The organism is Cellulomonas sp. SG140 (assembly GCF_025770785.1).
In the GTDB taxonomy this organism is placed as follows: domain Bacteria; phylum Actinomycetota; class Actinomycetes; order Actinomycetales; family Cellulomonadaceae; genus Cellulomonas.
Genome location: NZ_JANZLA010000003.1, coordinates 113632 through 228180, shown reverse-complemented (window position 1 = coordinate 228180; position 114549 = coordinate 113632). Strand labels below are relative to the sequence as shown.

The 114549-nt window shown below is 73.5% G+C and carries 107 protein-coding genes (2 of these 107 cut by a window edge); 61 read left to right on the top strand and 46 right to left on the bottom strand.

The window, feature by feature from the left end; all coding sequences use genetic code 11:
* From N0B34_RS07490 to N0B34_RS07450, 9 genes are all read left to right on the top strand, one after another.
* On the top strand, positions 1-1681 hold the 3' portion of the coding sequence (locus N0B34_RS07490; protein WP_263730729.1) for a right-handed parallel beta-helix repeat-containing protein. The gene continues 320 nt to the left of window position 1, outside the view; the window shows 1681 of its 2001 coding nt (coding positions 321-2001); the start codon falls outside the window, past its left edge; the stop codon is at positions 1679-1681.
* Positions 1668-3647: a heparinase II/III-family protein gene (locus N0B34_RS07485; RefSeq protein ID WP_263730728.1), complete on the top strand. Its 1980-nt coding sequence runs from the start codon at positions 1668-1670 to the stop codon at positions 3645-3647. The genes N0B34_RS07490 and N0B34_RS07485 overlap by 14 nt, the downstream gene beginning before the upstream one ends.
* Positions 3648-3712: 65 nt before the next feature.
* The gene (locus N0B34_RS07480) at positions 3713-4978 is read left to right on the top strand and encodes an ABC transporter substrate-binding protein (protein WP_263730727.1); all 1266 of its coding nucleotides are present in this window, start codon (positions 3713-3715) and stop codon (positions 4976-4978) included.
* Between the two features lie 83 nt (positions 4979-5061).
* Positions 5062-6009, top strand: coding sequence for a carbohydrate ABC transporter permease (locus N0B34_RS07475; RefSeq protein ID WP_263730726.1), 948 nt, complete (start codon positions 5062-5064; stop codon positions 6007-6009).
* Complete coding sequence (locus N0B34_RS07470; protein WP_263730725.1) at positions 6009-6938, top strand: carbohydrate ABC transporter permease; 930 nt, start codon at positions 6009-6011, stop codon at positions 6936-6938. The genes N0B34_RS07475 and N0B34_RS07470 overlap by 1 nt, the downstream gene beginning before the upstream one ends.
* Before the next feature lie 3 nt (positions 6939-6941).
* Positions 6942-8876 carry a hypothetical protein gene (locus N0B34_RS07465; protein WP_263730724.1) on the top strand — a complete coding sequence of 645 codons (1935 nt, stop codon included), beginning with the start codon at positions 6942-6944 and terminating at the stop codon, positions 8874-8876.
* Between the two features lie 3 nt (positions 8877-8879).
* Positions 8880-9671, top strand: coding sequence for a ribonuclease activity regulator RraA (locus tag N0B34_RS07460; RefSeq protein ID WP_263730723.1), 792 nt, complete (start codon positions 8880-8882; stop codon positions 9669-9671).
* On the top strand, positions 9641-10582 hold the full coding sequence (locus N0B34_RS07455) for an aldo/keto reductase (protein WP_263730722.1): 942 nt from the start codon (positions 9641-9643) through the stop codon (positions 10580-10582). Before N0B34_RS07460 ends, N0B34_RS07455 begins: the two co-directional genes overlap by 31 nt.
* Positions 10579-11406, top strand: coding sequence for an amidohydrolase family protein (locus N0B34_RS07450; protein ID WP_263730721.1), 828 nt, complete (start codon positions 10579-10581; stop codon positions 11404-11406). The genes N0B34_RS07455 and N0B34_RS07450 overlap by 4 nt, the downstream gene beginning before the upstream one ends.
* Here the strand turns inward: N0B34_RS07450 and N0B34_RS07445 are convergent.
* Both N0B34_RS07445 and N0B34_RS07440 read right to left on the bottom strand, forming a co-directional pair.
* The gene (locus N0B34_RS07445) at positions 11394-12068 is read right to left on the bottom strand and encodes a GntR family transcriptional regulator (protein WP_263730720.1); all 675 of its coding nucleotides are present in this window, start codon (positions 12066-12068) and stop codon (positions 11394-11396) included. The genes N0B34_RS07450 and N0B34_RS07445 overlap by 13 nt on opposite strands.
* A gap of 18 nt (positions 12069-12086) precedes the next feature.
* The gene (locus N0B34_RS07440) at positions 12087-12716 is read right to left on the bottom strand and encodes an SGNH/GDSL hydrolase family protein (protein WP_263730718.1); all 630 of its coding nucleotides are present in this window, start codon (positions 12714-12716) and stop codon (positions 12087-12089) included.
* A gap of 57 nt (positions 12717-12773) precedes the next feature.
* Here N0B34_RS07440 and N0B34_RS07435 point away from each other — a divergent pair, with 57 nt between their 5' ends.
* Genes N0B34_RS07435 through N0B34_RS07405 form a run of 7 tightly spaced genes read left to right on the top strand, consistent with a single transcriptional unit; the run spans position 12774 to position 19378 of the window.
* On the top strand, positions 12774-13619 hold the full coding sequence (locus N0B34_RS07435; protein ID WP_263730717.1) for a fumarylacetoacetate hydrolase family protein: 846 nt from the start codon (positions 12774-12776) through the stop codon (positions 13617-13619).
* A complete protein-coding gene (locus N0B34_RS07430; RefSeq protein ID WP_263730715.1) occupies positions 13619-15025 on the top strand; it encodes an enolase C-terminal domain-like protein in 1407 nt (468 codons plus the stop codon). Before N0B34_RS07435 ends, N0B34_RS07430 begins: the two co-directional genes overlap by 1 nt.
* Entirely contained in the window at positions 15022-15771 is a 750-nt protein-coding gene (locus tag N0B34_RS07425) for an SDR family NAD(P)-dependent oxidoreductase (protein ID WP_263730714.1), read from the top strand. The genes N0B34_RS07430 and N0B34_RS07425 overlap by 4 nt, the downstream gene beginning before the upstream one ends.
* A 6-nt stretch (positions 15772-15777) precedes the next feature.
* Positions 15778-16764 (top strand): aldo/keto reductase, encoded by a 987-nt coding sequence (locus tag N0B34_RS07420; protein ID WP_263730713.1) that lies wholly within the window; start codon positions 15778-15780, stop codon positions 16762-16764.
* A complete protein-coding gene (locus N0B34_RS07415; RefSeq protein ID WP_263730712.1) occupies positions 16761-17621 on the top strand; it encodes an amidohydrolase family protein in 861 nt (286 codons plus the stop codon). The genes N0B34_RS07420 and N0B34_RS07415 overlap by 4 nt, the downstream gene beginning before the upstream one ends.
* Before the next feature lies 1 nt (position 17622).
* The gene (locus N0B34_RS07410; protein WP_263730710.1) at positions 17623-18969 is read left to right on the top strand and encodes an alpha-L-fucosidase; all 1347 of its coding nucleotides are present in this window, start codon (positions 17623-17625) and stop codon (positions 18967-18969) included.
* A 58-nt stretch (positions 18970-19027) separates the two neighbouring features.
* Complete coding sequence (locus tag N0B34_RS07405) at positions 19028-19378, top strand: L-rhamnose mutarotase (protein ID WP_263730709.1); 351 nt, start codon at positions 19028-19030, stop codon at positions 19376-19378.
* 301 nt (positions 19379-19679) lie between these two features.
* On the opposite strand, the gene N0B34_RS07400 is transcribed toward N0B34_RS07405, so the two are convergent.
* From N0B34_RS07400 to N0B34_RS07390, 3 genes are read right to left on the bottom strand one after another with little or no spacing between them, the layout of a single operon-like run.
* On the bottom strand, positions 19680-20306 hold the full coding sequence (locus N0B34_RS07400) for a peroxiredoxin family protein (protein ID WP_263730708.1): 627 nt from the start codon (positions 20304-20306) through the stop codon (positions 19680-19682).
* Positions 20303-21295 carry a cytochrome c biogenesis CcdA family protein gene (locus N0B34_RS07395; protein ID WP_263730706.1) on the bottom strand — a complete coding sequence of 331 codons (993 nt, stop codon included), beginning with the start codon at positions 21293-21295 and terminating at the stop codon, positions 20303-20305. Before N0B34_RS07395 ends, N0B34_RS07400 begins: the two co-directional genes overlap by 4 nt.
* Entirely contained in the window at positions 21288-21617 is a 330-nt protein-coding gene (locus N0B34_RS07390) for a glutaredoxin family protein (RefSeq protein WP_263730704.1), read from the bottom strand. Before N0B34_RS07390 ends, N0B34_RS07395 begins: the two co-directional genes overlap by 8 nt.
* 194 nt (positions 21618-21811) lie before the next feature.
* Here N0B34_RS07390 and N0B34_RS07385 point away from each other — a divergent pair, with 194 nt between their 5' ends.
* The gene (locus N0B34_RS07385; RefSeq protein ID WP_263730703.1) at positions 21812-22537 is read left to right on the top strand and encodes a response regulator transcription factor; all 726 of its coding nucleotides are present in this window, start codon (positions 21812-21814) and stop codon (positions 22535-22537) included.
* Complete coding sequence (locus tag N0B34_RS07380; protein ID WP_263730702.1) at positions 22534-23658, top strand: sensor histidine kinase; 1125 nt, start codon at positions 22534-22536, stop codon at positions 23656-23658. The genes N0B34_RS07385 and N0B34_RS07380 overlap by 4 nt, the downstream gene beginning before the upstream one ends.
* A gap of 15 nt (positions 23659-23673) precedes the next feature.
* On the opposite strand, the gene N0B34_RS07375 is transcribed toward N0B34_RS07380, so the two are convergent.
* Complete coding sequence (locus tag N0B34_RS07375; protein WP_263730701.1) at positions 23674-23964, bottom strand: hypothetical protein; 291 nt, start codon at positions 23962-23964, stop codon at positions 23674-23676.
* A gap of 126 nt (positions 23965-24090) precedes the next feature.
* Positions 24091-24741 (bottom strand): DUF3105 domain-containing protein, encoded by a 651-nt coding sequence (locus N0B34_RS07370; RefSeq protein WP_263730700.1) that lies wholly within the window; start codon positions 24739-24741, stop codon positions 24091-24093.
* 215 nt (positions 24742-24956) lie between these two features.
* On the opposite strand from N0B34_RS07370, the gene N0B34_RS07365 reads away from it, so the two are divergent.
* Both N0B34_RS07365 and N0B34_RS07360 read left to right on the top strand, forming a co-directional pair.
* Entirely contained in the window at positions 24957-25235 is a 279-nt protein-coding gene (locus tag N0B34_RS07365) for an SHOCT domain-containing protein (RefSeq protein WP_263730699.1), read from the top strand.
* Positions 25232-25852, top strand: coding sequence for a sulfocyanin-like copper-binding protein (locus N0B34_RS07360; RefSeq protein WP_263730698.1), 621 nt, complete (start codon positions 25232-25234; stop codon positions 25850-25852). Before N0B34_RS07365 ends, N0B34_RS07360 begins: the two co-directional genes overlap by 4 nt.
* 30 nt (positions 25853-25882) lie before the next feature.
* On the opposite strand, the gene N0B34_RS07355 is transcribed toward N0B34_RS07360, so the two are convergent.
* Positions 25883-26284, bottom strand: coding sequence for a DUF1003 domain-containing protein (locus N0B34_RS07355; RefSeq protein WP_263730696.1), 402 nt, complete (start codon positions 26282-26284; stop codon positions 25883-25885).
* 344 nt (positions 26285-26628) lie between these two features.
* Between N0B34_RS07355 and N0B34_RS07350 the strand changes: the two genes are divergently transcribed.
* Entirely contained in the window at positions 26629-27279 is a 651-nt protein-coding gene (locus N0B34_RS07350) for a TetR/AcrR family transcriptional regulator (RefSeq protein ID WP_263730695.1), read from the top strand.
* 40 nt (positions 27280-27319) lie between these two features.
* Positions 27320-29101, top strand: a complete 1782-nt coding sequence (locus tag N0B34_RS07345) for an oleate hydratase (RefSeq protein WP_263730694.1) — start codon at positions 27320-27322, stop codon at positions 29099-29101.
* Between the two features lie 79 nt (positions 29102-29180).
* Here the strand turns inward: N0B34_RS07345 and N0B34_RS07340 are convergent, their stop codons facing one another.
* From N0B34_RS07340 to N0B34_RS07325, 4 genes are all read right to left on the bottom strand, one after another.
* The gene (locus N0B34_RS07340; protein WP_263730693.1) at positions 29181-30386 is read right to left on the bottom strand and encodes an EAL domain-containing protein; all 1206 of its coding nucleotides are present in this window, start codon (positions 30384-30386) and stop codon (positions 29181-29183) included.
* 249 nt (positions 30387-30635) lie between these two features.
* Positions 30636-32315 carry an ABC1 kinase family protein gene (locus N0B34_RS07335; RefSeq protein WP_263730692.1) on the bottom strand — a complete coding sequence of 560 codons (1680 nt, stop codon included), beginning with the start codon at positions 32313-32315 and terminating at the stop codon, positions 30636-30638.
* Between the two features lie 3 nt (positions 32316-32318).
* Complete coding sequence (locus N0B34_RS07330) at positions 32319-32873, bottom strand: PadR family transcriptional regulator (RefSeq protein ID WP_263730691.1); 555 nt, start codon at positions 32871-32873, stop codon at positions 32319-32321.
* A gap of 103 nt (positions 32874-32976) precedes the next feature.
* The gene (locus tag N0B34_RS07325; RefSeq protein ID WP_263730689.1) at positions 32977-33633 is read right to left on the bottom strand and encodes a DNA-3-methyladenine glycosylase; all 657 of its coding nucleotides are present in this window, start codon (positions 33631-33633) and stop codon (positions 32977-32979) included.
* Between the two features lie 166 nt (positions 33634-33799).
* Here N0B34_RS07325 and N0B34_RS07320 point away from each other — a divergent pair, with 166 nt between their 5' ends.
* Together N0B34_RS07320 and N0B34_RS07315 are read left to right on the top strand one after the other, a co-directional pair.
* Positions 33800-34189, top strand: a complete 390-nt coding sequence (locus tag N0B34_RS07320) for an HNH endonuclease (protein ID WP_263730688.1) — start codon at positions 33800-33802, stop codon at positions 34187-34189.
* A gap of 407 nt (positions 34190-34596) precedes the next feature.
* Positions 34597-35553, top strand: a complete 957-nt coding sequence (locus tag N0B34_RS07315) for a helix-turn-helix domain-containing protein (RefSeq protein WP_263730687.1) — start codon at positions 34597-34599, stop codon at positions 35551-35553.
* An 84-nt stretch (positions 35554-35637) separates the two neighbouring features.
* On the opposite strand, the gene N0B34_RS07310 is transcribed toward N0B34_RS07315, so the two are convergent.
* From N0B34_RS07310 to N0B34_RS07245, 14 genes are all read right to left on the bottom strand, one after another.
* The gene (locus N0B34_RS07310; RefSeq protein WP_263730686.1) at positions 35638-36471 is read right to left on the bottom strand and encodes an HpcH/HpaI aldolase/citrate lyase family protein; all 834 of its coding nucleotides are present in this window, start codon (positions 36469-36471) and stop codon (positions 35638-35640) included.
* A complete protein-coding gene (locus tag N0B34_RS07305) occupies positions 36468-37676 on the bottom strand; it encodes a CaiB/BaiF CoA transferase family protein (protein WP_263730684.1) in 1209 nt (402 codons plus the stop codon). Before N0B34_RS07305 ends, N0B34_RS07310 begins: the two co-directional genes overlap by 4 nt.
* Positions 37673-39700: an SUMF1/EgtB/PvdO family nonheme iron enzyme gene (locus N0B34_RS07300; protein WP_263730683.1), complete on the bottom strand. Its 2028-nt coding sequence runs from the start codon at positions 39698-39700 to the stop codon at positions 37673-37675. Before N0B34_RS07300 ends, N0B34_RS07305 begins: the two co-directional genes overlap by 4 nt.
* A complete protein-coding gene (locus N0B34_RS07295; protein WP_263730682.1) occupies positions 39697-40599 on the bottom strand; it encodes a ribokinase in 903 nt (300 codons plus the stop codon). Before N0B34_RS07295 ends, N0B34_RS07300 begins: the two co-directional genes overlap by 4 nt.
* On the bottom strand, positions 40596-41951 hold the full coding sequence (locus N0B34_RS07290) for an ADP-ribosylglycohydrolase family protein (RefSeq protein WP_263730680.1): 1356 nt from the start codon (positions 41949-41951) through the stop codon (positions 40596-40598). Before N0B34_RS07290 ends, N0B34_RS07295 begins: the two co-directional genes overlap by 4 nt.
* Positions 41948-43123, bottom strand: a complete 1176-nt coding sequence (locus N0B34_RS07285; RefSeq protein WP_263730679.1) for an ADP-ribosylglycohydrolase family protein — start codon at positions 43121-43123, stop codon at positions 41948-41950. Before N0B34_RS07285 ends, N0B34_RS07290 begins: the two co-directional genes overlap by 4 nt.
* An 82-nt stretch (positions 43124-43205) precedes the next feature.
* On the bottom strand, positions 43206-44492 hold the full coding sequence (locus N0B34_RS07280) for an ABC transporter substrate-binding protein (protein WP_263730678.1): 1287 nt from the start codon (positions 44490-44492) through the stop codon (positions 43206-43208).
* 81 nt (positions 44493-44573) lie between these two features.
* Positions 44574-45410 carry a carbohydrate ABC transporter permease gene (locus N0B34_RS07275; RefSeq protein ID WP_263730676.1) on the bottom strand — a complete coding sequence of 279 codons (837 nt, stop codon included), beginning with the start codon at positions 45408-45410 and terminating at the stop codon, positions 44574-44576.
* On the bottom strand, positions 45407-46255 hold the full coding sequence (locus tag N0B34_RS07270; protein ID WP_263730675.1) for a carbohydrate ABC transporter permease: 849 nt from the start codon (positions 46253-46255) through the stop codon (positions 45407-45409). The genes N0B34_RS07275 and N0B34_RS07270 overlap by 4 nt, the downstream gene beginning before the upstream one ends.
* An 86-nt stretch (positions 46256-46341) precedes the next feature.
* Positions 46342-47352, bottom strand: coding sequence for a LacI family DNA-binding transcriptional regulator (locus N0B34_RS07265; protein WP_263730674.1), 1011 nt, complete (start codon positions 47350-47352; stop codon positions 46342-46344).
* 128 nt (positions 47353-47480) lie between these two features.
* Entirely contained in the window at positions 47481-48245 is a 765-nt protein-coding gene (locus tag N0B34_RS07260) for an anti-sigma factor (protein ID WP_263730672.1), read from the bottom strand.
* A complete protein-coding gene (gene sigK, locus N0B34_RS07255; protein WP_263730671.1) occupies positions 48242-48835 on the bottom strand; it encodes an ECF RNA polymerase sigma factor SigK in 594 nt (197 codons plus the stop codon). The genes N0B34_RS07260 and sigK overlap by 4 nt, the downstream gene beginning before the upstream one ends.
* A 62-nt stretch (positions 48836-48897) precedes the next feature.
* Complete coding sequence (locus N0B34_RS07250) at positions 48898-49602, bottom strand: class F sortase (RefSeq protein WP_263730670.1); 705 nt, start codon at positions 49600-49602, stop codon at positions 48898-48900.
* Entirely contained in the window at positions 49602-50363 is a 762-nt protein-coding gene (locus N0B34_RS07245; protein ID WP_263730668.1) for a CHRD domain-containing protein, read from the bottom strand. Before N0B34_RS07245 ends, N0B34_RS07250 begins: the two co-directional genes overlap by 1 nt.
* 279 nt (positions 50364-50642) lie before the next feature.
* On the opposite strand from N0B34_RS07245, the gene N0B34_RS07240 reads away from it, so the two are divergent.
* The 13 genes from N0B34_RS07240 to N0B34_RS07180 all read left to right on the top strand — a co-directional run bounded on the left by N0B34_RS07240 (position 50643) and on the right by N0B34_RS07180 (position 71473).
* Positions 50643-51029 (top strand): hypothetical protein, encoded by a 387-nt coding sequence (locus N0B34_RS07240; protein WP_263730665.1) that lies wholly within the window; start codon positions 50643-50645, stop codon positions 51027-51029.
* 92 nt (positions 51030-51121) lie between these two features.
* Positions 51122-52057: a hypothetical protein gene (locus N0B34_RS07235; RefSeq protein ID WP_263730664.1), complete on the top strand. Its 936-nt coding sequence runs from the start codon at positions 51122-51124 to the stop codon at positions 52055-52057.
* Positions 52058-52149: 92 nt separating this feature from the next.
* Positions 52150-52845: a nucleotidyltransferase domain-containing protein gene (locus N0B34_RS07230; protein WP_263730662.1), complete on the top strand. Its 696-nt coding sequence runs from the start codon at positions 52150-52152 to the stop codon at positions 52843-52845.
* A gap of 318 nt (positions 52846-53163) precedes the next feature.
* The gene (locus tag N0B34_RS07225; RefSeq protein ID WP_263730661.1) at positions 53164-56247 is read left to right on the top strand and encodes an MGH1-like glycoside hydrolase domain-containing protein; all 3084 of its coding nucleotides are present in this window, start codon (positions 53164-53166) and stop codon (positions 56245-56247) included.
* Positions 56248-56299: 52 nt separating this feature from the next.
* On the top strand, positions 56300-59566 hold the full coding sequence (locus N0B34_RS07220; RefSeq protein WP_263730660.1) for a TIM-barrel domain-containing protein: 3267 nt from the start codon (positions 56300-56302) through the stop codon (positions 59564-59566).
* Positions 59567-59722: 156 nt separating this feature from the next.
* Entirely contained in the window at positions 59723-60694 is a 972-nt protein-coding gene (locus N0B34_RS07215; RefSeq protein WP_263730659.1) for an ABC transporter ATP-binding protein, read from the top strand.
* Positions 60691-61374 carry an ABC transporter ATP-binding protein gene (locus N0B34_RS07210; protein ID WP_263730658.1) on the top strand — a complete coding sequence of 228 codons (684 nt, stop codon included), beginning with the start codon at positions 60691-60693 and terminating at the stop codon, positions 61372-61374. The genes N0B34_RS07215 and N0B34_RS07210 overlap by 4 nt, the downstream gene beginning before the upstream one ends.
* Positions 61367-64657 carry an FtsX-like permease family protein gene (locus tag N0B34_RS07205; RefSeq protein ID WP_263730657.1) on the top strand — a complete coding sequence of 1097 codons (3291 nt, stop codon included), beginning with the start codon at positions 61367-61369 and terminating at the stop codon, positions 64655-64657. The genes N0B34_RS07210 and N0B34_RS07205 overlap by 8 nt, the downstream gene beginning before the upstream one ends.
* Positions 64654-67389 carry an FtsX-like permease family protein gene (locus N0B34_RS07200; RefSeq protein WP_263730656.1) on the top strand — a complete coding sequence of 912 codons (2736 nt, stop codon included), beginning with the start codon at positions 64654-64656 and terminating at the stop codon, positions 67387-67389. The genes N0B34_RS07205 and N0B34_RS07200 overlap by 4 nt, the downstream gene beginning before the upstream one ends.
* Before the next feature lie 85 nt (positions 67390-67474).
* Entirely contained in the window at positions 67475-67963 is a 489-nt protein-coding gene (locus N0B34_RS07195) for a hypothetical protein (protein WP_263730655.1), read from the top strand.
* A complete protein-coding gene (locus tag N0B34_RS07190) occupies positions 67960-68721 on the top strand; it encodes a gluconate 2-dehydrogenase subunit 3 family protein (protein WP_263730654.1) in 762 nt (253 codons plus the stop codon). Before N0B34_RS07195 ends, N0B34_RS07190 begins: the two co-directional genes overlap by 4 nt.
* Complete coding sequence (locus N0B34_RS07185; RefSeq protein WP_263730653.1) at positions 68718-70391, top strand: GMC family oxidoreductase; 1674 nt, start codon at positions 68718-68720, stop codon at positions 70389-70391. The genes N0B34_RS07190 and N0B34_RS07185 overlap by 4 nt, the downstream gene beginning before the upstream one ends.
* Positions 70388-71473: an enolase C-terminal domain-like protein gene (locus N0B34_RS07180; protein WP_263730652.1), complete on the top strand. Its 1086-nt coding sequence runs from the start codon at positions 70388-70390 to the stop codon at positions 71471-71473. The genes N0B34_RS07185 and N0B34_RS07180 overlap by 4 nt, the downstream gene beginning before the upstream one ends.
* Positions 71474-71543: 70 nt before the next feature.
* On the opposite strand, the gene N0B34_RS07175 is transcribed toward N0B34_RS07180, so the two are convergent.
* Both N0B34_RS07175 and N0B34_RS07170 read right to left on the bottom strand, forming a co-directional pair.
* Positions 71544-71978 (bottom strand): MarR family winged helix-turn-helix transcriptional regulator, encoded by a 435-nt coding sequence (locus N0B34_RS07175; protein ID WP_263730651.1) that lies wholly within the window; start codon positions 71976-71978, stop codon positions 71544-71546.
* Between the two features lie 74 nt (positions 71979-72052).
* Entirely contained in the window at positions 72053-72943 is an 891-nt protein-coding gene (locus tag N0B34_RS07170; RefSeq protein ID WP_263730650.1) for an NAD(P)H-binding protein, read from the bottom strand.
* An 84-nt stretch (positions 72944-73027) separates the two neighbouring features.
* Between N0B34_RS07170 and N0B34_RS07165 the strand changes: the two genes are divergently transcribed.
* On the top strand, positions 73028-73609 hold the full coding sequence (locus N0B34_RS07165) for a TetR/AcrR family transcriptional regulator (protein WP_263730649.1): 582 nt from the start codon (positions 73028-73030) through the stop codon (positions 73607-73609).
* A 17-nt stretch (positions 73610-73626) separates the two neighbouring features.
* On the opposite strand, the gene N0B34_RS07160 is transcribed toward N0B34_RS07165, so the two are convergent.
* Positions 73627-74004 carry a hypothetical protein gene (locus N0B34_RS07160; protein ID WP_263730648.1) on the bottom strand — a complete coding sequence of 126 codons (378 nt, stop codon included), beginning with the start codon at positions 74002-74004 and terminating at the stop codon, positions 73627-73629.
* Between N0B34_RS07160 and N0B34_RS07155 the strand changes: the two genes are divergently transcribed.
* From N0B34_RS07155 to N0B34_RS07130, 6 genes are all read left to right on the top strand, one after another.
* A complete protein-coding gene (locus N0B34_RS07155) occupies positions 73991-74695 on the top strand; it encodes a zinc-binding dehydrogenase (protein WP_263730647.1) in 705 nt (234 codons plus the stop codon). The two genes, N0B34_RS07160 and N0B34_RS07155, sit on opposite strands and share 14 nt — an antisense overlap.
* Before the next feature lie 57 nt (positions 74696-74752).
* Entirely contained in the window at positions 74753-75454 is a 702-nt protein-coding gene (locus N0B34_RS07150; RefSeq protein WP_263730646.1) for an SDR family NAD(P)-dependent oxidoreductase, read from the top strand.
* A 64-nt stretch (positions 75455-75518) separates the two neighbouring features.
* A complete protein-coding gene (locus N0B34_RS07145) occupies positions 75519-76589 on the top strand; it encodes a type III polyketide synthase (RefSeq protein WP_263730645.1) in 1071 nt (356 codons plus the stop codon).
* A gap of 3 nt (positions 76590-76592) precedes the next feature.
* The gene (locus tag N0B34_RS07140) at positions 76593-77141 is read left to right on the top strand and encodes an isoprenylcysteine carboxyl methyltransferase family protein (RefSeq protein WP_263730644.1); all 549 of its coding nucleotides are present in this window, start codon (positions 76593-76595) and stop codon (positions 77139-77141) included.
* Entirely contained in the window at positions 77138-78175 is a 1038-nt protein-coding gene (locus N0B34_RS07135) for an NAD(P)/FAD-dependent oxidoreductase (protein WP_263730643.1), read from the top strand. Before N0B34_RS07140 ends, N0B34_RS07135 begins: the two co-directional genes overlap by 4 nt.
* Before the next feature lie 155 nt (positions 78176-78330).
* On the top strand, positions 78331-79527 hold the full coding sequence (locus tag N0B34_RS07130; RefSeq protein ID WP_263730642.1) for a cation:proton antiporter: 1197 nt from the start codon (positions 78331-78333) through the stop codon (positions 79525-79527).
* A gap of 15 nt (positions 79528-79542) precedes the next feature.
* Here N0B34_RS07130 and N0B34_RS07125 read toward each other — a convergent pair whose 3' ends face one another.
* Positions 79543-80613 (bottom strand): YeiH family protein, encoded by a 1071-nt coding sequence (locus tag N0B34_RS07125; protein WP_263730641.1) that lies wholly within the window; start codon positions 80611-80613, stop codon positions 79543-79545.
* A gap of 70 nt (positions 80614-80683) precedes the next feature.
* Between N0B34_RS07125 and N0B34_RS07120 the strand changes: the two genes are divergently transcribed.
* Entirely contained in the window at positions 80684-81616 is a 933-nt protein-coding gene (locus N0B34_RS07120) for a LysR family transcriptional regulator (RefSeq protein ID WP_263730640.1), read from the top strand.
* A gap of 5 nt (positions 81617-81621) precedes the next feature.
* Here the strand turns inward: N0B34_RS07120 and N0B34_RS07115 are convergent, their stop codons facing one another.
* Positions 81622-83595: a potassium transporter Kup gene (locus N0B34_RS07115; RefSeq protein WP_263730639.1), complete on the bottom strand. Its 1974-nt coding sequence runs from the start codon at positions 83593-83595 to the stop codon at positions 81622-81624.
* Positions 83596-83647: 52 nt separating this feature from the next.
* Positions 83648-84655, bottom strand: a complete 1008-nt coding sequence (locus tag N0B34_RS07110; protein WP_263730638.1) for a ZIP family metal transporter — start codon at positions 84653-84655, stop codon at positions 83648-83650.
* A 193-nt stretch (positions 84656-84848) separates the two neighbouring features.
* Here N0B34_RS07110 and N0B34_RS07105 point away from each other — a divergent pair, with 193 nt between their 5' ends.
* From N0B34_RS07105 to N0B34_RS07095, 3 genes are read left to right on the top strand one after another with little or no spacing between them, the layout of a single operon-like run.
* Complete coding sequence (locus N0B34_RS07105; RefSeq protein ID WP_263730637.1) at positions 84849-86615, top strand: thiamine pyrophosphate-dependent enzyme; 1767 nt, start codon at positions 84849-84851, stop codon at positions 86613-86615.
* A 43-nt stretch (positions 86616-86658) separates the two neighbouring features.
* A complete protein-coding gene (locus N0B34_RS07100; RefSeq protein ID WP_263730636.1) occupies positions 86659-87378 on the top strand; it encodes a DUF4396 domain-containing protein in 720 nt (239 codons plus the stop codon).
* 11 nt (positions 87379-87389) lie between these two features.
* On the top strand, positions 87390-88454 hold the full coding sequence (locus N0B34_RS07095) for an SDR family oxidoreductase (protein ID WP_263730635.1): 1065 nt from the start codon (positions 87390-87392) through the stop codon (positions 88452-88454).
* Positions 88455-88475: 21 nt separating this feature from the next.
* Here N0B34_RS07095 and N0B34_RS07090 read toward each other — a convergent pair whose 3' ends face one another.
* From N0B34_RS07090 to N0B34_RS07075, 4 genes are all read right to left on the bottom strand, one after another.
* Positions 88476-89369 carry a glycosyltransferase family 2 protein gene (locus N0B34_RS07090; RefSeq protein ID WP_263730634.1) on the bottom strand — a complete coding sequence of 298 codons (894 nt, stop codon included), beginning with the start codon at positions 89367-89369 and terminating at the stop codon, positions 88476-88478.
* Between the two features lie 57 nt (positions 89370-89426).
* On the bottom strand, positions 89427-89615 hold the full coding sequence (locus tag N0B34_RS07085) for a hypothetical protein (RefSeq protein WP_263730633.1): 189 nt from the start codon (positions 89613-89615) through the stop codon (positions 89427-89429).
* A 13-nt stretch (positions 89616-89628) separates the two neighbouring features.
* Positions 89629-89853: a DUF1918 domain-containing protein gene (locus tag N0B34_RS07080; protein WP_263730632.1), complete on the bottom strand. Its 225-nt coding sequence runs from the start codon at positions 89851-89853 to the stop codon at positions 89629-89631.
* A 107-nt stretch (positions 89854-89960) separates the two neighbouring features.
* Complete coding sequence (locus tag N0B34_RS07075; protein WP_263730631.1) at positions 89961-90245, bottom strand: metal-sensitive transcriptional regulator; 285 nt, start codon at positions 90243-90245, stop codon at positions 89961-89963.
* A 456-nt stretch (positions 90246-90701) separates the two neighbouring features.
* Here N0B34_RS07075 and N0B34_RS07070 point away from each other — a divergent pair, with 456 nt between their 5' ends.
* From N0B34_RS07070 to nhaA, 4 genes are all read left to right on the top strand, one after another.
* Positions 90702-91430, top strand: a complete 729-nt coding sequence (locus N0B34_RS07070; RefSeq protein ID WP_263730630.1) for a hypothetical protein — start codon at positions 90702-90704, stop codon at positions 91428-91430.
* Positions 91431-91439: 9 nt separating this feature from the next.
* Positions 91440-92246, top strand: a complete 807-nt coding sequence (locus tag N0B34_RS07065; protein WP_263730629.1) for a hypothetical protein — start codon at positions 91440-91442, stop codon at positions 92244-92246.
* Positions 92247-92256: 10 nt separating this feature from the next.
* Positions 92257-92979: a hypothetical protein gene (locus N0B34_RS07060; RefSeq protein ID WP_263730628.1), complete on the top strand. Its 723-nt coding sequence runs from the start codon at positions 92257-92259 to the stop codon at positions 92977-92979.
* Between the two features lie 148 nt (positions 92980-93127).
* Positions 93128-94984, top strand: coding sequence for a Na+/H+ antiporter NhaA (nhaA, locus tag N0B34_RS07055; RefSeq protein ID WP_263730627.1), 1857 nt, complete (start codon positions 93128-93130; stop codon positions 94982-94984).
* A gap of 3 nt (positions 94985-94987) precedes the next feature.
* Here the strand turns inward: nhaA and N0B34_RS07050 are convergent, their stop codons facing one another.
* The 3 genes from N0B34_RS07050 to purT form a co-directional block, all read right to left on the bottom strand.
* Positions 94988-95935: a DMT family transporter gene (locus N0B34_RS07050; RefSeq protein WP_263730626.1), complete on the bottom strand. Its 948-nt coding sequence runs from the start codon at positions 95933-95935 to the stop codon at positions 94988-94990.
* Positions 95936-96080: 145 nt separating this feature from the next.
* A complete protein-coding gene (locus tag N0B34_RS07045) occupies positions 96081-96350 on the bottom strand; it encodes a Rho termination factor N-terminal domain-containing protein (protein WP_263730625.1) in 270 nt (89 codons plus the stop codon).
* Between the two features lie 126 nt (positions 96351-96476).
* Entirely contained in the window at positions 96477-97757 is a 1281-nt protein-coding gene (gene purT, locus N0B34_RS07040) for a formate-dependent phosphoribosylglycinamide formyltransferase (protein WP_263730624.1), read from the bottom strand.
* Positions 97758-97917: 160 nt separating this feature from the next.
* On the opposite strand from purT, the gene N0B34_RS07035 reads away from it, so the two are divergent.
* From N0B34_RS07035 to N0B34_RS07025, 3 genes are read left to right on the top strand one after another with little or no spacing between them, the layout of a single operon-like run.
* Positions 97918-98847: an ABC transporter substrate-binding protein gene (locus tag N0B34_RS07035; RefSeq protein WP_263730623.1), complete on the top strand. Its 930-nt coding sequence runs from the start codon at positions 97918-97920 to the stop codon at positions 98845-98847.
* A gap of 10 nt (positions 98848-98857) precedes the next feature.
* Positions 98858-99874 carry an amino acid ABC transporter permease gene (locus N0B34_RS07030; RefSeq protein ID WP_263730622.1) on the top strand — a complete coding sequence of 339 codons (1017 nt, stop codon included), beginning with the start codon at positions 98858-98860 and terminating at the stop codon, positions 99872-99874.
* Between the two features lie 26 nt (positions 99875-99900).
* Complete coding sequence (locus tag N0B34_RS07025; protein WP_263730959.1) at positions 99901-100665, top strand: amino acid ABC transporter ATP-binding protein; 765 nt, start codon at positions 99901-99903, stop codon at positions 100663-100665.
* Between the two features lie 86 nt (positions 100666-100751).
* Here N0B34_RS07025 and N0B34_RS07020 read toward each other — a convergent pair whose 3' ends face one another.
* The 4 genes from N0B34_RS07020 to N0B34_RS07005 form a co-directional block, all read right to left on the bottom strand.
* The gene (locus tag N0B34_RS07020; protein WP_263730621.1) at positions 100752-102338 is read right to left on the bottom strand and encodes a CHAD domain-containing protein; all 1587 of its coding nucleotides are present in this window, start codon (positions 102336-102338) and stop codon (positions 100752-100754) included.
* The gene (locus tag N0B34_RS07015; protein ID WP_263730619.1) at positions 102335-103333 is read right to left on the bottom strand and encodes a zinc-dependent alcohol dehydrogenase family protein; all 999 of its coding nucleotides are present in this window, start codon (positions 103331-103333) and stop codon (positions 102335-102337) included. The genes N0B34_RS07020 and N0B34_RS07015 overlap by 4 nt, the downstream gene beginning before the upstream one ends.
* Positions 103334-103548: 215 nt before the next feature.
* Positions 103549-105096: a S53 family peptidase gene (locus tag N0B34_RS07010; protein WP_263730618.1), complete on the bottom strand. Its 1548-nt coding sequence runs from the start codon at positions 105094-105096 to the stop codon at positions 103549-103551.
* A gap of 144 nt (positions 105097-105240) precedes the next feature.
* Positions 105241-105594 carry a hypothetical protein gene (locus N0B34_RS07005; protein WP_263730617.1) on the bottom strand — a complete coding sequence of 118 codons (354 nt, stop codon included), beginning with the start codon at positions 105592-105594 and terminating at the stop codon, positions 105241-105243.
* 115 nt (positions 105595-105709) lie between these two features.
* On the opposite strand from N0B34_RS07005, the gene folP reads away from it, so the two are divergent.
* Together folP and N0B34_RS06995 are read left to right on the top strand one after the other, a co-directional pair.
* Entirely contained in the window at positions 105710-106615 is a 906-nt protein-coding gene (folP, locus tag N0B34_RS07000) for a dihydropteroate synthase (RefSeq protein ID WP_412175709.1), read from the top strand.
* 9 nt (positions 106616-106624) lie between these two features.
* Positions 106625-107371 (top strand): pyrimidine reductase family protein, encoded by a 747-nt coding sequence (locus N0B34_RS06995; RefSeq protein ID WP_263730616.1) that lies wholly within the window; start codon positions 106625-106627, stop codon positions 107369-107371.
* A 27-nt stretch (positions 107372-107398) separates the two neighbouring features.
* Here the strand turns inward: N0B34_RS06995 and N0B34_RS06990 are convergent, their stop codons facing one another.
* A complete protein-coding gene (locus N0B34_RS06990) occupies positions 107399-108568 on the bottom strand; it encodes an MFS transporter (RefSeq protein ID WP_263730615.1) in 1170 nt (389 codons plus the stop codon).
* A gap of 268 nt (positions 108569-108836) precedes the next feature.
* Between N0B34_RS06990 and N0B34_RS06985 the strand changes: the two genes are divergently transcribed.
* Positions 108837-110486 carry an FAD-binding dehydrogenase gene (locus tag N0B34_RS06985; RefSeq protein ID WP_263730614.1) on the top strand — a complete coding sequence of 550 codons (1650 nt, stop codon included), beginning with the start codon at positions 108837-108839 and terminating at the stop codon, positions 110484-110486.
* 61 nt (positions 110487-110547) lie between these two features.
* Here the strand turns inward: N0B34_RS06985 and N0B34_RS06980 are convergent, their stop codons facing one another.
* Together N0B34_RS06980 and N0B34_RS06975 are read right to left on the bottom strand one after the other, a co-directional pair.
* Complete coding sequence (locus tag N0B34_RS06980) at positions 110548-111072, bottom strand: DUF5317 domain-containing protein (protein WP_263730613.1); 525 nt, start codon at positions 111070-111072, stop codon at positions 110548-110550.
* Between the two features lie 3 nt (positions 111073-111075).
* On the bottom strand, positions 111076-113055 hold the full coding sequence (locus N0B34_RS06975; protein WP_263730612.1) for a putative bifunctional diguanylate cyclase/phosphodiesterase: 1980 nt from the start codon (positions 113053-113055) through the stop codon (positions 111076-111078).
* A gap of 434 nt (positions 113056-113489) precedes the next feature.
* Here N0B34_RS06975 and N0B34_RS06970 point away from each other — a divergent pair, with 434 nt between their 5' ends.
* The 3 genes in view from N0B34_RS06970 to N0B34_RS06960 are tightly spaced (at most 17 nt apart) and all read left to right on the top strand, a layout consistent with a single transcriptional unit that may run on beyond the window.
* Positions 113490-114071, top strand: coding sequence for a dihydrofolate reductase family protein (locus tag N0B34_RS06970; protein WP_263730611.1), 582 nt, complete (start codon positions 113490-113492; stop codon positions 114069-114071).
* Positions 114072-114088: 17 nt separating this feature from the next.
* A complete protein-coding gene (locus tag N0B34_RS06965) occupies positions 114089-114466 on the top strand; it encodes a YciI family protein (RefSeq protein ID WP_263730610.1) in 378 nt (125 codons plus the stop codon).
* On the top strand, positions 114463-114549 hold the 5' portion of the coding sequence (locus tag N0B34_RS06960; RefSeq protein WP_263730609.1) for an RNA polymerase sigma factor. The gene runs 1134 nt beyond the window's last position; the window shows 87 of its 1221 coding nt (coding positions 1-87); the start codon lies at positions 114463-114465; its stop codon lies off the right edge, out of view. The genes N0B34_RS06965 and N0B34_RS06960 overlap by 4 nt, the downstream gene beginning before the upstream one ends.

Here is a 114549-nt window from a genome sequence, read left to right as displayed (position 1 = left end):
CTTCAGCGCGGCTCCCGGCGCCCACGTCGTCGTCAGCGGTGCGCAGCGGCTGACAGGGTTCACCCCGGTCGGTGACAAGCAGCTCGCCACGATCGTCGCGGCCGACCCGTACGCGGCGAACACCCTGTTCAGCGCCGCCGTCGCCGCCCACAAGATCTACAGCGTGCCGGCCGACCTCGGCAGCGCACCGGCCGAGGTCCAGGTGTTCACCGACAGCAGGATGGACATCGAGGCCTCGTACCCGTTCCCCGGCACCGACCTGCTGGACCCCGCCATCGAACGCGCCGGGGCGGGTTCGGCGGGCTCGACCATCGTCGACCCTGCGCTCACGCGGCCGGCCGGCTACTGGGACGGCGCCCGCGTGCTGACGTCGTACTGGTACATCACCACCACCGGCACGGTCGCCAGCTCGGCGCCGGGCTCGGTCACGCTGACCACGGCGCCCGTCTGCGTGCACAAGGTGGTGCCGACGGACACGTGGTACCGCCTCTCGGGCAAGATCGGCGAGCTCGGGTACCCCGGCTCGTACTTCTACGACGCCGCGGCGCACCGGCTGTACCTGTACAGCGACGACAACCCGAACCGCCACCGCATCGAGACGAAGGTCCGGGACCTCGCCTTCGACCTGACGGCCGTGAGCGACGTGCGCGTCCAGGACGTCGGGCTGTTCGCCTCGACCATCCGCACGGGGAGCACCAGCACGGGCGTCACCCTCGACGGGATCGACGGCCGCTACCTGAGCCACTACTGGGACGTGACCCAGGGCACCACCAACTGCGGTCAGAACGTGACGCGTGGGGTGGCCACCTCCGGGATCGTCCTGGAGGGCACCGGCAACACCATCGAGAACAGCGACCTGCAGTTCAGTGCCGGCAACGGGGTCTCCCTCGGGGGGTACGCCAACACCGCCCGAAACAACGTGATCACGGACGTGGACTACGCCGGCACGTACGCCGCCGGGGTCGCCGTGCGCGGTCACAGCCAGACGGTGGAGCACAACACGATCGCCCGCGTGGGCCGCAGCGGCATCAACCTGCAGTGGAACGGCGTCACGGGCACCACCCCGGCGGCGGACCACCTCTCGTACAACGACATCTCCGGGTACGCCACCCTGAGCGTCGACACCGCGGCGATTTACACGTGCTGTTCCTCGCGGATGGCGGGTACGCAGATCGACCACAACGCGCTGCACGACCCGACGCCGCGTCCCGGTGGGGTGTACCCGTTCGGCATCTCCGGCATCTACGCGGACAACGGTCAGAGCGACCTACGCATCACCGACAACGTCGGCTGGGGCAACCACGAGGGCACCGTCGAGCTGAACGGGCTGGGCAGCGGCAGCCACGACAACCTCGTCGCCAACAACACGGGTGGGATGACGCTGTTCTACGTCCGTGGTCCGAACCAGTCGACCGGGACGCAGATCCTCAACAACATCGGACCGATCGCCGGCCTGGACCGGGCCACCGAGGGTGGCCTCGTCCTGTCGAACAACCTGATCAGCGGTGATCCGCTGTTCGTCGACGCCGCCGCGCACGACTACCGGCTGCAGGCGGGCTCGCCGGCCCGGCAGGCCGCCATCCCGATCCCGGGCGTGAACGACGGATCCACCGACCCGTTGCCCAGCCTCGGCGCCTTCCAGTACGGCGCCCCCGCCTGGACCGCCGGTGCCCGCAGCTAGCCACGCCGTGGCGCGGGCCGCCGGCGACGCTCGGGGCTCGTCCGGCGGCCCGCTCGCCGCGGTCGTCGAGGCGGCCGTCTCGTTCGGTGGTCACCCCACCGAGCGGACGGCCGCCCTGGCGGCGCTCCTCCGGCCTGCAGACGACGTCCTCGACGTGGCGCCCGCCGCCGATCGTGCGATCTGGGACCCGCGCAGCGGCCGCCTCGAGCAGCGCTCGATCGACGACCTCGTCCGACGCGCCGACGCGGACCGGGGTGCCCCGTGGCCCCAACCGCTCGCCAGCGCCGCGGCACGTGTGCACCGCGACGGCGACCGCTCCTCCTGGGAGGGACCGGCGCTGGCCAGGCAGCGGCGACTCAGCCGCGCCGCGGTGGCCGCCGCCGTCACGCTGGACGCCCGGTGGCTGGACGAGGTGGCAGACGGGGTTCAGCTGCTGTGCGAGCAGAGCTCCTGGTGCTGGCCCGCGCACGAGCTGTCCACCGCAGGGAACGGCCCCGTCCTGGCGGACGTCGGGACCCCGACCCTCGACCTCGGCGCCGGCGAGGTGGTCGGTCAGCTCGCCTGGCTCGACCACCTGCTCGGTGCGCCGCTCGACGAGCGGTACCCCGGTCTGCGCCGCCGGATCCGTCAGGAGGCCCGCCGCCGCGTCGTGGACCCGTTCCTCGGGCCGCACGTCGAACCCTGGCGCCGAGCCGTTCGCCCGGTGAACAACTGGAACCCGTGGATCCACGGCCACGTCCTCGCGGCGGCGCTGCGCCTGCTCGATCGGCCGGACGAGGTCCGGCTGCGTGCCCGCGTCGTCGACCAGGTCGTCGACGGCCTGGACCGATGGGTGGCGGCGCTTCCCGAGGACGGCGCCGTCGACGAAGGTCACGACTACTGGTGGGCAGGCGCCTCGCGCGCCCTCGAGGCGCTGGACCTGCTCACCCACGCCACCGGCGGCGCCATCGACGCCATCTCTGCGGTTCCCGCCCTGCGCGCCACCGTCCGGTACCCGCATCAGATGCACCTCGGCGGTCCCTGGCGGCTGGCGGTGGCCGACGGCCGCGCCCGTGGCGGGCCCACCCAGCCCTGGCACGAGCTGCACCGGGCCGCACGACACGTCGGCGACGACGCGGCGACCGCGTACGCGGCGGCCCACCGGGACGTCCCGCTGCACGAGGACATGGGGCTGGGACGACTGCTGCGCGGCCTGACCGATCCGGTGTGGCGAGCCACTGCGCCCGCGTCCCCTCCCCTGCCGCGCGACGTCTGGCTGCCGTCCCGGCAGATCATGGTCGCCCGCGAGCACACCGGCTCGGCCCGCGGCCTGACGGTCACGGCCAAGGGCGGTCACAACGGCGAGAGCCACAACCACGACGACCTCGGCTCGTTCACGGTCGCCTCCGACGGCGTCCCCGTCGTCGTCGACGCGGGCCGGCCGACGTACACGGCGCAGACCTTCGGTCCGCGGCGCCGGGAGCTCTGGCCGGTCCAGAGCTCGTGGCACACCGTCCCGGAGATCGACGGCACTCCACAGGCGCCCGGACCCGAGCACCGTGCGGAGGGCGTCGTCTTCGGGACCGACGAGGGCGGCAGCCGACTCACGCTCGACCTGGCCGCCGCCTACCCGGTGGCGGGGTTGGCGCGGTGGCGCCGCACGGTCGGGCTCGACCGCTCTCGCCACTGCGTCCACGTCGACGACGAGTGGGAGCTCACCGACGAAGGCCGTGAGACGACCGTGCGGCTGCTCCTGGCCGGCCGGGTGCGCGTCGGACAGGGCTGGGCGCGCGTCGTCCCGATGACCGAGGCGGCACCGCTGCTCGTCGACTGGCCCGCGGAGCTGCCCTTCCGCACCCTCCCCCGCGAGCTGGACGACCCGACCCTGTCCGACGTCTGGGGAGCACGTCTCCTGCGACTCGACCTCGTCGTGACCGGCCGCCGGTCCGTCTCTGTCCGCATCCGGCAGGACCCTGCTCAGGACTAGTCACCGATTATCGATTAGTGTACGTTGACGACGTCGACGACGACACAGAGACGAGAGGATCAACGATGATCACCAGACGCCCCATGGCCGTCATCGGCGCCATGACGGTCTCCCTGCTCGCCCTCGCGGGCTGCGCGACGTCTTCCAGCTCGGCACAGGCCACGCACGGCAAGGTGCAGGTGAGCCTGCTGGTCAACGTCACGCCCAACCTCACCAAGGACTGGTGGACCAACCTGGTCAAGCCGTTCGAGGCCGCCAACCCCGACATCGAGGTCGTCATCCAGGACCCGGGCAAGGAGGGCGTCGCGGCGGCCGTCCCCCGCCTCCTGGCCGCCGGCGACCCCCCGGACGTGGTGGAGTCGCTGCCGCCGACGACCACGCTGTCGGCCCAGCTGGTCGACCTGTCGAAGTACAAGTGGGCCTCGGAAGGCCCGCTGGCCGACCAGTACAAGATCGACGGCAAGAACCTGATGGCCGGCATCGGGATGCAGCTGCAGAGCCTGTGGTTCTACAACAAGACGGCGTTCAAGCAGGCCGGCATCGACAAGACCCCGACCACCGTCGAGGAGCTCACCGCCGACCTCGGCAAGCTGAAGGCGGCCGGCTGGACGCCGATCCAGAGCGGCGGTGACTGGATGTCGAGCTACGCGCTGCAGACGCTGGCCCTGCCGACCGTCGTCGCGCAGAACGACAGCTGGTACCAGCGCATGAGCAAGGGCGAGCTGACCTTCAGCGGCACCTACGGGCAGGCGGTCAAGCAGTACGCCGACTGGATCGCCGCCGGCTACGTCAACAAGGACGCCCTGGGCATCAAGTACGCGGACGCCGAGCAGGCGTTCCTCGCCGGAAAGTCCGCCCTGTACCCGATGGGCAGCTGGTTCGTCGCCAGCCAGGCCAAGTCCACCGGCGGCGCGGACATCGGCGTCTTCGCCGCACCGGCGTTCGCAGGCACGACCAAGCCCGCGATGGGCGCGAACATCGCCAGCCCGTACGTGATCATGAAGGCCTCGCCGCACCAGGACGCCGCCGCCAAGCTCGTGGAGTTCCTGGTCACCGACCACGACAGCGTGCTGAACGAGCTCAAGGCGGACGGCAACTACCGCAGCGGGTACTCGTACGACATGAACGACCTGGGCAAGCAGCTGCTGCAGATCGTGACCAGCACGTCGGCCGAGCAGTACACGCCGACCGGTGCCGGTTACGGCCAGCGCACGCTGCCGAACGGGTACTCCACCGAGCTGAACACGCAGACGCAGGCCCTCCTGGGCGGGACCTCGGCGTCGGACGTGCTCAAGGCCATGGACGACTGGTTCAAGGCGAACGCCAAGTGAGCTGAGGGCGGGGGTCGCACCAGCGGCCCCCGCTCCCCCTCCCCCTCCCCAGACCCGCCGCACCACCTGCCGGAGCCGCTGCCATGACCACCGCTAGCACCTCACGAGCCCCGCTGGCCGTGAACCGTCCGGAGCAGTCCGGCCGACGACGTCCGGTGCGGTGGGCCGACCGGCTGGCGGGTGTGGCCATGACCGGGCCGGCCGTCGCGGTGTTCATCGCGATGTTCGTGGTCCCGATGATCCTGGCCTTCGTGCTGAGCCTGACCGACTGGAACGGCTACAGCCTGGAGTTCCACTTCATCGGCTTCGAGAACTACCGCTTCGCGTTCCGCAACCCGCGGACGCTCGACGCGGCGACGTACACCGCGATCATCGCGGTCGTCGGCACGGTGCTCTGCAACGGACTCGGGCTCACGGTCGCAGCGTTGATCTCCGGGGCCGGCCGGACGAACACCGTGCTGCGGACGATCTTCTTCTACCCGTACATCATCAGCTCGCTGATCATCGGGTTCCTGTGGTCGGCGCTCCTGGCGCCCCACGGGGCCGTCAACACGAGCCTCGCGGCGATCGGTCTGGGCCCCGTGCCCTTCCTGACGAACCCGACGTTCGCCAAGGCGTCGGTGATCGGCACCATCGCGTGGGCCCACTTCGGCTTCAACATGGTGCTGTACATCGCCGGCATCAAGTCCGTCCCCACCGAGTACTACGAGGCGGCTGCGATGGACGGTGCGAGCCGGTGGCGCCAGTTCCGCAGCATCACGGTGCCGATGATCGCTCCGGTCGTCACCGTGAACCTCGTGCTCACCCTGGTGGGCCTGCTCAAGGCGTACGACGTGGTCCTGGCACTGACGGACGGCGGACCCGCCGGCTCCACGCAGACGATCGTCTACCAGATCCTCAAGGACTCCTTCGCCCAGTCGCGGCTCGGGCTCGGGGCGGCGCAGTCGGTGGTCCTGCTGCTGGTGACCGCCGCGATCGGCCTGGCCGTGACGTTCGCCCGGCGGGGCGCCGACCAGAAGGTGGCGGAGTGATGAGCGCCCGACTCGACGACGAGGTCCGCGAGCTGGCTCCCACGCCGGAACCGGTGCCCGTCGGCCGGCCGAGCGCGCGCTGGGGCCAGACGCTCGGCGTCACGATCGCCGCCACGCTGCGCTGGGCGCTGCTCGGGGCGATCGCCCTGGCGATGCTCGTCCCGCTCTACGTGATGGTGATCAGCGCCTTCAAGCCGCAGGAGGAGATCATCCGCCACCCGTTGGCGATCTCCCCGGGCACCTTCACGTTCAGCCACATGTGGGCCGCCATCACCAGCAGCCAGTTCAACGTGATCGCGGCCTACGGCGTCACCCTGCTGTTCGTCGTGCTGGTCAACGTGTGCTGCCTGCTGCTGTCGGCGCCGGCCGCCTACGTCATCGCCCGGGGCCGCGACCGCAAGCACACGCTGCTGCTCCTGCTGTTCGTGTCCGGGCTGTTCATCCCCGGACAGGTCACCTTGATCCCGGTGGTCTTCGTGCTGCGGGTGCTGCACCTGATCAAAACGATCCCCGGCTTCGTCCTGTTCGAGACCGCGACCACCCTGCCCGTGACGGTCTTCCTGTTCACCGCGTACCTGCGCACCGTGCCCCGGGAGATCGACGAGGCCGCGGCGCTGGACGGGGCGAGCCGGATGCGGGCCTTCTGGTCCTGCGTGTTCCCGGTGATGCGGCCCGTGATCGCCACCATCGTGGTGCTCAACTCGATCGGCGTCTGGAACGACTTCGTCAGCCCGCAGATCATCCTGGGGCCGCGGTCGGGCATCTACACCGTGACCACGGGCGTCTACGCCGCGGTCGGGGAGTTCTCCACCGACTACACGATCGTCTTCCCCACGCTGCTGCTGGCCATCGCGCCCGTGGTCGCCTTCTTCATCATCATGCAGCGCCACATCATCGGCGGCCTGGTCGCCGGGGCGACGAAGGGCTGAGCCGTGGACCAGGTCACCGGCACCCCCCTGAGCAGCCTCCCGGCATGGGCGGTGCTGCAACGACGGCTGTTCACCGAGATCGAGGACGCCTGGCGGCAGTTCTCCGACCGGTTCACCGAACCCGACGGTCGGCTGCGTGGGCAGCTCGACCTGCCGGACCGTGACGGTGTCGACGACCTGTACGAGCCGTTCTTCAACTGGCCGGCGTTCTACCTGCTCGGCGGCAGCGACGACGTGCTCGCCGCCGCGAAGCGGCACTGGACCGGTGTGACGGCCCAGCTGACCGAGGCCGGCATGCTCACCGACGAGTACGAGAACGGGTACGACTGGTTCCACCAGGGCGAGTCGCTGCTGTTCTTCTACGGGCTGTGCGCGGCCGATCCCGACGACGAGGCGTTCGCCACCCGGGCTCGGCGGTTCGCCCGGCTGTACACCGACCCGGAGCGCGGCAACTACGACCCGGTCGCCAACCTGATCAGGGCGCCGCACAACGGGTCGCTCGGAGCCCGTCGAGGGCTGGACGACACCCCGCGGCCCTACGCCGCCCCGGCCGACATGGAGCGCTACGGCCTGCCGCTCGAGCACGTGCCGGGCATCGCCGCGTGGTCCGACCTGGCCGATCCGGCGAACGCCGACGCGATGAGCCGCGCCATGCAGCGCGCCGCAGCCGGCGACGTGGTAGTGAACCTCGCCTCGACCGGACTGGTGGCCAACAGCTGGCTCTACGACCACGACCCCGCCTCCGCCGACTGGGTGACCCGCTACGTCGAGGGATGGCACCAGCGGGCCGCCGCCAACGGTGGGCTGGTGCCGGACAACGTCGCCCCGGACGGGACCGTCGGCGGCCTGCACGACGGCCGCTGGTACGGCGGTCACTACGGCTGGACCTGGCCGCACGGCCTGCCGTCGATCGGCTCGGCCACCGTCGTCGCGGGCCTGGCGGCCGCGCTCGTGTCGGGTGACGACCGGCACCTGGACCTGGCGCGGCGCGTGCTCGACACGGTGCTCGAGCACGCCATCACCGCACCTGTCTCCCGGACGCCGTACAGCCTGCGTGGCCAGTGGAACGCCCGCCTGGGCGCGGAGGTGGACCAGCCGGCGCTGCTGGTCCCGCACCGGTACGGCCGCTCGGGGTGGTTCGACTACGCCCCGATGCCGCTGGAGCTGCCGACCTGGCTGTGGTGGTGGTCGCGCGATGCCGGAGACCGCGCCCGGCTGGACCAGGTCCGCAAGGGCCTGCCGGCCAGCGACGACCCGGTCAAGCCGTTCCGGGACAAGGCCGAGGCCGGGCACGAGGCTCCGTGGCTCGCCTTCCTGGACGGCCAGCTGCCCGACTACCCGGTCCGGGCGCTGTCGATGGCCCTGGGGCAGGTCGCCCGCCGCGTGGCGCTCATCGAGGCGGCGGCCGGCGACCCGGACGCGGCGCACCTGCACTTCTGGCAGCGCGTGAACCCGGTGGTCACGGAGGTGCTGTCCCAGCTGGTCACCGGCACGCCGCAGGTGCTCTACAACGGCGGGCTGCCCTTCGCGGCGGTGGTCTACGAGGATCCCGAGCGCGGACGCCCGGGCCTGCCTTCCGACGTTGCCGCCCTGGTGACGGGCCTGCAGGAGGACGAGATCGCCGTCCAGCTGGTGAACACCTCGACGTCTCGCACCCGGCGGGTCGTGGTCCGACCGTCGCGCTTCGCGCGCCGGCGACTGGTCGGCGTGCGGCTGACCACCGAGCACGGCGCGGAGTACCCCGGTCCCAGCACCGCGTACGGCGCCCGGCCCGGGACCGCCACGGTCGAGCAGGTGCCGACCACGGAGGACGGCATCGAGGTCCTCCTGCCGCCGGCTCACCGCGCCGACCTGGTCCTGCTCACCGCCCCGGCGACCGCGCCGGCGCACCACCGATCCGTACGGGCGCTGCGTCCGTCGAGCCCCACGGAGGAATGACCGATGTCCGACACACCAGCGCCGCTGCCCCACCCCGACGTCGCGCTGCCGGTGCGCGGCCGTGCGTACGTCCGTGCCGATGCGGAGGTGGTGAGCGGGCTGTCCCGCGTCACGGCCGCCACGGCCAGCGCCAAGCTGCACGCCATGGGCATCACCCGCTCGTACGTGGAAGGCCCCCGACCGCTGACGCCGGGCCAACGCGTCGTCGGGTCCGCCCTGACGCTGCAGTTCATGCCGCAGCGCGAGGACGTCGCCTCCGGCCTGGGGCAGGAGTACGTCGAGCGGCGCACCGCCCTGTGGGCCGTCCTCGAGCAGGTGCAGCCGGGTGACGTGCTGGTGATCCAGGCCTACGGCAGCCGGTACTCCGGGTGCATCGGCGACATGCTCGCCCGCTACCTGGTCCGCAAGGGCGGCGTGGGGGTGGTGGTCGACGGCCGCATCCGGGACGCCGACCGGATCCGGGCGCTCGGTCTGCCGGTGTGGTGCACCGGCACCACCCCGCACTACGCCTCCCAGACGGACCTGTTCCCGTGGGCCTACGACGTGCCTGTGGCCGTCGGCGGCACGCTGTGCCTGCCGGGCGACGTGGTCATCGCCGACGGTGACGGCCCTGTCGTCGTCCCGCAGGCCATGGCGGCGAGCCTGCTCGAGGCGGCCCGCGACCAGGAGGAGTGGGAGGTGTTCAGCCGTGAGCGGCTGGACGGCGGTGCACGACTGAGCGACTACTACCCCCTGACCCCCGACACCCGCGAGGAGTACGAGGCATGGCGTTCCGCGCGAGCCTTCGTCCGCTGAACCCTCCGGCGGGCACCTCGCCGCTCTTCGGTCTCGGCTGCGCGCCCATCGGCAACCTCTACACCGAGGTCGCCGACGACGACGCCACGGCCACGGTGGCAGCTGCGCTGGACCGCGGCATCCGCTTCTTCGACACCGCGCCGCACTACGGCGCCGGCGTGAGCGAGATCCGGCTCGGCCGTGCGCTGCGCGGGGTCGACCGCGCGAGCGTGGCGATCGCGACCAAGGTGGGGCGGCGCATCGTGGCCGCCGACGGTCGCACCGTCCCGACGGGCGGGACGGGGACCGGCACCGTCGGCGACCTCAGCGCCGACGGCGTGCTGCGCAGCCTCGAAGGAAGCCTGATGCGGCTCGGCACCGACCGGATCGACCTGCTCTACCTGCACGACCCCGAGGACATCGACGAGGCGCTGCGCACCGCGGTCCCGGCGTTGCAGCGGCTGCGCGACGAGGGTGTGGTCCGGGCGATCGGTGCGGGCATGGTGCGGGCCGGCGACCTGGCCCGCCTGGTCCGCGAGGCCGACCTGGACGTCGCGATGATCGCGGGCCGCCTCACCCCGCTGGACCGCACGGGTGAGGAGGAGCTGCTCCCGGCTGCCCGGGCGCGCGGGACGGGGATCGTCGCTGCCGGGGTGTTCAACTCCGGCATCCTCGCCGACCCGGTCGCCGCCCCGTCCTTCGACTACAAGCCGGCCGGTCCCGCGCTGCGGGCGCGGGCCGAGCGGATGGCCGAGCTCTGCCGCGAGCACGGAGTGGAGCTGGCCCACGCCGCGGCCCGGTATCCCCTGCGGCTCGATCCGGTCGAGGCGGTGGTGGTGGGCGCGCGCACACCGACCGAGGTCGACGGCTTCGTCGCCGCCGAGCGCGCGCCGATCCCCGAGTCGCTGTGGGCGGAGCTCGACGCGGCATGACCGTGCGCCTGGTGGACGCCCACGTCCACCTGTGGGACCTCGACCGGCACGGGCTGAGCTGGTTCCGTGCGGACCTCGGCCTGCCGCGCAGAGCCCTGGGCTCCGACCTGCGTGCGGTGGCAGGGGCGGGGCCGCTCCTCGGTGTCGGGGTGCCGCTGGAGCGGGCGGTGGCCGTGCAGGCCGGCGACGGCGACGACGAGGTGCGTTGGCTGACGGCGCAGCGCGACGGTGTCGTCGGTGCCGTCGTCCTGCAGCACGTCCCGGAGCAGCGGGGGTGTCTCGAGGCAGCCACCGCCGTCCCGGGCGGAACCGTTCGCGGCGTGCGCGTCGCGGTTCCGGGCCGAGCCGAGGACCTCGGTGACGTGCCGGGACTCGACGCTCTGATGGGTCGCGCCGCAGAGCTCGGGGTGGTGGTCGAGTTCCTGGTCAGGTGGGAGCAGCTGGCCGCGGTGGCGCTGCTCGCGGCGAGGCACCCGGCCACGTCCGTCGTCGTGTGCCATCTGGGCCTGGGCTCGGGTGCTCTCGTGGAGGGCTGGGCCCGGGGGCTGGCGCAGCTCGCCGCCCAGGCCAATGCCGCGGCGAAGGTGTCCGGCGTGGTGACCGCCGCGGCAGGCGACTCCGCACGGATGGCGCAGGTGGTGGCCACGGCCGTCGACGCGTTCGGCCTCGAGCGCCTGATGTTCGGGTCGGACTGGCCGATCTCCGCCAGGGTCGCCCCCTACCCGCAGATCGTCGCGCGCACCGCCGCCGCGCTGCCGACCCTCACCGCGACCGAGACAGCGGCGTTCTGGGGCGGTACGGCCGCGCGGCTCTACCGGCTCTGAGCCCGGTCGCCCTCGAGCAGGGTGCCCGCCGCGTGCGAGCGGAACAGTGCCGCTGCGGCCTCGGGGTCGTCGCCGTCCAGGACCTCGACCAGCCGGCGGTGCCAGTCCGCGACCTGGTGCCAGTCCCCGGCGAACCCGGGGTCGGCCAGCACGTGGAGCGACCGGAGGCTGGGCTCCAGGACGTCCCACATGCGCAGCAGGAACACGTTGCCGAAGCCCTCGACCACCGACCGGTGGAAGGCAAAGTCGAGCTCGCGGAACCGGCTCAGGTCCTGGGCATCCGCGGCGGCGTGCATCTGGGTGATCAGGTCGACCAGCGTGGCCCGCAAGGCCGGCGTGACGTGCCCGCAGGTCAGCCGGCCGGCGATCGCTTCGAGCTCGGCCCGGGCGAACTTGGCCTGCGCGACCTCCTCGTCGGAGTACTGCGCGACGAAGCTGCCCTGGTGGCGGACGTGGTGCACCAGCCCGTCGTGCTGCAGCTTCCGCAGGGCGTCCCGTACCGGCGCCTGGCTCACCCCGAGCCGCTTGGCCAGCTGCAGCTCGACGAGCTGCTCGCCCGGAGCGAGCCGGCCGTCCTTGATCATGGCGACGACCAGCTCGTAGATCTGGTCGGACAGCAGCCCCCTGTTGAGCTCGCCGAACGACGTGAGCGTGTCTGCCATGACAGTGAGGTTACTGCATTATCGAGAATCGTCAGCGGTAATCCGACGCGCGTCGTACACCGCCAGCCACGCCGCCCCGATGAGCTCCGCTGCCGCGGGCATCGGGTGAACACCGTCAGGCAGCACGGCGGCCGCGCCGCTGCGCTGCACCGCCTCCGTCATGAGGTCCTGCAGAGGGACGAACGCCGCTCCGGTCTCGGCGGCGAGCCGGCGAACGACCGCACGCTTCTCGACCAGGTCCTCCAGCCAGGCCCGCTGCTCGTCACGCACCGGGACGAAGTGCGGCTCCATGACGATCACCTCGGCCTCGCCGGTCCGGGCGAGCAGTCGCCGGTAGGTGTCCTCGAACTGCCGTGCCGAGGTCGGGTCGCCGGAGTCGAAGCGGCGCCACATGTCGTTGACCCCGACGTGGATCGTCAGGACGTCCGGCCGCAGGGCCTCGACGTCGGCACCCCAGCGAGCCTCGAGGTCGACGGCACGGTTGCCGGCGATGCCACGGTTCAGCACCGACACGCCTTCGCCGCGTACGGCCAGTGCGTCGGCGATGCGGCGGACGTGCCCGTCCCCCAGCGACGCGTCGTCGTCCCGGTCGCGACCGGCATCGGTCAACGAGTCCCCCACGAACACCAGGCGCTGCACGGTGCTCACCTTCCCACCCCGCTCGGCATGGTTCTATGCTATCGATAATCGAGCATCGGAGCGACAATGAAGCTGCTGCGGATCGGACCGGCCGGCCACGAGGACGTCGGAGTCCTCGACCGGGACGGCCTCGTGCGGGACGTGAGCCCGTACGTCGACCCCCACACCCCGCTGACCCCCGACGTGCTGGCCCGGCTGGCCGACCTCGACCTGGGACAGCTGCCCGTGCTGGACACGGCGGGCCGCCGGCTCGGGGCGCCGATCCCCCGCCCGGGGGCGATCGTGTGCGTCGGCCTGAACTACCGGGACCACGCCGAGGAGACCGGTCAGGCGGTTCCCACCGAACCGATCCTGTTCCTCAAGCTGCCGCGCACGGTCGTCGGGCCCCACGACGACGTGCTCGTCCCCCGACGCAGCACCCAGACCGACTACGAGGTCGAGCTCGGCGCCGTGATCGGCACCAGGGCGCACTACCTGCCGGACGCGGACGCAGGTCTGGCGTGCGTCGCCGGGTACGTCGTCTCGCACGACGTCTCCGAGCGGGAGTTCCAGCTCGAGCGCGGCGGCCAGTGGGACAAGGGCAAGAACGGCGAGACCTTCAACCCCATCGGCCCCTGGTTCGTCACCGCCGACGAGGTCGGCGATCCGCACGACCTCGACGTGCGGCTGTGGGTCAACGGCGACCTGCGCCAGCGGTCCAGCACCCGGAACCTGATCTTCGGGGTCGGTGAGCTGGTGCGGTACATCAGCCAGTTCATGGTCCTCGAGCCCGGCGACGTGATCAACACCGGCACCCCGGGCGGGGTCGCGCTCGGCTACCCGGAGCCCAAGCCGTACCTGCGTCCGGGCGACGTCGTCGAGCTCGAGATCAGCGGTCTCGGCCGGCAGCGGCAGACCGTCGGCGCCGCGTGATGAGCCGGTTCACGTCCTTCCGAACGCTGGACATCCGGTTCCCGACGTCCCGGACCCTCGACGGGTCCGACGCGATGAACCCGGACCCGGACTACTCGGCGGCGTACCTGGTGGTCGGCACGGACGCCGAGGACGGCCACGAGGGTCACGGGTTCGCGTTCACCATCGGGCGCGGGAACGACGTCCAGGTGGCCGCCATCGACGCCGTCGCCGACCATCTGCTCGGTCGTGAGGTCGAGCCCCTGCTGGCGGACATGGGCGCGGCGTCGCGGCTGCTGGTCGACGACAGCCAGCTGCGCTGGCTCGGTCCGGAGAAGGGCGTGATCGCGATGGCCGTCGGCGCCGTCGTCAACGCCCTGTGGGACCTGAAGGCCAAGCGCGCCGGCCTGCCGCTGTGGGACCTGCTGGCGTCCCTGTCGCCGGAGCAGATCGTCGACCTCGTGGACTTCCGCTACCTGACCGACGCGATGACGCCCGACCAGGCGCTCGACGTGCTGCGCCGGGCCGAGCCGGGACGGCAGGCCCGTCGTGCCCGGCTCCTGCGGACCGGCTACCCCGCGTACACGACGAGCCCGGGCTGGCTCGGCTACTCCGACGACAAGCTCGTCACCCTGGCCCGGGAGGCCGTCGGCCAGGGGTTCGGCCAGATCAAGCTGAAGGTGGGCGCCGACCTCGGGGACGACGTGCGGCGGTTGCGTCTCGCGCGCGAGACCGTCGGGCCGGACGTTCGGATCGCCGTCGACGCCAACCAGCGATGGGACGTCGGCACCGCCGTCGACTGGGTCCGCGCCCTGGCCCCGTGGGACCCGGCCTGGGTCGAGGAGCCGACGAGCCCGGACGACGTCCTGGGGCACGCCGCGATCCGAGCGGCGGTGACCCCGGTTCCCGTTGCGACCGGTGAGCACGTGCAGAACCGCGTGGTGGTCAAGCAGCTGCTCCAGGCCGGGGCGGTCGACGTCCTGCAGCTCGACGCGACGCGCGTCGCCGGGGTGAACGAGAACGTCGCGATCCTGCTGCTCGCGGCCGTGTTCGACGTGCCGGTGTGCCCGCACGCCGGCGGCGTGGGGCTGTGCGAGCTGGTGCAGCACCTGTCGATGTTCGACCTGGTCGCCGTGTCCGGGCGGTCCGACGGACGGGTCATCGAGTACGTCGACCACCTGCACGAGCACTTCCTCGACCCGGTGCGCATCGAGTCGGGCCACTACGTCGCCCCCCGGGCGCCGGGCTTCTCCGCGCAGATGCGGCCGGACTCCCTGGCGGCGCACACCTATCCGGACGGGCCCGTGTGGGCCGCCGGCGACCCGTCCGTCGTCCGCGCCGGCAAGCCGGTGACGAGGTCGCCGCGCGGGTTCGTCGACCTGACCGCCGGCGCTGCCGGCTCGAACGCGAAGGAGCGTGCACGATGACCGGGCTGCGAGGGTTGCGTGTCCTTGTCACCGGCGGAGCGTCGGGGATCGGGCGCGCCACGGCGGAACGGTTCCTGGCCGAGGGTGCCCGCGTCGCGGTGCTCGACCGCACGCCGGCCGAGGTGACCGGCGCGACGGCCCTGGTCGGTGACCTGGCCGACGACGAGTCGGTACGCCGTGCCGTCACGGACGCGGCCGCCAGGCTGGGCGGGATCGACGTGCTGGTGAACAACGCCGGTATCGGCGCCACCGGTGACGTCGCGGCGAACGACGACGCGGAGTGGCACCGCGTCTTCGACGTGAACGTGCTCGGCATCGTCCGCACCACCCGCGCCGCGCTCCCCCACCTTCGGGAGTCCCGCCACGCGGCCGTGGTGAACACCTGCTCGATCGCCGCCTGGACCGGCCTACCGCGCCGCGCGCTGTACTCGGCATCGAAGGGTGCGGTCCAGGCGCTCACCCTGGCGATGGCGGCCGACCACCTGGCGGACGGCATCCGGGTCAACTGCGTCAACCCGGGGACGGCGGACACCCCCTGGGTGCAGCGGCTGCTCGACGGGGCCGACGACCCCGCGGCCGAACGGGCACAGCTGGAGTCGCGCCAGCCCACGGGACGCCTGGTGTCCGCGCAGGAGGTCGCGCACGCCATCGTCCACCTGGCCGACCCCCGGTCCGCCTCGACGACGGGGACCGTGCTCGCCGTCGACGGCGGCATGCACGGCCTCCGGCTTCCCGCCCGGGCCTGACCGCCCGTGCGCACCACCACCCTCGGCCGCAGCGGTGTCGGCGTCACCGCCCTCGGGCTCGGCACAGCCCCGCTCGGCAACCTGTACGCCACGGTCGGCGACGACGTCGCGGCGGCGACCGTGGTGCGCGCCTGGGACCGCGGCATCCGCTTCTTCGACACCGCCCCGCACTACGGCCTGGGGCTCGCGGAGCGTCGGCTCGGCGCGGCGCTGCGCCTGCTGCCCCGCGGCCCGGTGGTCTCGACGAAGGTCGGGCGGCTCCTCGTGCCGGGTCCCGCGGCCGGCGACGACCTCGGCGCCGGCTTCGCCGTCCGGGCCGACCACCACCGCGTCTGGGACCTCACAGGCGACGGCATCCGCCGCTCGCTGCGCGACAGCCTGGACCGCACAGGCCTCGACCGGGTGGAGATCGCCCTGTTGCACGACCCCGACGACCTCGAGGAGCAGGCCGTCGCCACCGCGCTGCCGGCGCTGCTGGCCATGCGGGACGAGGGCGTGGTCGGTGCGGTGGGCGTCGGCATGAACCAGTCGGCGATGCCGGCACGGTTCGTCCGGCGCTTCGACCTCGACGTGGTGCTGGTCGCGGGACGGTTCACGCTCCTCGACCACGGTGCCCTCACCGACCTGTTCCCCGCCGCCGGCGAGCGGGGTACGTCCGTGGTGGTCGGCGGGGTGTTCGGGTCCGGCCTGCTGGCGCACGACGACCCGCCGGACGGCGCCACGTACGGCTACGCGCCGGCGCCACCGGCTCTGCTCGTGCGCGCACGCCGCATCGCCGCCGTCTGCCGCGAGCACGGCACGACGCTGCCGGCAGCCGCCCTGCACTTCTCCCTCGACCACCCGGTGGTCGCGTCCGCCCTGATCGGCATGCGCAGCCCCGCGGAGGTCGATCGAAACGTGGCGCTGCTCGACCGACGGGTTCCCGCGGACCTCTGGGACGACCTGCGCGAGCGCGGGCTCCTGGACCGACCGGCGGCGGGGTTCCGCTCATGACCGTGATCGACGCCCACGTGCACCTGTGGGACCCGTCGGTGCGCCCGTACCGGTGGATGGCCGACCTGCCGCGCCTCGCCCGGCGGTACGACTCTCGCCAGCTGCACGACGCGGCGCGGGGCGCCGGTGTCGAGCACGCCCTGCTGGTCCAGGCAGCCTCGGGCGAGGCCGAGACCCACGAGCTCCTCGACGTCGCAGCGGCGGTGCCGTGGCTGGTGGTAGGCGTGATCGGCTGGGTCGACCTGACGGCGTCGGACGTGTCCGACCGGATCGCCGCGCTGCGGGCTCGGCTGGGGGGCGAACGACTCGTCGGGCTCCGGCACCAGGTCGAGGACGAGCCCACCGACTGGCTCGACCGGCCCGAGGTCAGACGAGGACTGCGGGCCGTCGCCGCCACCGGGCTGGCGTTCGACCTGCTGGTCCGACCCGACCAGATCCCGTCCGCCGTACGTCTGGTGGACGACGTGGACGAGGGCCGGTACGTCCTGGACCACGGCGCCAAACCGCCGATCGGCGGCACAGGGTGGGATTCGTGGCGCACCGAGATCGGGGCGCTGGCCCAACGGCCGCACGTCAGCGTCAAGCTGTCCGGCTTGCTGACCCAGGTGCCGCACGGCCAGCCGCTCGCACTCGCCGGCCCGGCAGCCGGTGTGCTCCTGGACCTCTTCGGCGCGGAGCGGACGGCCTTCGGCTCCGACTGGCCCGTGAGCACCCTCGCGGCGCCGTACGACCAGGTCATGGCCTTCACGCACGGCGTGATCGCCGATCTGGACCCGGCGGAGCAGCGCGCGGTTCTCGGCGGCGCGGCGACGCGGGTGTACGGGTTGGCCCTGCCGCCCGTCGACGGAGGGAGCTGACATGGGCGACGCCATCGAGCGCCCGGAGCCGTACCGCCGGTTCGAACGGCCCGTTCCTGGCTGGTTCCAGGGCGCCGGTCTGGGGGTCTTCGTGCACTGGGGGGCCTACTCCGTCCCCGCGTGGGCCGAACCGATCGGTGAGCTCGGCACCGTCGAGCCCGGCTACTGGTTCGCCCACAACCCCTACGCGGAGTGGTACTGCAACACGATCCGCATCGACGGCTCCCCCGCCCAACGGCACCACCGCCAGACCTACGCCGGGGCGCCGTACGACGAGTTCCTGGACCGCTGGACGGCCGAGGCGTTCGACCCGGACGGGCTCGTGGACCTGTTCAGGCGCGCGGGCGCCCGGTACGTCGTCCCGACCACCAAGCACCACGACGGCATCGCGCTGTGGGACGCGCCCGGCACCGGTGACCGGAACACGGTGGCGCGTGGGCCGCGACGCGACCTGGTCGCGGACTTCGCGCGGGCCACCCGGTCGGCCGGTCTGCGCTTCGGCACGTACTACTCGACCGGCCTGGACTGGTGGGCGGCACCCTCCCCGCCCGTCGTCGACGACGCGGACACCTTCGCAGCCGTCCGACCGATCTCGGAGGCGTACGCGCGGTACGTCCACGACCACCTGGTCGATCTCGTCGACCGGTACGCACCGGACCTGCTGTGGGCGGACATCGAGTACCCCGACGCCGGCAAGTCCGGGGGTCCGTTCGGCCTGGTGGACGTGCTCGACCGGTTCTACGCGGCGGCACCCGAGGGTGTCGTCAACGACCGGTGGGGCCGCACCCACTGGGACTTCCGCACCAGCGAGTACCAGCACGGCAACGCGGCCGAGGGCACCGGGATGTGGGAGCACTGCCGCGGCATCGGTCTGTCCTTCGGGTACAACCAGCTCGAGGACGAGCGGCACTACCTCGACGCGGACGCCGCGATCAGAGAGCTCGTCGACGTGGTGTCGCGTGGCGGCAACCTGCTGCTGAACGTCGGGCCCGATGCGTCCGGACGGCTCCCCGAGCTCCAGCGCGCCTGCCTCGAGGGGATGGCGGCGTGGATGACGAGCGGCGGCGCCGCAGCCGTCCACGACGTCCGGCCGGTGGACCCGATGATCGGCCGCCCGTCCGACGAGCCGTGGGTCCGCTGGACGCGGTCGGCCGATCGCGTGCTCGCCGCTGTGGACGCCGTGGGCGAGGTGCGTCTGGCGTGCTCACCCGAGCGGCTGGACCTCGCTTCGGCAGCACTGCTGGACGGCACCCCCGTCGCGGCCCGTCCCGAGCCGGACGGTGCGACGCTCCTCGCCCCCGAGCGGACCGGACCCGGCCCCACCGTCGTCGCGATGCGCGTGCGGTGAGCCGTCGAGCCGTCCCCGCGCACCTCGAGCGCCGCCAGACCCAGAGAGGAACCCGTGGATGACGATCGTCACGCTGCACACCAGGCTGCACCCGGACGCGCTGGCGGCCTACGACGCGCTGCACGCCGTGGTGCCCGCCGACCTCCTGGCCGCCCTGAGCGACGCCGGCGTCCGTGACTGGCGGATCTGGCGCGACGGCCAGGACGTGTTCCACCTGCTCGACATCGAGGACTACGCGGCGATGCGCGCCGCCCTGCGGGACCACCCCGCGAACGTCGCCTGGCAGGACCAGGTGACGCCCCTGCAGGAAGTGCCCGACGACTACTCCGGACGGGACACCGGTCTGCAGCTCGTCTGGTCCTTCGTCGACCAGATGGGCCAGCTGGGCCACGCCCGCGAGGAGCTGTGACCCACCGCGGCTGGACCGAGCTCGTCAACGCGGCTCGGTGACCCACGCGTGCGTTGCGGCGGCTTCTCGGTCCCGGCAGATCCGCATGCGTACTCATGCAGCGGACGCCGGTGCCCTGCCGACGCGTCGCGGTTCTGAAGTGACAGCGTGCGCCGCCTCTTCTTGCGCGAGACCGGGACAGCAACGCGTGCAGCAAGGCGGAGGGCGGCGGGCGCCACGTCGGCCGGGAGGTGTCGTCGCGGGCCGGTGTGCAGAGCCGTTCTCTGCCTGATCGGCGAGCGCGCGCGTGCGCCTTGAGCTGCTACAGCCGCGAGCTGACTTCCTTGAGGAGCTGGTCGGGCGCGAGCCACATGGAGGGGTACTCGGCGGCCCAGACCTGCTGGCCGGCCGGGTTGACCAGGACGAACCCGTGGCCGGGCAGGCCGGTGTGCATGCCCTTGCCCAGCACGTCGTACTCCTTCGAGACGGTGCCGTTGTCGAGGTAGAACGCCGACCTCACCTCGAGGCGCTGCCGGTCGGCGTTGATCTGGTCGGCGGTGTTCATGACGATCGGCACGACGGTGATGCCCTGGGCGGCGAAGGCGGGGTCCTGCTCGATCTTCTGCATCTGCACCAGGCACGCGTCGCAGCCGGCGCCCTCGGAGAAGTAGAGCAGCACGGGCTTTCCGCGCAGTGCGGACAGAGTGACCGAGGAGCCGTCGGAGCCGGGCAGGGTGAAGTCCGGCGCGGTGCGGACGGCGACCTGCTGGGTGGGTCGGGCCGAGAGCAGCCCCGCGGTGATCGCCCCGGCCACGACGAGCACGCCGAGGATGCTCGCGGCGAGGCGGACCAGGCGGCGTCGGCGGGAGGCGTCCCCGTGCGCCTTGCGCGCGGCGGCCACCACCTGCTCGCGGTGCTGGTCACGCTTGACGGCGGATCCGGAGGTCATCGGCTGGTTCCGTTCTGGTGCGGAGTGGTCGTGGCGGGTTCATGGCACGCCGGGAGTGCGTCCTGCGGTGCGGCGTCGGTGCCGTGGCGTTCGCCGGCACGCGGCTCTGCGGCGGGCGGCACCGGCCGCCGTCGCCGGTCGGCGAGCGTGCACCACACGAAGCCCGCGGCGACGGCGAGCAGCCCGAGCCCGAGCAGCACTTCGGGCAGCGGCGCCACCCAGTGCTCGACGGTGAGAAAGGCGCTGGTCAGGCCGCGTGCGGCGGCGTCCTGCACCGCGGTCCCGCCGGTCATGTCCCGGCTGTCGGCCAAGGCGATGACGAACCCACCCATCACGGCGAAGGCGGCTGCGACGCCGATGTTCAGGGTCGTGGTGACGACGCGACGGCCGGCCACGACGAGGCTGATGCTGCGTGGACGCAGCCAGCGCCGCTCCCCCAGCTTGGCGCGGTCCCAGACCAGCGCCATCACGAACAGCGGGAACACCATGCCGAACACGTAGGCCAGGCCGAGAGCCAGTCCGCCCGCAACCGACCCGGACAGCACCGAGAGGGTCATCACGCCGGCGAGCACCGGGGCGCAGCAGGAGGAGGCGATGCCGGAGAACACCCCCAGGGCGAAGAAGGAGGCGCTGTCCCCTCGGGAGGTGTCCGGCGCCCTCAGCGCGGACGGCAGCGACCACATCCGGCCCGACAGGGCCAGCCACGCCAGCACGAGGAACAGCACCCCGCCCGCGTAGTAGAGCGGCTGGTGGTAGCGGGCGATGGCGCCGGACAGCAGGCTGGCGCCGAGGGTGAGCGGGACCATCACCAGGGAGAGCCCGGCGGTGAAGACGAACGTCAGCGGCAGCAGTCGCCACCGGGCGCTCTTGACGGCACCGGCCAGGTAGGACGGGGCGAGGAACACGATGCAGCACGGTGCGAACAGCGCCACGCCGCCGGCGAAGAACGCCGCGAGCACGCTGCCCGTGGCGAGCAGCTGACTACCCATGCGAGCTCACCTGCCCGACGGCGGTGGCCCACAGATCGCCGTCCGTGGTCACCGCAGCGCGTGCGCGGACCAGCGCCTCGACCTTGCGCTGAGGGAGCCGCCCGGAGCTGAAGAGCTCCCCGTCGACGAGGACCAGCGGACTCATCGGCGGACGGTGACGGGCGACCAGGGCGCGACCCTCGTCGGACTCCAGCTCGACGACGCGCAACGTCAGCTTCGCCGGCTCGGCCACCGCACGCAGGCGGTGCAGGGCGTCGTCGCACAGGTGGCACGCGGGCGCGGTGACCACCACGACCGCCACAGGGGTGGGCTCGGTCCCCACGCGCAGCTCCCTCGCACAGGTCACCGACGACGTGAGCGCCGGTCAACGGGTGACCGGTCGGATCGCCGGACGGGTCCGAGCCTGGCCGGGGCGGCCTCAGCCCTCGTCGCGAACCGATCAAGGTTCGATGAAGGTCCCCGCCGCGGTGCTGCGAGACGTACGGCCCCGGCGGCGGGTCCGATCACAATGACCGGGTGAGCACCGCAACGGCCGCCCGTCGCGCGCTCGTCGTCGACGACGAGCGTCCCCTCGCCGAGCTCGTCGCGGGGTACCTGCGCCGGGAGGGGTACGAGGTGCGGCTCGCGTTCGAGGGTCCCGACGCGGTGGAGGCCGCGCGGGAGCTGGACCCGGACGTGGTCGTGCTGGACCTGGGCCTGCCGCAGCTGGACGGCGTGGAGGTGTGTCGCCAGCTGCGCACCTTCTCCGACTGCTACGTGGTGATGCTGACGGCCCGCACGGATGAGCTCGACACGGTGATCGGCCTGTCGGTCGGCGCGGACGACTACGTGACCAAACCGTTCCGCCCCCGCGAGCTCGTCGCCCGGATCGCCGCGATGCAACGCCGGCCCCGCCGGTCGTTCGGGACCTCGGGGCGCCCGCAGGGCGGGTCGGTGCCGCCGGTCGTCATCGGCTCGCTGCACCTCGACCTCGCCGGCCGCGAGGTGGAGGTGGACGGCGAGCCCGTGCCGCTGACCCGTACGGAGTTCGACGTGCTGGCCGCCCTGGCCCGGCGCCCGGCTGCGGTGCTGAGCCGCCGGCAGCTGATCGAGGCGGTCTGGGGCGACGGTTGGGTGGGAGACGAGCACCTGGTCGACGTGCACGTGCTGCACCTGCGCCAGAAGCTCGGCGACACCGTCGACGCGCAGCGGTTCGTACGGACGGTACGTGGTGTCGGCTACCGCATGGGCACCGGCGCATGAGCGCGAGCGTCCCGCCGGTCCGTGGCGGCCGCACCGGGCTCGCCGCCCGGCTCCTGCTGGCGTTCACCCTGGTGATGGGCGCGGCAGGCGTCACGGCCTGGCTCGTGGCCGGGTTCGCCGGACCGGTGCTCTTCCATCGGCACCTGGTGGGCACCGGGGTCGCCGACCCCGCCGCGGTGGTGCACGCGGAGGAGGCCTACCGCTCGGCATCGGCCCTGTCCGTGGGGCTGGGCCTGGCGGTGGGGCTCGCCATGTCGCTCGCGGTCGCTGTGGTGCTCGCTCGCCGGGTCGGTCGGTCGCTGCACGCGGTCGCGACCGCCGCAGCGCTCCTGGCCGCCGGGCGGTTCGACGCCCGGGTCCCGACCCCGCGGCTGGGCGCGGAGTTCGATGCCCTGGCGACCTCGTTCAACGCGATGGCGAGGCGACTGGCCGACAGCGAGCAGCTGCGTCGGCGACTGCTGGCCGACGTCGCGCACGAGCTGCGCACGCCCGTCGCGACGCTGGGCGCATATCTGGACGGTCTCGAGGACGGCGTCGTCGAGCTCGAGCCTCCGACGATCGCGGTGCTGCGCGACCAGGGCGCCCGGTTGACCCGCCTGGCCGACGACCTGGCAGCCGTGACCCGCGCGGAGGCGCCCGGCGTCCAGGTCGCACGCGTGCGCACGGACCCGAACGACCTGCTGCTCGGCGCCGCTGCTGCCGTCGCCGACCGAGCGTCCGCGGCCGGGGTGCTGGTTCGGGTCGAGCGCGGTGAGGGTCTGCCTGGTGTGCTGGTCGACCACGACCGGTTCGGCCAGGTGCTGGGGAACCTGCTGGACAACGCGTTGCGGCACACGCCAGCAGGCGGTGCGATCACCCTCGCGGCGGCGCGCACACCGGAGGGTGCCGTCCGCTTGACGGTCTCCGACACCGGCTCCGGGATCCCGGCCGAGCACCTGCCCCACGTGTTCGAGCGGTTCTACCGGGTGGACACCGCCCGGTCGCGCACGGACGGCGGATCGGGCATCGGGCTCGCGATCGTCCGGGCGTTGGTCGAGGCACACGCAGGGCGCGTCGCCGCGTTCAGCGACGGCCCGGGACGCGGTGCACGCGTCGAGATCGACCTGCCGCCGGAGTCCTGAGCGGTCGGACGTGGCTCACGCCGCGCGGCGCGGGCCGTCGTCGAGGACGCGCTTCAGCTCGAGGTACTGCTCGACGCCGAGCTCACCGGTCGCCAGGCGCTCCTCGAGCAGCGTGCGCGCGTCGGGTCGAACCTGCGCGGGGAACAACCGGCAGACGGTCCAGACGGCCAGGCCCACCAGCGCCGCCCAGGCAAGAACCATCAGGACCCAGCTGGGACCGGACGACGCGCTGCACCACGCCGGCATCTCGGCCTCCCGGAGCTCGCCGTTCGAAGGGATGCCGATCGGCGTCCGTCCCACCAGCATCGGGGGCCCGCGTCAACGGCGACCGCACGCACGATCAAGACTCGGTGAAGGTGACGGTGACCGCGGTTGCCGGCTCGCCGCCGCCCCGGGCCCTGGATGCTCTGGATGCTGGAGCGGGCCCGGCCGTCACGGAGCGTCCGGCGTCCCCGTCCCGCCGGCGCACTCAGCGCCCTGCTCCGGGGTCTGCGGGCCGTTGGCGTACTTCGTGACGAAGGCCGCCAGTCGGGGGTCGTCCGTCGAGCTCAGCTGCAGCTGCAGGCCCCACGCCGAGGCGACCACCGCCGCCGGCAGGCCCGCGCGGGGCGTGACCAGGACGTAGGAGCTCTTCGCGGCCAGCGACTTCAGGGTGGCCAGCTGGGCCGCGGGCAGGTTCGGGTCGTGGGTGATCCAGACCGCACCGTGCTCGAGCGAGTGCACGGCGTTCTCGTCGGCCACCGGCGCGGAGTAGTAGCCGCAGTTCTGGACGATCTCGGAGTGGTCGCCGCCGACCGGCGGGTTCTGCGCGTACTTCACGGTGCCGGTGACGTGGTTGCGGGACAGGCCGGTGAACGTCTTGACGCCGTCGATCGGGGCCTTGGCGGCCGCCTGGACGCTCGCGTCGTGGCTGGCCTGACGCACGAGCACGGTGACCGTCGTCCCGACCAGCGCGAGCACCACGACTCCGACGATCGTCCAGACCAGCAGGCGCCGGCGCCGTTCCGTGCGCCGCTGGGCCTGCTTGACCTCCGCAAGACGTGCCTGACGCTCGGTCAGCTCCGGGGTGCGCTTCTTGCTCATGGATGAACGCCTCTCAGAAGGCCGATGGATACGGAGCTCGGACGCGCTATTGGACACCATGGGGCTGAGGGCGAGCGGCCACCCGGAAGCCGCTGCGGCGCTCCTTCATCGAATCTCAACCATCGCGATGTCCGAGCCTTCGCATCGTTGCCGGAGCCTGGTTCGCATCAGGTCGGCGGAACGTGCCGGCCGGGCTGTCCGAGGAGATCGTCATCATGAGTGGGTACGGCGTCGGGATGGGCATCGGCTGGGTGTTCATGGGTCTCTTCTGGGTGCTGCTGATCGCCGCGATCGTCTGGCTGGTGGTCGCTCTGGCTCGATCCGGGCACCGGGCGAACGACGGCGTGCCGGTCCCGCCGCCACCGACCGGCTTCGGACCGGCACAGGCACCCTCGCCGCTCGACCTCCTCGACCGACGCCTCGCGGCGGGCGAGATCGACCTCGCGACGTACCAGCAGGTGCGTGCGGCGCTCGGCGAGCCGGGGAACCGATGAGCGCCGCAGAGGCAGGACCGCGTCGACGGCGGCGGAGCTGGCTGCTCGTCGCCCTGGTCACCGCGGTCGTCCTGCTCATCGGTTCGGTGGCGGTGACCGTCGCCTGGGCCGGCAACGCCGGCGGCGGCGCGACCACGAACCGCGGCTGGAGCTCCGTCGGCCGGGGTCCCGGCGCGGGCGGGATGATGAGCGGTCGCGTCGGCACAGCCGTGCCCCGGCTGGACGGCACCACCGTGCGCGTCACGGCGGTCGACATGGGCGCCATGATGGGCGGCCGCGGCCACATGGGTCTGGTCGTGGACCGGGCCGCGGTACCGGCCGGGACGGTCTCGCTGGTGCTCGCCAACGCCGGGTGGCGCACCCACGAGCTGGTCGTGCTGCCGCTGGTCGACGGGCAGCAGGTGGGCTCGCGATCCGTGGGCGCCGACGGCACGGTCGACGAGTCCGGCAGCGTCGGCGAGGCGTCCCGCAGCGCGGGCTCCGGCACCGGCGACGGCATCGCGCCGCACACCGCGGGCTGGACCACTCTCGACCTGCCGGCCGGACGATACGAGCTGATCTGCAACCTGCCCGGGCACTACGCGGCCGGGATGTACACGGAGCTGACCGTCTCCTGAGCTGCCGGTGAGCGTGCCGGCCGGTGGTGGTCAGTGCGGCGGCTCTGCTTGCTCCGCCTTGGCCGCCAACCCGGACTGCACCTCGGCGAGCACCCGCGCGTGGATCTCTTCCGACAGGGCGTGGATGAGCCGGGTGAGCTCGGTGTTCTCCTTCAGGAGCGACTCCTGCTCCTGGTAGTCGTGGTCGGCCTTGGCCTGCTGGAACGCCGCCTGCCTGTTCTGCCCGATCATGACGAAGGTCGACAGGAAGATCGCCTCGAGCGACACGATGAGGGTCAACGTCGGCCACGGCGACTTCTCGAACCACGACATCCAGACGGCGAACAGCGCGATGTGCAGATACACGAACCACATCGAGCCGGCGAAGGACGTGATGGCGTCGGCGACCCGGAGCTGAAGGCTGGCGGCGCGATGCTCCGCCTCGGCGAGCACCGTCGGATGGACCCGTGCGAGATCGGCTCGCCTCAGCAGCGTGCGAGGCCGGAGGTGCGGGACCGGGTGCTTCCGGGGGCTGGTCGTGGCGCCTGCTGCGCTGCTCATGGGCCTGTCTCCGCGGTGCGCGGCGGGCCGCTCCCGCCGGTCTGCGACGAAGGCTAGAGCCGAGGACCGCTCGGCCGTCGGAGGCTCTTCACCGGGACGCCGGGAGTGGAGAGAGCGGTCGCCCCGTCAGTGATTGCGGAGTCGGCTCATAACGGAGTACGCTCCGAAATGTGGCGACGACGAGGCGACCCCGTCCGGCCCCCGTCCGGCCGGACGACCGGCCCACCGGAGGTTCGATGACCAGCCCGCCAGCACCGGGGCGGCGTGAGCGCAACGCCCGCGAGAAGTACGCGCGCATCTTCGACGCCGCGTCGGCGCTGTTCTCCGAGCACGGGTTCGACGGCGTCACCACCCAGGAGATCGCCGAACGCGCCGACGTCGGAGCCGGCACGCTGTTCCGCTACGCGGCGACCAAGGGCGAGCTGTTCCTCATGGTCTACAACGAGCAGCTGCGCACCGCGATCGACGAGGGCGACCGCAGGGCCGCCGCGGAGCCCGACGTGACGGCTGCCGTGAACGCGCTCGTCGGTACCGTGCTGAGCGGGGCGCACGACCTGCGCAACGCGGCGGTCTACCAGCGCGAGCTTCTGTTCGGCGGGCCGACGGAGAAGTACCGCGGCCAGGGTCTGGCTCTGGTCCGTCGCCTCGAGGACCTCGTCGCGGCCCGGCTGCTCGACGCCGTCGACCCGGCGCGTCGCGACGAGCCCGCCCTCGCCGTCGGCGCCGCCCGCGCCGCCCGGAGCGTCTTCGCGGTGCTCAACCTGCTGCTCGCCCAACCCCTGACCGGGGCGCACCCGGGCGCGGACACCGCCGAGGAGCTGCGGGCGCAGGTGGCCCAGATCGTCCAGGGATTCCTGGCGTCGTCCGTCGAGGACACCTCCCGCTAGCCATCCGGCCCCCGGGACGACTACTGCGAAAGGCAAGGCGATGTACTACAGCAGCGGCAACTACGAGGCGTTCGCGCGTCCCCGCAAGCCTGCCGGTGTGGACGACAAGACGGCGTGGTTCGTGGGTGCGGGGCTCGCCTCGCTCGCCGGTGCCGCCTTCCTGATCCGCGACGGGCAGATGCCGGGCTCGCGGATCACGATCCTCGAGCGGCTGCGGCTGCCGGGCGGTGCGCTCGACGGCATCAAGGAGCCCGAGAAGGGCTTCGTGATCCGCGGCGGACGCGAGCTCGAGAGCCACTACGAGCTGCTCTGGGAGCTGTTCCGGTCGATTCCCTCCCTGGAGATCGAGGGTGCGAGCGTGCTCGACGAGTTCTACTGGCTGAACAAGGACGACCCGAACTACAGCCTGCTGCGGGTCACCGAGAAGCAGGGGCAGGACGCCCACACCGACGCGAAGTTCGACATGTCGGAGAAGGCGCAGAAGGAGCTCATCAAGGTCTTCCTCGCCACGCGTGAGCAGCTGGAGAACAAGCGGATCAACGAGGTCTTCTCCCCCGAGTTCTTCGCCAGCAACTTCTGGCTGTACTGGCGGACCATGCTGGCGTTCGAGGAGTGGCACTCCGCCCTCGAGATGAAGCTGTACCTGCACCGGTTCATCCACCACATGGGCGGGCTGGGCGACATGAGCGCCCTGCAGTTCAGCAAGTACAACCAGTACGAGTCGTTCGTGCTGCCGCTGTACACCTGGCTGCTGGACCAGGGGGTCGTCTTCCGGTTCGAGACCGAGGTCACCGACGTCGACTTCGACATCGACCCCGCCACCGGCCGCAAGCAGGCCACCCGGATCCACTGGGTGTCGGGCGAGAACGGCGCCGGCGGCGACGGCGTCGACCTGACCGAGAACGACCTGCTGTTCATGACCATCGGGTCGCTCACCGAGAACTCCGACAACGGCGACCACCACACGCCGGCCCGGCTGGACGAGGGGCCGGCACCGGCCTGGGACCTGTGGCGGCGCATCGCCGCGAAGGACCCGTCGTTCGGGCACCCGGACGTGTTCGGCTCGCACATCCCGGAGAGCAAGTGGGAGTCGGCGACCGTCACCACGCTCGACGAGCGCATCCCCCGCTACATCGAGAAGATCGCCGGCCGCGACCCGTTCGCCGGCAAGGTGGTCACCGGCGGCATCGTCACCGCGCGCGACTCCAGCTGGCTGATGTCGTGGACCGTGAACCGCCAGCCGCACTTCAAGCAGCAGAAGCCGGACGAGATCGTGGCGTGGGTCTACGCGCTGTTCGTCGACCGGCCGGGCGACTTCGTCAAGAAGCCGATGCAGGAGTGCACGGGTGAGGAGATCACCCAGGAGTGGCTGTACCACATGGGCGTTCCGGTGGAGGAGATCCCCGAGCTGGCCGCCACGGGTGCCAAGACCGTGCCGGTGATGATGCCGTACGTCACGGCGTTCTTCATGCCCCGTCAGGCCGGTGACCGGCCGGACGTCGTGCCCGACGGATCGGTCAACTTCGCCTTCATCGGCCAGTTCGCGGAGACCAAGCAGCGGGACATCATCTTCACCGTCGAGTACTCCGTGCGGACCCCGATGGAGGCCGTGTACACCCTGCTCGACATCGAGCGCGGCATTCCCGAGGTGTTCGCCTCCACCTACGACATCCGCACGCTGCTGCAGGCGACGAGCGACCTGCGCGACGGTGCCCCGCTCGACATCCCCGGCGGCCCGCTCGGCCAGCAGGTGCTGGACGGCCTGGTGGGTGGCACGCAGATCGCCAAGCTGCTCGCCGAGCACGGTCTCGTCCGCGGCTGACCGCCGTTGCGACCCGCTCGACCGAGCGCACCGGCTCGGTCGAGCGGGTCGACCGGCTCCGTCGGTGTCTCGACCTGTCCTACGTCGCCGCCGGGTGGTCCGACGAGCGCAGCACCGAGCTGGACGGCGCCGGCCCGGGTCGGCCCAGGAGGTAGCCCTGGCCGTAGTCGCAGCCCATCGCTCGCAGCGTGTCCAGCTGCGCCGGCCGCTCGATGCCCTCCGCGATCGTCTTCGCGCCGAGCGCGCGGGCGAGCTCGACGATGCCGCTCACGAGCGCCGCGCTCCTGGCGTCCGAGTCCACGGTGCTGACGAACGCCACGTCGATCTTGAGGATGTCGATCGGGAAGTCGAGCAGGTAGGCCAGCGAGGCGTGCCCGCTGCCGAAGTCGTCCAGCGCGATCGTGACGCCGAGGTCGTGCAGAGCGCGGACGTGGCCGAGCGCCGTAGGCCGGTCCTGCACGATGGCCGTCTCCGTGATCTCGATGCAGAGGCTCGCCGGTCGCAGGCCCGCGTCCAGGAGTGCGGTGCGCACCTGCGAGAACAGGTCGGGGTCGCTGAGCTGGTGCGCTGAGACGTTGACCGCCATCACCACGTTGGACCCGTCGCGCTGCCAGGCCGCGCCTTGGCGGACGGCTTCGCGCAGCACGAACCGCCCGATCGGGCCGACGGTCCCGGTCCGTTCGGCGAGCGGGATGAACACGGAGGGGGAACCGCTCCCGAGCGCCGCCCCGTCCCAACGGCACAGCGCCTCGAACCCGGTGGTCCGGCCGCTCCCGAGGTCCACCACCGGCTGGTAGCGGACGCTGAAGTCCCCCCGTTCGAGGCCCCGCAGGAGGACCCGCGCGGCGCGGGCGTCGCGAGCGAAGTCGATGACGGAGACGCGCGACTCCCCCGTCAGCCACGCCACGACGACGCCGACCGTCAGGAAGGCGACCAGGCGTGCGACCCACGCCTCCGGGGCCTGTGGCAGTCCGGCCGCCACGTCGAGCGGCATCAGAGGACCGGTCACGATCCCGGAGACGCTCGCGGTCGCCACTGCACCCGGCCACCCGAAGCGACCGGCCGCCACGATGATCGGCAGGTAGAACATCTGGGGCAGCACGGACTTCGTCCCCCCGGCCGCGTAGGTGCCCAACCAGGCGGCGGCGACCGTGACTGCGATCAGCGCCCCGGCGAACGCCGGGCCGGTTCGCGACGAGGTGTCCAGGAGGAGCCCGAGGCGCTCGCGGGCGTGCGACGACATCCCGGCCTGCGCGGTCTCGCCCACCCCGGCGGGGAGCTTCATGAGGAGTGCTCCGCGACCGAGGTCGTCGGGTGCCGGCCGTGGCTGGTACCGGCCCGGCCGCCAGCCGCGGCGGTGCAGGTGAGACCGGCCACAGCTCCCCCGGAGTCGTCGGGCGTCCGCCTGGCTGGCGCCAGGCGGGGCACCTCTTCGTGCATACCAGAGGATCGACCGGCGCGGGCCTGGTCTGAACGCTCTGGCCGGGTGGAAGGGCTTCCCGCGTCGTGCTCGACGCGTCCCGGTGCGACTCCCCTACCAGCGCCCCCGCCCGCGCCGGAGCGCACCGATCAGCGGCAGCAGGGACCCGGCCATGAGCACCTTGGCGAAGGTCGGCTCGGCCCCGTAGAGCACGGCACCCGCCAGGAGGAGGGCCGCGAAGACGATGGCCATCGGGATCTGCCGCACGGAGCGGTCGAGCTGCCGGACCCGCAGCTCGAGCATCGGCGTCTTCACCGAGAGGTCACCGCGCTCGACGAGGGTCAGGATGCGGTCGGCGCGCCCGGGGAGCGCCACCAGCGACTGCGCGATCTTGGCGCCTTCCGTGGTGATCGTGCTCCACAGGCCGCCCTCGCCGGCCTCTCCGGAGACCAGCGTGGCGGCATACGGCGTGATCGACGTCCACAGGTTGAAGTCGGGGTTCAGTCCGGCGCACATGCCCGACAGGACCGCCAGCGTGCGGCCGAGCAGCAGCAGGTTCTCCGGGAGCTGGAACGGCATGCTGACCAGCAGCTCACGGAACTGCAGGCCGATCTTCGCCATCTCCTTGTGGCTGATGTTGCGCAGGTCGCTCATCGCCATGCCGCCGAAGCGGTCGAACACCTGGGCCACGGCGAGGTCCATCAGCTTGGTGTCGGCGGTCGGCAGCAGCACGCCCATGGACGTGAAGGCGGCCACGAGCCGGGCGGAGTCCTGGGTGCCGACGGCGATCAACGCCTCCCGCAGCGAGGTACGCAGCGTGTCGGGGACCCGTCCGACCATCCCGAAGTCGATGAACGTCAGGCGGAACTGCCCGGGGTGCCCGTCGACGGGTGAGACGAAGAGGTTGCCGGGGTGCGGGTCGGCGTGGAACACCCCGTCGTCGAAGATCTGCTGCAGGTAGGTCTCCACCAGCTTCTCGGCGACCTGTGCGCGGTCGATCCCCGCGGCCGTGATCTGGGCGTAGTCGCCGAGCCGGATCGCCGAGACGTCCTCGAGGGTCAGCACCCGCAACCGTGAGTGCTCCCAGGCCACCCGCGGCACGCCGACCCTGTCGTCGTTCTCGAACACCCAGCGGAAGTGCTCGGCGTTGCGGGCCTCGGCGGTGTAGTCCAGCTCTTCCAGCGTCGTGGCCGCGAACTCCTCCACGAGGGCCGGGACGTCCGCCCGGCTGCTGACCGGCCGGTACCGGGTCAACCAGCGACCGACACGACGGAGCGCCGCGAGGTCGACGGCGACGATCCGGTCGATGTCCGGCCGCTGCACCTTCACGACGACGTGCGCGAAGCCCGTCTCGGCCGCGTCGGCGTCCCGGAGCACCGCCCGGTGGGCCTGCCCCAGCGAGGCGGCCGCCAGCGGCGTCTCGTCGAACGTCCGGAAGGCCTCCGCCAAGGTGCGTCCGAGCTCCGCCTCGGCACACCGCCGGATGTCGGCGAACGCAGCCGGCGGCACCTCGTCCTGCAGACCCGCCAGCTCCTCGGTGATCTCGGCCGGAAGCACGTCCAGGCGCGCCGAGAGGAACTGGCCGACCTTGATCATCAGGCCGCCCATGGCCAGGGCGAGCGCCCGGAACCGCACCGCCGTGCGACGGTTCCGGTGCGCTCGGCTGCTGTTCGACCAGCGTCGCAGCCCCAGCCTGGGCAGGACGATCTCCCAGAAGATGAAGCTCGCCGTCACCCCGGCGAAGAACGTGACGATCCGGCGGTACCGGGCACGCAGTCGAGGCGGCTGGGCCACGTCTCAGTCCTGCGCGAGCAGCGTGTAGACCTGCTTGCGCGCGGCGTTGAGGATCTCGATGGTCGACATGATCTGAGTCTTGTCGCCCGACCTGCCGATCTGCACCACCGCCGCGGCCAGCCGCATCCCGGCCTCTCGCAGCGCGGCGTACCCGGTGACGTCGGACTGGGCGGCCGCCACGTCCCACGGCGCCGGCTCGTCGGTCAGGTCGGCGACGGCCGCCCGGCCGGCGTCGGTGAGCGAGAAGACCCGCTTGCCGCCGCTCTCCTCGGCGACGACCAGTCCCTCGTCGGCGAGCAGCTGCAAGGTGGGGTACACCGAGCCCGCGCTCGGGTTCCAGGTACCGCCGCTGCGTGCGGACAGCTCCTGGATGATCTGGTAGCCGTGCATCGGCTGGTCCGCCAGCACCCGCAGCACCGCGGTGCGGATGTCCCCGCGCCGTGCGCGCCCGGGGTACGGGAAGCGGGGGCCCGGTCCGCCCATGCCGAAACCGGCGATGTTGCGGGCGAAGCTGCCCAGGTCGGGACCGAAGGTTCCCTTGCCGCTGTGGTGGTACATGGTCCGACTCCTCTCGATCGCGATACTCGACGATATATCGCTAACCATCGCACAGATCAGCCATCCCGGCATGAGGTCGCGGCTGAACTGTGGGCTGGTCCGCTTAGCGAGCCGTCCTCTCGTCAGGGGTCCGCGGCCGTCTGACCACGCCCTTCCGGTAGGCCGAGACGGTGGCCTCGCCCTCCAGCCAGAATCGCCACGGGTGCGCCGCAGCGTCACCACCCGGTCCGCTGATGCCGACGCGTGGGCCCGTGCGCACGGGGGCGCCCGACGAGCCGGTCGACGGACCAGGGCACGGCGCCCGCACCACGAAGGCGCTGCCCGGCGAGCAGATGTCGACGCCGTTGTCGTCGCGGCCGAGCGCCAGCGTCTTCGCCAGTCGCGCGGGTCCCCTCGCCAGGTCCCGGTCGCGGACGCCGGCCCTCCGTGAACGGGCGAGGTCGAGCCCGTCGACCACCTCACCGGCCCGCATCAGCACACCGCTGGCGACGCCTGACGGACCGCACACGAGGTTCGCGCACCAGTGCATGCCGTAGGTGAAGTAGACGTACAGGTGCCCGGGCTCGCCGAACATCACGCGCGTGCGCGCGGTGACGCCTCTGAAGGCGTGCGACCCGGGATCGTTCGACCCGTCGTACGCCTCGACCTCGGTCAGACGGACCGTGACGCCCGCGTGGGAGACGGTGCAGCCGAGCAGCTCGGGTGCCACCTGCAGGACCGGGCGGGCGAAGAAGTCCCGCGTCACCTCGTCGAGCGGCACATCGTCTCCCTCCAGGCCGCGTCCGCCGTGGCCGGCCACCTGGCCGAGCTGGCGCGCCGGTCTGCCATCGTCACCCGTCCCCGCGCGGCTGTCGCGCAGGGACCCGTCGATCGCGCTCGGGCGAGGCGGACTCCGGGGGCGACCCGCGGGCGCCTACGTTGGCCGCATGGCGGTCGCACGTACCCGCAGAGCCCGGGCGGCCCGCCGGCGCAAGCGGCGGATGGACAGCGTCGAGCACGACCTGACCGACGCCCAGTGGGTGGCTATCCAGGCCGCCTGGGGCGGCTGCGCCTACTGCGGAGCGACCGGGACGCCGCTGCAGCGGGACTGCGTCCTCCCCCTCTCTCGCGGCGGGCGCTACACGCTGGACAACATCGCGCCGGCATGCCGCTCCTGCAACGCCAGCAAGTGCAACGACGAGGTCACGGGCTGGCTGCGTCGCAAGCGGCTCGACGAGAGCGCCTTCCTGCTGCGCCATCTCGAGATCACCGCGGAGCTCGCGCGGCGGTTCGCCGCGGAAGGTGCGCCGAGGCCGGAGGACCCGGACGCAGGCTGACTTCGCCGGCCGGGACGACGGCGCCCGGATCAGGCTGATCGGCGCCTGAGCGGGCGGCCGATGCGACGCGTCCGGCCGTGCGCCGGGCGGCGTGCCGCGTGCTGGCTTTCCGCACGACCCTTCGACGATCGGGCCGGACCGGTGCGGTCGCCATCGTGAGCCCCGCCCCACCGCGCCTGCACGGCGAGCCGCTCCGTGTGCAGCCGGTCCGAGTCGGGGTGGTTCGGGCCAGCCGTCGGCCAGCCGGGCCCGCGGACGAGGGCGACGAGCGGCGCCACGAGAAGAGCCAGGAACACCAGGACGGGGAGGAGTGACATGTCTCCAGCGTGGTCGCGGGGCCAGCCTCGCGACAGTGGCAGAAACGACACTGTCCCGCAATATCCTGCCAAGCCGGATAGCATCGCCGGATGCTCCGTACCGTTGGTGTGCTGCTGGTCGACGGACTGGCGATGTTCGAGTTCGGAGTGGTCTGCGAGGTCTTCGGCATCGACCGCACCGACGAGGGAGTTCCGTCGTTCGACCTGCGGATCGCCGCTGCCCGGCCCCGCGTCGACACTGCGGTCGGCGTGCGGGTGGAGGTCACCCACAGCCTGGCCGATCTCGAGGACGTCGACCTGCTGACGATCCCGGCCGCCACGATCGGCCACTACGACGAGCGGCCGCTCCGGGCGGTCCGGGCCGCACATGCGCGCGGCACCCGCCTGCTGTCCGTCTGCTCCGGGGTGTTCGTGCTCGCCGCAGCCGGCGTCCTCGACGGTCGGCGCGCCACCACGCACTGGAGGTACGCCCGAGAGCTCGCCGAGCGGTACCCGACGGTCGACGTGGACCCGGACGTGCTCTACGTGGACGACGGCCAGGTGGTGACCAGCGCGGGCACGGCCGCCGGCATCGACGCGTGCCTGCACGTGGTGCGCCAGGAGCTCGGCGCCGGCGTCGCCAACACGATCGCGCGGCGCATGGTGGTCCCGCCCCAACGCGACGGCGGACAACGCCAGTACATCGTGGCGCCCGTCCCGGAGTGCGACGACGATGCGCTCCGCGACGTGCTGGCCTGGGCCGAGGCCAACCTCGCCGAGCCGCACAGCGTCGCGTCCCTGGCGGCCCGTGCCCTGGCGTCTCCGCGAACGTTCGCCCGGCGCTTCGTGGCGCAGACGGGCACCACGCCGGCGCGGTGGCTGACCGCCCAACGCGTCCAGCGGGCTCGGGAGCTGCTCGAGGAGACCGACCAGGACATCGAGGCGGTGGCTCGCGCATGCGGCTTCGGTTCGGGCTCGCTGCTGCGGCACCACTTCCGAGCGGCGGTCGGCGTACCGCCCCTGGACTACCGCGCCACGTTCGCGGCCCGACGGCTCCCGGTCGCGTAGCCCGGCGCGAAATCCGCCCCGCCGGGACGGGCCCGGACGCTCCGTGGCACGGCCGCCCGGCTTGGTCCGCTCGTCCTCGGAGCGCTACTCGTGCGCGGTCGCGGACGCCAGCGCGAGCACGAACCTGGCCTGCTCCAGCATCGCGACGTCGAGGAACGTGCCGTCCGCCAGGACCAGCGCGCCGACGCCGGCGGCCGTCGCGGTCCCGATCCGGTCGACCACCCGCTGGGCCTGCACGACCTCCTCAGGTGTCGGGGCGAAGGCGCTCCGGATCACGTCGAGCTGCGCGGGGTGGATCGCCGCACGACCGCAGAAGCCGAGCCGCCGGCCCGCCGTGCACGACTCACGCAGGCCCTCGAGGTCGCTGACGTGCGGGTACACCGACATGGCGGGGGACGGCAGACCGGCGGCCCGCGCGGCCAGCACGATGCGTGCGCGGGCGAGGGCGAGACCCTCGTCGGAGGTGCAGCGCAGGTCGGAGCGCAGGTCCGCCTCGCCCAGGCCGAGCGAGGCCACCGCGGGGTCGGCGCTCGCCACGTCGAAGGCACGTTCGACGCCGAGGGCGGTCTCGACGAGCAGGTGCAAGGGCCGGGCGGGCAGGCGGCGGGCCGCGTCGACCACCTGCTCGGGGACCTCGACCTTGGGCAGCCGCACCCCGAGGTCGGCCCGCAACGAGGCCAGCAGCTCGATGTCGCCCTCGTACCACGGCGTACCCGGCGCGTTCACCCGGACCTGGACCGAACGGTCGGCGTTCGCCACCGCCTCGCGCACCGTGTCACGCGCGGCGGCCTTGTGGGCCGGCGCGACGGCGTCCTCCAGGTCGAGCACGACGACGTCGGCGACCGAGCGCAGCGCCTTGGTGACGAGGTCGGGCCGATCGGCTGGCGCGTAGAGGAGCGTCACCACGACGCCGGTCATATCGCACCGTCCGACCGCAGCTCGGCGATGCGCTCGTCGGAGAAGCCGAGGTCGTGGAGCACCGCATCGGTGTCGGCGCCGTGCGGCCGTCCGGTGTGGGCGATCACGGCGTCCGCGTCCGACAGCCGGAACAGCGGGCCCTGCATCTTCATCCGTCCCAGCTCCGGGTCGTCGATCTCGTGGATCGTCCCGAGGGCGCGGAACTGCGGGTCGTCGACGATGTCGTGGGCGTCGTAGATGGGAGCGACCGCGGCGTCGGCCGCCTCGAAGGCCGCGGCGACCTCGTCACGGGTCCGCTGCCGGATCCAGCCTCCGACCACCGCGTCCAGCTCGTCCGCGTGCTCCGCGCGGGACGCGCCCGACGCGAACCACGGCTGCGCGGTGAGCTCCGGGTGGCCGACCAGCTGCACGACCCGCTCGGCGACGGACTGCGCCGACGTGGACACCGCGACCCAGCGGTCGTCCGCCGTGCGGTACGTGTTGCGCGGCGCGTTGTTGGACGAGCGGTTGCCTGTGCGGGCCTGGATCGTGCCGAGCTGGTCCCACCGCGTGATCTGCGGGCCGAGCATCGCCAGGATCGGCTCGATGATCGCCAGGTCGACCTGCTGGCCTCGGCCGGTCCGTTCGCGGTCGTGCAGCGCCACCATCACCGCGTAGGCGCAGGCCAGAGACGCGATCCCGTCGGCGAGCCCGAACGGGGGAAGTGTCGGCGGTCCGTCCGGCTCGCCGGTCAGCGCCGCGAAGCCGGACATCGCCTCCGCCAGCGTGCCGAAACCGGGGCGGTTGCGGTAAGGCCCTATCTGGCCGAAGCCGGTCACCCTCGCGAGGACGAGGCGCGGGTTCTCCGCGGCGAGCACGTCGTACCCGAGGTCCCAGCGTTCGAGCGTGCCGGGCCGGAAGTTCTCGATGACGACGTCCGAGGTACGAGCCAGGGCGAGGAAGACCTCACGGCCGCCGGGCCGGGACAGGTCGGCGGTGACCGTCGCCTTGTTGCGGCCCAGGGTCTTCCACCAGAGGTTGACGCCGTCCTTGGCGACCCCGTGGCCGCGGGACGGATCCGGTTTGCGCGGGTGCTCCACCTTGACCACGTCGGCGCCCAGGTCGCCCAGGTGCATGGCCGCCATCGGCCCGGCGAACAGGGTGGAGGCGTCCACCACTCGTAGGTCCGACAACGGTCCCCGCGGACGGTCGTGCGGCGCGCTCATGGTCGCTCCTCCTGGATCACCCACGCACAACGGAAGCCGATCCACCGGCTCCGGGCCAGGCCCAGGCCGGGCAGCAGCAGCTTCGCCGTGACCTCCGGCGGCTGGGGTCCGCCGTCGAAGTACCAGTCGGAGCCCTGCGCGAGGTGGTCGGCACCGCCCTTGAGCATCGCGAACCGCGTTCGCCCGTCCGTGTGCTCGCTGTCCGTCCAGTTCCACACCAGGGGCGCCCGGCGCCGCAGGCGGCCGGTGTGCGCCGCGAGCTGCCACTCGTCCTCCGTCGGCAGCCGCCCGCCTCGCCACGCGCAGTAGGCGCGCGCGTCCGCCAGGTCGACGTGCACCACCGGATCGTCCTCGTGGCCAGGGACGGGCCGACCGTCGGACCAGTGGAGCAGGAACCGGTTCGGGGTGGCCGGCCGGTAGCCGGTCGCCTCGAGGAACCGAGCGAACTCCCGGTTGCTCACCTCGTCGGCACCCACGGCGACGGGTGCGTCCTGGACGCCGTCCCGTTGCAGGGTCCGCGGGTCGTGCAGGCGGGGCGGCAAGGGCTTCCACTCGTCGACGTACGGCGCGCCCTGGTACATGCCCGTCTCACGCGCCCGGTACCGGACCGTGAGCACCCACGGGCCTGCCGGGACCACCACCGTCTCCCCCTCGATCGCCGCGCCGTTCGTGACCGGTGGCGCCGTCGTCCCGACCCGGCCGGCGACGCGGTGCCGGAACCGGGCGTCGGGCACGTGATCGAGGCCTCGCATCGCCGCACGCAGGTCCGGCAGCCACGACGGCTCGGGTGCGCCCGGCCGAAGGACCAGGACCGCGGCGATGCCCTCAGCGGGCAGCTGCACGTGCTCACCGCCGGCCGTCTGGTCGTGGTCGGGAGCGGCTGTGAGGTCCACCACCGTCCCGTCGGTCCCGGGGGGCAGCACGGCGCCCGTGACGTCGTGCTGCCCGCGGTTGACCAGTGCCCACAGCTCGACCCCGTCGAGGGCGAACCGAGAGGCGTGCACGCCGGGGGCCTGCGTCGCGAGCGGCGCCAAGGGGGTCCAGTCGCCGCGCAGCAGGAGCTCGTCGGTCGCTCGCTGCACCGTGAGCATCCGGCGAGCGGTGGCGGCGTCGCGCGGGTTCCATCCCACCCAGACACCGAACACGACCTCCCAGACCATCACCCCGACGCCGTTGAGCCAGGCCGACTGCAGCTCCTCGGCGTGGTCTCGGTGCCAGCGTCGGGTGTGGTGCTGCATGTGGCGCCGTTCGAACCAGTGCGCGCGCAGCACCCCGGGCACGGCGGAGTCGGCGAAGAACTGGGCCCACGACGTCGCGTGGTCACCGATCCGCTCCACCGCGAGCTTCGACTCGCCCTCCAGCACGATCCCGGGTCGCACGCCTCGCAACGCCTCCACCAGCTCCGGATCCGCCTTCCGGAGGGTGTCCAGGAAGACGCCGTCGGCGTCCAGGTCGGCGACCAGCGAGGCGAGCTCGTCGAGGTCGTCACCGGCCCGACGCGTCCCGACGTCCCACGGGTTGTAGTCGACGAACACGCGCAGGCCGGCGTGGTGCAGCTGGTCGACCAACGTCCGCAAGCCGGGGACGTCGCGGTACCAGTCCCACTGGTTGCGCTCGTCGACGCCGATCACGGGGTAGGCGTGCCACAGCACGACGGCGTCGAGGCCGCCGAACCGCTCCCGTGCGTCGGCGAGGAACCGGTCAGGGGTGAAGGTGGCCGCCTCGGCGTCGTAGAGCAGCTCGTCCCACAGCCACACCTGGGCGACCGCGTGGCAGCGGGCCGCCCACGCGGCGCCCGGCTCGTCGTAGATCCGCCCGTCGTAGCCGATCCGGTCACGTGACGCCGCACGCCACTCGGTCAGGCGGGCCCGCCACGCCGCGACCGCGTCCTCCCGGTCGGGTGCGGCGAAGATCTTGGCGTCGTCCATCCGGTCGACCAGCTCGGCGGTGAGCGGTCCGTGCAGGTCGACGGCGGTCGGCAGGTCGATCGGCCGCGGGACGAGAGGGTCGACGGTGTCGCTCATGCGAGCGCCGCCAGGGTCGCGTCGACCTCGGCCGCCGCCGGTACCCCCGGCTGCGCGCCGTGGCGGGTCACCGCCAGGGCTCCGGCCACCGTGGCCGTCCGGACCGCGGCGACGACGTCGTCACCGTCGGCGAGGCGTGCGGCCAGGACGCCGCAGAACGTGTCGCCGGCACCGGTGGCGTCGACGGGCTCGACCTCGATCGAGGGCACGCGAACCACCGCGGTGCCGCGTCGCGCGACCAGGGCGCCCCGCTCCCCCATGGTCACCACGACCGTCGGCACCTTCGCGAGCAGGAGCTCCACGGCGGCGTCGACGTCGACCGCAGGGTGACCGAGGTCGACAGCCTCGTGCTCGTTGACCACCAGTACGTCGAGCGCCGCCCAGAGCTCGTCAGGCAGCGGACGCGACGGTGCCGCGTTCAGGACGAGCACGGACCCCGGTCTGCGTGCCCGAGCAGCGGCGAGCACCGCCTCGAGCGGGATCTCGAGCTGGGCCAGGACGACGTCCGCCCCCGCCACGGCCGTCGCGGCAGCGGCTACCAGGCTGACGCGTGCGTTCGCGCCGGCCGCCACGACGATCGTGTTCTCGCCGTCGGGCGTGACGGTGATCAGCGCCGTGCCGGTCGGTACGTCGACCCGCTGGACCGTGTCGGTGGTCACGCCTGCATCGCGCAGCGACCCGAGCAGGAGCTCGGCGGCGTCGTCCTGACCGACCGCGCCGACGAACGACGTCGTCGCGCCTCCGGCTCGGGCGGCGGCCACCGCCTGGTTGGCGCCCTTGCCGCCGGGGCTGCGGCGCAGAGCGCCACCGAGCACGGTCTCCCCCGGCGACGGGTGCCGCGCCACGTCGACGACGAGGTCGACGTTCGCCGAGCCGACCACCACGACCCGTCCGCTCATCGACCGCTCCCCGCGTCCTGGGCGAGCCGGGCGGTCCGGGCGACGAGGTCGTCGATCCGCTGCTCGCCCCCGGGCAACGACGTGGCGATCCGCCCGTCGATCGGCGCCGTCCAGCGCTGCCCGATCCCCTCGACCCCCACCAGCGCTCCCACGACCGCGCCGACGGTGGCCCCGACGGAGTCGGTGTCCCACCCGGCGGTCACTGCGGCGCACACGCTGTCCCCGAACCGCCCCTGACCGCGCTCGAGGGCGAACGCGATGGTCGCGGCGTTGGGCAGGACGTGCACCCAGTGCAGCCCGCCGTACCGCGCGTGCAGCTCGTCGAGCCCGTCGACGAGGGTGTCCGCGTCACGGCCCGCTCGGCGACCGAGCTCGATCGCGTCCGCCAGCGCGCTCGCCGGCGGGACGACGCGGGAGGCGGTGTCCAGGACGGACTCCACCGAGTCGGCCACCATGGCTGCCGACCCCAGCGCCGCCGCCCACATCGCCCCGTACAGCCCGTTGCGGGTGTGGCTGAGCCGTGCGTCGCGCCAGGCCAGCTCGGCGGCACGCAGGGGCTGTCCCGGGTTGGTCCAGCCGTACACGTCGGCGCGGATCAACGCGCCGATCCACTCCCGGAACGGGTTGCGCCGTCGGGCCGTCTCCGGCACCGGGTACGCCTCGAGGAGGTTGCGGTAGGCGGCCCGCTCCGCGGTGAACACGCGTCCGGCCGGAAGCTGGTCGAGCCACAGCTGCGCGACGTCCTCCGTGCTGAACCCGGAGCCGTGCCGCTCGAGCAGCAGCAGCGCCAGCATCGGGAAGTTGAGGTCGTCGTCCTCGGGTGCCCCGGCGATGTTCTCCTCCAGGCTCGTCGGCGCGCTGCGCCGGTTCCAGGGCCACCGGGCCGCCACGTCGTCCGGCAGACCTGCCGCCGTGAAGTACCGGTCCAGCGGCCAGCGGCCGGTGGACCGCAGGATCGCCTCGATGCCCTGCCGCGGGATCTTCTCCACGGGCTTGCCGAGCACGCATCCCGCGGCCCGGCCCGTCCACGCCCCCGCCAGCCGGACGCCGAGGTCGGGCCCCGGCTGCTCGTCGGCAACCGACCCGAGGATCGCCGCGAGGTCGGCCCACCCGTCCGGCTGTGCCGGATCCGGCGGCGCGGGCGTCGCGTCCAGCTCGTCGAGCAGGGCGCCGGCGAGCGGCCGCAGCGGCTGCAGTCGGGGGCCGTCGGAGGCCCCGGACGCGGTGGGGGTCGGATCACCCCCAGCGGCCACCCAGCGGTCGCGCACGGCGGACACGTCCTTGCCCTCGGCCTGCGACTGGACCAGCTCGTGCGCGAGGAGGTCCTCCGGCTGTGCCCAGGTCAGTCTCACGGGCGCTCCCCCGCTGGCTGCGCCACCAACGCGGACAGCCGCGCGGCGCGCTCCGACGCCCGGCGGGCATCGGCGCCGACCAGCTCCGTCACGACGTCGGCCATGAGCCGCCCGGTCGCCCGCACGTCGATCCGGCTGGCGTGCTCGACCTGCTCCAGCCACTCGGTCGGCACGGCCGGGCCACCACCCAAGCCTGCGGCGAGCGCACCGGCCATCGACGCGATCGAGTCGGCGTCGCGGCCGTAGTTGACGGCCGCCAGCACCGCCCCGCGGTACTCACCCCGGTGCGCGGCGAGCAGCGCCAGCGCGACGGGAAGCTCCTCGATCGACTTGGTCCGTGAGGGTCGTCGGGCGTCCATCGACGGTGCCCGGTAGTCCTCGCCGACGGTGTCGAAGGGCGCGACGGCAACCCGCACGCGGTGCGCCAGGTCCCGTTCCGCGTCGTCGTCCGTCGGCGGCTGCACGGCCGCGACGGCGTCGAGGACTGCGTCGATCGCTGCGGCGGTGCCGTCGTGGGCGAGCCGGCGGGCGGCCTGCAGGACGGTGTCGACGGTGGCGTCCGGCGCCACCGATGCCGCGACCGCGGCTGCGAGGACTCCGGCCGCCTCACGCCCGTAGCTGGACTGGTGAGCCCCGGCGACGTCGATCGCCTCGGCGTAGGCGGCCTCCGGCTCCCCGGGGTTGGCCAGCCCGACGGGAGCGATGAACATCGCAGCGCCGCAGTTGACGATGTTCCCCGCACCCGCCTCCCGCGGGTCGACGTGCCCGTAGTGCAGCCGCGCCACCAGCCACTTCTCGGCGAGGAACACCCGCTGCAGCAGCAGGACGGTGTCCTGCAGCTCGGGCACCCACTGCGGTTCGCCGATCATCAGCGGGACCAGCTCCTCGGCGACGGCGTACGCGTCGAGGTGGGACCGCCGACGCGCGTACACCTCCACGAGTGCCCTGGTCATCAGGGTGTCGTCGGTCACGTGCCCGTCGCCCTTGTGGTACGGCGCGATCGGCCGCGCGTCTCGCCAGTTCTCGTGGAACGGCCCGACGATGCCCCGGACACGGCCGCCGTAGCGCTCCTCGATCTGCTGCGGCGTCCAGCCCTCCGTCGCCCCACCGAGCGCATCGGCCACGGCCGACCCCGTGATGACCGCGGTCACGCGGTCCTGCAGCCCGTCCACCCGTCCTCCTCGCACGACGATCCCCCTGCATGCTCCTGCACCGACCGGGGCGGCCATCCGACACGGCCGCCCCGGTGACACCTCAGCCCAGCTGCTTCCAGCCGTTGGTCAGCGCGTCGGTCAGGCCCGCGTCGTCGATCTGGTTGGCCAGGTACTTCTGGAAGGCCGGCGTGGCCACCGTGCTCTTCCACTGGGAGTACTTGTTGACGAACAGGAACGGTGCCGACTGGAAGTCCTTGCCGCTCTTGAGGATCTGGTCCCACCCGTTCTGGGAGCCGAGCTTGGTCGCCATCGCCTGCTGCGCCGAGGTGGTCGCCGGGATCAGCGCGTCGGCCTCGTTGACGGCCTCCAGGTTGTCGCTGGAGGTGAAGTACTCGAGGAACTTCACGGCCTGCGCGGCGTGCTTGGAGTCGGCGCTGACGGACAGCGTCTGCGGGTCCGCGGCCTGCGCCGCACCGTCGGGCCCGGCCAGCGGCGGCAGGACCACCCAGCTGAACCCGGAGGGTGCGTCCTTGGCCATGCTGGCGGCCAGGTACGAGCCCTGGACCGTCATGGCGACCTTCCCGCCGTAGAAGGCGGCGAGGGCCTCGGAGCCGGACTGGGTCAGGGTGACCGGGAGGATCGACTTGTCGTCGTAGGCCATCTGGTGCACCAGCTTGGGCAGCGCCAGCTCGTTGTCCCCGACGTGGATCGTGGCCTTGGTGCCGGTGCCGTCGAAGTAGGTGCCGCCGGACCCGAGGCCGAGGGTCATGAAGGTGGCGACCGGGCTCTTCAGGCCCCAGCCCACCCCCGCGACGCCGTTCTTGGTGGTCGCCTTCGCGATCTGCCGGAACTGGTCCCACGTCATCGAGTCGCCGGTGGGGATCGTCACGCCCGCCTGGTCGAGGAGGGTCTTGTTGGCGAACACCATGTACGACTGCACCTCCGTCGGGTAGGCGACGACCTTCCCGTCGACGGTGACGGAGGCGAGCAGCCCCTTGCCGATGTCGTCCTTCCTGGCCTGGGACATCTGGCCGGTCAGGTCCGCGAGGTAGCCGTCGGAGGCGAAGGACACGATCGAGGCGGCGTCGTCGTGGATGATGTCCGGCGCCGTCCCGCCGGCGAACTGCGTGGTCAGCTTGTCGTTGACGGAGTCCCAGCTCGCCTGGACCACGTTGACCTGGATGTCCGGGTTGGCGGCGTTCCAGCTGTCGACGATCTTCTTGGTCGCCGCGATGGTGGCGGGCTGGTCCGAGAGCGACTGGAACGTGAGAGTGACAGGTGCGGCCGCGGCGGAGGCGGTGCCGGAGCCGGTCGCGGTGGCGCTGCCGCCGCCGCTGGAGCAACCGGCGAGGGCTACCACGGCCACCGCGGCAGCGATGAGGGGCATGCGGTGAACGGTCTTCATCGACGTTCCCTTCTGTTGGTCGGCGTCGCGAGCTGCGACGCCCTGTCGGGTGGGGCCGCAGGCCTATCCCTTGACGGCTCCGGACATCAGGCCGCCCACCAGGCGGCGCTGGAGCAGGACGAAGAAGACGATGCTGGGGATCGCGGCGAGCACGGAGCCGGCCGCCAGGGGTCCGAGCGCGACCTTGCCCTCGCCGCCGACGAACATGCTCAGCGCGATGGGCAGCGTGTAGTGGGCCGGCGACTGCAGCAGGACGAGGGCGAAGAAGAACTCGTTCCACGACGAGACGAAGGCGAACATCGCCGTCGCCGCGACGCCGGGCATCAGCAGGGGAAGCACGATGTGCCGCAGCACGGTGAGCCTGCCCGCGCCGTCGATCGCACCGGCCTCCTCGAGGTCGCGCGGGATCGCCGTCACGTAGCCCTGGAGCATCCACAGCCCGAACGGCAGCGTGTACGTGGTGTGGACCAGGGTCAGCCCCACGAGGGAGTCGGTCAGGGCCACGGTCCGCAGCACGAGGAACAGCGGCAGGATGATCAAGATCACCGGGAACACCTGGCTGACCAGGATCCAGCCGGTACCGACGGCCCGCAGCGCCCCGCGGACCCGCGCCAGCGCGTAGGCCGCGGGCATCCCGATCAGGACCACCAGCACCGTCGACGCAAGCGCGACGACCGCGGAGTTGCCCGCCGACCGGATCAGACCCTGCCGCGCCAACGCGTCCGCGTAGTTGCCCCAGGCCCAACCACGCGTGGGCAGCAGCGAGACGGTGAGGGAGCTCAGCTCCCCCGACGACTTGACGGACGACGAGACGAGCCAGAGCAGCGGGAACCCGAGGAAGGCGATGTAGCAGGCCAGCGCGACGTACTGCGCCGGCCGGACGAGCGCCCGCGCCCTCACGGCTTGTCCTCGTTGCGCAGCTGGGACCACAGGTACAGACCCAGGAGTGCGACGACCACCACGACCAGCACCACGCCCATCGCGGCGGCGTAGCCGATGTTCCGGTTCTGGAACGCCTCGATGTAGGTGAACAGCATCGGCAGCATCGTCTTGCCGCCCGGGCCGCCCTCCGTGAGGACGTACACCAGGCTGAACGAGTTGAAGTTCCAGATGAAGTTCAGCGACGTGATGGACGTGACGATGGGACGCAGGCTCGGCATGGTGACCGCCGTGAAGCGCCGCCACGCCCCGGCGCCGTCGATCGCGGCCGCCTCGTAGGTCTCGACCGGCACCTGCTGCAGCCCGGCGAGCAGCGTGACCGTGGTCTGCGGCATCCCCACCCAGACACCGACCGCGATGACCGCCGGCAGGGCGGTGGTGAACGAGCCGAGCCAGTTGGTGTCCCCCGGCAGCCCGATCGCCCTGAGCACCGCGTTGAGCGGCCCCGCGTTCGGCGAGTAGATCATCCGCCACATGATCGAGACGACCACGGGCGGCATCGCCCACGGGACCAGCGCGAGCACACGTGCCAGCCCCCGCAGCCGCAGGTCGGCGTTCAGCAGCAGCGCGAGCCCCATGGCGGCGACCAGCTGCAGGACCGTGACGGAGACGGCCCAGACGATGCCGATGCGGAAGGACGACCAGAACATCGTGTTGCCGGCCAGCCTGGTGAAGTTCGCGGCGCCGACGAACGAGTAGTGCGGGTTGTGCACCAGCCGGGCGTCGGTGAACGCGAGTGCGACGCCGGCCAGCAGCGGGGCGACCGACAGCACGACGATGAGCAGCACCGACGGCGCGACGAGCACGGCCGTCTCCCGGCTCTGCCGGCGTCTGCTCGCCCCGGACCGTCGGCGTACGGGGCGATCGACCGACGCTCCGACGGTGAGCGTGCTCACGCCGGGCCGCCCGAGGACTCCCGGACGACCAGCCGGGGGGCCACGTGGACGCGTTGCGCCGGCCCGCTCTCGCCCGCGATGCGGCGCAGCAGCAGCTCGGCCGCTGCCCGCCCGCGCTCCCTCGACCCGAGGGCGACGCTGGTCAGGCTCGGCGAGAACACGGCCGCGATCTCCGTGTCGTCCATGCCGGTGACCGCGATGTCGTCGGGCACCCGGACGTTCCGCCGGCGCAGCGCCTGGATGCAGCCGATCGCCAGGAGGTCGTTCGCCGCCACGATGGCGTCAGGACCTTCGGCAGCGGGGTCGTCGAGCAGGCCGTCGACCGCCCGCGTGCCTGCCTCGACGGTGAAGTCGTCCGCGACCACCATCCCCGCGGCCGTCAGGTCATGGCGAGCCAGTGCATCCTCGAAGCCCTGCAGACGATGAGAGGCCGGGGTGGTCCCCAGCGGACCGTTGAGGAACAGCAGCCGCCGCCGTCCTACGCCGACGAGCTGGTCGACCGCCATGCCGATACCGGCGGCGGAGTCCGCCCACACCGAGTCGAGGGTGGTGTTCTGGGGCACGCGGCCGACGACGACCACCGGCACGGGAGCCTGCTCCATCTGCGCGGCCAAGGTCTCGTCCGAGCGCAGCGGGCTGATCACCAGACCGTCGACGACGCCCGACGCCAGCGAACGGATCACGTCGGCGGTGGACTCGACGTCGTTCCCCGTCGTCGCCACCACGACGTGGTAGCCCTGCGGCCCGACCACCTCGTGGATCGCCTTCATCATGTCCACGTAGACCGGGTTGCCGATGTCGGCGACCGCGAAGCCGACCTGGAAGGTGCGCCCCATGCGGAGCGACCGCCCCGCCGCATCCGGGTGGTAGCCGAGCTGCTCAGCCGCTGCCCGCACCTTCTCGATCATCTCCGGGCTGGCGCCCATGCCGTTCAGCGCCCGCGACGTCGAAGCCAGCGACGCGCCGGCGAGGTTGGCCACCTCGTGCAACGTCGGGCGTCGACTCATGGCCGTCCTCTCCATTGAGACGGAAACGTTTCCGTCGGCTGGCGGATACGTTTCCAGACGTGGTCTGCGTTGTCAATGGGTGGACCAGGACGCGCCGGCGGGACCGCTGGCCGCTCGAACCGGCGGGCTCAGACCGGCGTCAGGACGACGATCGGCTTGCTGGTGGGCTTGAGGGAGCCGCCGGTCGGCTCGACCGTCACCGCGAGGGAGTCCCCGGCCGCGTAGCGGTGCGTGAGGACGACGTAGTCGTCCGGGGTCGCGCGCACGATGCGGGCGCCGGCCGCCATCACCGCGTCGGGGACCGGGATGCCGTCGCGGACGACCCACAGCTGGTAGACCTTGCCGGGCCCCGGCTCCTGGAGCCCGGACGCCGTGAACAGGGCCCGGTCCCGGGACAGCACACCGACGACCGTGCCACCCCCGGGGACGTCCGCTCGGCGGACCTGGGCGAGCGGGTCGGCGAGCAGGTCGACGACCTCCTGCTGCTGCGCCTGGACGCGGTGGACCTCCTGGGTCTGACGCCAGGCGAGCACGCTGGGCACGGCCGCCGCGACGAGGGCGGCGGCAGCGACCGCCACCCAGAACGTGCGCCGCGGGCGCCGCCGCACGGTGCTCCGCTCCCCCGCGACGGGGGCCGGCGCGGGCACCTGCCCTTCCTGCGAGATCCGGTCGAGCACGGAACGACGCAGCTGCGACGGCGGTGCTGCGGACGTTGCCGTGCCGAGCATGGCCGCGGTCGCGCGCAGCGTCTCCAGCTCGTGCGCCGCATCCGGGTCGGTGGCGACGAGGTCCTCGACCCGGCGGCGGTCGAGGTCGTCGACCGCGTCGAGCGCGTAGGCGGCGAGCAGGTCGCGCGGGTCGCTCGTGCCGTCGGTCGGGTCCGGGGTCGTCATCGCTCCACTCCCAAGCAGTCGCGCAGGCGCATCAGCCCGTCGCGGATCCGGGTCTTGACCGTGGCCACCGGGGTGGCGAGCTGCTCGGCGACCTCGCGGTAGGTGCGCCCGCCGTAGTACGCCAGCACCACGGCCTCGTGCTGGGTGGGCGTCAGCCCGCCCAGGCACTGCCGCACCCGCGCACGGTCCATGGTGCCCTCGACCTCCTCCGCCACCACGTCGAACGGTCGCTCGAGGTGGGTGTCCACCACCCGCTGGTCGCGGACCCGCTCCGCCTGGACGGAACGGACCCTGTCCACGGCCCGACGGTGCGCCAGCGTCAGGGCCCACGTCCGGGCCGCACCGAGTCGGCGATCGAACCGTGGGGCCGTGCGCCACAGCTCGAGCATCACCTCCTGCGTCACCTCCGCGGCGTGGTCGCGGTCCCGCAGCACCGCCAGGCAGGTGCCGAACACGCCGGACGACAGTGCGTCGTACACCTGGGCGAACGCCTGCTGGTCGCCGCCGGCGGCGCGTTCGAGCAGCTCGTCGACCGAGGCCGTGGGTGCGACGTCCGCCTCGTCGGGCACACCTGGCGACGCGGTGGACATGAGGGTCAGTGTCGGGCACCTCTGCCCGGCGGGCGCGCCGAGGTGCCGGGCGGCTCGTTCGCTCACGGGTCCAGGTGGCCGAAGGCGATGACGTTGTCCACGTAGTGCCCCGTCGTGCGGTCGTAGGCACCACCGCACGTGATGAGCCGGATCTCGGCCCGCGACGTTGCGCTCCCGTAGACGAGCTGCGTGGGGAACTGCGCCTTCGGGTACCGGGCCACCTGGTCGATCGTGAAGGTGGCGACGGTGCCGTCCTGGCGGGTGACGTGGACCAGGGCGCCGGGGGTGAGCTCGCCGAGCCGGTAGAACACCGCCGGCCCGCTCTTGCCGTCCACATGGGCCGCGATGACGGCCGCGCCCAGCTGGCCCGGCGTCGGGCCCCCGGTGTAGTAGCCGGCGGTCGCGTAGTCGGTCGGTGGTGGCAGCACCCCGTCCGCGCCGACGCTCAGGGGCACGAGGTTCGTCGTGTGCACGCCGATGCTGGGGATGTCCAGCGTGACGGGCAGCGACGCCGGCAGGATCGGGCCGAGATCGGGCTCGGGGACGGGCGCGGCGGTCGTCGAGGGCGACGGCCGTGCCGGGGGGTCCGTCGCCGCGTCGGTCGGGACGGGTACCGACGTGGCAGCCACCCGGCTCAGCGGCGGCGCCGGAGGTCCGGCATGACCGTGCAGGCCCACGACCAGGGTCAGGACCCCGGCGAGGGTCAGCCCCACGGCCGCCGCGGCGATCGGGCCGCGGCGGCCGTGGAAGGCAGGGACCGAGGACATCACGCCTGCGTGCGTGCCCGACGCACGACGTACGCGCCGGTGCCCAGCCCCGCGAGAAGCAGCGCACCGCCGGCGAGCAGCAGACCCTGCTCCGGCCGTGCGGCCGCACCGCCGCCACCCGTCGCCATGGCGCCGACCGGGGCGGCCTTCAGCACGCCGCACAGCGCGGGGTCCGTCGCCTCGGCCGGCAGCTTCGGGTCGAGGTCCGACATCGCGGTGCCGTCGTACTTGCCGTCGCCGTTGTAGTCGACGCCGTGGATGACGACGACCGCCTGACCGGCCAGGATGGCGTTGGCGACCTCGGGTGCCACGGTGATGTCGCCGCGCTGGTAGGAGAGGTTGCCGCCGGGTGCCGTGTCGAACCGGTCCACCGCGAGGGCGCTCGACGGGCTCGTGTCACCGGTCTTGGTCAACGACACCACGACCGGGCCGTAGGCCGGGCCGCCCTCGGTGGTGGTGAGGTGCCCGTCCTTGTTCGTGTCGTCCGCCGCGGCGGGGCACTCGTGCCGGGCGTCGGCGCCGAAGTGGATGTGGGCGGCGTGCGGCTGGTCCGCGAGCAGACCCTTCGCGGCGAGCGTGACGCTCACCACGTCCCCCTTCACCGTGACCATGGCGGTCCCGCTGCCGTTGACGCCGTTGAGGGCGACGGGCGCGAGGTTGGCGTTGCCGCTCCCGTCGGCGGCCATCGCCGAGGTGACGCCGAGGGGCAGCAGGGCGGCCGCCCCGATCGCCGCGGAGGCCAGCTTGAGGCTCGTGCGCATGATGACTCCCTGTCAGGGCGGAACGCTCCGCCCACACGTTCGGGTACTGCGGACAGGGGTGGTTCGGCGCCCTCCGGCCGGTGGATTGGTCCGGGAGCGAAGAAGTTCTGCGCGAGTCGGGCCGACGGTGATCCGGGCAACTGGGACCGGCCCCCGTGGGTCGGCCGTTGCGCCGCAGGAGTGAACTTCGCTGAGCCGCGTGACCGTGCGCGGGCCCGGCACCGATATCACCGGTGAGAGGCGCTGCGACGGCGCAGCCCCGCGGCTTCGGAGGGCACCATGAGCAGCACCTTGACGGGCGCGTTGCTGACGAAGGTCGCGGGCCTGAGCGTGGCCGGCAAGGCCGCGGTCGGCGTGGGGATCACCGCGGTGGCGGTCGGCACCGCGGTGGCGGCGCCCGCGGTGGCGCAGCAGTTCACCGGCGCAGCGGCCCTGCCGGTGCCGTCGGTGAGCGCGTCTGCGTCGGCCACGCACGCGCCGAACGCACACGCCAACCCACACGCCAACCCACACGCCACCGCCCACCCGGGCCCGAGCGACCTCCCCTCCGCCGCAGCCTTCGGGCAGAGCGTCGCCGCGGACGCCCGCGACGGCGGCGTCGTCGGCCCGCAGATCGCCCAGCAGGCCCACGCCAAGCCCGGGCCGACGCACTCCGCGCGACCGTAGGTCGAGCTGGCCTGGTCGCCCGCGGGTGCCCGGGGCGCGCGGACCCGACGGGCTCGGCACACTGGCGCGGTGAGCGCTGCGGAGCAAGCCGGGTGACGACCACCGGTGCGGTTGCCGTCGAGCTCTACGGCCTGCCCCTGGAGCAGTTCACGGCCGCCCGCGACGCGCGCGCCAAAGAGCTGCGCCGCGACGGTGACCGCACGGTGGCGGCAGAGGTCGCCCGCCTGCCGAGGCCGAGCGTTGCGGCCTGGGCCGTCGACCTGCTCGTCCGGCACGAGCGGGACCTCGTGGAGCAGCTGGTCGAGCTGGGGGCCGCGCTGCGCGAGGCGCAGGAGACCCTGGCGGGTGAGCAGCTCCGCGAGCTCGACCAGGAGCGCAGGCGGCTGCTGAGGGCGATCGGTCAGCGGGCGCGGGCCCTGGCCGAGGATCAGGGCCTGCACCTGAGCGAGTCGGTGCTCGGCCAGGTGCAGGCCACCGTGCACGCCGCCATGGCGGACCCCGGGGCCGCGGCCGCAGTCAGGTCCGGTGTGCTGACCAGGTCGCTGGAGACGTCGGGCTTCGGTCCGGTCGACCTCGATGGGGCCGTGGCCGTGGTGGACGCAGCACCGCTGCCCCACACGCGTCGAGCAGCCCCTGACATCGGCGCCGGGGACGCCGAGCAGCACGAGGAGGAGCCTCGCCGGCACCGTGAGGAACGGCGCGATGCGGAGCTCTCCAAGGCGCGCGCCGACCTGGCTGAGGCCGAACGGGTGGACCGCCGCGCCGCCGAGCAGGCCGCGACGGCGCGTCGTGCCGCGGAGGAGCTGGACGAACGGCGCGCGGCGCTCGCAGAGCGAGCTGAGGTGCTGCGGCACGAGCTGCAGGCCGTGCAGGACGAGAACGACGAGCTGACCATGCGGCTGACGTCTGCCCGAGGGGCGCTGCGCGAGGCCACGACCGCCTCGAGATCAGCCGGACGGACGGCTGAGCGCGCCCGGGACCGGGTCGAGCGGCTCGAGCGAGAGGGCGCTCACGGTCGACCGTCGTGAGGCGCACCGGTCGTCAACCCAACCGAGCGTCAACCGCGCCGACGAGCGAGCACGTCAACCGTGATCGCCGTGGCTACCCCAGGATGTGGCGCATGGACCTGCTCGCCCTCGCTCACCGGATCGTCGCCGAACGGTTCCCGCATGCTCGGGCGGCCGTGCTGGCCGGGAGCGTCGGTGCGGGTCGGGCCACCGCCACCAGCGACTTGGACATCGTGGTCCTGGCCGGCCCCGAGGACCGCGTGCGGGAGGCGATCCGGGTGGACGGTGTGCCGGTCGAGCTCTTCGTCCACACGGACGAGTCCGTCGCGTACTGGTTCGAGCGCGAGCGCGAGCAGGGCGGGTGCACGCTGGCCCACATGCTCGCCACCGGCCTGCCGCTGGCGGGGGCCGAGGTGGCGCAGCTGCAGGAGCGGGCGCGCAGGCACCTGGCCGCCGGGCCGCCGGTGTGGAGCGCGGACCTGCTGGAGTACCGCCGGTTCGCGCTGACGGATGCGCTCGACGACCTCGCGGGCGCCACCGACGCCGGTGAGCGCGATGTCGTCGCCGGTCAGGTGCTGGTGATGGCCACGGAGCTCGTGCTCGGTTCCCGGGGAGCCTGGCTCGGCACGGGCAAGTGGCTGCTGCGCAGGCTGCGCGAGAACGATCCCGAGCTCGCCGACCAGCTGCTCGCCGGTCACCGTGCCGCCGTGGCGAGCGGAGACGTGAGCGAGCTGGTCCGCGTGTGCGACACGGTGCTCGACGGCGTCGGCGGCCGGCTGACCGAGGGTTTCGCGCGTCGCGGCAGCTGAGCGAGGCGACGAGTCGCGTGCACGTGCGCGCGATCGGCACCTGCAGCCCGCCCGCCGTCCCGGGCTCGTCGGAGTCCGTTCCGAGGGGAAGTCGACTGATCGATCCTGCCGATACCGGACCGATTCCCCGTTCAGGCGTGCGCAACCCCGACACTCGCGCCCCGGCGCGCCTCGCGTCATCCCACTCCGGGCACTTCTGTCCCCGTCTCGTCTTTCGAGTCTGATCGGTATTGACCGAAGTGATGCGCTGCTGTTCACTGACTGGCGTCCGCAGGCACCGCAGCCGGTGCCGTCGTCATCGCAGACGGGGGTCCGGTCATGGCGTTCCTGCGAACCAAGGCGGTGCTGTGCGCCCTCGCGCTGGGCGTGGCGGCCGTCGCCGTGTCCCCCGGCGCCCAAGCCGCTGGTGACCGGCCGGCCGCCGCGCAGACCGGCGCTCCCGCGGGTGCCGCCTCCGGCGCCGGGACGCACTTCCTGGACGACGCGTCCTACCTCGCCGGCTTCAACGACCAGCCCTGGTACGAGGCGAACATCCCCTTCGTCGACCTGCCCGACTCGACGATCCAGTCCGTCTACTACTACCGCTGGCGCACCTTCAAGGAGCACCTGCGGTACACGAACCCGACCGACGGGTGGATCTCGACGGAGTTCCTCGACTGCTGCGGGTACGCGGCGCCCTACCAGGCGATCGACGCCGCCGCCGGGCACCAGATCACCGAGGGCCGCTGGCTGCGCGACACGAGCTACGACCAGGACTACGTGCGGTTCTGGCTGACCGGTCCGGGTGCCGGGCCGAAGCCCGCGACCGACGCCGTCAACGCGGACACGACGGACTGGGCGCACGAGTACAGCTTCTGGCTGGCCTCCGCCGCCTACGGGCAGGCGCAGGTCAGCGGGGACTTCCGGCCGCTGGTCGCGATGCTGCCCGAGCTGGTGCGCCAGTACCGCGGCTGGGACAAGCAGCTCGACCCGACGTTGGGGCTGTACTGGTCGGTCCCGGTGTGGGACGCGATGGAGTTCTCGGCGTCGTCGTACCGCTCGAGCGACCCGTACCACGGCGGCGCGGGCTACCGGCCGACGATCAACGCGTACCAGTACGGCGACGCGGTCGCGATCAGCAAGATCGCCGAGCTCGCGGGTGACACCGCCCTCGCCGCCGAGTACGCGTCCCGAGCCGGCGACCTGAAGGCCGCGATGCAGCGGTGGCTCTGGGACCCGTCGCGCGGCTTCTACTACGCGATGGCGCGTGACGGCAACCCCGGACACCAGCTGCTCGACACCCGGGAGGAGATCGGGTTCGTGCCGTGGCAGTTCGACGCGGCGGACTCGAGCGACTCCGGCGCCTGGGCGCAGCTGCTCGACCCCCACGGGTTCGCCAGCGCGTTCGGGCCGACGACGGCGGAGCGCCGCAGCCCGCTGTTCATGTACCAGGCGGGCGGCTGCTGCCGGTGGGACGGACCGAGCTGGCCGTTCGCCACCTCGCAGACGCTGACCGGCCTGGCGAACCTGCTGGACGACTACCCGGCGCAGAGCACCGTCACCAGCGCCGACTACGCCGCTGCGCTGCACACCTACGCCGCGACGCAGATGCGCAACGGCGTCCCGTACGTGGCCGAGGCCCACGACCCGGACCAGCCGAGCTGGATCTACGACGGGTACGACCACAGCGAGGACTACAACCACTCCACCTACGACGACCTGGTGCTGTCGGGGCTGCTCGGTCTGCGTCCCAGCACCAGCAGCCACCTCGACATCCGACCGCTGGTGCCGTCCGACTGGGACCACTACCTCGTCGAGAACGTGCCGTACCACGGTCACCAGGTCACCGTGCTCTGGGATCGCGACGGCAGCCACTACCACCAGGGCGCCGGACTGCGGGTCTACGTCGACGGGGCCTTGGTGACGACGTCGCCGACCCTGGCACCGCTGAGCGTCGAGGTCGGCGCCGTCACCCTCGGCGCACGACCCACCGACGCGGCGCCGCGCCTGGTCGACGACGCGACCAACCCGCTGCGCACGGGCTACCCGATGCCGATCACCTCCTACACCTGGCGCTTCGACGACCCGTGGAACGCGATCGACGGCAAGGTGTGGTTCAACGAGGTCCCGGAGAACACGCGCTGGACCAACTACTCCTCCCCCAACGCCCACGACTGGTACGGGGTCGACTTCGGGGTGCCGACACCCGTCAGCGACGTGCGCTGGTACGGCTACGACGACGGCGGCGGGGTCCGGCCGGCCGCGGCGTACCAGCTGCAGTACTGGACGGGGACGTCCTGGGCCGATGTGCCGGGTCAGACGCGTGAGCAGGCCGCACCGGTGGGCAACGGGCTCAACCGGATCACGTTCCCGTCCCTGACGACCAGCCGGATCCGCCTGCTGTTCACCGACCCCAGCGGCGCCTACGTGGGTGTCACCGAGCTCCAGGCGTGGAGCGCCTCCAGCACGGCGCTGGGCGTCACCGTCGGTTCGGGCGCCCCGGTGCCGGTCGACGGGCCGACCACCGTGCCGGTCACGCTGCACAACACCTCCGCGCAGGCCGTCCGCCAGGTCGCGGTCACCCTGGCGGTGCCGGCCGGATGGACCGTGACCCGTCCGGACCCGGTCCCCGCGATCGGGGGCGGCGCGACCGCGACGGTGCACGTCGTGCTCACGCCTCCGGCCGACGACCGGGGCGGAACCCTCGCCGCCGTGGTCGCCACCGCGGACTACCTCGGCCCGGCGCACGTCGCGTCGAGCACGCACGCCCGGCAGAGCGTCCGCACGGCCTTCCCCGCCGGTCAGACCGACCCGGTCGGGTCGTGGCCGCTCGACGAGGGCTTCGGTGTGGTCGCCCACGACACCGCCGGCGGGCACGACGCGACGCTCGTCGGCGCACCGGCGTGGGTGAGCGGGGTGTCCGGGTCCGCGGTCCAGCTGGACGGCAGCAGCCAGTACGGGCAGACGAGCGGTCCGGTGCTCGACACGGTCGGGAACTTCAGCGCCGCCGCCTGGGTGCGGCTGGACTCGACCGGCCACTTCGCCACCGCGGTGAGCCAGGACGGGACCACGACCAGCGGGTTCTTCCTGCAGTACTCGGCCGCGGACCAGCGGCTCGCGTTCTCCACCGGGGAGGGCCGTGCGCTCTCGGACGCCGCGCCGGTGGTCGGTCGGTGGTACCACCTGGTCGGCGTGCACGACGCGAACGCCGGCACCTACACCCTCTACGTCGACGGTCAGGCGCAGGCGACGGTCAACCACCAGGCGCAGGGCGATCCCTCCAGCGGTCCGCTGGCGATCGGCCGGGCCTTCGCCGGAGGTGGGAAGACCGACTTCTGGCCCGGCGCCGTCGACGCCGTGCACGTGTGGGACCGGGCGCTGACGCCCGCAGACGTCGCGGCCCTCTATGCCTCCCGCACCTAGCAACGCTGTCCGCAGTCGTCCTGGACGAAGCCTCGAACAAGGGAGCTCAACGGTGACATCCCCCCTCGCAGCACGCAGAGCTCGGCGCCGGCGACGGCTGCTGCCCGCGGCGGTCGCCGTGGCGGCCGTCGCTGCGGTCACCCTCACGGCGACCGGCCCGGCCGAGGCCGAGACGGCGGCCGCGCCCACCGCCACCTCCGGGGCGGTCACCTCCGGTGACGCCCGGTTCGAGGTGCTCTCCCCCACGCTGATCCGCACGGAGTACTCGGGCACCGGCCGGTTCGAGGACTCGGCCACGTTCAACGTGATCGGCCGCGACGGCTTCGGGCGGACGCCCTTCACCACCGACACCAGCGACGGCTGGCTGACCATCCGGACGGCCGCGGCCACCCTGCGCTACAAGGTCGGCTCCGGGCCGTTCGGCAAGGACAACCTGCAGCTGTCCCTCGACGCCGGCCGGCAGAAGGTCGACGCCGCTCCGTGGGCCTCGGCCGTCCCGCCCACGTGCACGGTCGGCGTCCTGTGCGAGGCGGAGGACCTGTCGCTGGCCGGGGTGACGGTCGCCACCGACCACGCCGGCTACACCGGTCGCGGCTTCGTCGCCGAGATCGCCAGCACCGGCAGCTCCGTGACCTTCACCGTCGACCCGACCCAGGCGTCCACCTACGACCTGGCGCTGCGCTACGCGAACAGCTGGGGCGGCGACGGCCAGAACACCACGCGGACCATGAGCGTGGTGGTCGACGGCGGTGCCCCGACCCAGTTCTCGCTGCCACCGACCGGCAGCTGGGACACCTGGGCTCAGGCCCGCGTGCCGGTCGCGCTGAGCACCGGCCTGCACACCGTGCGGGTCCAGGAGGGCGCCGGCGACACGGGGCACGTGAACATCGACAGCCTGGCCGTCCTCGACCAGGGGGCGGCGTACCCGGCCCCGTCGAACCCGGCACCGCTCCCCTGCGCCTTCGGCGACGTCTGCCAGGCGGAGACGGGTGCGCTGTCGGGCGGCGCCAGGCTCGCCGCCGACCACAACCAGTACTCGGGCGCCGGCTTCGTCGCGGGCCTGGAGCAGGCGGGTGCGGCGGACGCCGTGACCGTCACCGGCGTGCCGGCGGCGGGGACGTACAGCCTGCAGCTGCGCTACTCGAACTGGGCTGCGGGCAGCCAGCCGGTGCAGCCGCGGCGGATGTCGGTCACCGTCGGCTCCGCGGATCCGGGCTCCGTGACGCTGCAGCCCACCAGCAGCTGGGACACGTGGCGCATCGTCGCCGTCCCCGTCACCCTGGCGGCCGGCCAGGACACCGTCACCCTCGGCTGCCCGGACGCGGCCAGCTGCAACGTGAACCTCGACACGGTCGCGGTCACGGCGACCGACGGCCCGCTGCTCGCGCCGCACGCCCCGCTCGGCGGGTACCGGCGCAGCCTGGACGGCCAGAACGGGTCGGCACCGACCGCGCCCGGCCTGATGTACCAGGACGGCTGGTCGCTGCTCGACGACACCGCCTCGGCCCTGCTCGACCCGTCGACCAAGGCCGTCACCCAGCGTCCGTCGCACGCCGGCAGCCCATACCAGGACGGCTACGTCTTCGCGTACGGCACGGACTACGCGCGGGGCCTCGCGGACCTCGGCAGGCTCACCGGTCCCTCGGTGCTGCTCCCCAGGTGGGCGTACGGCGTGTGGTACTCGGAGTACTACGACCGCACGGCGGCGGACTACGAGAACACGATCCTGCCGGCGTTCCGGGCCCACGGCGTGCCGCTCGACGTCCTGGTGGTCGACACCGACTTCAAGTCGCCGAACCGGTGGAACGGCTGGGAGATGGACCCGTCCAAGTTCCCCGACCCGACCGCCTTCTTCAGCTGGGCGCACGGCCAGGGGCTGCACACGAGCCTCAACGTGCACCCGAGCGTCCTCAGCTCCGACCCCCAGTTCCCCCAGGCGCAGGCCACCGCCGGCGGGACGCTCAAGCCCGGCGGCTGCTCCGGCGGCGGCGCGGACTGCTACGTGTTCGACTTCGGCAACCCGGCCCAGCTGACGGCGTACTTCGGCCTGCACCAGCCGATCTCGAAGGCGGGCAACGACCTGTGGTGGCTCGACTGGTGCTGCGACCAGTCCTACTCGAGCCTGCAGGGCGTGACCCCCGACTCGTGGATCAACCAGCAGTACGCCACCGACGCCGCGTCGCGGATCGGCCGCGGGTTCGCGTTCTCCCGGGCGTACGGCTCGCTCCAGGCCGGCGGGTACAGCAACGGCTCGGCCGTGCCGACCGGACCGTGGGCGGACAAGCGGACCACGCTGCACTTCACGGGCGACACCATCTCCACGTGGGACTCGCTGAAGTTCCAGATCGGGTACACGCCGGGTGAGTCGATGGCGACGGGGCTGACCAACATCAGCCACGACATCGGCGGCCACACGGGCGGCCTCCAGCTGCCCGGCACCGAGCCGGGCTCCACCCAGCTGCCGGGCGACCTGTACGCCCGCTGGGTGCAGCTGGGGACGTTCGAGCCGATCGACCGGCTGCACTCCAACCACAGCGACCGGCTGCCGTGGCAGTACGGCGCGGACGCCCAGGCGTCGGCCACCACGTTCCTCAACCTGCGCGAGGACCTGCTGCCGTACACCTACACGCTGGCGCAGCAGGCGAACGCCACGGGTGCCCCCGTCGTCCGGCCGCTCTACCTGCAGTACCCGGACCAGCAGGACGCCTACGCCAACTCGGACAGCGAGTACCTGTACGGGCCCGACGTGCTGGTGGCACCGGTCACCACTCCCGGCACCACCGCGACCACCAAGGTCTGGTTCCCGGCCGGCTCCTCGTGGACGGACTACTTCACCGGCACGACCTACCAGGGCGGCACGTCCGCCGACATCACGACGGGGCTCGACACGATGCCCGTCTTCCTGCGGTCCGGCGGCATCCTCACCACCCGCACCGCGAACGTGACGAACGACGTGCAGAACCCGCTCGACGCCGTCACGGTCACCGCCGCCGAGGGCGCTCCTGGCTCGTTCACCCTGTACGAGGACGACGGCACCACCACGGACCCGTCGCAGCACGCGACCACCCGCATCGACTACGTGCTGGACGGGAACACCCACCGGCTCACGGTCGAGCCCGCCGCCGGCTCCTACCCCGGCCAGGTCGCCCGACGGTCGTGGACCGTCAGGTTCACCGACGCCACGGCGCCCACGACGGTCAAGATCAACGGCCACACGGTCGGCCCCGACGCCTGGAGCTGGGACGCGGCCACGCGGACCCTGACGGTCCGGGCTCCCGCACAGGCGACGAGCAGCAAGCTGGCGGTCAGCTACAAGTAGCGCACCGGCCGACGGGCCCACGGGCGGAGCGATCCCCCGTGGGCCCGTCGTGCGCTTTCCGCAGCGCTCACCCGCCGGGTCGATCGGCATGGTGCGCCCTGCCGGATAGCCTGGCGTCGCTCGGGCGCCGGTGCCCGCAGCACCAGGGGGAGGCCGGTGTCCGAGAGCACCTTGGAGGGCCTGAGCGCTCGGGCGCCGCAGGCGTCCCCGTTCGGTCACGACGCCTTGATCGTGTGCGACACCCTGGTGCGGATCTACCGGAGCGGGCCGGTCGAGGTGCAGGCCCTCCAGGGGCTCGACCTGCTGGTGGACGAGGGTGAGCTGGTCGCGGTGGTCGGCGCGTCCGGCTCCGGGAAGTCGACGCTGCTGCACGTCCTCTCCGGCATCGACCAGCCGACGGCAGGCCGCGTCCGGGTGGGGCCGTGGGACCTGATGGCGATGTCCCGCCGCGACCGGGTGGCGTACCGCCGGACCATGGTCGGGTTCGTGTGGCAGCAGGCCGCGCACAACCTGGTGCCGTACCTGACCGGCGTGCAGAACGTGCTGCTGCCGATGGCGTTCGCCGGTGTGGGACGTCGGGAGCGCCAGCGCCGGGCCGCCGAGGTGCTCGGCATGGTCGGGGTGCGGCACTGCGCCGACCGGCTGCCGCGGCAGATGTCCGGCGGTGAGCAGCAGCGCGTGGCGATTGCGGTCGCGCTGGCGAACTCCCCCCGCGTGCTGCTCGCCGACGAGCCGACCGGCGAGCTCGACACGGCGACGTCCCAGGAGGTGTTCGGGGCGCTGCGGACGGCGAACCGCGAGGCTGGGGCGACGGTGGTGGTGGTCACGCACGACCCGACCGTCAGCGACCAGGTCGCCCGCACAGTTGCCATCCGGGACGGTCGGACCAGCACCGAGGTGCTGCGGCCGGCGGCCGGGCACGACGGTGCCGCCCCGGCCGCGGCGCAGGAGTACGCGGTGATGGACCGGGCGGGACGGGTGCAGGTGCCTCGCGAGTACCGCGAGGCCCTCGCGCTGACGCACCGGGTCCGGCTGGTGCTCGAGGCGGACCACGTCAGCATGTGGCGCGGAGGCGGTTCGGGCGGGCGGCGCGGGTCGGGCTCCGACGGCGACGGGTCGGCGGGGTGACCACCGGGGCTGCTGTCGCCGTGCGCGGCGTGCGTCGGACGTTCGGTGCGGGCCGCTACGCCGTGCACGCGGTGGACGACGTGTCGTTCGACGTCGCACCCGGAGAGCTCGTGGCGCTGGTCGGCCGTTCCGGGTCGGGCAAGACGACGCTGCTCAACCTGGTCGGCGGGCTCGACAGACCCGATGCGGGATCGGTGAGCGTCGGCGGTGTGGACGTCACGGCGCTCGACGAGGCCGGCCTGGTGCGGTTGCGGCGGGACACCGTCGCCTTCGTCTTCCAGACCTTCGGTCTGATCCCGGTGCTGACGGCGGCGGAGAACGTGGGGGTCCCGCTGCGCCTGCGCGGGCTGCCGGTCGCCGACCGGGAGCGGCGCGTGCAGCTGCTGCTGCAGCTGGTCGGTCTCGCGGACCACGCCGCGCAGCGGCCCACCGAGCTGTCGGGCGGGCAGCAGCAGCGGGTGGCGATCGCCCGGGCGCTGGCCGTGTCGCCGCGGCTGCTGATCGCGGACGAGCCGACCGGGCAGCTGGACATCGAGACCGGGCTCTCCGTGATGGCGCTGATCCGGGCCGTGGTCGAGGCGGAAGGGATGACGGCGATCGTCTCCACGCACGACCCGGTGATGATCGCCCTGGCCGACCGGGCCGTGCGGCTGGTCGACGGCCGGGTCGTCGATGCGTGAACGACCGTCCCGGCACGGTGCGGTGACCGAACCGGCTGCCGACCTGGCGGTGGTCCGGCGCGTGCGGACTCCGTACCTGGTGCTGCGACGCGCCCGCGCCCAGGCGGGCCTGCTGACTTGTGTCACGGCGTTGGCCGTGGCCGGGGCGACGCTCGTGGGTCTGTGCTCCCTGCTGCTGACCGCCGCGCAGGACCAGGCGCTGGAGACCGCGGTCCGCAGCACCGCTCCCGGCTCCGTCGCCGTCACCGCAGCCGTGACGATGGCGGACGACGCGACGCGGCCGGACGTGGTGGCGTCGGCGGTGGCGCAGGTGTCGGCGACCACGGCCGCGGCGTTCCGGCCGTTCCCGACCAGCACCTCGGTGTGGGCCACGTCCACCCCGAGGTACCTGGCGCCGATGCCGGACGGCGACCTGCGTGCGACCTACCTCCTCGAGGGCGACGACCTGGCGGAGCACGCCGTCCTCACCGCCGGCACGTGGCCTGCGCAACGCGCTGCGCCTCTGCAGGTCGCGCTGCTCGACTCGACCGCACGGCTGCTCGGCGTCGCGCCCGGCTCGACCGTGGTGCTGGCCGCGGCGCCGCAGCACCTGGGCGAGGCTCCGGCCGACCCGCTGACGGTGCACGTGGTCGGGACCTTCACGCCGCGGCGCGGGGACCGGACGTGGGACCGGGACCCGCTGGGCGCGGCGGGGTACGCACCCCGGGGTGTCACTCTGCCCACCTACGGTCCGCTGGTGGTCGCGCCGGGCACCCTGGTCGGGCACTCCCCCGTCGCCCGCTTCCACGTGGTGGTGACACCCGACCTGCACGGCGCGACGGTGACCGGGATCTCCGCGGCCGGCAGCGGTCTCGACGGGCTGCGGACGGCCCTCGAGCAGGGTCTCGGTGCCCGGGCCCAGGCTCTGGCGCTGACGGACGACTACCCCGACGTGCTGCGGCGGATGCGACAGCAGCTGGGGGTCACCGATTCCGAGGTGCTGGTCGCGGCCCTGCTGGCCGCGGCGCTCGGGGCCACCGCCCTCGGTCTGGGGGGCAGGCTCCTGGCCGACAGCCGGGCCGGAGAGACGGTGCTGCTGCGCGCCCGCGGCGCCGCGGGGAGCCAGCTCGCGGCACGGGCGACGGCGGAGGCGTTCGGGTTGGCGGCGGTGGCGGCCGGCGCAGCCGTCCCGCTCTCGGTCGTCGCGTACCGGTTACTCGCGGCGGTCCCCCGGCTGGCGGACGCGGGGCTGTCGGCCGCGACCGGCGTCACGGCGACGCTGGTCGTGACGGCCGTGAGCGCAGCGGTGGCGCTGTGCGGGGTGCTGGTGGTCGGTTCGCTGCGCGCGACGCGAGCCCCCGGCCGGCGTTCTCGGGTGGGGCTGGTGGCGCGCTCCGGTGTGGACGTGATCCTGGTGGGTCTCGCGGTGGTCGGGTACCTGCAGCTGCGCGCGCACGGCGTGGCGAACGGCAGCGTGGTCGACCCCGTGCTGGTGGCGGCGCCGGTGCTGTGCCTGGTGGGCGGCGCCGTCGTGGCCCTGCGGGTGCTGCCGTGGGTGGCGCGGCTCGCCGAGCTGCACGCCTCGCGCTCACGACGGCTGGTGCTGCCGCTCGCCGGCTGGGAGGTGGCTCGTCGGCACCACTCCACGGCCGGCGCCTTCCTCCTGGTGCTCGCCACCGCCGGTGGCACGTTCGGGCTCACCTTCGCGACGACGTGGGAACGGTCGCAGGTGGAGCAGGCGGACGCCCAGGTGGGCATGCAGCTGCAGGTGGACCCCGGCGACGTCGCCGCCGGCGACGAAGGCCCTGCGCTGGCGGCCACGACCGGCGGCCTCCCGATGGCCGTGGTCCAGCGGCCGGTCGCCCTGGGCTCCCATCTCGGCCTCGACGCCACCGGGGCCGCGCCGCAGCTCGTCGCGACCGACGTCCGGCGCGGCTTCGGTGCCGCGCCACCGCCGCCCGGCACCACGTGGGACGACGTCACCGCTCGGCTCGCGACCGCACGGCCCGCTGGACCGCTGCTGGCCGGCGACGTCCCGGCGGTGCTGGAGATCACCGGGTCGACCGCCGACGGGACCCCTGTGCTGGTCACGCCGTCCCTGGTGGTGCGGGACCGCTGGGGCGGCCAGGCGGTCCGCGCGGGGGGCCAGGTCCCGCTGGACGGGCGACCGCACCCGGTGGAGGTGCCGCTCGGCGGAGCGGGCGGGCTGCCGGCGGCGGACCAGGTCCAGGTGGCCGCCCTCGACTTCGCCCTGGCACTCGGTCCGGGTGCGGCGCCGCCGCCCGGCTTCGACCAGACGACAGGCCTGACCGTCACCGTCGTGCTCCGGGGAGCGACGGCGGCCGCCGGCACGTCGGCGACCTGGTTCGGCGGGTCGCCGCCCAACGACTGGCAGATCACCCGTGGGGTCGAGGTCGGCGAGCAGGACGGTGCGGACGGCGCCGTGCTCTCGGCCACGGGGTCCGTGTCGCTCACCGGCCTGCTGTACACCCGGGGAAGCCTGCTGCTGGTGGCCGGCGAGCCTGTCGGGGAGGTACCGGCGGTGGTCAGCACGGCGCTGGCCGACGAGCTGGGCGTGGGGCCGGGTGGCCGACTGTCACTGACCGTCGACGAGGCCGTCCTCGACGCCCGCGTCGTCGGGGTGGTGCCGTATGTGCCGTCCGCCGTGGGGGCGCGCGCGGTGCTCGTGGACCGGACGACCCTCGGCCGTGCGCTGCTGGCGCTGCACGACCTCGAACCCCTGACCGACCGCTGGTGGGTCGACGGTCTGTCCGACCCGTCGGCGGCGGTGGCCGCGGTCAGGGCGGCGGGACTCGGGCAGCCGACGGCGCGCGACGACCTCACGGCGCAGCTGCGTGACGGACCGCTGCGGATGGCGTTCGTCTCGGCGATGTGGACCCTGGTGGCGGCCGCGTGCGTGCTCGCGCTGTCGGGGACGGCCGCGCACGTCGCCTCGATGATCGGCGCGCGGAACCTCGAGGTCGCCCGGCTGCTGGGGCTCGGGATGTCCCGGAGGGCCGTGCGCGCCACCTTCCTCGCCCAGCACGCCGCGGTGTGCGTGGTCGCCGTGGGCGCAGGAGCCCTGCTCGGGGCCGGTGTCACTCGCGTGCTGGGCCCCCTGCTCGTGGTCTCCAGCAGCGGGGGCCGTCCGGTGCCGGAGGCGCTGGTCGTGTGGCCGTGGACGTCCCTCGCGGTGCTCCTCGGGCTGCTCGTCGTCGGCTCCACCGGCGTGGCGGTACCCGTAGCCCGGGCCGCGGTGCGGCGGGCCAGCGCGACCCACCTGCGGATGGACGTGCAGCCGTGACGTCCGGCGAGCAGTCCCGCGGCAGGCGGGTGTGGCGCGCCTGGACCGGAGGCGGCCTCGCCGGGCTGGGACGTCGGGCTGCCCAGGACGCCTGGCCGCTCGCCGTCCTCGCCGTCGTGCTGCTGCTGACCGTCACCCTGGCCGACGCCGCCCCCCGCGAGCTCGGCCGGGTGGCGGACCGCGCCGTGCAGGTCTCGGTGGCCGCCGAGCCGTCCGCCGGCATGACCGTGTCGGCGCCGTTCGACCAGCACGTCGTCGAGGCCGTCCCCGACCCCGGCACGGCGGACCAGCTCATCGAGGACGCGGCGCACGTGCGAGGTGCACTTCCGCGGCCGCTGGCGAACGTCCTCGGTGCACCGTCGGCCGAGATCAGCACCACCGAGCTGGCCCAGGCGACACCCTCGGGTCCGGCCGTGCTGCGGCTCGCCTACCTGTGGCGTGACGGTTTCGCCGGGGTCGACTGGGTCGAGGGGCGGGCACCGGGCCCGTCGGCCGGCGGCGACCTCTCGGCGGGCCAGCCCTGGCCTGTGGAGGTGGGGCTCTCCGCTCCCGTGGCGGAGCTGACCGGGGCGCACCCCGGTGACCGCCTCGCCGTGAGCGCCCCGGACGGCCAGCCCGTCGTGATCACGGTCAGCGGCGTCTTCCGGGCGCGGGACCCAGGCGACCCGCTGTGGGCCCGGATCCGCGGGATCCTGCAGCCCTCCGTGCGGGGGGCGGGCGCGGGACGGACGGTGGCGCTCGGCGCCCTCCTCTCGGCGGCCTCGGTGCCCGACGTGCGTCTGGCGCTCGACCCGCAGGCCGTGAGCCGCGTCATCGAGTTCCCGGTGCGGCCGGAGGCGCTGCGCTTCGCCGACCTCGGCGCCGTGGCGCGCGCCGTCTCGGCGCTGCAGGCGGCTCCGACGGACCTGGGTCTGGCGGGCCCACGGCCGACGGTCTGGACGCAGCTCGACCAGGTGGTCCGGCGGGTCCAGGCGAGGGTGCTGGCAGCCGGCGCCCAGGCATCCGTGCTGCTGGTGGGGCTGCTGGCCGCGTCGGTCGGGGTGCTGGGTCTCGGCTCGTGGCTGCTGGTACGTCGCCGTGCCGCCGTCCTTCGCCGGCAGCGGGCCCGCGGCGCGTCCCTCGGCTCGACGGCTCTCGGCCTGACGCTGGAGCAGGCGGTGCTGTGCGTGCTGGCCGGCTCGACGGGGCTCGTCGCGGGGCGCCTGCTGGTGCCCGGGCCACCCTCGTGGCCGCGGGTGCTGCCCGTCCTCGTGCTGGCGCTGGCGGCGGCGCCGGTCCTCGGTGCACTGACGGTCGGCGGCCGACCGTCGCGGCGTGCCGAGGTCGAGGGCCCCGCCCTGCGCGAGCGCAGCCGCCGGCTTCGTGCCGCGGCTGGACGGACGGCGCTGCTGCTCGTCGCCGTCGCGGCGCTCGTCACGCTGCGCCGGCGCGGCCTGCCCGTCGACCCGACCGGTGCCGACCTGCTGCTCGTCCTGGGGCCGGCGCTGGGGGCGGTGGCGGCCGGGATCCTCGGGGTGCGGGTGCTCGTCGCGTTGCACCGTGTCGCGGTCCCGATCACCGCGCGGCTCCGCAGTGCCGGGCCCATGCTGGCGACGGCCGGCGGAGCAGCAGCCGGTGGTGCTGCACCGTTCGTGGCGCTCACGCTGTGCACGGCGCTCACCGCGTTCGGGGTGGTGGTCGGCGCCACGGTCACGACCGGTGAGGCCGAGGGCTCGTGGGACTCCGTCGGCGCCGACGTGCTGGTCCACACCGATGCGGACCACCCGCTCGACGCGCTGGCGGCGCAGCTCGACGGGGCCGCGGGCGTCCGAGCGGTCGCCCTCGGCCGGCTCGAGCAGAACGTGCAGGTGTTCGGCGTCGCCGGCACCGAGTGGGTCGACGTCCTCGCGGTCGACTCCCAGACGTACGACCGCCTGCTGGCTGCGACTCCCCTCCCGGAGCCGCAGGGGATGGCGGCCCTCGGCGAGGCTGCCGGCGGCCCCACCGGTCGGCCGCTGCCGGTGCTGGCGGCAGCGGCGCTGCGGGACGGCGGTTCGAGCCCGTCGCTGCTGTGGCACGGTCAGACGGTCCCGCTGCGCGCCGTCGGACCGGCGCCGGCGCTGAGCTCGGCGCTGGCCGGCACCGGCCCGCGGGCGAGCCTCGTGGTGGTCGACCGGGCGGCGCTCTCCGCCGTCGCCGGCGGCCAGGTCGACGCCGACGTGCTGTGGGCAGCCGGTCCGGGTGCCGAGGCGGCGGTCACGAGGTCCGGTGTGGATGCCGCGGCGGTCACCGGCCGCGGCGCGTGGCTCGACGAGCGGCGGCACGAGCCGCTGACGGCCGGCCTGCTGCTGCTCCTGCGGGTCGCCGTTCCGGTGCTCCTCGGCCTCGCGGCGCTCGTCGTCGTCCTGGCGACGGCAGCCGACGCCCCCCGCCGTGACCAGACCCTGGCGGTGCTGCGAGTGCTGGGCTTGGACACCCGACAGGTGCGGCGGGTGGCCGTCGGGGAGGCACTCCCGTGGACGCTGCTGGCCACCGCCTGCGGCCTCGCCACCGGGACCGCGCTCGGCGCGTTCTGCCTCGGACCGCTGGACCTCCGCCTGGTCACCGGGCAGAGCGGGGACCCCGCGCTCGTAGCGCAGGCCTGGGTGCTGGTGCTGCTGCCGGTGCTGGCCGGCGTGGCCGGGGCCGCGTCTGCGGTGCAGGTGGGGCGGGGGCGGGCCCTGGGCCAGGTGATGCGGATCGGGGTCACCTGAGCGCCTGGGCGGTCGCCGAGTTGCAGGACATTTGCCATCGACCAACGATGAACGGGTTCCCGGATGCCCGATCGGAGGTCCCAGGATGGGCCGCAGCAGCACGCACCGGCGCGGGAGCGCCGCCCCGGCAGGCGCCGGCGAGCACCTCCTCGACCGGATGCTGGCCGACGTCCGCACCGGTCGGTTCGAGCAGACGCTGGCCGCGCTCACGGCGGCCGGCGCGGCGATCACGGCCGCGGAGATCTACACCGAGCACGACTCGGCGAGCTTCGGCAACAAGATGATGTGGTGGCCGGTGGTGATCCTGCCCGCCGCGATCCCGGCCGCCGTCGCCGGCGTCTTCTCCAAGCGCGCGGCCAAGACGGTCCTGCCGCTCGCGTCGGCGGCCATCGTGGTCAACGGCCTGCAGGGCACCTACCTGCACTGGCGGGGCATCGCGCAGAAGCCCGGCGGCTGGCAGATGGCGTCCTACAACGTGGAGATGGGACCGCCGCTGTTCGCGCCTCTGCTGGCCAGCCTGGTCGGCGGCATGGGGCTGCTCGCCGCGATCCTGCGGCGCGAGGACCGGGCGTGACGGGGCCGTACCGGGCGCCGGACCAGCACGCGCTGACCCCGCAGGGTCGCGGCCGGTTCCCGGGCTTCGACGTGCTCGACGAGGTGCACCGGTGGGACACGGTGACCGCCGGGGTCGTGCTGGCGCGGCTGGCGCCACCGGTGGAGCTGTCCTTCTTCTCCCTCGCGGAGAACGCCTGCGCGGTCGCGCTGATGGACCTGCTGCTGGGGCAGGACGCCGAGCCCCGCGTCCCGGTGGTGGCGCTCATCGACGCTCGCCTGGCCGCGGACGAGACCGACGGCTGGCACTACGACGACATGCCGCGCGACCCGGACGCCTGGCGGCGCAGCCTGGCGGCGCTCGACGAGGACGCGGACGACCTGGCAGGGCGGCCCTTCGCGCAGCTGGAACGCGAGGACCAGGCCGCCCTGCTGCAGCAGGTGCAGCAGCTCGGCGGCGACGGCTCGCCGTGGCGCGGGCTCAGCGCGGACCACGTCTGGAGCCTGTGGACCCGGTACGGCTGCACCGCCTTCTACTCCCACCCGTGGGCCTGGAACGAGATGGGCTTCCCCGGACCGGCCTACCCGCGCGGCTACAAGAACCGCGGTGTCGACGCTCGGGAGCCGTTCGAGGTGGCCGACAGCTTCGACCGCGACCCCGTGCCCTTCGCCCAGCGCGTCGAGCGCGCCCGGGCACGGCACGCCGAGCTGGTGCGCCGGCGGCTCGACCGTCACGAACGGTCCGGGGACGACGAGCCGGGCGGCGGGTCGGTGGCGTGAGGGGCCCGGACTACGCCGGCATCCGCGGCCGCAACGCCTCGGCGTGGCTGCTGCCGAACGACGGCGACCGCGCGCAGCACCGGCTGCGGGACGACATGCGGCGGTACGACGAGGACGACGAGGTGGACCTCGTCGTGATCGGCGCGGGCGCCGGCGGCTCGGTGCTGACGCAACGCCTGGCCCGGGCCGGTTGGAAGGTCGTGTGCCTCGACGCCGGCCCCTTCTGGGACCCCGACCGGGACTGGGTCAGCGACGAGCGCGGTTCGCACCGGCTGTACTGGACCGAGCCCCGGCAGATCGGCGGGACCGACCCGGTGCCGCTCGGCAGCAACAACTCCGGGCGAGGCGTCGGCGGCTCGATGGTGCACTTCGCCGGCTACGTGCCGCGGTTCCACCCGTCGGACTTCCGGACCAGGACGGCCGACGGCGTGGGCGCCGACTGGCCCATCGCGTACGGCGACCTGCGCCCGTACTACGAGCAGATCGAGCAGGAGCTGCCGGTCGCCGGGCAACCCTGGCCGTGGGGCGACCCGCACGAGTACCCGCACCACGCGCACCCCGTCGGCGGCAACGGCGACGTGTTCCTGCGGGGCGCCGCCGCCGCGGGGATCGAGGCTCGCGTCGGACCAGTCGCCATCACCAACGGGCGGTTCGGCAACCGGCCGCACTGCATCTACCGCGGCTTCTGCCTGCAGGGCTGCAAGGTCGACGCGAAGGCGAGCCCCCTGATCACGCACGTGCCGGACGCCCTCGCGCACGGCGCCGAGATCCGGGCCCGGTGCCACGTCTCGAAGATCCTGGTCGACGACTCCACCGGCCTGGCGACAGGCGTCACCTACCTGCACGACGGGCTCGAGCACCGGCAGCGCGCCCGGGCGGTGGCCGTGGCCGGGTACAGCATCGAGACGCCGCGCCTGCTGCTGCTCTCCGCGAGCCGGCGGTTCCCCGACGGGCTGTGCAACGACCACGACCAGGTGGGCCGGTACCTGATGGTGCAGGGCGCACCGCAGACCGCGGGCCGGTTCGACTCCGAGGTGCGCATGTACAAGGCGCCGCCGCCGGAGGTCTCCAGCGAGGCCTTCTACGAGACCGACCCGACCAAGCCCTACAAGCGCGGTTGGTCGATCCAGACGGTCAGCCCGTTGCCGATCACGTGGTCCGAGCACGTCACCGCCCAGGGCCACTGGGGCGAGGTGCTGCGCGAGTACATGCGCGACTACGTCCACTGGTCGACCCTGGGTGCGCTGTGCGAGTTCCTCCCGCAGCCCGACAACCGGGTCACCCTGGCCGACGAGCAGGACCGGCACGGGCTGCCGGTCGCGCACTTCTCCTACAGCAGGTGCGACAACGACCGGCAGCTGATGGCCGCCGCGCAGGCGTCCATGGAGACGATCCTGCGGGCGGCCGGCGCGCAGGAGGTGATGACCGTCCAGCGGTACGCCCACCTGGTGGGTGGCGCCCGGATGGCCCGTCGGCCGGAGGACGGTGTGGTCGATGCCGACCTGCGCAGCTTCGCGGTGCCGAACCTCTACGTCACCGACGGCAGCGTGCTGCCGACGCAGGGGTCCGCCAACCCGGCGCTGACGATCATGTCGCTGGCCGCACGCGCGGCCGACCGGATGATCGCCGCCGCCCGCACGGGTCTGGTCGACGCGGAGCGGCCCCGATGACGCCGCGGATCGAGGACGTGCGCGTCGCGGCCTACCGGTTCCCGACTCCGACGCCGGAGGCCGACGGCACGTTCACCTGGGACGCCACCACGGCGGTGACCGTCCAGGTGACGGCGGACGGTCGCACCGGCCTCGGCTGGACGTACAGCTCCCCCGCCGCCGCCGCGCTGGTGGAGGCCGAGCTGGCGGACGTGGTGCGCGGCCGGGACGCGCTGGACGTCCCCGGCGCCTGGGAGGCGATGCACCGCGCCGGCCGCAACCTCGGCACGCGCGGGCTGTTCGCCCAGGCCCAGAGCGCCGTGGACATCGCCCTGTGGGACCTCAAGGCCCGCCTGGTCGACGTGCCGCTCGCCGACCTGTTCGGTCGCGTGCGCGACCGCGTGCCGGTGTACGGCTCGGGTGGCTTCACCACGTTCGACGCCGACCAGCTCGCCGAGCAGGTCGGCTGGTGGCGGTCCGTGGGGTGCCGGGCGATGAAGATCAAGATCGGCGAGTCGTGGGGGCAGCGGCGCGACCGGGACCTCGACCGGGTGCGGCAGCTGCGGTCCCTCGCCGGCGACGACGTCACGCTGATGGTCGACGCGAACGGCGGCTACTCCCCCGGCGAGGCGCGCCGGGTCGGCCTCGAGCTGGACGACCTCGGGGTGACCTGGTTCGAGGAACCGGTGACCAGCGACGACCTCCAGGGGCTCGCGCTGCTGCGCGGCGTGCTCGGGTGCGACGTCGCCGCGGGCGAGTACCTCACGGACGTCTACGACGCCGCGCGCATGGTGCCCTCGGTCGACTGCCTGCAGCTCGACGTGACCCGGTGCGGTGGCTACACCGGCTGGCTCCGCTGTGCCGGGTTGGCCGCAGCCGCCGGACTCCAGGTGTCCGGGCACTGCGCACCGTCCCTGCACGCACCGGTCGCGGCCGCCCTGCCGGCGCTGCGTCACCTCGAGTGGTTCGCCGACCACGCGCGCCTGGAGCCGCTGCTGGTCGACGGCGCGCCTCCCGTGGAGGACGGCGCGTTGGTGGTCGGCACCGGCCCCGGGCACGGGATGACGCTCCGCGAGGAGGCCGCGGAGTGGCGCGTCCGGTGACAGCCGGAGCACCGATCGCTGGCCTCTGACCACCGGCCGGTCCACCCGTTCGGCGACCACCCGCAGCGGCTCAGCTCCGACCCACGGCGCCCGCGCCGGAACCGAGCGCGAGCAGTCCTCGCACCGCCAGCTCACGCTCCGGCTCCGGGAGGGTGGCGAGCAGCCCCTGGAGCCCCGCCAGGCGCAGGTCGTCGTAGCGCTGCAGCGTCGCGCGACCGTGGGTGGTCAGCCGCAGGGCGACCTCCCGCCGGCTGTGCTCCGCGGTCGCCCGTTCCACCAGCCCGGCGACGACCAGCCGGTCGACCAGGCGGCTGGTGGTGGACGGGGTGACACCCATGCGGTCGGCGAGGTCGCCGAGGTTCGCCTGGCCCAGGTGGTCCAGGACGGTCAGGGCGCGAAGCTGGACCACGGACACGTCCCCGATGCCGTCGGCGGCCTGCAGCGCGATGCGCATCACGCCGCGAGCTGCCTCCAGGAGCCCCTCCTCGGTGGCACTGCGCACCATCGGCCCTCCCGTGCTCCGCCGGACCCCGACACTTGCACGGTAGCAACTATCGCTGCCCTGCTCGACGAGCCCGCTCAGCGCCACGCGGGGTGCGCCTGCGCCTGGGGCCTCAGCACGGTGCGGCACCAGGCGGCGAAGTCGGTGGACCCGAGCCGCGCCGCGGCCCAGTCCGCGTCGTAGATGCCTCCGGCGTGCGCCGCGAACACGTCGGTCGTGTCCCGCACCGCCCGGTCGCGGGCGCCCGCGGTGCGCATGCCGGCGGCGAGCTCCTCGAGCGTGAGGGACCGGTAGGCGACCGGCCGGCCCAGCTCTCCGCTCATCACCTCGGCCATCTGGTCGGGTGTGAGCCGGTCCGGCCCGAACAGGGGCACGTCGCCCTGACCCTGCCAGCCCCGGTCCGTCAGCAGGTCCGCCGCGGCCTCGGCGACGTCCGCCGTGGCGACCGTCGCGAAGGGCCGGTCGGCCGGCGCGGCGAGGCTGAAGACGCCGGCGCCGGAGATCGAGTCGAGCTGACCCAGCAGGTTCTCCATGTAGAACGGCATGGACAGCGCCCGGTAGGCGGCACCGGATCCCGCGAGCTCCTCGTCCATCGCGAAGGCGGCGGACAGCACGCCCGCCGGTTCCGTCCAGCCGTGGCCGGCGCTGGAGATGCCGACGACGCGCCCGGTCCCGTGCCGGCGGACCGCGTCGGCCGCGACCGTGGCATAGCGCAGGTAGTGCTCCCGCACGTCGGGGGCCGACCGGTCCGGCGGGACCAACCAGAGCAGCGCGTCGGCCCCGGGCAGCGCCTGGTCCAGCACGGCGGGCTCCGCGTGGCTGCCCGTGACGACCTCGACTTGGTCACGGACGTCGGGAGCCAGACGCCCGGGGTCGCGGACGACCACCCGGACCGGCTCGTCCTGCTCGAGGAGCCGACGGACCAGCGCACTGCCGATCTGCCCCGTGGGCGCGGTGACGACGATCATGCGACGACCTCCTGTATGCGGAACCGGAAGTCCGCTTCAGCATATGCCGCGTCGTCGCACCCCCGTCAACTACGCTCGGCAGCCATGACCACCGAGCGCCAGCCGCTGCGCGCGGACGCCCGTCGCAACCGCGAGGCGATCCTGGCTGCCGCCGCGGAGCTGCTCGGAGCTCGGGGTGACGACGCGCAGATGGAGGAGATCGCGTCGCACGCCGGTCTCGGAATCGGCACGGTGTACCGCCACTTCGCGGACAAGCGGTCGCTGGTCGCGGCGATCGTCGGCCGCCGGTTCGAGGCGGCGACCGACCTCGCCCTCGCGGCCGAGCAGCTGACCGACCCGACGGAGGCCTTCGAGCGGCTGCTCTACGGCTACCTCGAGTCCGTGGAGGCGGACTCCGCGTTCCGGCGTGCACTGCTCGGTCCGCAGGAGCCGCGGTGGGACGCCATCGCGGAGCAGAAGGTGGCGCTCGGGGACGTCGTCGAGCGGATCGTCACGCGTGCGGTCGAGGCCGGCGTGCTGCGGTCCGACTTCGACGCGGACGACTTCGTCCTGATCACGCGTGGGGCGATGGCCAACATGACCGGCGACGGCGACTGGCGCCGCCACGTGCAGCTGCAGCTCGAGGGCGTCCGCGGCGCCCCGAGCGGGTCGGCACCCGGCGCCTGACGGTCCTCGCCGGTCAGTCAGCGCGGACGTCGCGGTTCGCGGAGGGCGTCGATCGCCAGGTCGGCGAAGCGGTGCGCGGCGGCCGGGAGCCGCTCGCGACTCCCGGCAGCCAGTCCCCGACCGGCGGACAGCACCAGCACCAGGTCCTCGATGACGAAGTCCGCCCGGAGCCGTCCCGCCTCGCGGGCTCGTGCCGCCAGTCCGCCGAGCAGCCCGAGCAGCTCACGACGATGCTGCGCGAGCGCCCCCGGCGGCATGCTGGTCAGCAGCGCGTCGACGAAGGCGCGGTTCTGCACGTTGAGCACCAGCAGACCCCGCAGCGCCTCGGTGAGACCGGTCCACGGGTCCGCCTGAGCGCACCCGTCCTGGGTCGGTCGACGGGTGTGGGCCGCCACCGGGACGTCGGGGGCGTACGCCGAGCACGCGGTGGCGCACGTGGACGACGTGACGGCGCTCCCGTCGGCTCTCCCGTCGGTCGACGCGGTGACGCTGGGCAGCGCCGCGACCGTCGCGCACTTCGCGCTGGCCCATGCAGGCTTCTCCCCCGGCGACTCCGTGCTGGTGCGGGGTGCCGCGGGCAGCATCGGCATCGCGGCCGTCCAGCTGGCGGCGCGCGCGGGTGCCGGCGCCGTGGCCGTCACGACCTCGTCGACCGACCGCGGTCGCCGGCTGCGCGACCTCGGGGCCACGCACGTGCTGGACCGCTCGGGCGCGGGCGACGCCGCGGCCGACAGCGTCGACGTGCTCCTGGACGTCGTCGGCGGTGCCGACGTCCCGGTGTTCCTCGACCGGCTGTCCCCGAACGGGCGCTACGTCCTCGTCGGCGCGGCCGCCGGGTTCCCGCCGCCAGACTTCGCCGCGCCGCTGCTGCGGGCCTTCCAGCTGTCCCGCTCGTTCGCCACCTTCAGCCTCGCCACGGTGGGAGCCGGGGAGCGGAGCCAGGCCCGCGAGCAGCTGTTCCTCGCAGCCGTCCGCGGTGAGCTCGCGCCGGTGGTCCACGCCGTCCTCCCGCTCGACCAGGCAGCGGAGGCGCACCGGCAGATGGACGAGGGAACCGTCTTCGGGCGGATCGTGCTGGTCCCGTGACCAGCACTGACCGGCCCTGAGCGGCCGCCTCCCCTGCACCGCGGCGAGGATGAGGCCATGACGACGGAACCGCACCGCAGGGTCCTGCTGATCGGAGCCTCCCGTGGGCTCGGCCTCGCGCTGGCGCAGCAGTACCTGGCCCGCGGCTCGACGGTGGTCGCCACGGTGCGGGGATCGGGCCCGACCGCGCTGCACCAGGCGCTGCCAGGTGCCGGCGGCCGGCTGACCATCGAGATCGTCGACATCACCGAGCCCGACCAGGTCGACGCGCTCCGCACCCGTCTGGACGCGCGGCGGTTCGACCTGCTGCTGGTCAACGCCGGAGTGACGGACGACGAGAGCGACACCGTCGCCACCGTGAGCACGTCCGAGTTCGTCCGGCTCATGGTGACCAACGCGCTGAGCCCCATGCGGCTGGTGGAGGCGTTCCAGGACCTGGTGGAGCCGGCGGGCACCATCGCGATCATGTCCTCCGGCCAGGGCAGCGTCGCGAACAACGAGCGCGGCGGCTTCGAGATCTACCGGGCGTCCAAGGCCGCCCTGAACCAGCTGATGCGCAGCTACGCGGCCCGGCATCGCGCCGACCCACGCACCCTGCTGCTGCTGGCCCCGGGATGGGTCCGCACGGACCTCGGCGGTCCGGCCGCGCCGCTGACCGTCGAGGAGAGCATCCCGAACCTGGTCGAGACCGTGGCCGCCCAGCACGGGCGCGGCGGGCTGCAGTACCTGGACTACCTGGGGCGAACCGTCCGCTGGTAGGTCGTCGGCGGCCGGCTGCTCTCCCCACCGGGTGGCCTGCTCAACCCCGTGGCACGATGCCGTGATGTCGCGGGTCGTGTCCGTCGCACCGGTGCTCGCGGCGCACCGGCACGACCAGTCGGAGATCACCGCGGCGATCGGGCCGCTGCTGTCGCAGGACGCCGGCCGGCTCGCAGCGCTCGCACGGTTCCACGGCGCCAGCGGCGTCCGGACGCGGCACCTCGCGCTGCCGCTCGCGCGTTACGCGGAGCTGCGCGGGTTCGGCGAGGCGAACCACTTGTTCGAGACGATCGGCGCGGACCTCGCTGAGGACGCGGTCCGTCGGGCGCTGGCTGCGGCGGACCTGCACCCCGCCGACGTCGACTTCCTGCTGTTCACCACGGTCACCGGCGTCGGTGCGCCGTCGCTCGACGCCCAGCTGGTCGCGCGGCTGGGGCTGCGCCCGAACGTGCGTCGGCTGCCGTCGTTCGGCCTGGGCTGCGTGGCCGGCGCCTCGGCGGTCGCCCGCGTGCACGACTACCTGGTGGGACACCCCGACGACGTCGCGCTGGTCGTCTCGGTGGAGCTGTGCTCGCTCACCATCCAGCACGGCGACGACTCGCCCGCGAACCTGGTCTCCAGCGGCCTGTTCGGCGACGGCGCCGCCGCGGTGGTGATGCTGGGCGACCGCCGCGCGGCCGGCCGGGACGGCCTCGACGTCGTCGGCACCCGCAGCGGCGTGTACCCCGACACCGCGGGGATGCTCGGCTGGGACATCGGCGGCAGCGGGTTCCGCATCGTGCTCGGACCCGGTCTCGCCGACGTCGTCGAGGCGCACCTGCGCGCCGACGTCGAGGCCTGCCTCGAGCCGCTCGGCGCGAAGGTGGGCGATGTCGGCACGTGGATCGCGCACCCGGGCGGGCCGCGGATCCTCGACGCCGCCGAGCGCGCGCTCGGTCTGACGGACGGCACGCTGGACCGTAGCCGCCGGTCGCTCGCCGCGGTGGGCAACCTGTCGTCGTCCTCGGTGCTGCACGTCCTCGCCGACACGCTGAGAGACGCGGAGCCGTCCGCGGGGCAGCTCGCCGTCCTGTTCGCGTTCGGCCCCGGCGTCAGCGCGGAGGTCGTGGTGCTGCGCCGCCCCGAGGAGGTCTGAACCGTGTCCGTCGAGGTCTACCTGGTGGTGCTGGGCGTGGTGGCGCTCGAGCGCAGCGTCGAGCTCGTCGTCTCCACCCGGAACGCGGCCTGGTCCTTCGCCAGGGGTGGCACCGAGCATGGCCGCGGGCACTTCCCCCCGATGGTCGCGCTGCACGCCGCGCTGCTGGTCGCCTGCGCTGCCGAGGTGCTGGTGGCGCGTCGGTCGTTCGTGCCCGTTCTCGGCTGGACCGCTCTCGCGGTCGCGGTGGCGAGCCAGGCGCTGCGCTGGTGGTGCATCAGCACTCTCGGACCGCGGTGGAACACCCGGATCATCGTGGTGCCGGGCCTGCCGCTGGTCACCTCGGGCCCGTACCGGGTGCTGCGCCACCCGAACTACGTCGCGGTGGTGGCCGAGGGCGTCGCGCTGCCGCTGGTGCACAGCGCCTGGATCACCGCGGTGGCCTTCACCCTGCTGAACGCCGTGCTGCTGCTGCGGTACCGGATACCGGCCGAGGAGGCGGCCTTGCGCGAGGCGGCCCCTGCGGCCGGTCCGGACGTCGCGCACGCATGACCGCCGACCTCGACACCGACGTGATCGTCGTCGGTGGCGGACCCGTCGGGCTCGCCGCCGCGATCGAGGCGCGACTGGCCGGCTTGTCCGCGGTGGTGGTCGAACCCCGGGTCGGAGCGATCGACAAGGCGTGCGGCGAAGGGCTGATGCCCGGGACGCTGGCGGCCCTCGCGCGCCTGGGCGTCGACCCCGAGGGGCATCCGCTGACCGGCATCACGTACCGCGACGAGCAACGGCGGGCGGAGCACGCGTTCCGCGGCGGGCACGGCAGGGGCGTGCGGCGGACCGTGCTGCACGGCACCCTGCTCGCGCGCGCGGCCGCCCTGGGCGTCGATCACCGCGCAGCCCGAGTCACCGAGGTCCGGCTCGGGCCGACGAGCGTCGAGGCCGCGGGTCTGCGAGGTCGGTGGCTGCTCGGTTGCGACGGGCTGCACTCGACGGTGCGGGGCCTGGTCGGTCTGGAGGCCGGCCCACGCCGGGGCCCTACCGCGCCACCGCGCTTCGGGCTGCGTCGGCACTTCGCGGTCGCCCCGTGGACCGACCGCGTCGAGGTCCACTGGGGCGCCGACTCGGAGGCGTACGTCACGCCCGTCGGCCGCGACGAGGTCGGCGTGGCGCTGCTCGGCCCGCGCGGTGCGGACTTCGACACGGCGCTCGGGTCCTTCCCGTCCCTGCGACGCCGGCTGGACGGCGCCGTGCCCACCAGCACCGTGCGCGGTGCCGGGCCGCTGCTGCAGCGGACGAAGGCGCGCACCGCGGGCCGCGTCCGCCTGGTCGGGGACGCGTCCGGCTACGTGGACGCGCTGACCGGCGAGGGGCTGCGGGTCGGGCTGGCGCAGGCGCACGCGGCGATCGCCCACCTCGACGACCCGGCCGCCTACGAGCACGCCTGGCTCCGCGCCACACGCGACTACCGGCTGCTGACCGCCGGGCTCGTCACGTGGGCGGCCTCGCCGGCGCGCCGCGGCGTCGTCCCGGTCGCTCAAGCGGCTCCATGGCTGTTCGGCACGATCGTGGAGCGGCTCGCGCGCTGAACGCGCTCGCCTGGGCACGAGGCCCGCCAGACTGGACCTGTGGCGCGGATCGTTGCGAAGGGTGGACAGCCGCGCCGCGGCGAGCCCGGACGGCACGCCTCCACGGTGGCCGGCAGCCCGTGCCACCGGCCCTCGACCGGCCCGGGCGGGTCCGCATGAGCTTCGCGGCGCTGGCACTGATCTGTCTCGCCGGGCTGCTCGGTCCGGCGCTGGCCGCGCCGCGGCGCTGGGGAGTGCCGGTGGTGGTGGGCGAGCTGCTCGCCGGCATCCTGCTCGGGCCGATGGGAGTCGGTGCGCTGCAGGCGTCGCAGCCGACCTTCGCGTTCCTGGCCAACGTCGGGTTCGCGCTGGTGATGTTCGTGGCGGGCTCCCACGTCCCGGTGGCCGACCGGCGCCTGCGGGACGCCCTGCCGGTGGGACTCCTGCGTTTCGGGGTGGTGGTGGTCGCGGCGGTGCCGCTGGCGCTCGGCGTCGCCACGCTCACGGGGACGGGGCACGCGGCGCTGTACGCCGTCCTGATGGCGTCGTCGTCGGCGGCGGTGATCCTGCCGACCGTGCAGGACCTGCGCCTCGACGGCCCTCCCGTGCTCCGGCTGCTGCCTCAGGTCGCCGTCGCCGACGCCGCCTGCATCGTCGCGGTCCCCCTGGCCGTCGACCCGGCCGGAGCACCACGGGCGGCGCTGGGCGCCGCGGCTGTCGTCGCCACGGCGGCGGTGCTGTACGTGCTGCTGCGGGCCGCCGAACGGCGCGGCTGGCGCCACCGCCTGCACCGGGTGTCGGAGCGTCGCAAGCTCGCCCTCGAGCTGCGGAGCAACCTGACGATCCTGTTCGCCCTCGCCGCGGTCGCCCAGCTGGGCCACGTCTCCGTGATGCTCGCCGGGTTCACGTTCGGGCTGGTGGTCGCCGCCATCGGGGAGCCGCGGCGCCTGGCACGCCAGCTGTTCGCGGTGACCGAGGGCTTCCTCGGCCCCGTCTTCTTCGTCTGGCTCGGTGCGTCGCTCGACCTGCACGCGCTGGGCCGGAGGCCTGCGCTCGTCTGGCTCGGCGTCGCGCTCGGCATCGGCGCGGTGGTGGCCCACCTGGCGACCCGGGCCGTCGGGCAGCCCATGTCCCTCGGCGCCCTGGCGGCCGCGCAGCTGGGCGTCCCGGTCGCTGCCGCGACGCTGGGCACCCAGTCGGCTCTGCTCGGGCCAGGGGTACCCGCTGCACTCGTCCTCGGGGCGCTGCTCACCATCGGAGCCGCCTCCGCCGGTGCCGCCCTGGCAGCGCGGTCCCTCGGGCAGCACGACACCGGCGCCGACAGCGTCTCCGAGTCGCGTCCGGGACCCACGCAGCCCCCGACGAGCGGCTGAGCGGCACTGGGACCCTCAGAGGCGCCCGGTCAGGCCCTGCAGCGCGAGGCTGCTGCTCGCGACGGCCAGCCACAGCGCGCCTCCCAGCGCGAGGGGCCGCCAGCCCGCCCGGCGCAGACCCTCGACCGGCGTCAGCAGCCCGACGCCGGCGAGGGCGACGGCCGTCAGTAGCCGTGCGGTCCACGCCAGCCCCGGCTGCCAGGTCGTCGGCACGGCGTGCGCCGAGTTCACGGCGGCGGCGACGAGGAACAGGACCAGGAAGGGGGGCACCAGCCTCGTCCAGCGCACCGTCGGCCCGCGCTGCCCCGCCGCCCCGGCGGCGGCACGGGCACGTCGGTGGGCCCCCACGGCCAGGGTGAGGGTGATCGGCACGATCATCAGCGTCCGCGTCAGCTTGACCACCACCGCGGTCGCCAGTGCGCTGGCGCCGAACACCGTTCCGGCGGCGACCACGGAGGACGCGTCGTTGACCGCCGTGCCTGCCCACAGTCCGAACGCCGCCTGGGACAGCCCGAGCAGGTGGCCGACCACGGGGAAGAGCACCGCCGCCAGGGCGTTGAACAGGAAGATGGTGGTGACGGAGGTGGCGACGGCCACCTCGGACGCGCCGATGACGGCGCTGGTCGCGGCGATGGCGGAGGCCCCGCATATCGCGGTACCCACCCCGACGAGCGTGCGCGTCTCCCGGTCCAGCCCCAGGCGCCGGCCGAGCACCGCCGCTCCGGCCAGCCCGACCGCCAGCGTGCCGAGCATCACGGGCAGCGCCGACCGCCCGGTCGCCAGCACCTGGCTCAGCGACAGCCCGAGGCCCAGCAGGACCACGGCTGCTTGCAGCACCTGCTTCGACGCGATCCGCGCACCCGTGTCCAGGTTTACCGACCACGGCGCGCGCCGCAGCAGCAGCTCACGGCACAGCACACCGAGGACGATGCCGACCACCGGTCCGCCGACGACCGGCACCAGGATGCCGACCCACGTCGCCGCCGCCCCCAGCAGCACGGCGACGGCGAGGCCGGGTCCGGCGGTACGGACGGAGCGTGCAGGAGGGGTGGGCAGCGGCGGTGCGTCCGTCTCAGATGTCGTCACCCCATCAGGGTGGCGCCGGGCGCGGGGAGCCGCTAGCAGGCTGTTCGCGATGCCGTCATAGGCTATGGCTATGACCCGGTTACCCGACGCGCTGCCCGACCTGCGCGGTCTCGCACTGCTGGTCGCCGTGGCGGACACGGGTGGCATCGGCGCCGCGGCGCGCGCGAGCGGCATCAGCCAGCCCTCCGCCAGCGAGGGTGTCCGGGCCCTCGAGCGCCGCCTGGGCCTGGCGCTCGTCCGCCGTGGACGCTCGGGCTCGGGGCTGACCGACGAGGGACGGCTGGTCGTCGAGCTGGCTCGCCGTGTCCTCACCGCGACGACCGACCTGACGGATGCGGCCCGGGCCCTGCGGCGTGAGCAGGACTCCCACCTCACCGTGTGCGCGAGCCTGACGGTGGCGGAGCACCTGGTGCCGCAGTGGCTGGTGCGGATGTCCCGCGAGGCGCCCGAGATCAGCATCGCGGTGCGGATGGCCAACTCGGCGGGCGTGGCCGAGCAGGTGCGCTCGGGCGCCGTGGCACTGGGCTTCGTCGAGGGTGCGTCCGCTCCTCGTGGTCTGCGCAGCACGACGATCTGCACGGACGAGCTGATGCTGCTGGTGCGTGCGGCGCACCCGTGGGCCGGCCGCGGCGCGCCGCTGCAGCCGCGGGACCTCGCGGGCGTGCCGCTCGCGCTGCGCGAGCCGGGGTCGGGCACGCGGGACGTCCTGGAGCGCTGGCTCGCACAGGACGGCGTGACGCCGACCGCCGCGGTGGAGGTCGCCTCGACCACGGCCCTGGTCGCAGCGGCGCTGTCCGGCGTCGCGCCGACCGTGATCTCGGGCCTCGCCGTGCAGACCGAGCTCGCCCAGGGGCGGCTGGTCCCGGTCCCGCTCGCCACCGGGGAGCAACCCCGACGGTCCGACGGCGGTCCGCTGCGCCGACGGATCCGAGCCGTGTGGCAGGGCCCGGGAGCGCCCGGTGCGGCGGCGACCCGGCTGCTCGAGGTGATCCTGGATCGCTGAGCGCGCTACAGCTCGAGGTTCGCGCCCATCACCACGGTGCGCTCGGGCGGCAGGTGGAACACCTCCGTGCGGTTGGCGGCGTTGTGCGCCATCCAGACGAACAGCCGCTCGCGCCAGCCCGTCATGCGCGGCGCCCCGGTGGCGTGCACGGTGAGCACCGACAGGAAGTAGTGGGCGTCGGCGATGTCGACGTCCAGCTCGGGCGACTTCCCGATCGCCAGCGCCAGCCCGCGCGGGATGTCCTGGCTGTCGTTGAAGCCGACGTGGATGGTCACGTGCACGATGCCGTCGTCGCCGTGGCCGAGGTCGTCGATCTCCACGCGGTCGACGTGCCGGATGTGCGGCACGTTCTCGTTGACGATCTGCACGATCGCGACGTGCTCGTGCAGCACTCGGTTGAACGTGACGTGGGACCGCAGCGCCAGCGGGGTCGTGGACTTGTTCGGGTGCGGGAACACGGCGAACCCGGGCACGCGCCGGACGTCCTTCTCCCGCACCATGGCGACGAACTCGTCGAGCGGTCCCTCGAGGCGCGACCGCTGCGCCGTCAGCGTGGCGGCGCCCTTGCGCCAGGTGGTCATCAGCGTGACGACGATCCCGGCGATCAGCAGCGGCAGCCAGCCGCCGCTGACGATCTTCAGCAGGTTCGCGCCGAAGAACAGCACCTCGAGCCCGCCGACGACGACGCTGTAGGCGACCACCTTCCACAGCGCCCAGTGCCACACGCGCTTGGCGAGCAGCAGGTACAGCAGCGAGGTGAGGAACAGGGTGCCGGTGACCGCCAGGCCGTACGCGGTGGCCAGCCGGCCCGAGCTGCGGAACACCGCGATCAGCACCAGGACGCCGAAGAAGAGGATCCAGTTGATCGCCGGCACGTAGATCTGGCCACCCTCCTCCTTGGAGGTGTGCCGCACTGCGAGCCGCGGGAACAGGCCGAGCCGCACCGCCTGCCGGGACACCGAGTAGGCGCCCGAGATCACTGCCTGGGACGCGATGACGGTGGCCAGGGTCGCCAGGACGACCAGCGGGAGGGTGGCCCACGTCGGGGCGAGCCGGAAGAACGGGTTCGCCGTGGTGCTCGGGTCGCGCAGGATCATCGCGCCCTGGCCGAAGTAGTTCAGCACCAGCGCCGGGAACACCACCAGGTACCAGGCCCGCCGGATCGCGTGCGGTCCGAAGTGGCCCATGTCCGCGTACAGCGCCTCGGCGCCCGTGATGGTGAGCACCACCGCGCCGAGGGCGATGAACGCGACGAACGGCCGGTGCACGGCGAACGTGAGCGCGTAGGTGGGCGACAGCGCGCGCAGCACGGTCGGGTTCTGCACGATCTGCGGCACGCCGAGCAGGGCCAGCACGCCGAACCACAGGACCATGACGGGCGCGAACGCCCGGCTCACGGCGCCGGTCCCCCACCGCTGGACCGTGAACAGCACGGTGAGGATCACCACGGAGACGGGCAGCACCAGCCGGGCCAGCCCAGGGTCCGACACCACGACGCCCTCGACCGCGGACATGACGGAGATGGCCGGCGTGATCACGCTGTCGCCGTAGAACAGCGCCGCGCCGAGGATGCCCAGCAGCGTCGCCGCGGCGAGCCGCCGGGGGTCGCCCAGCCGGTCCCGCAGCAGCGCGACCAGGGCGAGGATGCCGCCCTCCCCCTCGTTGTCGGCCCGCAGGATCAGCGCGACGTACTTCACCGAGACGATGACCGCGATGGACCAGAACACCATCGACACCACGCCCAGCACGTCACCGGGAGTGGGCTGCACGTCGTTGTGGTCGATGCTGAACACCGTCTGCAGCGCGTACAGCGGGCTCGTGCCGATGTCGCCGAACACCACTCCGAGCGCGCCGAGGGCGAGCGCCGTGGCGCCCGCGCGGTGCGAGCCGTGAGGCCCGGGCGGCGTCGTCGCCGCTGCAGGTGCCGGTGTGCTGCTCTCCGGCTCGGCCGCACCGACCGGCATCTCCGCGTTGGTCACCCCGGCATCGTGGCATGCCGGGGCGAGGTCCTGCCGGTCAGCGCGGCCCTGGTCAGGCGCCCGCGGCGGTGACGATCGCGTCCGTGGCGAAGCCCGCCACCAGACCGATCAGCAGCCCGATCGCCAGGAGGTCCGCCCGCTTCGCCTTGGCGGCCACGCCGAGCAGCTGGGTGACGACGTAGAGGATCGATCCCGCAGCCAGCGTGAGGAACAGCACGCTGACCGGCTCGCTGGTGAACCCGTGGCCGAGGGCGGTGCCGACGAAGGTGGGACCGCCGCCGATCAGGCCGAGGGTCAGCAGGAACACCCACGACGGCCGGCGCCGGTTGCCGTCGGCGTCCACGTCACCGGCGAGCGGTGCCGTGATGCCGAACCCCTCCGTCCCGTTGTGCAGGGCGAACCCGATCACCAGGAGCGTGGCCAAGCCCACCTCCCCGCGCCCCGCGGACTGACCGATCGCCAGGCCCTCGGCGAAGTTGTGCAGACCGATGCCGATCGCGATCAGCAGCGCGAGGCGCCTCGCCGGCGACCACGACGACAGGTGCTCCCCCACGGCGACGGGTGCGGCAGCCACCGGGGCCGGCGTCGCCGTCCTGGTCGGTGCGAGCGTCGCCGTGCCGACTCCTGCCGCGGGCGCCGGTGCCACGGCGACGCGGTCGGTCGGGGAACCCACGGGCGGACGGCCCGGGTCGCCGCTGACGTCGATCGCGGGACTGGTGCCCCCACCGGCCGGCCGGACCGCGGCGTTGCGCGCCATCCAGCGCTCGTAGACCACGAGCGACCCGAGACCGACCGCGAGGCCGACGACGAAGAGCCCGCCGAGACCGAGCACGGGTCCGAGGCTGCCGGTCCCGTCGTGCACGGCCCCGAGGGCCGAGTCCACCGGCTCCCACGCGTGGCTCAGCACGTCCCACACCAGGAACAGGAGCACGCCGACAGCGGTGGCGTTCAGGACGGCGCGCAGCGTCGGTGCAGGCCGGCGGAGCCGCCCGACGGGCAGCCCGAGCAGGATGGTGACGCCGGCGACGAAGCCCAGCAGCAGCGTGCGACCGATCCCCACGAGTCCCTCATCTCCGTCCGACGACGGTGCGAAGTTAGGTCAGGCTTACCTACCTGGTCAAATCGAGAACGGTCCCCGTGAGCGACGCCACACCCGGACGGCGGCATCCTCGCCAGGTGGCAGCCCGTCGAAGGCCGACTTAGCGTCGAAAGGACGGCGACGGCCCGTGGGGGCCGAGAGGCGGTGCACCAGCGTGGCGAAGATCGCGTCCGAGGTTCTCATCGAACGACTGGCGGCCTGGGGGGTCGACACCGTGTTCGGCCTCCCCGGGGACGGCATCAACGGGATCATGGAGGGCCTGCGACGGCAGCAGGACAAGATCCGGTTCGTCCTCGTCCACCACGAGGAGGCGGCGGCGTTCATGGCCGCGGCGCACGGCAAGGCGACCGGCCGGATCGGCGTCTGCCTCGCCACCTCCGGCCCGGGTGGCATCCACCTGCTGAACGGCCTGTACGACGCCAAGCTCGACCACGCGCCGGTGCTGGCGATCACCGGCATGCAGGAGACGAGCGTGCTGGGAACCGGCTACCAGCAGGAGGTGGACCTCGACAAGCTGTTCGAGGACGTCACCGAGTACGACCTGATGGTCACCAACCCGACCCAGCTGCCGGGCGTCGTCGACATCGCCATCCGCACGGCGCTGGCCCGCCGCGGCGTCGCCCACCTGACGATCCCCAACGACCTGCAGGTCGCCGACGCGGACGAGGACCCGTACGCCCATGTCGCACCCGCCCGCCCGCCGGCCACGTCGCCGATCTACCTCGCTCCCCCGGGCCGGCCCCGCGAGGAGGACCTGCGAGCGGCCGCGGCGGTGCTCAACGGTGCCCGGAAGCCCGCGATGCTCGTCGGCGCCGGGGCCCGTGGTGCGCGCGAGGAGGTGCTGGCCGTCGCCGCCGCCCTCGGTGCGCCGGTGGTCAAGACGCTGCCCGGCAAGGCCGTCATCCCCGACGACTCCCCGTACGCCGTCGGCGGCATCGGACTGCTCGGGACCCGCCCCGGCGAGGAGCTGATGGAGAGCTGCGACACGCTCCTGATGGTCGGCACCAACTTCCCGTACACCAAGCACCTCCCCTCGCCGGGCGCCGCGCGCGTGGTGCAGATCGAGGCCGACCCCACTCGTGCCGGCGTGCGCCTGCCCACCGAGGTGCCGATCGTGGGCGACGCCAAGGAGTCGCTCGCGGCGCTGCTCCCGCTGCTGGACGGCGGGCCGGCCACGGACCACCTCGAGAGCTACCAGAAGGCGATGGCGTCGTGGCGGGACGACATGACCGCGCTGGAGGACGCCGGCCGCACCCCGATCGCCCCCCAGTACGTCGTCGGCCTGATCGACGATCTCGCGTCCGACGACGCCGTGCTCACCTGCGACTCGGGCACCATCGCGACCTGGGCCGCCCGGCACTGGACCATCCGCGCGGGGCGGGAGTTCTTCCTCTCCGGCAACCTCGCCACGATGGCTCCCGGCCTGCCCTATGCCAACGCGCTGCAGGTGGCCTACCCGGACCGGCAGGTGATCGCGTACGTCGGCGACGGCGGCTTCGCGATGCTCATGGCCGAGTTCCTCACCGCGGCCCAGCACCAGCTGCCGATCACCGTGGTGATCAACAACAACAACTCCCTGGGCCAGATCCTCTGGGAGCAGATGGTGCTCGGCTACCCGGAGCACGGCGTGCGGTTCGGCAGCCCGCCCGGTGACTTCGCGGGCTGGGCGCGCTCCTGCGGCGGGTTCGGCGTGCGGGTCGAGGACCCGCGCGAGCTGCGGGGCGCGCTGGACGAGGCGCTGTCGTTCGACGGGCCGTCCCTGGTGGACGTCGTCGTGGACCCGAACGAGCCGCCGATGCCGGGCAAGGTCAGCTACGAGCAGGCACGCAAGTTCGCCACCGCGTTCCTGCGCGGACAGCCCCACAAGGCGGCGATCGCCACGACGCTGTTCAAGGACAAGCTCTCGCAGCTGGGTCGCTGACGGTGCCGGCAACGCCCGCCGGTCGACGGCGGGTCGGGCCCTCGTGACGGCGGTCGCCGGCACGGGAGTGCACCTGCCCGCGTGGACGGCGGTGGTCGCGTGGACCACGCTCGGCATCGGGCTGGTGTGCGCGCTGTGGACGCTCCTGGACGTGGCGCGTCGGCCGCCGGCGATGCCCGTGATGCGGGTGGTGTGGCCGGTCACCATGCTGTTCGGCGGCCTGCTGTGGCTGTGGTTCTACCTGCGCTGGGGTCGCGAGCCACGACCGGAGTCCGAGCGGCGGCCGGGCTGGGTCTCGGTGGCGACCGGCACCAGCCACTGCGGCGCCGGCTGCACGCTCGGCGACGTCATCGGCGAGACGTTGGTGCTGCTGGTTCCCGGGACGGCGGCCGTCGCGGGTGCCGGCACCCTGTTCCGCGACGAGATGTACGCGCGCTGGACGGTCGACCTCGTCCTGGCGTTCGTCATCGGCGTCGCTCTGCAGTACGCCGCGATCGTGCCGATGCGCCACCTCCGTCCGGGCCGCGGCCTTGCCGAGGCCGTCAAGGCGGACACCCTGTCGATCCTCGCCTGGCAGGTGGGCATGTACGGCCTGATGGCGATCGTGCAGCTATGGCTCGCACCTGCGTGGTTCGGCGGGCGGCTGCCCGTCGCCTCGGCGCAGTTCTGGGCCGCCATGCAGCTGGCGATGCTCGTGGGCTTCGCCACCAGCACCCCCGCGAACGTGTGGCTGCTGCGCCGTGGGATCAAGGAACCGATGTGAGGAGGCAGGCGATGGATGCACCGACCCAGCACGCACCGCAGTCCGAGGGATCGGGACGGCTGCAGGCGCTCGACGGGGTGCCCGGGGCGCGTGGCGTCGCGGTCGTCACGGGCGGATCGGCCGGGCTCGGCCGTGCGATAGTCCGAGCGCTGGCCGCCGAGGGTTGGGACGTCGCCGTGCTCGCCCGCGGTGAGGACGGCCTGGCCGGCGCGGTGGCGGACGTCGCAGCGGTCGGCCGGCGCTCCCTCGGCGTGCCGACGGACGTCGCGGCGCACGAGGACGTCGACCGGGCGGCCGACCGGGTCGAGCAGACGCTGGGCCCCATCACCCTCTGGGTGAACAACGCGATGACGGGGGTTTTCGGCCAGTTCGTGGACGTCGCGCCGGACGACTTCGAGCGCGTCACCGCCGTGACGTACCTCGGCGTGGTGAACGGGACCCGTGCGGCGCTGCGGCACATGGACGCGCGGGACAGCGGCGTGATCGTCCAGGTCGGCAGCGCCCTGGCGTTCCGCGGCATCCCGTTGCAGTCGGCGTACTGCGGGGCCAAGCACGCGATGGTCGGCTTCACGGAGTCGGTGATCACCGAGCTGCTGCACCGCAAGAGCGGCATCACGGTGTGCATGGTCCACATGCCGGCGCTGAACACGGTCCAGTTCAGCTGGTTGAAGAACCTGCTCCCCCACCACTCGCAGCCCGTGCCGCCGATCTACCAGCCGGAGGTCGGCGCCGAGGCGGTGGCCCGCGTCGCCCTGCACCCCAGCCGCACCACCTGGGTGGGGTACCCGACCGTCGGCACGATCCTCGGCAACCGGGTGATCGCCCCGCTGCTCGACCGGTACCTCGCCAGGACGGGCTACGAGGCGCAGCAGACCACCACCGACACCACACCCCCGCTCGGGGTGAACCTGTACGAACCGGTCCCGGGCGACCACGGTGCGCACGGGGACTTCGACGGGCGCTCCAAGGACTCGAGCGCCCAGGTCTGGGCGACGTTGCACAAGGGAGTGCTGGCCGGTGCTGCCGCGCTGGCGGGGGCCGTCGTCCTCGCCGCGGCGTCACGTCGCGGCTCCTGACGCCGGCCTAGGCCGGAGCCGCTAGCCCGCGCGGCTCACCCTCGCCGAGGGTGGGCCGCCGGCGGTGAGCGCGATGTCCGCGAGCACGGTCCCGGGCAACGACCGCCGCTCCCGCACCGCTGCCGGCAGGTCCGTCAGGGCGTCCAGGACGCCGCGCCGACGCGCCGCCCCGGCGCGCCACTCCTCCCCGAACCGTCCGGCCGCGTCCCGCCACGGCAGCCGCAACGCTCCGGACAGGACGCGGGACCGGGTGACGCGTCGCTGCCGCGAGAACGGGTCGTGCCGGCGCTGCGACGGGTGGTGGTGCACCACCGGGCCCGGGAGGTAGACCAGCGAACGGCCGGCGGCGGCGAGGTCCCACGACAGGCGCTCCTCCTCACCGGGGAACCGCACCACGTCGTCGAACCCACCGACCGACAGGAAGTCCTCCCGCCGCAGCATGGCCGCGCACGCCATGAAGCCGAGGACCGGGATCGCGGCCGCCCCGTCACGGGGCAGCGGCGAGCGCGCGAGCTCGTCGCAGAACGGGTCGCGGCGGTTCTCCTCGCCGACCAGGACGTCGACCTGGACCACGGCGACCTCCGGATGGGCACCCAGCAGCTCGGCGGCCGCGTGCAGGGCGCCCGGCTCCCACCAGGAGTCGTCGTCCGCGAACGCGACGAAGGGGGTCCGAGCGCGCTGCACACCGACGTTGCGTCCGGCGGCCGCGAGGTTGCGCCCCGCCTCGACCACGTCGACGTCCGGATGCGCACGGCGCACCGCGTCCGGCGTCCCGTCCGACGAGCCGTTGTCGACCAGGATCACCGGGGCGCGGTGCCGCCCGAGGGTGGCGAGCAGGTCGGCACGGCGGTCCCTGCTGGCCACCACGACGGTGACGCGGGCGTCCTCGATCACACGGGCCTGCTCGCTCTGCATGCTGACCACTCTGGGGCAGCCGGCCGCACCCGGCGCGGCGAGCGAGCGCAGCGACCGTCAGTGGTGCAGCGCCCCGAACGCCTGGTACACGAGGAACGCCGGCCACACGAGGGCCTTGAGGACGCCCAGCACGTGCGGCCAGAACCCGTCGACCTGCTGCCAGAACCACACGAGCGCGCCGACCATGCCGAGGCCGTAGACGGCTCCGCCGCCACCGCTCACAGTGGCGGCGCGATTGCCTGCCATCTCCGTCCTCCGGTCAGGAGCTCGTGGCGAGATCCGGGCGCGGCGCCTGGCCGTGCTCGTGGTGCACGAGCGACAGGTCGGGTCCCGGGAAGATCAACGCCTCGTGCCCGTCGTCGAACCGGACCAGGAACGGCTCCGTCCCGCCCGGGCCGTGCACCTCGAGGATCTCGCCCTTGCGGTCGTGGCTGCCGACCGTGCGACCGTGGACGACGACGCTGTCACCGACGGATGCATGCATCCCACTCACCTCGCCCTCACCGCCCACGGTAGGCGGGTCGGCGGCCGCTGGCCAGGGCCTGCGGCGTGGGACGACCGCGTTCGCGACGCGGGCGGACCGCACGCGGCTCAGGCGAGCGAGAGGAACAGGCGTTCCAGCTTGGCGACGTCCAGCTGCTCGGCCTCGCCCTCGTCGTCCGCCCCGTCGGCGGCCGGCGTGAGGCACTGCTTCATGCCGGTCGCGATGATCGCGAAGCCGGCACGGTCGAGGGCGCGGCTGACCGCGGCGAGCTGCGTGACGACGTCCTCGCAGTCCCGGCCCTCCTCGATCATCCGGACGACGGCACCGATCTGGCCCTGGGCGCGCTTGAGCCGGTGGATCGCCGTCCCGAGCTGGTCGACATCGAGCTGCATGAGGCCATCCTCTCCTACCTGGGCTGCGCTCCAGAGTACCCCCCGGGGTACGTGGGCCCTTGGACCCAGGCGGCACTCGTCGCGGCGCCTAACGTCGAATCAGAACGCCGTCGCGGAGAACGGCGCGCCGTGCTGCCCGACCAGCCGTTGCCGATCTGCTCGCGGGCGTCGGTGCCGGGCAAGCGCGCTACCTGATGCCCCGGGCCCCGGATCTCCCCGACCGGGGCCCGGCCACCACGTCGTCGAAGAAGACGGAGGCACCCAGATCATCGGCGACTCGGACGCGATCGAGACGACCGAGAGCGGCCAGCCGGGCGTCGTCTGAGCTCTGGTCCGGGGGGACGCCCTGCCGGTGCTGCCGACCGCGGTGGCACCGGCAGCGGCGTATCTGGCCGGTGCCGAGCGCCCTCCTCCTTCGTGTCGCGGACCAGCCGGACCGCGAGAAGGAGGGGCACCATGAGTCTCACCGAAGGGTGGGCCGTCTTCGTCTCCGCACACGAGTCGGCCCTGAACGACCTGGTCACAGCGCTGACCACCGCACGACCGCACCTGCTGTCGTACGGGTCGCCGGCGTTCACCCCCGTGTCCACCCGGTTCGACACCGCCATGGCGGCGATCCCGTTCCCGGGCACGGGCGGCATCGACTGGCACGTCCGCTTCACCACGCCGCACCTGGACCTGTACAAGCAGGAGGACCCGCTCCCGCCGGAGCTGACCCTCGGCCCGGGTGAGTTCTCGCTGACGACCACCGTGCAGCTGTGCGTCGACTGCACCAGTCGCGGCGGCAAGGGCGACCTGACGCACGGCGAGCGTGTGCAGGGCGCCGACGAGCGCGCCGCCCGCGAGGCGGCCAAGGCCGAGCGCGAACGGTGGGACGAGTCCCGTGGCAAGGCGCGCAACCCGATCTGCACGGAGCTGGGCGTCGCGGCCATCGGCCACCTCGTGCCCACCTCGTCGGGCGGTGAGCCCGCGGTCGGCTTCGCGCTGGACGCGATCGAGCTGGTCGACGTCACCCCGGACTCGCTCGAGTCCGTGCTGGAGTGCCTGCTCGGCACCGTGCTGCGCGCGGTGCTGGCCACCATCTCCATCCCGCTGTCGGCCATCCGGGTCGGCGCCTTCACCCTGACACCGGCGCAGGGCCCGCTCATCGAGGCGGACGCCGTGCTGGCCCGCGGAAGCCTCTAGGAGCAACCGATGCCCGAGATCATCGCCGCGATCGACGAAGGCGCGGCCACCACGATCTTCACCACGCTCGCCGCCGGGCTGCCGCCCCAGTCGTCCTCCGGCAGCAGCTCGTTCGGCCCCTTCACGGCGGCCTACGCCGCCACCGCGACGCTGTCGTCGCCCGGCACGGTGGACCTGATCCCACCGGGGACCATCCGGGTCGCCGACCTCCGGATGGACTGGCACCTGCACCTGTCGTTGTCGCTGGACATCGGCGACTTCCTGCCCGACATCCACATCCCGCAGGTGTGCGTGCACGTCCCGTGCGTCGGGGACGTGTGCACGCCCAAGATCGACATCGTCTGGCCCACGGTCACCGTGCCGATCGACCTCTCCGACTACGTCAAGACCACCGTCGACCTCGGCATCGCCGTCACCCTGGTGGCCGGGACGTGGAAGGTCGAGGGCGTGGTGCAGGGGGTCCCCAACCTGCAGTTCGGCCTGACCACGGCCGCAATGCTCGCCGTCGTGGGCGCCGCGGTGGCGGCTGCCGTCGCGTGGGTCCCGCTCATCGGGCCGTTCGTCGCGGTGCTCGTCGCCGCGGTGGTCGCCGCGATCGGGGTCGCGGGGCTGACGGGCCTGCTGGGCCCGATCCTCACGCCGTTCATCAGCGGCACACGGTTCCCCGTGTACGCCCAGCCGCAGGTCTTCACCGTCCTGCCGGCGGCCGGACCCAACGACCCCGCGGTCACCATCACCCTCGACACCATCGGCGCCGAGGTGCAGCACAACCCGCCCGAGGACGAGCTGGTGCTCTCCGCGGACATCAGCGCGTGAGGAGGGCGAGATGATCACGGACCAGCTGGACAGCCGCGTGCTGCGGTTCACCGACAGCTACGCGCAACGGTTCATGAGGCCGGGCACCTACCGGTACGCAGTGGTCGCCGCCGGTGCGCACCCGGCGAAGGCGGTGCCCGTCGAGGCGGTGCGGTCCTTGCACCGTGGCTCGGCTGCGGCGCCCTTCACGGTGCAGGTCGACGAGGGCGAGACCGGCGCGATGGCGCAGACGGTCCTCACGGTCCGCCGCGAGGGCACGCGCTTCGTCGTCGACCAGCCGACCGTCCGCATCCGGACCGGCGACATGGTGATGTGGCACGGCACCGACCCCTCGTGGCCGTTCGCGATCGCCGGAGAGAAGGAGTTCTTCGGCAGCGACCGGCTGGTGAACGAGTCGGGCTTCTCGCACGCGTTCACCGCCGCCGGCACGCACGAGTGGGGTGACGCCTACGGCTCCGGGCTGCGGGGGACGGTCCGGGTGCGCCAGCCGCGGCTCGGGTCGGCCAAGGACGTCGAGGCGTGGCAGTCCCGGCTGTCGGCCGGCACGCTCGTCACCATCACCGATGCGGTCGCCGAGCCGGCCGAGGTGGAGCTCGTCGTGGGCCAGACGGTGTTCTTCGTCGTCACCCGCGGACCCGGGGTCTCCGTGACGGACGTGGACCTGCTGCCGCCTGCGGGGAAGGGCGAGGGCGACGAGGACGACGAGTCCCGCACGGCTGCCGCGGCGTCCTGAGCGCTGCGGAGCACGGCGAGGGCGCCGGGGCGACGCGACCGCCCGGCGCCCTCGTCCGTGGGCCTGTCGGCGCTGACCACCGACGGGGAAGATCGACCGGGTGCCCGGAGTTGGCACGTCCAGACGCCCACGGTCGACGGGAGGCCCCATGAGCACGGACCTGCAGCTGACCAGCGCGCCGCCGCCGTTGCCGCGCGCGCCGCGGATGGACCGGGACCGCGCGTCGGCCGCCCTGCTCGTCGCCGCGACCGTCGCGGCGGTCGTGTGGGTCAACTCCCCCGTCGGTCACAGCTACGGCACCTTCTGGGGCACCCCCGTGGGCCTGTCGCTGGGGTCCGCCTCGATCCAGCTCACGCTGCACTCGGTGGTGAACGACGCCCTGATGGCGGTCTTCTTCTTCGCCGTCGGCCTCGAGGTCAAGGACGAGGTCACCATAGGGCAGCTGTCCGAGCGTGCGCGTGCCGTCGTTCCCGCGGCCGCCGCGATCGGCGGCCTCGCCGTACCCGCGCTGATCTTCCTGCTGGTGGCCGGCCGGTCGGGCAACGCCCACGCATGGGGCGTGGTGATCTCCACGGACACGGCCTTCCTGATCGGCGCGCTGGCCCTGATCCGTCCCCGGCACCCCGCGCGGCTGCGGGTGTTCCTGCTCACCATGGCGGTGGTCGACGACGTGGGCGCGCTGACGGTGATCGCGCTCTTCTACACCGCTCACCTGCAGGTCGGCGCGCTGCTGGTCGCCGCCGTCACAGTCGGGCTCCTCGCGCTGGTGCGGTTCCTGCCGTCCGGCCGAGGGCCGGTCTACGGCGTGCTCGCCGTGGTGCTGTGGTTCGCCCTGCACGCGGCCGGGATCCACCCGACGTTGGCCGGCGTCGCCGTCGCGCTGCTGATCCCCGTGTTCGCGCCGCGACGGCGCGACGTGGAGAACGTCGAGGCGCTGACCCGGGCGTTCCGGCAGTCGCCCAACCCCCGCTACGCCGCCGCCGCGACCCGCGGCCTGCGCGAGTCGATCTCCATCAACGAGCGCCTGCAGGTCGCCGTGGCGCCCTTCGTGTCGTTCGTCGTCCTGCCCGTCTTCGCACTGTCCAACGCCGGGGTCCCCCTGGACGCCGGGACGTTGAGCGGCGCGCTGCGCGCCCCGCTCTTCTGGGGGGTCGTGCTCGGCCTGGTGGTCGGCAAGCTGGTCGGCATCACCGGCGCCACCGCACTGGTGGACCGCAGCGGCTGGGGTCGCCTCGCACCCGGGCTCCGCCTGCGCCGGGTGGCGGGCGGCGCGGCGCTCTCGGGCATCGGCTTCACCATCGCCCTGCTGATCGCCGACATCGCGATCCCGGACCCGGTGGCCGCCGCCCAGGCACGTGTCGGGGTGCTGGTGGCCTCCGTGCTGGCGGCCGGCCTCGGGTGGGCGCTGCTCGCGGTCGTCGACCGGTGGTCGCCGCCCGTCGCGGTCGGCAAGACGCTGCTGCGACCCTTCGACGCCCAGCGCGACCACTATCGCGGCCGGCCCGACGCCCCGATGGTGATCGTCGAGTACGGCGACTTCGAGTGCCCCTTCTGCAGCCGGGCCACCGGGTCGGTGGACGAGGTGCTCGCCGAGCTGGGCGACGACGTGGTGTGGGTGTGGCGCCACCTGCCGCTCGTGCGGGTGCACCCCCACGCCCGCGAGGCGGCCGAGGCGGCGGAGGCGGCGGACCGTCAGGGCCGGTTCCTCGAGCTGGCGAAGGTGATGTTCGCCCGGCAGGACCACCTGGAGCGCGAGGACCTGCTCGCCTACGCCGACGAGCTGGGGATGGACGTCGACCGCTTCGCCCAGGACCTCGAGGACGGGGACGTGTCGCGACGGGTGCAGGACGACGTGGACGACGCCGACCTGATGGACCTGCTGTCCACCCCGACGTTCTTCGTCAACGGCAAGCGGCACGTCGGCCCCTACGACGCGGCGAGCCTCGTCACGGCGCTCCGCGCCCCGCTCCACGAGACGGGCACGACCGCGTCGGTCGCAGGCTGACGGTCAGCCGCCGAGCCGCACGGCGAGGATGCCGGCCAGCACCAGGACGGCGCCGCCGAGCCGGGGTGCGGTCAGGGGTCGCCGCATCGCGCCCAGGGCTCCGGTGTGGTCGACGACGAGCCCGGCGACGATCTGCCCCAGGAGCACGACGCTGACGGTCAGGGACGTCCCCAGCAGGGGTGCGTCGAGGGCGTTGACGGCGACGAAGGTCGCACCGAGCAGCCCGCCGCTCCAGCCCCACCACGGCGGACGCGCCCACGCGCCGGCCCCCACCAGGCGGCCGCGCGCCGCCAGCACGGCGTTGAGCACCACGAGCGCGACGGTGCCCACCAGGAACGACGCGAGCGACGCGCCGATCGACGAGCCGAGCGCCTTTCCCAGCTCACCGTTCACAGTGGTCTGGACCGCGCTCAGACCCCCCGCCAGCACGGCCGCCACGGCGAGCAGCGGCAGGGCACGCGATGCGGCGGCACCAGGCGCGGGCGCTCCACCGGTCCGCGGACCCGGGCGGCGGCGCAGGTTGACCAGCACCGCCCCGACGACCACCAGCAGCGTGCCGAGCAGCCGCCAGGCCGTCAACGTCCTGGTCGCGACGCCGAACGCACCGGTCACGTCGATCAGCAGCCCGCCCAGAACCTGACCGAGCACCGGCAGCACGACGGTCACCGAGGCGCCGAGCCGGCGCATCAGCACCATGTTGAGCGTGAGGAAGACGACGCCGCACAGGCCGCCGATCCAGATCCACCACGGCCGGTGCGCCAGCGTCGCGCCCAGGGCGAGGGACGGCCGCAGCACCAGGACGACCACGGCGAGGAAGACGGTGCCGATGCCGAACGAGACCAGGGACGCCAGGAACGTCGAGCGCAGCGACGCCGACAGCCGGGTGTTGACCGCCGTCTGAACAGGCAGGAGCGCCCCGGCGGCGACGCCGAGCACCGCAGCGAGCAGCATGTCCCACTCCCCTCGTCCGACCGGGCCGGCCGGCGGGGTGCGACAGGGTGCCGTCCGCCGGAGTCGTCAGCGCGGACCGTCCCGCCGGGCGAGGGTAACCGAGACCTGCGACGCCGCCCGCCAGGCGGCGCCGGGTGCGCCGACGTCAGTGGTGCCGGAGCGCGTCGACCAGCTGGGCCTTCCTCATGTGGGACCTGCCCTCGATGCCGATCTGCGCGGCCCGCTTGCGCAGCTGGTCCACCGACCACTCCTCGTACTGCTCGCTCCGCCCGCCCTTGCGGCCGACCGCGGAACGGGAGGTGGCGGCCGCCGCGTTGGCGATCCGCGCGCTCTTCTCCTTCGAGCTGCCCTCGTCGCGGAGCTTCTCGTACAGCTCCTTGTCCTTGACGCTGGGTCCGGGGTTGCGTCCAGGCATGGTGGCGTCCTCTCCTCCGGCAGCGCACGTGGCGGGTGCGCCTGCGCACCGATGCGCTCGGCCGAGCGCTCCTCCACTGTCACGCCGTGGTGCGGGCGCCGCATCCGGTCGGCGCCCCGCGCGGGGTCAGTGCAGCTCGACGTGCAGCGCCTCTGCCGCGGCGCGCGCCCGCTCGCGCGCCTGCGCCACGTCGGCGCCGCGGGCCAGCGCGACCGCGACCCGCCGGTGCCCGTGCACCACCGGCTTGCCGAACAGCCGTACCTGGGCCGTCGGGAGCCGCAGCGCCTCGTCGACGCCGCTGAACACCGGGACGCCGTCGCCCGATGCCAGCACCGCGCAGGAGGCGGCCGCCGCCTGCTCGGAACCGGCCCCGAGGCGCAGCGGTTCGGGCGCGGGCAGACCGAGCACGGCGCGGGCGTGCAGGGCGAACTCCGACAGGTCCTGCGACACCAGGGTGACCAGCCCGGTGTCGTGCGGGCGCGGGGACACCTCGGAGAAGAGGACGCGGTCGCCGACGACGAACAGCTCGACGCCGAACAGCCCCAAGCCGCCCAGCGCGCCGGTGACCTGCTCGGCGATACGCCGCGCCTCCGCGAGGACCTGCGGTTCCAGGGCCGCCGGCTGCCACGACTCGCGGTAGTCGCCGTCGACCTGGGAGTGCCCGACGGGCTCGCAGAACGTGACGCCGTCGACGTGCCGCACGGTGAGCAGCGTGATCTCGGTGTCGAACGGCACGAAGCCCTCGACGATCACCCGGACCGGCGCGTCGCCGCCCGTGGCGGCTGCCCGTCCGCCGGTCTGGGCCACCCGCCACGCCTCCTCGAGCCCGTCGGCCGACCGCACCAGCGACTGCCCGTGCCCCGACGACGACATCACCGGCTTGACCACCACCGGAAGCCCGAGGTCCTCGACTGCCGCACGCAGGCCGTCCAACGAGTCCGTGAACCGGTACGGCGAGGTCGGCAGGCCGAGCTCCTCGGCGGCGAGGCGCCGGATGCCCTCGCGGTCCATCGTCAGCCGGGTCGCCCGCGCCGTCGGCACCACGCGCACCCCGGTCGCCTCCACCTCGGCGAGCACGGCGGTGGCGATCGCCTCGATCTCCGGCACGACGACGTGGGGCCGCTCGACGGCCAGCACCGCCCGCAGCGCCTCGGGGTCGAGCATGTCGACGACGTGCGACCGCGCGGCGACCGCCATCGCCGGGGCACCGGCATAGCGGTCGACGGCGACCACCTCGACCCCGAGCCGGACCAGCTCGATCGCCACCTCCTTGCCGAGCTCGCCGGACCCCAGCAGCAGCACCCGGGTGGCCGTCGACGTCCCTGGCGTCCCGAGGGTGCCGGGACGCGGCACGGTCGGGCGTCTGGTGGCGGGCGCGGCGTCGGACGGGCTCGAGGCGGGGGTCATGGTGCGATCCTCCCGCGGACGGCAGCGCATCCGTGCGACACGGCGCCGTAACATGTGCCCGCTAAGTTCCGCCCCGGGCGCCGACCGAGTTCCGGTGCCTGATCCTGCCGACTCCCGCCAGCGCCCTGCCGACGGGATGCGAGCCGCCTGGAGGCCTTCCGTGCGCACTACGCCCCTCGCCCTCGTCGCCGTCGCCGCGGTGACCCTCAGCCTGACCGCCTGCGGCGGTGGCAGCGGTACGCCGGCCGCCTCCTCCTCCGGCTCGGCCGCCGGAGCGAGCGCCGCGGCGACCTTCGACCCGTCCTCGGTGAAGAAGGACGACACGCTGGCCGCGCTGCTGCCGGACAAGGTGAAGAGCGCCGGCACGCTGACCGTCGGCGCGGACACCTCGTACGCCCCCGCGGAGTACATCGCCGAGGACGGCAAGACGCCCGTCGGCTACGACGTCGACCTCGCCAAGGCGATCGGCGCGGTCCTCGGCCTGAAGACCACCGTGCAGTCGGCGGACTTCACCGGCATCATCCCGGCGATCGGCTCGAAGTACGACGTCGGCATCTCGTCGTTCACCATCAACGCGGACCGCGAGAAGCAGGCGAACATGATCGCCTACTTCCAGGCCGGCGAGGCGTACGCCGTGCAGAAGGGCAACCCGAACAAGGTCGACCCGACCAACCTGTGCGGCCTGACGGTGGGCATCCAGACCGGCACGGTCGAGGACGACGAGTTCAACGCCGTGATCGACAAGTGCAAGGCCGACGGCAAGAAGGCGCCGAACCCGCTGAAGTACGCCAAGCAGAGCGACGTCACCACCGCCCTGGTCGGCGGCAAGGCGGACCTGATGTACGCCGACTCGCCGATCATCGCCTACGCGATCGCGCAGACCAACGGCCAGCTGGAGCAGCTCGGTGACGTGTTCTCGAGCGCCCCGCAGGGCATCGTGGTCTCCAAGGACGACACGGCACTGACGACGGCGATCCAGAAGGCCGTGCAGAAGCTGATCGACGACGGCACCTACGGCAAGATCCTCACTGCCTGGGGCAACCAGGCCGGCGCGGTGAAGACGGCCGAGCTCAACCCGACCGTCAGCTGAGAACCCGACGGTGAGCAGCCCCGCGGGGTCCGACGCGACCACCCCCGGCCGGGAGCCCGAGCGCATCCACGCGGTGCCCGTGCGCTACCCCGGCCGGTGGGTGGCCGCCGTCGTCGTCGCCGTGCTCGCCGCCATGGCGGTGCACGGCCTCATCACCAACCCCCGGTTCGCCTGGCCGACGGTCGGCAAGTACCTGTTCGCCACCCCGGTGCTGCAGGGCGTTCTGTGGACGCTCGCGCTGACCGTGGGGTCGATGGTGATAGCCGTCGTCCTCGCGGTGCTGCTCGCCGTGATGCGGGGCTCGGACAACCCGGTGACCCGCGCCGTCTCGTGGTTCTACATCTGGGTGTTCCGCGGCACCCCCATCTACACCCAGCTGGTGTTCTGGGGCCTGATCTCGGTGCTCTACCCGAAGATCTCGCTCGGCGTTCCCTTCGGTCCCGAGTGGCTGAGCTTCACCACCAAGGACGTGATCACGGCGTTCCGCGGGGCGCTGCTCGGCCTGGCGCTGAACGAGGCGGCCTACCTGGCGGAGATCGTCAGGGCCGGTCTGCAGAGCGTCGACCGCGGTCAGCACGAGGCCGCGCGGGCGCTGGGCATGAAGGAGGGCACCATCCTGCGCCGGGTGGTGCTCCCCCAGGCGATGCGCGTGATCGTGCCTCCCACGGGCAACGAGACGATCTCCATGCTCAAGACCACGTCGCTGGTGCTGGCGGTGCCCTTCACGCTCGACCTGAACTACGCGACCAGCGCCGTCGGCAACCGGATCTTCCAGCCCGTGCCGCTGCTGATCGTCGCGGCGTTCTGGTACCTGCTGGTGACCAGCATCCTGATGGTGGGCCAGTACTACCTCGAGCGGTACTACGGCCGCGGCTTCGACGTGCACAAGGTCAGCACCGGCCCGCAGGGGCCGCGGCGCGGTCGTGCGGCACGGCAGGCGGCGATCAACGCGGCGCAGACCACCCCCGAGCCGACGCCGCTGGACGATCTGGGCGGCGGCCTGCACCCCTCCGGAGGAGCACAGTGAGCACGACGACCGACACCACGGTGCCGATGGTCGAGCTCCGCCAGGTGCACAAGTGGTTCGGCGACGCCCACGTCCTGCGCGGCATCGACCTGGTGGTGCCCAAGGGCACGGTGTGCGTCGTCCTCGGCCCGTCCGGTTCGGGCAAGTCGACCGCGCTGCGGTGCATCAACCAGCTCGAGGAGATCGGCGCCGGCCGGGTGCTCATCAACGGCGAGCTGATGGGGTACCGCGAGGGCGTCCGCAACGGCACCCCTACGCTGTACCGCCTGCACCCGAAGGCCATCGCGCACCAGCGCGCCGAGGTCGGCATGGTGTTCCAGCGGTTCAACCTGTTCCCGCACATGACGGCGCTGGGCAACGTGGTCGAGGCGCAGGTGCAGGTGCTGCGGCGCGGCAAGGACGAGGCACGGTCGCGGGCTGTCGACATGCTGCGGCGGGTGGGCCTCGAGGACCGCATGGAGCACTATCCGGCGCAGCTGTCTGGTGGTCAGCAGCAGAGGGTCGCCATCGCCCGGGCGCTGGCGATGGATCCCGAGCTGATGCTGTTCGACGAGCCGACCTCGGCGCTCGACCCGGAGCTGGTCGGTGAGGTGCTCGCGGTCATGCGGGACCTGGCCGAGTCGGGCATGACGATGATCGTGGTCACCCACGAGATCGGGTTCGCCCGCGAGGTCGCCGACCAGGTCGTCTTCATGGCCGACGGCGTCGTCGTCGAGCAGGGCACGCCCGACGAGGTGCTGGGTTCCCCACGCGAGGCGCGCACGCGCGACTTCCTCTCGCGCGTGCTCTGAGTCCCGCGTGGCCTGAGCCCTGCGTAGCCTGAGCGCGGCGTGGCCTGAGTCCCGCGCGCTCTGAGCACCTCCGCCGGCGGCCCTGGTCAGCCGACCGGTCGGCGCCCCAGCCGGCGCCGGACCCGCGGCCAGCGCTCGAGGAACTCGGCCGCAGCGCGGCGGACGGCTGCGTCCTCCACCGCCAGGAGCCGTCCGAGCGCGAAGCCCGTGGCGCCGTCCGCGGCGTCGGCGGCCTCCTGGAGCACCTGCGCCGCGACCACGCCGTCGTGCAGCTCGCCGAGCAGGTCCGTCACGCCGGAGAGCTCCTCGGCGCACCGCCGCGCGCGCCCGCCCAGGCTGGGCGCGGTGGCCTGGGCCCCGTACCGAGCGCGCTTGGCGAGGATCCGGGCCCGGTGCCACGCCGGGGCGTGCGGGTCCGGGTGCTCCTGGCGCAGGGTCCGCACGGCGCGTCGCAGACGCTTCCAGTCGTGCATCACCAGCGCGGGCAGGACCTCCGCGGCCTCTGTGTCGGCCGCATCGACGACGAGCGGCCGGCGCGCCGCCTCCACGAGGTCGACCAGCAGCTGCAGGTAGCGGTCGCTGCGCAGCTCCTCGAGCGCGGCGGACCGCGCCTCGAGCAGACGCGGTCGCAGCAGCGCGTCCAGCGCGGGGAGCGCGCGCACACGGTCCTCGGCGGCGAGCGTCCGGACGTCGCGCTCGAGGCGGTCGTACAGCACCTCCGTGTCGCGGACGGCTCCGAGAGCGTCGGCCGCCACGGCCAGCCGGTCCCGCAGCCCCGTCGCCCAGGCCTCGTCGCAGACGGGGGTGAACGTCCGCAGCGCGCTGCGCAGGGTGCGCGCCGCCACACGGAGCTGGTGCACCGCGTCCGGGCGGTCCCGGCGGACACCCACGTCCGCCGCGATGAAAGCTCCCACGTGCAGGGCGACCGCGAAGGTCAGCACCTCGCGCGCCGTGCTTCGGCTGCCGGGACGGGACGGCACCACGACGTCGGGCAGGCGCGCCGCCGGCGGTGTGCCGCTGGACCGGGCATCGCCCGGTTCGACGTCGCCGGCGACCGCCTGGACCGCGTCGACCAGTCGCGTGACCGCCCGCTCGGCGTCCGGCGGCGGACCGAACGCCGTGATCCGCAGCCGCCGCTGGCGCTCCGTGCCACGCGCTCGCAGCTCCGCCTCTATGCGGTCGTCGTGCACCGCCGCGAGCTCGACCGCCGCCGGGTCCAGCAGGTGCACGGAGGCACGGGTCGTGCGGAGCTGCGCGACGGGCCGGACCTCGGCCTCTCGCACCAGCGCCGTCACCAGGTCGAGCAGATCGGCCGGCGCGTGCTCGCCCGAGTCGTCGTCCACCAGCTCGTGGACGACGACGTCCCGCGTCGTCTCGTCCTGCCCGGCACCGTCGCCGAGCGGCAGGGTGAGCCGCCACCCGGCATCCGGACCGTCGAGCCGGACCCGCAGCTCGGCGCCCCAGCGAGCAAGGCGCAGGTCGGCGGTGTCGTGCTGCAGCTGACGGAACGTCACGGGGTCGTCGCGCACCTCCTGGACGGCGCCCGGCACCATGTCGGCGAAGGGCGGGAGGTCGACCTCGTCCGTCAGCACCAGCTCGCGAGCGACCGTCGGTTCCCGGACGGTGCCGGCGTGGGTGTGGGACCGGTCGGCGGCGCGGCGGTCGGCGCTCACGGCACCAGCACCGCCGCGCCGGCGTACCGGTCGGCCGCGAGGTCGGCCAGCACCTCGGCGGCCTCGTCCATGGGCCGGACCGTGGTGCGAGGCCGGATCCGGAGGGCGTGCGCGAGGCGCAACAGCTCCTCGCCGTCGGCCCTCGTGTTCGCGGTGACGGACCGGACCTCCTTCTCGTAGAACAGCTCGCGCTCGTACACCAGGGTCGGGATGTCGCTCAGATGGATGCCGGCCAGCACCAGCACGCCGCCGCGGTCGAGCGCTCGGAGCGCGGGCGGCACGAGCGTGCCGACGGGGGCGAACAGGATCGCCGCGTCCAGCGGCACGGGTGCCGCGTCGGCGGCGCCCTGCACCGAGGTGGCGCCGAGCTGCCGCGCGAGCTCGCGGTCCGGCTCCGACCTCGTCATCACGTGCACCTCGGCGCCCTGGGCGAGGGCCAGCTGCGCGACCAGGTGCGCCGAGGCACCGAACCCGTAGAGGCCCAGACGGCCACCCGGTGGCAACGTGGCGCGGCGCAGGGCGCGGTAGCCCACGATCCCGGAGCAGAGCAACGGTGCAAGGTCCGGTGCGGGCACGTCCTGCGGGAGCCGGTAGGCGAAGTCCTCGCCGACCAGGGCGTGCGAGGCGAACCCGCCGTCGGCGTCCCAGCCGGTGAAGCGCGCGCCCGGGCAGAGGTTCTCGCGGCCGGACCGGCACCACCGGCACCGACCGCAGGTCGCCCGCAACCAGGCGATGCCGACCCGGTCGCCGATGGCGAACCGCCGGGCACCGGGACCGAGCGCGTCGACGACGCCGACCACCTCGTGCCCGGGGACCGTCCTGGGCCGGCGCGGCGCCAGATCGCCCTCGGCGAGGTGCAGGTCCGTGCGGCAGACGCCGCAGGCCTCGACCCGGACCCGCAGCTGCCCTTCGCCGGGCTCCGGGTCCGGCACCGTCGCACGCACCAGGGGTCCGGACGAGATCGGGCCCGATCGCTGCACCACCCACGCCTGCACGTCGCGCCTCCGCTCCCAGTGCCGACGCTCCGAGCCTGCCCCCACCGGCCGTGCGGTGCCAGACCGGTCGGCAGACGTGGTCCCGCGCCGGCTCGGCGAGGGCCGCGCGGACCGCCTGGTGGTGGCTGCCGCACGACGCTGCGGGCGGCGCCGAGTCGGTCCTCGACGCCGCCCGCAGCGGTCTCATGCGATCCGGCGTGAAGCCGGCGGCCGTGCTACGGCGCTGCGACCAGCGCCGACACGTACGACGGGCCCGCCGGCACGCCCCAGCCGGTGGTCAGGTCGTACCCGGGCGTCGTCGCGTAGCCGGGCACCGGGCCAGGCGTGATGACGCCGTCGGCGCCGATGTCCCACACCCGGTTCGAGTCGAGGACACCGCTCGGGGTGGTCCCGTAGGTGTGCGCGACCACGTCCGCGAAGGCCGTGGCCCGCGGGAACGAGGTCGCGTAGATCACCGGGTTGAGGTTGCCCAGGGGCGCCTTGTCCGCCGCGATGCGCTGCTGGTTGGCGAGGGCCGTCAGCGCCGCAGCCTGCGGCGACGAAGCGGACGTGCCGCCGTACACGTGCCACCCCACGCGGCTCACGCCGGGGAAGAAGGACGTGTAGACCAGCACACCGCCGTTGACGGACGAGTTCCACGCGAGGTCCGGCACACCGCGGTGGGCGCCGACGACGTCGGCGACACCGGCCTGGTAGTCCGGCCGCGCGTACACCGTCGACAGGCCGCCGCCCGTGATCATGCCGGTCGCGCTCTCGTTGTCCACGGGCTCGGTGCTCCCGCCGGTGGTCCAGCCGAAGTACGCCGGGTTCTGGCTGCCGTCGGCCAGGTACGGCACGTCGGTGGTGGGGTTCCACGTCCACCCGTTCTGCAGCTGCGTGCCGCCGACCGAGGTGACGTACGGGGAGACGTTGGGGTAGGAGACCTGCGGGTCGGGGCTCGTGGCGGTCTGCCGGTGCGCGCGCGTGTAGCCGACGGACCCGCCGTCACCGGCGGACGCGAAGAACGAGTCACCCTTGGCCTCACCGCGCGCGAACGTGGTGTCGAACCGGGCGAACTGCGTCTTGGCGGCGGCCGCGCTGCCGAAGGCGGACTCGTCGGTGCCGAACGACATCGAGAACACCGTGCCGGCCGGGAACCGGTCGACCGCGGCGTCGATCGCCTTCATCAGGTTGGGCAGGCCCGGCACGCCCTGCGTCTCCGCCGGTGGCACCGCGAGCAGCACGATGTTCGCCGCGGGTGCGAGTGCGTACGCCCACTCGATGTCGAGGGTCGCCTCACCGGCCCAGCCGGACGCCGCTGCCGGGCCCGACTGCGAGTTGCCGTTGCCGTTCACCGTCGTGGTCGGGAACCCGGGCTGGCCCTGCGGGAACCACTGCTCGAGCTTCGGCGTCGGACCGCCGAACGTGGAGGCGAAGGTGGTCAGGTCCTGCTGCGCGGTCGGGCTGCCGTAGGCGTCCACCAGGACGATCGTCTGGCCGGCGCCCTCGGTGCTCGACGCCGTCAGCGGCGGCAGCCCGTGCGCGGCGCGGACCTGGTCCGGGGTGTTGCAGTGGTAGTAGGCGTACTTCTTGACGGGCGCCGGCGAGACGCACGCCGGCGGGGTGCCCGCAGCGCTCGCCCCGTCCGGCGTGTCCGGCGCCTCGACGGCGAAAGGTACGACCGCCGGCCCGGCGACGGCGGCCAGCCCGGCGGCCGGGACCGCGGCACCGGCGGTCGCCAGTCCCAGGAGCGTTGCTGTGGATGAGGCCAAGAGTCTGCGCACGACTTCTCCCCGATCAGAGTCGACACGGACCCGTCCCACCATCGGGACGAGAAATGGGTACATCCGAACCCCGACGGCGGGCGTGCGCAAGAGCAGGCCAGGCCCGATCTCCGGGCCCGCCCGGCGTCGGCACCCAGACGCGGGTCAGGACGGACGGCCGGGAGGCACCAACCAGCTCACCGAGCGGGCGACGTCACCCGCCTTCAGCCACTCGTGCCGCTCGGACCGCGGGTTCGCCTCGTCGTCACGCCAGGCAACCATCACGTGCGTCGCCGTCCAGCGGACCGCACGCGCCGGGCGCCACTCCTCGGCGCCGTCCGACCAGACGACCCGCACGATCACGGGCACGTTCCCCTGCGGCCGCACGGGGACGGCGGTCGGCAGGTCACGGTTGGCGACCAGGCGTGCCGGCAGCTGCTGCGACCCCCGCGACGCGGTGACGCTCCGCGACGAGCCGGACACGGGTGCGCCGCCGGTGCGCACCTCGGGATCCGTCATGCGGTCAGCCTACCCGAACAGGTGTTCGAACGACGTCTCGCGCGGCGTCCATGCCTCGGGACGTCACCTCGCGCTCCGGGGCTCCCCTCCAGCGGCGGCTTAAGGTGCAGGTGAGATGACCACGACGACGGCCACCCACAGCCCCGACGAGCCGACGGCCTCCCCCGCACCCGGGCGGCAGGCTCCTCGCGCACCTGACCTCTCGCGCGTCGCGGTGATGGGCATCGTCAACCGCACGCCGGACTCCTTCTACGACCGCGGCCGGACGTTCGCCCTGGAGGCCGCCGTGGAGGCGGCGCTGCGGGCGGTGGCCGAGGGCGCGGACTGGGTCGACGTCGGCGGTGTCCCGTTCTCGCCGGACACCCCTGCGGTGGGGATCGCGGAGGAGCTCGACCGCGTCGTGCCCGTCGTCGCCGCGATCCGTGCGGTGTCCGACGTGGTGATCTCCGTGGACACCACGCAGGCGCAGGTCGCCGCAGCCTCGATCGAGGCCGGTGCCGACGTGGTCAACGACACCAACGGCCTGCGTGACGACGCGATGCTCGACGTCGTTGCCCGCACGGGTGCCACGGTCGTCGTCGCGCACTCGCTGGCCGCCCCGCACGTGCACCTGCCGCGCCCGCAGTACGGGGACGTGGTGGCCGAGGTGGCCGCCTTCCTGCGGGAGCGCGTCGCGCACGCCGTGGCGCACGGCGTGGCACGCGAGCGGATCGTGGTGGACCCGGGCCACGACCTGAACAAGAACACGAGCCACTCGCTGGAGCTGACCCGGCGGCTGGACGAGATCACGGCGATCGGCCCGACGCTCGTCGCCCTGTCCCGCAAGGACTTCGTCGGCGAGACGCTCGGTCGCCCGGCGGACGAGCGTCTGGCGGGATCGCTCGCCGTCGCGGCCTGGTGCGTCGAGCACGGCGCACGGGTGGTGCGTGCGCACGACGTGCGTGCCACCGTCGACGCGGTGCGCATGATCGAGGCGGTGCTCGGGCGACGCGAGCCGGTGGAGCACCGGCACAACCGCTGAGGCGTGCGCGTGCTGCACCGTGACGACGTCCTGGCCCGCTACGCCGTCGCGGACCGCACCCGGCCGCACCTGCGGATGAACTTCATCTCGAGCCTCGACGGGTCGGCGACCCAGGGCGGTCTGTCCGGCGGGCTGAACAACGCCGACGACAAGCTCGTGTTCGACACGCTGCGGATGCTGTCCGACGTGATCCTGCTGGGCGCCGGCACGCTGCGCGACGAGGGCTACGGCGCGATGCGCCTCGACGACGAGTCCGTCCGCTGGCGGGTGCAGCACGGGCTGGCGCCCCAGCCGACGTTCGCCCTGGTCAGCTCGCGCCTGGGCCTGCCCCCCACCCACCCGGTGTTCGCCGACGCGCCGGTGCGCCCGCTGGTGCTGACGCACGACGCCGCGCCGCCGGACGCTCGCGACGAGCTGGCGTCGGTCGCCGACGTGGTGCTGGTCGGCTCCGGTGCCGTCGACCCCTGGCTGCTGCGCGGCGCGCTGGAGCAGCGCGGGCTGCTGCAGGTGCTCTGCGAGGGCGGCCCGCACCTGTTCGGCACCTTCCTGGCGGCGGACGCCGTCGACGAGCTGTGCCTCACCCTCAGCCCCGTCCTGGAGGGCGGCCACGCCGGCCGCATCGCGGTGGGCCCCGAGGAGACACCGCGGCGCATGCACCTGGCGAGTGTGCTGCAGGCCGACGACATGCTGCTGCTGCGCTACCTGCGGGACCCCGCGACGGACGCTGCCGCGAGCCGGGTCGCAACCGGCCGGTGACCGGCGCCGACGAGGCACCTGTGCCGGTCAGGCAGGCGCATCCGTCGGCGGCCGGGCGCGGCGCGTCTCCGGCATGACGAGGCCCGCCACGAGCGCAAGGGCCGAGACGCCCGCCGTGGCGAGGAACGCGACCCGGAAGGAGGCGGCATCCGCCAACGCTCCCGCCGCGAGAGGCCCGACGAACGCGCCGGCGTCCGAGGCCATCTGGAACGCGGCGACCGGCGTGCCGCCCCGACGGCCGATCACGTCGCCCACCACGGCGGCGGTGGACACGCCCAGCATCGCCGACCCCGCGCCGTACAGGGCCATCCCGGCCAGGAACAGCGGAGCGCCGCCGGCGAACGCCATCGCCACCCCGGCAGCCAGGGCGAGCGCGGCACCCGCCCGGAGGAAGGGTCGTCGCCCTCCGCTGTCGACCAGGCGACCGGCCGGCACCAGGACGATCGCCTGCACCACCGCCGACACCACCAGACCGGCGCCGGTCCAGGAGGCGCCGAGCCGCAGTCCCTCGACGACGAACACCGGCACCAGGGACGCCCGCACACCGAACACGGCCCAGCCGACGGCGAAGTTGTTCACGACCGCGGCCCGGTACGCCGAGCTGCGCAGCGCGGTCCCCAGGCCGGTGGGCACGTGCTCCGCCGTTCCCGCGGCCGCCTCGTGCGCGCGCAAGGGTGTACGCGCCAGGAACACGGTGGCCACTCCCCCGGCGATCAGGAGGGTGCCGGCGTAGACGAAGAAGGGCGCACGCAGCGACCAGGCGGTCAGCGGGCCGCCGAAGGCGGGACCGGCGATGCCGCCGAGCAGGAATCCCGTCTGGTAGACGCCGGTGGCGCGGCCCCGCTGGTCCGGGGCGACCACCCGCAGCAGCAGCGCGAACGACGAGACGGTGAACATGGCGGAGCCGAGACCGCCCACCCCGCGCAGCACCAGCAGCTGCGGGTAGCTGCCCGAGAGCCCTGCCAGCAGGCTCGAGACGCCGACGATGCCGATGCCGGCCGCCAGCACCCACCTCTCCCCGAGGCGGTCCACCAGCCTGCCGGCGGCAGGGGCGGACACGAACCGCACCAGGGCGAACACGGAGACCACGGCACCGGCGGCGGCGTTGCTGACCCCGAACCCCTTGGCGAACAGCGGGATGGCGGGGGCGACGATCCCGAAGCCCAGGGCGACCGAGAAGGCCACCGCCGTCAGCACGGCGACCTCCGCCGGGAGGGCGCGGAACGGGTGCGGGATGCTGCGCCGGGCGACCAACGGGACGGCGGCAGGCCGCGGCGTGCGCGGCTGGCTGTCGGTGATGGTCGGCTCCCCTGCTGACGGAACGGCGGCCGTGGAACGGCTCGCGCGCGAGTGCGGCGCCCATCATGCCGCCAGCCGCCGACGGACGCGGACGTCCGACGGTTGCCGGCTGCGCCGCCACGGGCGACCCTTGCGGCGGGACACCGGTCGATCACCCGGGAGCGATGTGGACGCCGACGCCGTCGTCGTGGGGGCGGGCCTCGCCGGGCTCGTGGCCGCCGCCGAGCTGGCCGATGCCGGCAGGCGCGTGCTGGTGCTGGACCAGGAGCCGGAGCAGTCGCTGGGCGGTCAGGCGTTCTGGTCCCTCGGCGGGCTGTTCCTGGTGGGCACCCCGGAGCAGCGTCGGATGGGCGTGCGGGACGGGCTGGAGCTGGCCCGGCAGGACTGGTTCGGCTCCGCCGGCTTCGACCGCCCGGAGGACCACTGGCCCCGCCGGTGGGCGGAGGCCTACCTGCAGTTCGCCGCCGGTGAGCAGCGGGCCTGGCTGCGGGCGATGGGGGTGCGGTTCTTCCCGGTGGTGGGCTGGGCGGAGCGAGGCGACGGCCGGGCCGAGGGCCACGGCAACTCCGTCCCTCGGTTCCACATCACCTGGGGCACAGGTCCGGGTGTGCTGGCCCCCTTCGAGAGGCGGGTCCGTGAGCACGTCGCGGCCGGGCGGGTGGAGCTGCGCTTCCGGCACCGGGTCGACACCCTGACCACGCACGACGGCGCGGTGACCGGGGTCAGCGGCGCTGTCCTGGAGGCCTCGTCCGTCGGCCGCGGCAGGCCCTCCTCCCGTGTCGAGGTAGGTGGCTTCTCCTGCCGCGCGCAGGTGGTGGTGGTCGCCTCCGGCGGCATCGGCGGCAACCTCGACCTGGTGCGCCGGATGTGGCCTGAGCGCCTCGGCGCACCGCCGCGGGAGCTGGTCGCCGGCGTGCCGGCGCACGTCGACGGGCGGATGCTGCAGATCGCTGCGGCCGCCGGGGCCGCCGTGATCAACGCGGACCGGATGTGGCACTACACCGAGGGGCTGCACAACTGGGACCCGGTCTGGGCCGACCACGGCATCCGCATCCTGCCCGGGCCGTCGTCGCTCTGGCTCGACGCGGAGGGGAACCGCCTGCCGGCGCCGTGCTTCCCCGGCTTCGACACCCTGGCCACGCTCCGGCACCTGCGGAGCACCGGCCACGACCACTCCTGGTTCGTCCTCACCCGGAAGATCATCGAGAAGGAGCTCGCCCTCTCCGGTTCGGAGCAGAACCCGGACCTGACCGGCAAGGACCTGCCCCTCCTCCTGTCCCGCGTCCGGCGCGGTACCCCCGGTCCGGTCGAGGCGTTCCTGCGGCACGGCGAGGACTTCGTCGTGGCCGACACGCTGCCGCGGCTCGTGGCGGGGATGAACCACCTCGTCGGTGCCCCGCTCCTCGACGTCGACCGCCTGCAGGCCCTGGTCGAGGCACGCGACCGCGAGCTCGACAACCCGTTCTCGAAGGACGCGCAGGTCACGGCGATCCGGGCCGCGCGGCGCTACCGCGGCGACCGGCTGATCCGCGTGGCGGCCCCGCACCGCCTGCTCGACCCCGCCGCCGGTCCCCTGATCGCGGTCCGGCTGAGCATCCTCACGCGCAAGACGCTCGGGGGCCTACACACGGACCTGAGCGGCCGGGTGCTCGACGGCGGCGGTGTCCCGATCCCGGGTCTCTACGCCGCCGGTGAGGTCAGCGGGTTCGGCGGTGGCGGGATGCACGGCTACAACGCGCTCGAGGGCACCTTCCTCGGCGGCTGCCTGTTCTCGGGCCGGACGGCGGGGCGGGCGGCGGCGGCGGAGATCGCCTAGGTGCACCCGGGCGGCACGGCCGGGCTGCGGGAGCGCGACCCGTGAACCGCAGGCGGGACCGTCAGGCCGTGCGGCGCACGGGGCGGGCACCGGTCCACGCCGCCACCGCGACACCGGCCACGACCAGAGCGTCGCCGACGCTGAACGTGTTGGCCAGCGGCAGCGGCACCGGCCACGCGAAGACGTCGCCGAGCCACGGCAGCACCGGGTGGTCGACGACCGCGCTGTTGGCGAAGGCGAGGTGCGGGTCGATGCCGGCTGCGGTCGTCGCCCAGCGTGACGCCGGCAGGACGCCGCCGTTGAGGGCGATCGTCAGACCGTTCGACACCGCGCCCAGGCCGACCAGCACGGCCCCCGGCAGCCGTCGGTTCAGCCACAGGAAGCCGAGCGCGAGCACGTACGTCAGCACGTGCGCGACGGGGGCGAGCCCGTGCGGCAGCCGAACCTCGACGACGACGACCTGTACCGCGAGGGTCGCCCAGATCAGCAGCGGGGCGTGCCACCGGTGCAGCAGGAGACCGGCGGGCCAACGGCCGACGACGAGAGGTGTCGCGAGCGCGAGGAGGCACGCGGCGAGCACGAGCATCGCTCAGAGCCCTCGGGCACCGACGGTGGCGGAGTGGCCGCCCTGCCGCTCCAGCTGCTCGGCCAGCAGTCGCGGCGTGGTGGGACGACCGAGGTGGAAGCCCTGCCCGATGACCTCACCGATCTCTCTCAGCGCTGCGGCGGTCGGCTCATCCTCCACGCCTTCCGCGACCACGCGCAGCCCGAGCGCCAGGGCCAGGGCGATGGTGGACCGCACGATGATCAGGTCCTGGGTGTCGGTCGCGATGTCGCTGACGAACGACCGGTCCACCTTGAGCTCGTCCACCTCCAACCGCTTGAGGTAGCTGAGCGAGGCGTTCCCGGTGCCGTAATCGTCCACCGCGATGCCGACGCCGAGCGCGCGCAGGGCGCTGATGACCAGGTCGGCGCGCGCGGGGTCGGAGAGGATGCCCGTCTCCGTCACCTCGAGCACGAGGGCCGTCGCCGGCATCTGGTGCCTCGCGAGCGTCGCCGCGATCCGGGGCGGCAGCGAGAGGTCGGACAGGTGCCGGGCCGAGAGGTTGACCGCGACGCGGACGTCGTGACCCGCGGCGCGCCACCGCGCCAGGTCCGCCAGCGCGGTCTCCAGCACGAACTCCGTCAGCGCCGTGATGAGGCCCGAGCTCTCCGCCAGAGGGACGAAGTCGTCCGGGGCGACCAGACCGCGGACCGGGTGCTCCCAGCGGACCAGCGCCTCGACGCCCACGATCCGGGAGTCGGCCAGGTCCACCTGCGGCTGGTAGTCGACGAAGAGGTCGCCCGACTCGAGCGCGGCGCGCAGGTCGGCGAGCAGGTGGAGCCGTTCGAGGGTGTTGATGTCGAACTCGGGCGCGTAGGTGCTGATGCGGTCGCGCTCGAGCTTGGCGTAGTACAGCGCGATGTCCGCCCGCTTCATCAGCTCCTGCGGATCGGTGCCGTGCTCCGGGGCGACGGCGACGCCCGCGCTCGCGCGGATCAGCAGGTCGAGGCCCTCCACCCGGATCGGGTCGTCGAGCGACCGCAGCAGCACCCGGGCGACGTGCTGCGCATCGGCGAGGTTGCCCGCGACCACCACGGCGAACTCGTCGCCACCGAGCCGGTGCACCGCGACGTCCTCCGGCAGGTCGGACACCAGCCGCCGCGCCACCTGCCGCAGCAGCTGGTCGCCCACCGGGTGTCCCAGCGTGTCGTTGATGTCCTTGAAGTGGTCCAGGTCGACGAGCACCAGACCGGGCCCGTTGCCGTCCGTCCGCGCTGCGGCCGTGAAACCGTCGTCCAGCGACCGCCGCAGCTGGTCGCGGTTGGCCAGACCGGTCAGCGAGTCGTGCGACGCCAGGTGCGCGTGCCGAGCGGCGGCCCCGGCGAGCAGGTGTGCCGAGACGACGAACGGCACGAGGAGCACCAGGACGCCCACTCCGTCCGCCGCGAGCACGCCGGCCAGGCAGCCGACGGAGATAAGCACCAGGTTGGTCACGGCGTGGGCGACACCGTCCTCGGTCACCACCGCCATGAACGGCTGGAGCGTGGCCAGGGACACGACGCCCGCGACCAGGACCCGGTTGACGGTGATCATCACCAGACCCGCGACGAGCAGCGGCACCACGTCCCGCACCTCGACGAGCTTCGGTCCGCCGAGGAACGGAACGTGCGTCAGCCAGCAGAAGACCGCGCGGGCGGTCAGGACGCTCAGCGCGTACTGGGCCGTGTTGAACAGGGACTTGCGCGCCTCGCGACGATGCAGCAGGTCGTCGACCAGGCTGGCCACCGCCTGCACGATGACCGCGACGGCGACGCCGCCGATCGCGGTCAGGGCCAGGATGAACGGCGCCGACGTCGACAGGGTTCCGGCGTCGTCCTCCCCCGAGAGCCGGATCGGCCGCACCTCGCCGGCCAGCGCGGCCACGGCCAGCACGACGCTGGGCCAGACGAGGATCCGCGAGACGGTGTCCGGCCAGGAGCTCGCCACCACGGTGACCACCAGCCCGACCAGGCCGAGGCTGGTCACCGCCGTGACGTAGACGCCGACAGGAGCTGTTACCACTTGTACCCAGCGCCGACCAGCACTGCCACGGCCACGAGCGTGCCGGCGCTCGCCGCGATGCGGACGACAGTGCTGTTCTGGGTGGTCTTCCACTTGCCCATGTGTGGGTCCCTTTCGGCTGGGGACGACGCCTGCGGCCGCAGCCCCCCTGCCGTGCCCACGGGCGGCGTGACGTGCAAGGTGCCGGCCGTGGGTACGCGCGTCGTCCGTCGTCTTATCGGCTGGCAGGGCGCAGCCGTGAGCGATCCTTTCGTATCGGGTGCCCGGAGCGCCCGCATTTGGGCGTGTCGACATCGTGGCGCGCCCGTCGCGCGCGCGGCCCTCCGCTGTCGATCCCAGGGCTCGTCGTTCGTCATGACGCTGACAGCCAGGACGCGGCATCAGCGAGAGGAACGAGCATGACGACGATCACCGCCTTCGAGAACATCACCCTCGACGGGGTGATGCAGGCACCCGGACGCCCCGACGAGGACGTCCGCGGGGAGTTCCACGACGGCGGCTGGGCCCTCGGGTACCAGGACGAGGTGTCGATGGCGTACGCCGCCGAGGGCATGCGGACGCCCGGTGCGCTGCTGTTCGGCCACCGCACGTACCGCGACGTGCTGGACCACTGGACCAGCAGGCCGGAGCCCAACCCCTTCGCCCGGGTGCTTCTCACCACGCCCAAGTACGTCGTCTCACGTGACCCAGCCACGGTGCTCCGCTACCCGGCCTCCACCCTGCTCGCGGGAGACGGCGTCGAGCTGGTGCGCGAGCTGAAGGCCGCCGGCGGACCCGACCTGATGGTGATGGGCAGCGGCGAGCTGGTCCGCGCCCTGCACGCCGCTCGCCTGGTGGACCGGTTCACGCTGCAGGTGCACCCGATCGTGCTCGGCGCCGGCACCCGGCTGTTCGGGGACGGGGAGCGCGCCGACCTGACCCTGGGGCGCACGATCCCCACCACGACCGGCGTCCTCATCGCCGAATACGCTGTTCGTTGAGCCGAGCGGAGAGTCACATGCGCTACACGCTGCTGCTGCACTACCCGGAGGAGTCCGCCGAGACGATCGGCGCCGAGGCGATCGCCCAGGGCATGGAGGCGTTCGCCAGCTACGCGGCCACCCTGCAGGCCGCCAAGGTCCTGGTCGCGGCGGAGGTGCTGCAACCGTCGGTGTCGAGCACGACCGTGCGGGTGCGCGACGGCGCCCTGCGGGTGCAGGACGGGCCCTTCGCGGACACCAAGGACCAGCTCGGCGGGACGATCGTGATCGACGTGCCCGACCTCGACGCGGCGATCGAGTGGGCCAGGCGGGCGCCGCCGGTCCAGTGGGGTGCCGTCGAGATCCGCCCCGGTGCGACCCACACGGTCGAGGGCGTGTGGGTGCCGAACGGGTGAACCACCCGGACGCCCGGGCGGCCGCCGAGCGGGCCGCCCGGGCGTCCTACGGGCGGCTCGTCTCCCTGCTCGCGGCCCCGACG

Coding starts and splice junctions, on each gene's coding strand:
- N0B34_RS07070 (WP_263730630.1), top strand. CDS start 90,702: ATGAGTCTCACCGAAGGGTGGGCCGTCTTCGTCTCCGCACACGAGTCG.
- N0B34_RS07450 (WP_263730721.1), top strand. CDS start 10,579: ATGACCGTGCGCCTGGTGGACGCCCACGTCCACCTGTGGGACCTCGAC.
- N0B34_RS07085 (WP_263730633.1), bottom strand. CDS start 89,615: ATGGCAGGCAATCGCGCCGCCACTGTGAGCGGTGGCGGCGGAGCCGTC.
- N0B34_RS07360 (WP_263730698.1), top strand. CDS start 25,232: ATGAGCGCCGCAGAGGCAGGACCGCGTCGACGGCGGCGGAGCTGGCTG.
- N0B34_RS07315 (WP_263730687.1), top strand. CDS start 34,597: ATGCTCCGTACCGTTGGTGTGCTGCTGGTCGACGGACTGGCGATGTTC.
- N0B34_RS07435 (WP_263730717.1), top strand. CDS start 12,774: ATGAAGCTGCTGCGGATCGGACCGGCCGGCCACGAGGACGTCGGAGTC.
- N0B34_RS07405 (WP_263730709.1), top strand. CDS start 19,028: ATGACGATCGTCACGCTGCACACCAGGCTGCACCCGGACGCGCTGGCG.
- sigK (WP_263730671.1), bottom strand. CDS start 48,835: ATGTCCACCGCGTCGCCAGGTGTGCCCGACGAGGCGGACGTCGCACCC.
- N0B34_RS07375 (WP_263730701.1), bottom strand. CDS start 23,964: ATGCTGGTGGGACGGACGCCGATCGGCATCCCTTCGAACGGCGAGCTC.
- N0B34_RS07260 (WP_263730672.1), bottom strand. CDS start 48,245: ATGACGACCCCGGACCCGACCGACGGCACGAGCGACCCGCGCGACCTG.
- N0B34_RS07370 (WP_263730700.1), bottom strand. CDS start 24,741: ATGAGCAAGAAGCGCACCCCGGAGCTGACCGAGCGTCAGGCACGTCTT.
- N0B34_RS07195 (WP_263730655.1), top strand. CDS start 67,475: ATGGGCCGCAGCAGCACGCACCGGCGCGGGAGCGCCGCCCCGGCAGGC.
- N0B34_RS07025 (WP_263730959.1), top strand. CDS start 99,901: ATGGTCGAGCTCCGCCAGGTGCACAAGTGGTTCGGCGACGCCCACGTC.
- N0B34_RS07175 (WP_263730651.1), bottom strand. CDS start 71,978: ATGGTGCGCAGTGCCACCGAGGAGGGGCTCCTGGAGGCAGCTCGCGGC.
- N0B34_RS07400 (WP_263730708.1), bottom strand. CDS start 20,306: ATGACCTCCGGATCCGCCGTCAAGCGTGACCAGCACCGCGAGCAGGTG.
- N0B34_RS07475 (WP_263730726.1), top strand. CDS start 5,062: ATGACCACCGCTAGCACCTCACGAGCCCCGCTGGCCGTGAACCGTCCG.
- N0B34_RS07455 (WP_263730722.1), top strand. CDS start 9,641: ATGGCGTTCCGCGCGAGCCTTCGTCCGCTGAACCCTCCGGCGGGCACC.
- N0B34_RS06965 (WP_263730610.1), top strand. CDS start 114,089: ATGCGCTACACGCTGCTGCTGCACTACCCGGAGGAGTCCGCCGAGACG.
- N0B34_RS07480 (WP_263730727.1), top strand. CDS start 3,713: ATGATCACCAGACGCCCCATGGCCGTCATCGGCGCCATGACGGTCTCC.
- N0B34_RS07280 (WP_263730678.1), bottom strand. CDS start 44,492: ATGCCCCTCATCGCTGCCGCGGTGGCCGTGGTAGCCCTCGCCGGTTGC.
- N0B34_RS07425 (WP_263730714.1), top strand. CDS start 15,022: ATGACCGGGCTGCGAGGGTTGCGTGTCCTTGTCACCGGCGGAGCGTCG.
- N0B34_RS07050 (WP_263730626.1), bottom strand. CDS start 95,935: ATGCTGCTCGCTGCGGTGCTCGGCGTCGCCGCCGGGGCGCTCCTGCCT.
- nhaA (WP_263730627.1), top strand. CDS start 93,128: ATGAGCACGGACCTGCAGCTGACCAGCGCGCCGCCGCCGTTGCCGCGC.
- N0B34_RS07350 (WP_263730695.1), top strand. CDS start 26,629: ATGACCAGCCCGCCAGCACCGGGGCGGCGTGAGCGCAACGCCCGCGAG.
- N0B34_RS07305 (WP_263730684.1), bottom strand. CDS start 37,676: ATGAGCGCGCCGCACGACCGTCCGCGGGGACCGTTGTCGGACCTACGA.
- N0B34_RS07330 (WP_263730691.1), bottom strand. CDS start 32,873: ATGTACCACCACAGCGGCAAGGGAACCTTCGGTCCCGACCTGGGCAGC.
- N0B34_RS06970 (WP_263730611.1), top strand. CDS start 113,490: ATGACGACGATCACCGCCTTCGAGAACATCACCCTCGACGGGGTGATG.
- N0B34_RS07460 (WP_263730723.1), top strand. CDS start 8,880: ATGTCCGACACACCAGCGCCGCTGCCCCACCCCGACGTCGCGCTGCCG.
- folP (WP_412175709.1), top strand. CDS start 105,710: ATGACCACGACGACGGCCACCCACAGCCCCGACGAGCCGACGGCCTCC.
- N0B34_RS07245 (WP_263730668.1), bottom strand. CDS start 50,363: ATGCGCACGAGCCTCAAGCTGGCCTCCGCGGCGATCGGGGCGGCCGCC.
- purT (WP_263730624.1), bottom strand. CDS start 97,757: ATGACCCCCGCCTCGAGCCCGTCCGACGCCGCGCCCGCCACCAGACGC.
- N0B34_RS07060 (WP_263730628.1), top strand. CDS start 92,257: ATGATCACGGACCAGCTGGACAGCCGCGTGCTGCGGTTCACCGACAGC.
- N0B34_RS07180 (WP_263730652.1), top strand. CDS start 70,388: ATGACGCCGCGGATCGAGGACGTGCGCGTCGCGGCCTACCGGTTCCCG.
- N0B34_RS07205 (WP_263730657.1), top strand. CDS start 61,367: ATGCGTGAACGACCGTCCCGGCACGGTGCGGTGACCGAACCGGCTGCC.
- N0B34_RS07150 (WP_263730646.1), top strand. CDS start 74,753: ATGACGACGGAACCGCACCGCAGGGTCCTGCTGATCGGAGCCTCCCGT.
- N0B34_RS07135 (WP_263730643.1), top strand. CDS start 77,138: ATGACCGCCGACCTCGACACCGACGTGATCGTCGTCGGTGGCGGACCC.
- N0B34_RS07230 (WP_263730662.1), top strand. CDS start 52,150: ATGGACCTGCTCGCCCTCGCTCACCGGATCGTCGCCGAACGGTTCCCG.
- N0B34_RS07090 (WP_263730634.1), bottom strand. CDS start 89,369: ATGCAGAGCGAGCAGGCCCGTGTGATCGAGGACGCCCGCGTCACCGTC.
- N0B34_RS07430 (WP_263730715.1), top strand. CDS start 13,619: ATGAGCCGGTTCACGTCCTTCCGAACGCTGGACATCCGGTTCCCGACG.
- N0B34_RS07295 (WP_263730682.1), bottom strand. CDS start 40,599: ATGAGCGGACGGGTCGTGGTGGTCGGCTCGGCGAACGTCGACCTCGTC.
- N0B34_RS07410 (WP_263730710.1), top strand. CDS start 17,623: ATGGGCGACGCCATCGAGCGCCCGGAGCCGTACCGCCGGTTCGAACGG.
- N0B34_RS07380 (WP_263730702.1), top strand. CDS start 22,534: ATGAGCGCGAGCGTCCCGCCGGTCCGTGGCGGCCGCACCGGGCTCGCC.
- N0B34_RS07310 (WP_263730686.1), bottom strand. CDS start 36,471: ATGACCGGCGTCGTGGTGACGCTCCTCTACGCGCCAGCCGATCGGCCC.
- N0B34_RS07095 (WP_263730635.1), top strand. CDS start 87,390: ATGGATGCACCGACCCAGCACGCACCGCAGTCCGAGGGATCGGGACGG.
- N0B34_RS07130 (WP_263730642.1), top strand. CDS start 78,331: ATGAGCTTCGCGGCGCTGGCACTGATCTGTCTCGCCGGGCTGCTCGGT.
- N0B34_RS07395 (WP_263730706.1), bottom strand. CDS start 21,295: ATGGGTAGTCAGCTGCTCGCCACGGGCAGCGTGCTCGCGGCGTTCTTC.
- N0B34_RS07165 (WP_263730649.1), top strand. CDS start 73,028: ATGACCACCGAGCGCCAGCCGCTGCGCGCGGACGCCCGTCGCAACCGC.
- N0B34_RS07170 (WP_263730650.1), bottom strand. CDS start 72,943: ATGATCGTCGTCACCGCGCCCACGGGGCAGATCGGCAGTGCGCTGGTC.
- N0B34_RS07320 (WP_263730688.1), top strand. CDS start 33,800: ATGGCGGTCGCACGTACCCGCAGAGCCCGGGCGGCCCGCCGGCGCAAG.
- N0B34_RS06980 (WP_263730613.1), bottom strand. CDS start 111,072: ATGCTCGTGCTCGCCGCGTGCCTCCTCGCGCTCGCGACACCTCTCGTC.
- N0B34_RS07340 (WP_263730693.1), bottom strand. CDS start 30,386: ATGAAGCTCCCCGCCGGGGTGGGCGAGACCGCGCAGGCCGGGATGTCG.
- N0B34_RS07445 (WP_263730720.1), bottom strand. CDS start 12,068: ATGGCAGACACGCTCACGTCGTTCGGCGAGCTCAACAGGGGGCTGCTG.
- N0B34_RS07470 (WP_263730725.1), top strand. CDS start 6,009: ATGAGCGCCCGACTCGACGACGAGGTCCGCGAGCTGGCTCCCACGCCG.
- N0B34_RS07005 (WP_263730617.1), bottom strand. CDS start 105,594: ATGACGGATCCCGAGGTGCGCACCGGCGGCGCACCCGTGTCCGGCTCG.
- N0B34_RS07365 (WP_263730699.1), top strand. CDS start 24,957: ATGAGTGGGTACGGCGTCGGGATGGGCATCGGCTGGGTGTTCATGGGT.
- N0B34_RS07065 (WP_263730629.1), top strand. CDS start 91,440: ATGCCCGAGATCATCGCCGCGATCGACGAAGGCGCGGCCACCACGATC.
- N0B34_RS07240 (WP_263730665.1), top strand. CDS start 50,643: ATGAGCAGCACCTTGACGGGCGCGTTGCTGACGAAGGTCGCGGGCCTG.
- N0B34_RS07075 (WP_263730631.1), bottom strand. CDS start 90,245: ATGCAGCTCGATGTCGACCAGCTCGGGACGGCGATCCACCGGCTCAAG.
- N0B34_RS07250 (WP_263730670.1), bottom strand. CDS start 49,602: ATGTCCTCGGTCCCTGCCTTCCACGGCCGCCGCGGCCCGATCGCCGCG.
- N0B34_RS07265 (WP_263730674.1), bottom strand. CDS start 47,352: ATGAGTCGACGCCCGACGTTGCACGAGGTGGCCAACCTCGCCGGCGCG.
- N0B34_RS07120 (WP_263730640.1), top strand. CDS start 80,684: ATGACCCGGTTACCCGACGCGCTGCCCGACCTGCGCGGTCTCGCACTG.
- N0B34_RS07225 (WP_263730661.1), top strand. CDS start 53,164: ATGGCGTTCCTGCGAACCAAGGCGGTGCTGTGCGCCCTCGCGCTGGGC.
- N0B34_RS07045 (WP_263730625.1), bottom strand. CDS start 96,350: ATGCCTGGACGCAACCCCGGACCCAGCGTCAAGGACAAGGAGCTGTAC.
- N0B34_RS07080 (WP_263730632.1), bottom strand. CDS start 89,853: ATGCATGCATCCGTCGGTGACAGCGTCGTCGTCCACGGTCGCACGGTC.
- N0B34_RS07345 (WP_263730694.1), top strand. CDS start 27,320: ATGTACTACAGCAGCGGCAACTACGAGGCGTTCGCGCGTCCCCGCAAG.
- N0B34_RS07300 (WP_263730683.1), bottom strand. CDS start 39,700: ATGAGCGACACCGTCGACCCTCTCGTCCCGCGGCCGATCGACCTGCCG.
- N0B34_RS07415 (WP_263730712.1), top strand. CDS start 16,761: ATGACCGTGATCGACGCCCACGTGCACCTGTGGGACCCGTCGGTGCGC.
- N0B34_RS07145 (WP_263730645.1), top strand. CDS start 75,519: ATGTCGCGGGTCGTGTCCGTCGCACCGGTGCTCGCGGCGCACCGGCAC.